Below are 113,035 nucleotides of genomic sequence, written 5' to 3'. Positions count from 1 at the left end.
GGTTGCTTGGTGGTCACGACTTTCAGATCGCTTAGGGCCAGCTCGTGGTTGTCTGCGGTTTGCAGCAGGATGCCGGAGCCGATGCGCTTCATGTCCATGAGGTTGCGGCCCTGGTCCCAGGCGGTATTGCCGCCCTTGGGCAGATCAATCTGCAGGATGCGCACGTTGACCTTGGTCTTGAACACTTCCAGTGCGGCAGGTGTGAAACTGGGCGCCATCAACACTTCGACAAACTGTTTGGAGATTTGCTGGGCACCGGCTTCGTCCAGTTCGCAGTTCAGCGCGATGATGCCGCCGAAGGCGCTGGTGGGGTCGGTCTGGAAGGCCTTGCTATAGGCCTCCAGCGCATGGGCGCCCACGGCCACGCCGCAGGGGTTGGCGTGCTTGACGATCACGCAGGCGGACGTGTTGAAGCTCTTCACACATTCCCAGGCCGCGTCGGCATCGGCAATGTTGTTGTAGCTGAGTTCCTTGCCCTGCAGCTGCTTGGCCGTGACCAGCGAGCCCGGTGCCGGGAACAGGTCGCGGTACAGCGCGGCTTGCTGGTGGCTGTTTTCGCCGTAGCGCAGGTCTTGTACTTTGACGAAGCGGCCATTGCTCTGGCCGGGGAACAGGTCCAACACCGGAGCTTTGTCGCCTGCAGGCACGTCATCACCGATCTGGATGGCGGACAGGTAGTCGCTGATGGCACCGTCGTACTGGCTGATGCGGTTGAAGGCGGCAATCGACAGGCCCAGCTTGGTCTTGTCACTGACCTTGCCACTGGCCTTCAGTTCGGCAATTACGGTGGTGTACTGGGCCGCATCGGTCAGCACCGCCACGTCTTTCCAGTTCTTGGCCGCACTGCGCACCATGGCGGGGCCGCCAATGTCGATGTTCTCAATCGCGTCTTCCAGCGTGCAACCGGCCTTGGCCACGGTGGCTTCAAACGGGTACAGGTTCACCACCAAGAAGTCGATGGTGTTGATCTGATGTTCAGCCAGCGCCGCCATGTGCGCGGGAAAGTCGCGGCGCGCCAGCAGGCCGCCGTGCACGCGGGGGTGCAGCGTCTTCACACGGCCGTCCAGCATTTCGGGAAAGCCTGTCATCTCGGCCACCTCGGTCACGGGCAACCCCTTCTCGGCCAACAGCTTGGCGGTGCCACCCGTGGACAGCAGCTTGATGCCCTGGGCATGCAAAGCCTGCGCGAGTTCAACGATGCCGGTTTTGTCCGAGACGGACAGCAGTGCGGTTTGGGGTGCGTTCATAGTGCGAGAGTGAAGTAAAACCAAAAATCAAAAGGCCCGCACCACCGCCCAGGGCGGCCATGCCGAGCAGCGGGGTGTCAGGGAACCAGCTTGTGTTCCAGCAGTTTCTTGCGCAGGGTGTTGCGGTTCAGGCCCAGCCACTGGGCAGCTTTGGACTGGTTGTTGTCGGCCTGGGCCATCACCACTTCCAGCAGGGGCCGCTCCACCGCACGCACCAGCATGTCGTACATGCCATCGGGCTCTGTGCCGCCCAGGTCTGCGAAATATCCTTCCAGGCTCGCGCGAACGCACTCCTCGATGTGCTTCTTGCTCATGCTGCCATTTCCATCATGTCGTGTCCCCTTGCCAGACTGGACACTTGCTCCCGGCGCGGGATGCGGTCCATGTTTTCATTCAAACCATCCAAGTACTGCTCCACCGCCGCCACCTGCGCCCCACTGTCTTCCAGCAGGTTCATTTGGCGACGGAATTCCTCGCCCCCAGGCAATTCGCGCAGGTACCAGCCAATGTGTTTGCGCGCCGAGCGCACGCCGATGAACTCGTCGTACAGGCTGTAGTGATCATGCAAATGCTCCACCAGCAGGCGTTTGACTTCGCTCACTAGCGGCGGTGCAAGGTGCGTGCCAGTGGCCAGAAAATGTGCCACCTCGCGAAAGATCCAGGGATAGCCTTGGGCCGCGCGGCCAATCATGATGGCGTCGGCGCCCGTGGCGGCCAGCACCTCGCGCGCCTTCTCGGGCGTGGTGATGTCGCCATTGGCCACCACCGGAATCTTCAGCGCGGCCTTGACCGCAGCAATGGTGTCGTACTCGGCCGCACCCTTGTAGCCCTGCTCGCGCGTGCGGCCATGCACGGTGACCATCTGCACGCCCGCGGCCTCGGCCGCGCGCGCCAGCACTACGGCGTTTTTCTCGGCCTGGCACCAGCCGGTGCGCATCTTCAGGGTGACCGGCACATTGCGTGGGGCACACGCGTCCACCACAGCTTGCACGATCTCCATCGCCAATTGCTCGTCCTGCATCAGCGCGGAGCCGGCCCATTTGTTGCACACCTTCTTGGCGGGGCAGCCCATGTTGATGTCGATGATCTGCGCGCCGCGGTCGATGTTGTAGCGTGCGGCGTCGGCCATCATCTGCGCTTCGGTGCCGGCAATCTGCACCGCAATGGGGCCGGGCTCACCGTCGTGGTTGGCGCGGCGCGAGGTCTTGAGCGTGTCCCACAGATCGCGGCGCGAGGTGACCATCTCACTCACCGCATAGCCCGCACCCAGCCGCTTGCACAGCTGGCGGAATGGGCGATCTGTCACCCCCGCCATGGGCGCGACAAAGAGGTGATTCGCCAGAGCGAACGGGCCAATGTGCATGGACGACAACTGAAGTGGGAGTGGGTATAAAAGACAAGGGCCCCAAGACGTTGGGGCCTGGGCGCAATTCTAACTGCTCAAAATTTCAGCAATTGAAATTTGCCTGCTGCAGCGCAACGAAACCCCACCCTGCCTATACTGCGCTCGCCATGGACACTTGGATTCCCGCCCTTTTGCACCTGCTTGCGCTGCCCGAATACAGCCTGGCCACCGTGTTTGTGGTGTCCTTCATTTCTGCCACGCTGTTGCCCATGGGGTCCGAGCCGTTGGTACTGGGCCTGGTGGAGCTGAACCCCGCGTTGTTCTGGCCTGTGATCGGTGTGGCTACTGTGGGCAACACCCTGGGCGGTGCGGTGAGCTGGTGGATGGGGTTTGGGGCGCACCGCGTGGTAGACAAATACGGCCATTCGGCCCACCACCTGCGGGCACTGGATTGGTTGCGCCGCCTGGGACCCAAGGCCTGCCTGTTGGCCTGGTTGCCCATCGCTGGAGATCCGCTCTGCGCGGTAGCGGGCTGGCTCAAGCTGCCGTTCTGGCCGTGTGTGGTCTACATGGCGGTGGGCAAGCTGGCGCGCTACGTGCTGATGACCGCCGCACTCACCGGCCTGCTGCGCCTGTGGTGACGCCGCACTAAAAACTAAAGTTTGGCCACCAGCGCTTCGGCGCGGGCCAGCCAGGCTTGCAAAGGCGCCGGGTAACCGGGCTCATCCCCCAGGCGCCAACGCCGCTTGGTTTGCCGTTTGAGGGCACGCAGTTGCCACAGCGCCTCCTGGGCCAGCAAGCCGAGTTCCAGCCGCAGGGCATCGTCCAGCGTTTCACCTCCCAACTGCGCCAACTGCAGGTCGGCCACGCCCACCGTGGCCAGTGTGCGGCGCAACTGGCTGGCCTGCACCAAAACCGCCGCCATGCCCTCACGCCTTGCATCGCTGAGCGGCAACTCTTGCAGCGCAGCGGCAGGCCAGTCGGACACCGTGGCATTGATTTCCTGCAGCATTCCCACCGGGTCGGCCAGCAGCTCCAGCCCTTCCCCCGTGAGCTCGCTCTGCGGGCGCAGGTGCTGCTGCACCCGCGCCACCATGGCAGCGTCGTAGCGGTGCTTGTTCATGCGCAACTGGACCCACAGCCGCATCTCGGGCGCGTCGCGCCCAGACTCCAGCATCGAGGTCACCAGCTCCCCCAGCGACAGAATGCGCCCCAGTGGGCCGATCGCATCGCCCTGCAAGTTGCGCGGGTAGCCCGAACCATCCAGAAACTCGTGGTGCTCTTTCACGGCCCGCAACAGCTCGCGCGGGTACTCGTGGTGGCGCTCGATCAGCACAGTGGACACCAGTGGGTGTGAATAGAGCTGGCGCCGCTGTTCGCGGGTGATGGCGTCTTCAGGGTTGAGCAGCAGCGGGTCTAGGTGCAGCATGCCAATGTCGTGCAGCAGCCCGGCGGCGGCGGCGATGCCCAAGTCGTAGCGCGACACCACCGGGGTAAGGCTCATCCAGGCGGCAAACAGCGCCATCTGCACTGAGTGGCGAAACAGCGCAGGCCGCACCTCGTTGGCCAGCAGCAGCTGAAAGGCCATGGGCTCGGGCAGGGTGAGCTTGTCCAGGCTGTCCAGCAGCAGGCTGCGGTGTTTGGGGTCAGCACCAATGCGCTCGAAAAATGGCACCTCGTGCATGGCCTGCTCGGCAAGCGCCCGCAGGACCGGGCCCGTAATGGTGGGCGTGCTGCTGACCGATTGCTCGATGGGAACCGGCAGCTTGTGTGCGATCAGGCGCTCGTAGAGCTTGGCGTTGACCGCCACACCCTTGTCCAGGACCTTGACACCGCGGTCATTGAAGATCGCCTCGGTGGTCACCACGGGGCGTTTTTCGCCCAGCTCGGTTACGGCCTTGGTGAAATAGTCAGGGTTGACGTCTGTTGCATTCATACAGTGGGGGACATCAGAGTCTGAAGGCGGCGAGATAGCCGCTCCGTCTCGCATTCTAGTGCGAGGGACGCACGAATTTCGCTATTATTTCAGGAGCAGCTGGCGCAATACTTACGGGGGCTAGCGCACTAAAACGAGTGCAGTCCCGAGTACAGTGCAGGCCGCACCCCACCAGGCCCCGCGGGCCGGTGCACGCCCCAGATGCCACCATAGCAGCGGCAGCACCAGCACGGGCGAGACGGACGACAGGATGCCCACCATGCCCACGTCGCCATAGCGCAGCGCCAGCAGGATCAGGCTCATGCCCAGCCCCATACCGATCATGCCGCTCAGCGACACCCAGGCCAGCACGCGGGCGGAGAGTGCGTTCTGCGTGCGCGCCACGCCCACGCCAACCCAGAGCAGCACCAGATGCGCTACACAAGTCGCGCCCACGCGCACCACCGTCGCAGCCACCGGGTCCACACCCGAAGCCATCATGGGTTTGGCAATCAGCGAGCCCAGCGCCTGGCACAGGGCGGCCAGCAAGCCCAGCGCCACACCCAGGGGCCAATGGCCGCGCGTGACCTCTAGCGCATGTGATTCATTTTTGTGGGTGCCCAGCGCCACGGCCATCATCACACCGCCCACCACCAGTGCGCCACCCAGCAGGGCCTGCGCACCCATGCGCTCATCGAGCACAAAGAAGCCCAACAAAGCACTGAAACAGGCGTGGGTGGCAAACAGCACGCCAGTGCGGCGCGGCCCCAACCGGTTCATGGAGGCGAAGAGCGCGGTGTCACCGACAAAAATGCCGATCAGGCCGCTGAACGCGAGCACGCCGAAGGAGGCCCAGGACAGGGTGTGCCAGCCCCCGCTGAACACCACCACTGGCAGCAGCATGAGGAACACGAGCCCCATGCGCCAGCGCGTAAATGCAAACGCGCCCAGATGGCGCGCTTGCGAGGCCGAGAGCAGCCCGGTGACGGCCCAGCAGGCCGCGGCCCCCAGGGCCAGCCAGTCGTAAGACAGCGTCACGGTGTGGTGAAAAAAGGTCCTAAGAGCTGAACAGGAAGTTCATCACGTCGCCATCCTTGACGACGTATTCCTTGCCTTCGGCGCGCATCTTGCCCGCATCCTTGGCGCCTTGCTCGCCCTTGTGGGCGATGAAGTCGTCAAACGCGATGGTCTGGGCGCGGATGTAGCCCTTCTCGAAGTCGGTGTGGATCACGCCAGCCGCCTGCGGCCCGGTGTCGCCCACATGGATGGTCCAGGCGCGGACTTCCTTCACACCGGCGGTGAAGTAGGTTTGCAGACCCAGCAGCGTGTAGGCCGAGCGGATCAGGCGGTTCAGGCCGGGTTCGGACTGCCCCAGCTCTTGCAGGAATTCGAGCCGATCGGCATCTTCCATTTCCGACAGCTCGGCTTCGATCTTGGCGCAGATGGCCACCACGGGCGCGTTCTGCTTCGCGGCAAAGGTTTTCAGGCGGTCGAGGAAAGGATTGTTCTCAAAACCGTCTTCCGACACGTTGGCCACGAACATCGCGGGCTTGGCGGTGATCAGGAAGAATTGCTTCAAGAGCGGCTGCTCTTCCTTGCTGAAGTCCAGCGTGCGCACGGGCTTGGCCTCGTTCAGCGCGGCCTGGCATTTCTCCAGAATCGCCACCAGCTTGATGGATTCCTTGTCGCCCGAGCGGGCTAGCTTGGTCACGCGGTGCAGGGCTTTCTCCACCGCGCCCAGGTCGGCCAGGCACAGCTCGGTCTGGATCACTTCGATGTCGGCGATGGGATCGACCTTGCCGGCCACGTGAATCACGTTGTCGTCTTCAAAGCAGCGCACCACATTGATGGTGGCGTCGGTTTCGCGAATGTGCGCCAGGAACTTGTTGCCCAGGCCTTCGCCGGTGCTGGCGCCGGCCACCAGGCCGGCAATGTCCACAAACTCCACGATCGCCGGCACGATGCGCTCGGGCTTGACGATCTCAGACAGCTGTTGCAGCCGCGGATCGGGTACTTCCACCACCCCCACATTGGGCTCGATGGTGCAAAACGGATAGTTTTCTGCAGCAATGCCCGCCTTGGTCAGGGCGTTGAACAGGGTACTTTTCCCCACATTGGGCAGGCCTACAATGCCACACTTCAAACTCATAACAAACCTCTAAAAACTGGGTGCCAAGTGTATGCCATACCTGCTTTCGCGCCCGTTGCTGGCCCTGGCACTATGGCTTGCCGCCACTCTGACACCGGGTTGGGCCGCCGCTGCAGCTGGCGTTGACGCCTTGGTTTTGGGCAATGGCAACACCCAGTTCGAACTCGATGAGCCGGTGCCCACCTGGCTGGACAGCAACGAGCGCACCACGGCGCAAGAGGTGGCCAGCAATCCCAAAAACTTTGTCCCCACGCCCGCGCTGCAGCGCCATGCGCTGACTGCGAACAACAGCCTCTGGATTCATCTGCGCCTAGTGCGCGCAGCCGGCAACACTGAGCGTTGGACGCTGAACATTCCGCTGCCGTTTGTGGACCAGGTCACGCTGTACCAGCGCCGTACCGATGGCAGTTGGGTAGGCCAGTCCGCGGGTGACCAACTGCCCCAATCCACCTGGGCCAGGCGCGGCCTGTACCCCGAATTTGAGCTGGACCTGCCCAGTGGTGTACCGCAAGACCTGTACTTGCAGGTGCGCAACTTCAAACACCTGAGCATCCCGCTGCGGCTGGCCACGGGCCCCGAGCGCGAAGCCCAGCGCCTGCTGGAAATCACCAGCCTGGGGCTGGTGCTGGGCACGCTGATCACCTTGGCGGCGCTGTCCATCATTCGCCACTTGGAGTACCGCAATCGCTTTGACATGACGGCCGCGCTGTACGGCCTGCTGATTGCGGCCTCGGTGGCGCAAATCAATGGCGTGCTCAACGCGCTGCTGTGGAGCAACATGACCACCTGGGCCGACTACGCCAACAGCGTGATGCCGGCCCTCGCCGTGGGTGCCTCGCTGCTGTTTGTGCGGCGGCTGTACGCGCTGTCCACGCACTTTCACCAGTACGACAAGGTGCTGGGCTTTATCGCCTGGACCACGCTGGGCTCGGTGCTGACCTATGTGGTGCTGGACCGCCCGCTGGCCGACCAACTGGGCGCCGCGGTCCTATTTGTGGCCACCACCGCCGGGCTGGGGGCTACGATTCTGAGTTGGCGCGGTGGATCGCAGATCGGCACCTGGCTGCTATTGGCCTATGTGCCCCAGTTTCTGGTGCTGCTGCGTCTGGTAGCCGAGGCCTTTGGCCTGGTGCCCACCTTTTGGCAGCTGCGCTACCTGATGTCCATGGGCGTGGCGCTGTCGGTCCCCACGCTGATCTATGCACTGAGCCGCGCCACCCACGACCGCAAGGAGCTGGCCCTGCGCGCCGAGCAACTACCCACGCAAGATGCGCTGACCGGCCTGCTGACCGAGCAGACCTTCCAGTCCCATCTGGGGGACGCCTACCAGCGGGCAGTGGACAACCGCGAGCCCACGGCGCTGGTGCTGGTGAGCGTGATCAACCTCGAGCACATTCGCGCCAGCAGGGGCAACCCGATTGCCGAACAGTGCCTGCTGCGCGCAGTGATCAAGCTGCACCGCATCCTGCGCGATGTGGACCCCGCCGCACGCATGGGTACCGACCGCTTTGCCATGCTGCTCGAAGGGGTGGCCAGCCGCCAGGCACTGACCGAACGCCTGGTCAAGCTGGTGGCCTCGGGCCTGGTGCCGCTGCAGGGCCTGCAGCCCGAGGTGACGCTGCAATTCCAGGCCGCCTGCGTGCTGCTGCATGACAACCCGGTGCCTGCCGACCGGGTAATGCAGGATCTCTCCAAAGTGCTGGCCAGCATCTCGCCACGCACGCGCCGCCCCATCCGTTTTCTGGAGCCCGTGCCCACACTGGCTGCCCCCCTGGGCGATACGCCTGAAACCCCATGACCCAGCTCTCCTACGCCGCCTCCGCCCTGCGGGCCTTGCTGTTAACGACCCTGCTGGGGCTGCTAACCGCGGCACCCGCGCTGCACGCCGCGACCAACGCGGGAAGCGAGGGTCCAGCGCTGTTGCTCAACGGCGCCGACCCCACGCCGCAAGCGGGCGGCATGCTGGAAGTGCTGATGGAGACCGACCCTAGCGTGGGCATAGATGCAGTGGCCCGCAAAGCGCGCGGCAGCTTCTCGCCCGCCCTGGCGGACACTGTGTTTGCCCTGAGCGAAGGCAAGACCCTGTGGATACGCCTGCGCCTGCAGCGCGACAGCATAGCCACGCCCGACTGGACGTTGCACATCCCCCTGCCCTACCTGGACCACGCCGCCCTGTACCAGCTGGACCGCCGTGGCAACTGGGTCGCGCAGATCGCCGGGGACACCAACGCCGTAGAGCGCTGGACCCGTCCCTCGTTGTACCCGGACTTCAGCATCAACCTGAGCGAACCCGGCGTGCAGGAGCTGTTTTTGGAGGTCCGCAATTTCAAACCCATCGCGCTGCCGCTGCTGCTGGCCACTGCCGCCGCGCGCGACCGCCAGCACGAGGTGGAGTACGTATGGCTAGGCGTGCTGATGGGCGCGCTGCTGATGCTGATTGGCGTGTGCGGCATCCACTACCTGCAGGGCCGCAGCCGGGCCGAAGGCTGGTACACCGGCTACGCCACGCTGGTGCTGCTGGTGGTGAGCACCACCACGGGCCTGGCCGGCATGTGGCTGTGGCCCAGCTCGCCCATGTGGGCCAACTACGCCCACATGGCACTGCCGATTTTGGGCGTGGGCGCTACCGTGCTGTTTGTGCGCCATATGTCGTCGCTGGACGTGGGCTTTCCGCGGCTGGCCCGCACGCTGTATGCGTTTGGTCTCTCGGGCCTTCCCCTGGCCTTGCTGTGTGCGGCCATCGACCGGCGCGTGGCCGACTACTTCAATGCGGCGTATCTGGCAGCCGGACCTATGCTGGCGGTGGCAGCCACCGCGCTGGCCTGGCGGCGTGGCTATGCGGTGGGTAAATGGCTGTTTTTGGCCTACCTGCCGCAAGGCTTGGCGGTGCTGTTCATGGCGGCGCAGGTGCTGCACTTGGTACCCGCCTGGTGGGAGGCCCGCTACGTGATGGTGTTCTGCATCGCGCTGGCCGTGCCACTGCTGCAGCAGGCGCTGCAGACCCGGGCCCGCGAACGCCGCGAGGCGCAGGACCGTGCCGAAGCCCTGCCCACGCAAGATGCGCTGACCGGCCTGCTGACCGCTTCGCTGTTCCAACAGCAGGTGGAAACCGCACTCAACCGCGCCAAACACAACCGCGAGCCCTCGGCCATCGTGCTGGTGGATGTGGTGAACTTCAAGTACCTGCGCGATTCGTACGGCGACGCGGTGGCCGAGCAGTGCCTGCTGCGCGCCGCCGTCAAGCTGCACCGCGTGCTGCGCGATGTGGACCCGGCAGGCCGCGTGGGCACCTCGCGCTTTGGGATGGTGCTGGATGGCGTGACCAGCCGCCAGGCCTTGACCGAGCGCATGGTGCGCCTGATTGCGTCGGGACTGATTCCTCTGCCCGGCCTCAAGCCCGAGGTGACGCTGCAGTTCCACGTGGCCTGCGTGCTGCTGACGGAGCTGATCCCCGACAGCCAACGCATCTTGAACGAGCTGGGTGAGGTGCTCAAAGGCATTTCGCCGCGCACGCGCCGCCCCATCCGTTTTCTGGACCCAGCCATGACCTCGCCCTCGCCACTGAGCAGCCGGATGGGCCCGGCCACCGAAATACCGACTCAGCCGAACGTGTAGCCGCCCTGCACCGCCTGGCCCACCCGCAGCAATGTGCCTGCGCCCTGGGTGACGATGGCATTCATGCCAAAGGTGATGGCGCCGCCCACGCGTGCGTCCTGTCGGTAGGCCTGCAGGGCATCGCCCACGCCGGGGTGACTCTTGGCGGTTGCCGGGTCGATATTCGGAATCGGGCAGCGGGCACAGGGCTTGACCAACTGCAAGCGAGCCGCCACGGCACCCTCCACATCCAGACACTCCAACGGGCCCAGGTGGTCTTCGTCGTGCGCGGGCAGACCCGCCAGCACCACATTCGGCCGAAAGCGCAACATGCCAACGGTCGGGTGGTCCATGGCGGCCAGCCGGGTGTTGAGCTCTTCCATGGAGCTGTCGGTGGTGACCAGCACCGGGTAGCCGTCGGCAAACTGGGTGCTGGCGGCCACACCGTCCGTCCATTTGGTGCTGCAGGTGCGCTGCGCCGCGGGGTCAAAGCGCACCAGGCGGTGAGCGGGTGCGCCCAAAAAGGCTTGCAACCATTGGCCCACTGCAGGCCCCATGTCGAGGGCGTCCACCGTGTCGCTCCACACCTGCACGCGGGTGGCTGCACCTTCGGCCTGCAAGGGCACCGACACGTCGGGCATGCCGGGGGCGTGCAACACCAGTGTGTCGGCGCGCAGCTCGGGCTGCACCAGCGCCATGCGTGCGCATTCGCGCTGGGTCACAAACAGGCCGTTTTCGTCCACCACCATCCAGTGGCGGTCCCACTGCAAGCCGGTCTCCAGCAGCACGGCCTGGTCCACCGCCACGCCCGCAAAAGACTTCACGGGGTAAATCATCAGCTGGGCAATCTGCCCGCTCACATCGTTGGCGTCGTCGCTCATCGGGTTGTCCTTGTGGTTCAAGGCGTCATTGTGCACGGCCTCCTACAATGGCTGCATGGCCCAAACCTATGACATTTGCATCCGCGGCGCTGGCATTGTGGGGCGCACGCTGGCCCTGCATCTGGCGGCCAAACGCCTGCGCGTGGCGCTATGCGCCACCCCCACATCGGCCAGCCCCGCCGCCTCTAACGTGCGCGCCTACGCGCTGAACCAGGCCGCCCGCACCCTGCTGGAAGCCGTGCGCTGCTGGCCCGCCGAGTCCCAGGCCACGCCGGTGCAGCGCATGGAAGTGCATGGCGACGACGGTGCCACCGTGGTGTTTGACGCGGCCGACCAGGGCGTGGCCGCACTGAACTGGATTGTCGATGTGCCCGCACTGGAAGCCCAACTGGCCGAGGCCGTGCGCTACCAGCCGCTGATCGAGCTGGTCGACACGCCCGCCCCCGCCACGCTGACCGTGGTGTGCGAAGGCCGGGCCAGCCGCACACGCGAGGAGTTGGGCGTGGAATTTTCCATCACACCGTATAACCAAACGGCCATTGCGGCCCGTGTGGAATGTGCCCAGAGCCATGGCCAGGTGGCACGCCAGTGGTTTCACCAGGGCGAAATCCTCGCGTTGTTGCCATTGGGCGGCCCGGGCGGGAACTTCTGCGCTGTGGTGTGGTCAGTCAGTCCTGAGCGCGCCCACACCTTGCAAGCCTTGCCCGACATGAAATTTTCTGAAACCCTGCACACTGCCAGCCATGGCGCCGTGGGCAGCCTCACGCTGACCAGCCCGCGCCACACCTGGCCGCTGCAGCATGCGCTGGCCAGCCGCTGGAGCGGCAGCCATGCGAGTGGAACCTGGGTGCTGGCAGGGGATGCCGCCCACAATGTGCACCCGCTGGCTGGCCAGGGCCTGAACCTGGGCCTGGGCGATGTGGCCGAACTGGTACGCGTGCTGGGCGGTCGCCCCTACTGGCGCAGCGTGGCCGACCCCAAGCTGTTGCGCGCCTACGAGCGTGCCCGCAAGGCCGACTTCGCCCTGGTGGGCGGCGCCGGCGACGCGCTGCAGCAGCTGTTCGCCCACCCCCATGTGGCGGCCCAAGGCCTGCGCAACTGGGGCATGAACCAGTTCAATGCCCTGGGTGCCGTCAAGCACTGGGTGGCCCAGCGCGCCATGGGCACCCGCCCGCAGTGACCCTGCAGCCCCATCACATTTCTTTTTTGAGTACATCCCCATGAAAAAACTCCTCTCCCTCCTCGCGCTGGCTCTGACCCTGGGAGGCCTGGGCAACAGCGCGCTGGCCCAGGAGGCGACTATTCGTGACGCCATTGCCAAGCGCATTCCCCAGCTCAAAGACATTGACGAGGTGCGCAAGACCGAGATCCCAGGCATCTACGAGATCCGCGTGAACGGCACCGAGGTCTACTACACCGATGCCAAGGGCGACTACCTGTTCCAGGGCAACCTGTTTGCCACCAAAGGCAAGGACCTGCGCAACCTGACCGAGGAGCGCGTCAACAAGCTCACCGCGGTGAAGTTCGACAGCCTGCCGTTCAAGGACGCCTTCACCATCGTGCGCGGCAACGGTTCGCGCAAGATCGCCGTGTTTGAAGACCCCAACTGCGGCTACTGCAAACGCTTTGAGCGCGACCTGCAGAAGGTGGACAACGTGACCATCTATATGTTCCTCTACCCCATCCTGGGCGCCGACTCGGGTGAAAAGTCCAAGGCCATCTGGTGCGCCAAGGACAAGGGCCTGGCCTGGCAGGACTGGATGCTGCGCGAACAAGCCGCAGCGCCCGCGGCGGCCATGTGCGACGTGGCCGCGCTGGGCCGTAACGTGGAATTTGGCAAAACCTACAAGATCCAGGGCACGCCCACGCTGATCTTCCAGGACGGCAGCCGCGTCCCCGGCGCCATTGACGCCGCCCAGGTCGAAAAACACCTAGCGGCCACCAAGGGCTGATCCCGGCAGCGCACTCCGGAGTCGCAGGGCGGGCCCCTCTTTACTCCTGTTTTTATAGCTGCTCGCGCAGTATCCACGAGGGCTAGCGGCCTGTTTGACATGAAAACCTCCCCTACCACCCGCAAACCCGCCGCCCCGCTCCACTACCAGGTGGAGGTGCTGGACCCGGCCACCCACCTGTTCCAGGTCACGCTGACCGTGCCCATCCCCGCCGCCACACAGACCCTGCGCCTGCCGGTATGGATTCCGGGCAGCTACCTGGTGCGCGAATTTGCCAAGCACCTGCAAAGGCTGGAATGCCGCCAGGCCGGCAAGCGCGTGGCCGTGCTGCAGCAAGACAAAGCCACTTGGGAGGTGACGTGCACGCCTGGCACCCCGCTGCATGTGCAGTACGAGGTCTACGCCTTTGACAATTCCGTGCGCACGGCCTGGCTGGATGCCACACGCGGCTTCTTCAATGGCACCAGCCTGTTTTTGCAAGTGCCCGAACAGGCGGATGCCCCACACACCCTGAGCGTGGTGGCCAGTGAGGTGCTCAAAGGATGGAGCGTGGCCACCGGGCTGGAGCCCGTGCGCGTGACCAAGGCCGGCTTTGGCCTGTACCGCGCCGACAACTACGACACCCTGGTGGATTGCCCGGTGGAGATGGGCCCGTTCTGGAGCGGCAGCTTTGTGGCCTGCGGCATTCCGCACCGCTTTGTGGTGGCGGGTGCGCCACCCAGCTTTGACGGCGCGCAGCTGCTGGCCGACACCCAGGCCATTTGCGAGGCCGAGCTGCGCTTCTGGCACGGTGATGCCGTCGGCACCGACATCAAAAAAGTGAGCGCCTCGCGCAAGCAGGACGCGGGCCAGAGCCCGATTCCATTTAAAAACTACGTCTTCATGCTGAACGCCGTGCACGACGGCTATGGCGGCCTGGAACACAAAAACTCCACCGCGTTGATTTGCACCCGCAAGGACCTGCCGCGCCTGCCCCGCAGCACGCTGGCGCCCACCACGCACAAGCAGCCCGAGGGCTACACCACGCTCTTGGGCCTGATCAGCCACGAATACTTCCACACCTGGAACGTCAAACGCCTGCGTCCGGCCGAGCTGACCACCTATGACTACACGCAAGAGAACTACACGCAGCTGCTGTGGTTCTTCGAGGGCTTCACCAGCTACTACGACGACCTGCTGCTGCGCCGCGCCAAGCGCATCGACAACGCCACCTACCTCAAGCTGCTGACCAAGACCCTCAACCAGGTCAACCAGACCCCCGGCCGCCTGGTGCAAAGCGTGGCGCAAAGCAGCTTTGATGCCTGGGTGAAGTACTACCGCCAGGACGAAAACACCGCCAACGCCACGGTGAGCTACTACACCAAGGGCTCGCTGGTAGGCCTGTGCCTGGACCTGACGCTGCGCACTGAGGGCAAAACCACGCTGGACGCCGTGATGCGCGGCCTGTGGGCGCGCTGCGCCGGCGGCCCCATGGCCGAAGCTGACCTGCTGGCGGTACTGCAAGACCTGGGCGGCCGATCCTTTGCCAAAGACATCGCCCACTGGGTGCACAGCACCAAGGAGCTGCCCGTGGCCGAGCTGCTGGAGCAGCACGGCGTGCAGGTGAACCGCGAACCCGACCAGGTGGCGCAGCAACTGGGCCTGCGCGTGAAGGAAAACGGGGGCCTGTTTATCCAGCAGGTGCTGCGCGGTGGCGTGGCCGAGAAAGCCGGCTTTGCCGCCAATGACGAATGGCTGGCGGTGCAAACCGAGGGCGAACCCTGGCGCATGCAAACGTTGGACGACTTGACGCTGTACACCGGCAAAGCAAAAAAGGTCGGCGCGCTGGTGTCGCGCGACAAGCGCTTGATGAACCTATCGTTGACGCTGCCCGCCCCCACCACGGCCGTGCGCCTGTCCATCCGCGACGCTGCAGCCGTCGCAAAATGGCTGGACGGTAATTCTTGAAACCTGGAGACTTCCTCATGACTTACGAATGCATCACCACCCGTATCGAAGGCGACAAGGTCGCCATCATCACGCTGAATCGCCCCAAAGCGCTGAACGCGCTGAACGACCAGCTCATGGACGAGTTGGGCGCAGCGCTCAAGGGCTTTGACGCCGATCCGGCGATTGGCTGCATCGTGCTCACCGGCAGCGAAAAAGCGTTTGCAGCGGGTGCCGACATCACGGTGATGGCCAAGTTCAGCTTTGCCGATGCTTATAAGGGCGACTTCATCACGCGCAACTGGGAGACCATCCGCAGCGTGCGCAAGCCTGTGATTGCCGCGGTGAGCGGCTTTGCCTTGGGCGGCGGCTGCGAGCTGGCGATGATGTGCGACTTCATCATCGCCGCCGACAACGCCAAATTCGGCCAGCCCGAGATCAAGCTGGGCATCATCCCCGGCGCGGGCGGCACGCAGCGCCTGCCGCGCGCCGTGGGCAAGGCCAAGGCGATGGACCTGGCGCTCACCGGCCGCATGATGGACGCCACCGAGGCCGAGCGCGCCGGGCTGGTCAGCCGTGTGGTGCCACTGGACAAGTTGCAGGAAGAAGCCCTGGGCGCCGCGCTGCAGATTTCCGCCTTCTCGCAGGTCGCCACGATGGCGGCCAAAGAGGCCGTGAACCGCGCGTTTGAGGGCACGTTGGCCGACGGCATCGTGTTCGAGCGCCGCCTGTTCCACGCCCTGTTTGCCACCGCCGACCAGAAGGAAGGCATGGACGCCTTCGTAAACAAGCGCGCGGCCCACTTTACCCACCAATAAATTTTGGTCTATAATTCTGGGCTCCGGTCGTATAGCTCAGTTGGTTAGAGCGCAGCATTCATAATGCTGATGTCGGTGGTTCAAATCCACCTACGACCACCAGATTGAGAACCCGCAGTGCGCAAGCCCTGCGGGTTTTTCTTCGGCCCCACACGCCCTGCGTCGGTAAAATCGCAGCTTCTTCACAGCCTCTGGATACACACCATGAACCGCTGCGCTTCTCTCACCGCTCTGGCACGCGCCTGCTGCATCGCCACCCTCATGGCGGCGACCGCATGGCCCGCGCTAGCCCAGACCACGGCCGTGGTCGCCATCCGCCAATTCCCGCCCAAAGCTGTGCGCGGCACGCTGCTCGTCGTTGCCCCCCCTGAGGTGGTGATGGACGGCAAGAAAGACCGGTTGTCCCCAGGCTCGCGCATCCGCGGCTCCAACAACATCATGGTGATGTCGGGTGCGCTGGTGGGGCAGACCGTGGTGGTGAACTACACCCGCGAGCCCACCGGCATGATCCACGACGTATGGATCCTCAGCGCCGACGAGATCCGCCTGCTGCCCGTGCCGGCCCCGGCCCCCACCCAGCCCGTCATCACCCAGTAAGCGCCGCCGCGCTGCTTTTAAGCCAAAACGGCCTCTAGCCCTCGCGAACAGTGCGCGAGCAGCTCCTTTATTCATAGCATTTTCCCGGGGTACGCCATGTCCAAAAAAGTCTTTATCAAAACCTTTGGTTGCCAGATGAACGAGTACGACTCGGACAAGATGGCCGACGTGCTGGGTGCCGCGCAGGGCTACGAGCCCACACAGAACGTGGACGAGGCTGATCTGATTTTGTTCAACACCTGCTCGGTGCGCGAGAAGGCGCAGGAGAAGGTGTTCTCCGACCTGGGTCGCATCAAGCACCTGAAGAAAAAAGGCGTGCAGATTGGCGTGGGCGGCTGCGTGGCCAGCCAGGAGGGGGCCGAGATCATCAAGCGCGCGCCCTATGTGGACGTGGTGTTTGGCCCGCAAACCCTGCACCGCCTGCCCGAACTGCTGAACCAACGCGCTCTGCAAAACAAGCCGCAAGTGGACATCAGCTTCCCCGAGATTGAGAAGTTCGACCACCTGCCACCCGCCAAGGTAGACGGAGCGTCTGCCTTTGTGAGCATCATGGAAGGCTGCTCCAAGTACTGCAGCTACTGCGTGGTGCCCTACACGCGTGGCGAGGAAGTGAACCGCCCGTTTGAAGACGTGCTGGTAGAAATTGCCGGCCTGGCCGACCAGGGTGTAAAAGAGGTGAACCTGCTGGGGCAGAACGTGAACGCCTGGCGCCACACGATGGGCGGCACCAGCGAGATGGCCGACTTTGCGACGCTGCTGGAATACGTGAGCGACATCCCCGGCATTGAGCGCATCCGATACACCACCAGCCACCCCAACGAGTTCACGCCCAGCCTGATTGCGGCCTACGACAAGCTGCCCAAGCTGGTGAGCCACCTGCACCTGCCCGTGCAGCACGGCAGCGACAAGATCCTCATGGCCATGAAGCGCGGCTACACCGCCATGGAATACAAGAGCACCATCCGCAAGCTGCGCGCCATCCGCCCCGACATGTCTATCAGCTCCGACTTTATCGTCGGCTTCCCCGGCGAAACCGATGATGACTTCGCCAAGATGATGAAGCTGATTGTCGACATCGGCTTTGACAACTCGTTCAGCTTCATCTTCAGCCCCCGCCCCGGTACGCCCGCGGCCAACCTGCACGACGAAACCCCACACGAGGTGAAGCTAGCCCGTCTGCAGGAGCTGCAAGCCGCCATCAACGCCAACATCGCCCGCATCAGCGACCAGCGCCTGGGCACGGTGCAGCGCATCCTGGTGGAAGGTGCCTCCAAGCGCGACAACGGCGAACTCATGGGACGCACGGAGTGCAACCGCGTAGTGAACTTTGCCGGTCAGCCGCGCCTGGTGGGGCAGCTGGTGGATGTGCGCATCACCGAGACGCGCAGCTACACGCTGCGCGGCGAAGTGCTGACGCAGGAGTTGGCAGGCGCTTGAAGCGCGTAACAAGCCCTTACAAAACAACGGGCTGCGAATAGTCCGAAAGAGCCATGACGCCAGGCACTACTCTGGGCTTTCTTGAAGATACTCAGCTTTCGTTTTAAGGGAGCTTTCGTATGTTCAAAAAAATCACTGCTGGCGCTCTGCTGGCTGTTACCTTTGCCGCCGCACCGGCCTATGCGGCTGCCGTGCATGATGCCAATCTGTTCACCACCAACACCTTGGCACGCAATGACGATCTGTCCACGGGTCTGGTGTCGCTGGGCTTCAACGTCAATTTCTTTGGCCAGAGCTTCAGCAACCTGTATGTGAACAACAACGGCAACGTGACGTTCAACAGCCCGCTGTCCACCTACACCCCCTTCAACCTGGTGACCACCAACGTGCCCATGCTGGCCCCGTTCTTTGCGGACGTGGATACGCGCAACGCAAGCAGTGGTGTGACCCAGTACGGCCAAGCAGTGCTCGATGGCCACCAGACGTTTGGCGTGAACTGGCTCAATGTGGGCTACTACAACAGCCAGGCAGACAAGACCAACAGCTTTCAGCTCATCGTGACCGACCGCTCGGACACGGGGGCCGGCAACTTTGACTTCCAGTTCAACTACGACAACGTGAGCTGGGAAACCGGCAGTGCCACTTCCAGCGCTGGTGTGAACGGGTTTGGTGGAAACTCGGCCCGCGCAGGCTGGTCCAACGGCACCAACGCCTCCTTTGAACTGGCCGGATCTGCCGTGAATGGCGCCCTATTGAACTCCGGTGGCAATGCCCTGGTGACCCACAGCCTGAACTCCACCATCGATGGCCAGTACAACTTCCAGGTCCGCAACGGCACGGTGGTCCCCTCGGTGCCGGAACCCGAAACCTATGCCATGCTGCTGGCCGGTCTGGGCTTGATAGGTGCAGTCGCCCGCCGCCGCGCGAAGGCCAGCAAGGCCTGATCAGCTTGCTCGCCGTCAGCGCATTGCGCTGACAAAAAAAGGGCTCCCTCGGGAGCCCTTATTCATGGTGATGGCAGTGGCTTACTTCGCGGCTTCAGCCTTCTTCTCCACTGCCTTCTTGGCGTGGTGCTTAACCTTCTTCACCTTCTTTTCAGGTGTGGCCGCAGGCGCTTCCTTGGTGTCCTTCTTGGCTTCCACCTTGGCAGGGGCTGTGGCCGCAGCAGGGGCCGCGGCGGGTGCCTGAGCAAACGCACCTACAGAAATCAAGCCAGCGATCAGGGTTGCGAGAACTTTGTTCATGTCAGTAGCCTTTCAGGTTTTGAGATTCGCTCCAGTGAATCTGGATGCCCTCCCACAACGCTAGCCACGCGCGAATGTTGACCAGTTTGTGTTAACACGGAGTAAAGCTGCAGATTTCACGCCACTTGCTACCATTTCAGGAGCGGCTGGCGCAATATCCACAAGGGCTGGCGGGAAACGCTATTGCTATACTGTTTCGAGTGCAGTACCTGCGCCCTTTCGGGAGCGTTTTGCCGCGTACATGGCTTGGTCTGCTTCCTTGAACAGGCTGTCGATTACCTGGTTCACTCCATTAAATATTGCAAATCCCACGCTCACGCTGGTGGTGTGCGTATGCCCGTCCAGCAGGAAAGGCGGGAGTAGCGCCTCCTCGATCTTCTCGGCCATGGCGCGCGCCCGGTTCTCGGCCTCTTGCACAGACTCACCCAGGTCCGAAATCAGCACCACAAATTCATCACCCCCCAGGCGCGCCACCGTGTCAGTCATGCGCACACAGGTCAGCAGGCGTGCGGCGAGTTGTTGCAGTAGCAGGTCGCCCATGTCGTGACCCAGGTTGTCATTCACCCACTTGAAGTGGTCCAGGTCCAACAACAGCAAGGCGCCCAGCGTTCGGCTACGCGCACTGGCCAAGCGGGCCTGGTTTAAACGGTCCATCAGCAGACGCCGGTTGGGTAACTGGGTCAGTGGGTCACGGAATGCGAAATCAGCGATCTGCTCCTGCGCGAGTTTGCCCTCAGTCACATCCTGATAGGTGCCGGTGACGCGGGTGGCCAAGCCCGCAGCATCGCGTTGTGTGACTTTACCCCGGCTGTGAATCCAGACCCAATACCCATCCCTGTGCTGAACCCGGTAGTCGATCACAAAAGCTTCCACCTGTCCCGCGTCATGGCGCGCACTGGCCGCCAGCCAGGCGGGCACATCCTCTGGATGGACCCGCGCACGCCAGCCAGCCTCGTTGTCCACTGGATCGTTGGGGCCCAGCCCGATGATTTCCTGCGCCCGGGCATTGACCTCCCGTTTGCCGGTGACAAGGTCCACGTCCCACAACCCGAGGTCACCGCCGGCCAGCGCCAGATCCATGCGCTGGGCATGTTTCTTGGCCTCCTTGTCGCGGTCGTGGGTGAGCGCCAGCAGCGCCAATTGTTTTCGCTGCAGCAGATACACAATAAGAAGCAGCAACAGTGCCAGCAACACATACCCTTGGCTGTAAATCAACACCGTACTGCGCCAAGGCGCCAGCAAGCCCCCCATTTCACGACTCACCGCCAACACCAGGGGCTTGTCCATGCCGACTCCCTGAGGGTCGATGGTTCGTATGGCCATCATGCGGTCTTCACCGGTGCTGTAAACAATCCCGGTCATCAGGCTCTCAGTCTGACCACTGTCGAGGTGGCGACTGAACATGGAGCCGGGCACAGCCAGGCTCTTGCCCTCGGTGGCCGGGTTCGGTGGCATGGCCATTAGCACCTTGCCTTCCCCATGCGCCAGCGCGGCACGCATGTCGGGCGCATACAGCACCGAGCGCAGCATCACCGAGAAATACTCGCAGTGACGATGCCGGCAAAGCTGCCATGAGCATCGGTCGATATTTTGGCCAATACAAGGGAGTAAACATTGAGCCGGGTAGTGAAAGGCTCGGACACATACAAGGTGTCAAGTTGTGGACGGTTTTTTGGATTCTGGAAATAGGGTCGTTCGCCGAAGTTGCTGCCCAGCAGCTCGGCACGGTTCGATGCCAGAACATCTCCTTGGGGCCCAATCACCAGCAGGGTGCGCACGCCCGGCATGGCCGCACTCAAGGCCTTGAGCTGGCGCGACCCGGCAACTTGCAGGCCGTCTGGGGCGAAATGCGCCATGTCATTACGCACGCCGTCCAGTGCTGCTCGCACACCAGCCAATTGGCGGCTAATGTTGTCGTCCACCAAGCGGGCCTGGTCCAGCAGGCGCTTGCCCTCGCGCTGCAGCAGGCGTTCGCGCTCATCCACCACCAGAGACACCAGGATCGCCCCCAGTAGCGCCAACAGCATGGTCGCCAGCGCCCACTGAATGCGGTGCTGGTGCCGGGTGGCATGGATCATTTGTTGCATGTCAGGCTCTTGTGGGGCGGTTTGGCGCCGAGTGTACGGGCAGACAGGCCTCATGGGCCGTCAGCCAAGCCCCCGTAGCACCACACACCGCGATCAGCCCCATGCCCACCAGCGACCAATGGTCTGGCACATGGGCAAACAAGAGCCATCCTCCCAGCATGGCAAAGCCGATCTGCGCATACATATAGGGCATGAGGGTGGCCGCCGGGGCGTGCTTAAAGGCCAGGATGAACAGAAAGTGCCCCACGGTGCCCATCACGCCCATCAACAACAAGCCGCCCCACAGCGCGGGTGCCGTGATCTCGGCCCACACCCATGGCAAGGCCAAAGCGGGCAAGATGGCGCCCACCCAGCCGGTGTAGAACTGCATGGTCATGGGGTCTTCGGTACGCGCCATGCGGCTGGTGAGCAGTTGAAAGCCGGCATTCGCCACCACCACGCCCACCGGGAACAGCAGGGCCCAGGTGAAATCCTGGCCACCCGGGCGCACGATGGTCAACGTGCCAATGAAGCCGCCAGTCACCAGCAGCTTGCGCAAAGGCGACACGGTTTCGCGCAGCATACGCGCCGCCAGTAGCGTGACGACCAGGGGCGTGACCAGCACGATGGCCGTGAACTCCCCCACCGGCATGTGCTTGAGGCTGAGAAAGGCCAGCAGGCTGGTGGTGAGCAGCAGCACACCTCGCGCCACATGCAACCCCAGGTGCCGGGTGTACAGCAGCGCTCGCCCGCGCTGGGGGTACACCGCCACGGTGGTGGCCACCGCCTGAAACAGGTAGCGAAACCCGATCGCCACCATCAGCGGAACGCCCAATGACACCCACTTAGTAGTCGTGTCCAGCACCGCAAAACAGGCCATGGCGAGCACGGCCAGGCCAATGCCGGCCAGCGTGTTGGGGCGTGCCGATCCGTTCAAAACGGCATCTTGGGCATGCCCTTCATGCCGCCCAGGCGCTTCATCATCTTCATCATGCCGCCGCCCTTCATCTTCTTCATCATGTCCTGCATCTGCTCAAACTCCTTGAGCATGCGATTGACTTCCTGCACATGCACGCCAGCGCCTGCGGCAATGCGGCGCTTGCGGGTGGCCTTGATGAGGTCGGGCTTGCGGCGCTCCAGCGGTGTCATGCTGTGGATGATGCCTTCCTTGCGCTTGATGTCGCGCTCCGCCTTGTCCATGTCGACCTGACCGGCCTTGGCCGCCATGGCAGCGGGCAGCTTGTCCATGAGGCTGGAGAGCCCGCCCATCTGCTTCATCTGCTGGATCTGGGACAGGAAATCGTTCAAATCGAACCCGCCACCGCTCTTGACCTTGTCGGCCAGCTTCTTCGCGGCTTCGATGTCCACGCCGGCGGTGACCTGCTCCACCAGCGCGACGATGTCGCCCATGCCGAGGATGCGGCCCGCATGGCGCTCGGCGTCAAACACCTCCAGACCGTCGAGCTTTTCGCTGGTACCGGCAAACTTGATGGGCGCGCCGGTGACCTGGCGCACCGACAGCGCCGCACCGCCACGCGAATCGCCATCGGTCTTGGTCAAGATGATGCCGGTCAGCGGCAGCGCTTCCTTGAAGGCCTTGGCGGTGTTCACCGCATCCTGGCCCTGCATGGCGTCCACCACGAACAGCGTCTCCACCGGATTCAGCGCGGCGTGCAGGTTTTTGATTTCCAGCATCAGCGCTTCGTCAATCGCCAGACGGCCTGCTGTATCGACCAGCAGCACGTCGAAGAAATGTTTTTTGGCGTAGTCCAGCGCCGCGCGGCCAATGTCCACGGGGTTCTGGTCCGGCGTGGACGGAAACCATTCGGCACCGGCCTGGGCCGTCACGGTCTTGAGCTGTTCAATGGCAGCGGGGCGGTACACGTCACCGGACACCGTCAGCACCTTCTTCTTGCGCTTTTCGATCAGGTGCTTGGCCAGTTTGGCCGTCGTCGTGGTTTTACCGGCGCCCTGCAAACCCGCCATCAGAATCACGGCGGGTGGCTGCGCGGCGAGGTTGATATCACTCACCCCCTCGCCCATGGTGGCCGCCAGCTCGCGGTTCACGATGCTGACCAGCACCTGGCCGGGTTGCAGCGACCCCAGCACTTCCTGGCCCAAGGCCTTGTCTTTCACGCGGGCAATGAAGTCACGGACCACCGGCAAGGCCACATCGGCCTCCAGCAGTGCCATGCGCACCTCGCGCAGCATGTCGGTCACATTGCTCTCGGTGATGCGGCCTTGGCCGCGCAGGTCTTTGACGAGGCGGGAGAGTTTGTCGGTGAGGGCGGAAGCCATAAGACGTATTCCGGCTGGCGGAACCTGTGGTGAAGGCCAGCCGGGGGCTGGCAGGGAGCAAAACGCTAAACTGTGGACATGATTTTAGCCAGTGCGTCCCCCACCAGCCTGACCCTGTCGGTTTTGGCAGCCAGCGCCTATGCCTGGCCAGCGCTGCGCGCGCGCATCCTGTCCGCCCAGACCGCCCGTGCCTGGGTGGCGGTGGCCTGGTTGCTGCACGGTGCCGCCTTGGCCTGGAGCCTGTTCGGTGAAAGCCCGCACTTTGGCTTTGCACCGGCGCTGTCGGTCACGGCCTGGCTGGTAGCCGCGGTCTACGGCGTAGAAAGCCAGGTGTTCCCACAACTGGAAACCCGCTGGGCACTGGCGGCCGTGGGCTCGGCGGCCGTGCTGCTGGCCTGCATATTCCCTGGTGCCAGCCTGGTCGCCACTGCATCGGTGTGGCTGCCGGTGCATCTGGCGTTTGGCGTGGCCTGCTACGGCCTGTTCGGCACCGCGGTGGTCCACGCCTGGTTCATGACGCGGGCCGAAGCCCGCATCCGCCAGGCGGCTGACCCCCACAGCGGGCTGCCACTGCTGACGCTGGAACGCCTGACCTACCGCCTGGTCGGCGCAGGCTTTGTCCTGCTGACCATCACACTGGCTGTAGGTTACTGGTTTGGCGATGTGGTGTATGGCGCCACCCATGCATGGCACTGGGACCACAAGACCGTGTTCTCGCTGCTGTCGTGGATCACCTTTGCCGTGCTGCTGGTCGGGCGTGCGCAATTCGGCTGGCGCGGCAAGCGTGCCGTGGGTGTGCTGTACGCAGGCTCGGTGTTGCTGTTTCTGGCCTATGTGGGCTCGCGCTTTGTGATGGAAATCATTCTCGGGCGGGTCGCGTGAAATACCTGCTCGTTTTCCTGGTCGTCTTTGTGGTGGCCTGGCGTTGGCGCAGTGCACGGGATGGGCAGCACCAAAGCCGCGTTCAGCAAAAAGCCGCGCGGCTGTCGCAACCCACCGCCATGGTGGCCTGCCTCCGCTGCAGCGTGCACCTGCCTGAGCACGATGCCGTGCAAGGCGCACACGGTAGCTACTGCAGCGCGGCCCACCGCGCCGCCGCCGAAAGCTGATGCCCACCGCCCACCCCGAACACTCCTGGTTTGGCCCCGCCCTGGAAGTAGGGCCGCCCCAGGAGGGGCACGACGACACCCAGGAATTCGCCCGCTTGTGGCAGGGGTTCATGACGGCACGCCTGACGCTAGGCGTGGTATTACTGGTGCTGCAAAGCGTGTTGTACGCCAGTGGCAACGCCCACAGCAAGGCCTTGGTGGGGGTAAGCGTTGCCTACTTCATCGGCACGTTGGTGGCTCGGGTGTTTGCGCGACCACGCCCCCTGGGACAGGCTTTCAACCGCGCCTGGGGCGTGCTAATCGGGCTGGACGTGCTCGCTTTTTCTGCCATGCAGCTGCTGCAGGGCAACACCCTTAACTACACCCCCTTGTTCGCGCTGCCGATTCTGCTGGCCTCGGTGCTGGGGTCGTTGCGTCTGGCGCTGGGCACTGCGGCCGGTGTCACCATGCTGCTACTGGGCGCCACGCTGTGGACGTATTTGTCCAGCCCGGCCGATGCCACGCCCTACCTGGTGCAAGCCGCCCTCAGCGGTGCGGGCTACTTTGTGATTGCGCTGCTGGCGCACCAGCTGTCGTCGCGGCTGGTCAGCGCGGGCAAGCGCGCACGCCTGAGCCAGCTGGCGGCCAATGTGCAGCGGCAAGTGAACGAACTAGTGATTGAAGCACTGCCCGATGGCGTGATGATTGTGGACAACGCGGGCAATGTGCGCGCAGCCAACCCCGCCGCCCGCACATTGCTGGGCACGCCCGTGGCCCTGCGCGCCAACACCTTTGACCTCAAGGGCGAACCCGCTTGGCACGCCCTGCTGCAGCTCACACGCCTGAGCATGGGCACCGGACGCGGCCAGCAGGCCGAAATCACCATTCGCCATGAGGGCGCCGGACCACGCCGCGTGTTGGCACGCACACGGCTGGCAGCGCCCCAGGGCATTGGCCATGAAAGTCTGTGTGTGCTGTTTCTGCAAGACCAGCGCGAGCAGGAGGCCCGCTTGCGCACTGAAAAACTGGCCAGCATGGGCCGCCTGTCCACGGCCGTGGCGCATGAAATTCGCAATCCGCTGGCCGCCATTGCCCAGGCCAACGCACTCTTGGACGAGGACATCACCGACCCGCGGCAGAAGAAACTCACGGCCATGGTGGGCCAGAACGCCAAGCGTCTGGAGAAAATTGTGGACGACATTCTGAATGTCTCCCGCATCCGCGGCTCCGGCCCGCTATTGCAACCGGGCGCCGTTTTGCTCAATGAATTGGTGCACCGTATCGCAACCGACTGGGCCACCCAAAATGGCCTGGGTGCGCTTCTGCAGATTCGACTGACCGAACACGCTGCTTGGGTGCGTTTTGATGCCGACCACCTGCGACAAGTCCTAATCAACCTGCTGGACAACGCGCGCCGCTACGCCAGCAAACATGTGGGCAGCATCCAGGTGCTGACTGTGGTGCAGGCACAAGCCAGCAGCGTGTCTGTGTGGAGCGACGGCGCGCCCATGGACCAGTCCGTGCAGCGCCACTTGTTCGAGCCCTTCTTTTCTTCCGAGAGCCGTTCCAGTGGACTGGGCCTGTACATCTGCCGGGAACTCTGCGAACGCCACGGTGCGTCACTCAGCTACCAGCGCAGCCCGCAAGACCTGGAAGGCGTCACCACAGAAGGCAATGAATTCGTGGTCGCACTGGCCCTTCCCGAGTCCTCGGCGCCGCAGGACAATACCGATACACCATGGCAAACCACCCTGTACTGAGCGACGCCCGCATTCTCGTCATCGACGATGAGCCGGATTTGCGCACCCTGTATGAACTCACCCTGCTGCGCGAAGGCTACCGCGTGGAAACCGCGGGCACCGTGCAGGACGCCAAGGACCAGCTGGCCCAGCAGCGCTTCGATGCCGTGATCACCGACATGCGTCTGCCTGATGGGCTGGGCACCGACATCCTGAGTCAATTGCGTGCCGAGCAGCGTACCGAGCGCTGCATTGTCATCACCGCCTACGGCTCGGCGGAGAACGCGGTGGAATCCCTCAAGGCTGGGGCGTTTGACTACCTGACCAAGCCGGTGGACCTGAAACAGTTTCGCAGTGCGGTAGCCAATGCGCTACAGGGCGTCTCGTCCAATGCACCCTCAGCAACAGGAGCCAAACCCACTGCAACCAAAATCTGCAACACTGCCTTGCACCCATCAGGCCTCGCTACACTGGACCGTCTGGCCGGCACTTCGGCCACCATGCAAAGTGTGAAAGAGCGCATTGTCAAAGTAGCGCGCAGCATGGCGCCGGTACTGGTACGCGGTGAATCGGGCACCGGCAAGGAGCTGGTGGCCAGAGCCGTGCATGCCAACAGCCACCGTTCCACGGGTCCGTGGGTCGCTGTCAACTGCAGCGCCATTCCCGAGAACCTGATGGAGGCCGAGTTTTTTGGCGCCCGCAAAGGTGCGTACACCGGGGCTATGCAGGACCGCAGCGGTTTTTTCCAGGCGGCACACGGTGGCACCCTGTTTCTGGACGAGATTGGTGATCTGCCTCTGGCCATGCAATCCAAGCTGCTGCGTGCCATCCAGGAGCGTAATGTGCGCCCCCTGGGCTCGCACCAGGAGGAGGCCGTGGATGTGCGCATCGTCAGCGCCACCCACAAGGATCTGAGCGCCGAAGTCCAGGCGGGGCGCTTTCGCCAGGATTTGTTTTACCGCCTGAATGTCATCGACATTTATATCCCACCGCTGCGAGAGCGCTGCGAGGATTTGCCGGCCCTGTGTGGCGCCTTGTTGTCGCGCATCGCGCAGGAGTCCGGCTCGGCCGTTGCACAGCTGTCACCCCATGCCATGGATCAGCTTGCACAACTTCCCCTGCAGGGGAATGTCCGCGAACTGGAAAACCTGCTGCACCGCGCGGTGGCGCTCTCCGACGGCACCGTGCTGGAGCTGGACTCCCACCCTCTTGCCACAAGCCCGATCCCGTTACGCACAGATGATGCACCGGCCACGTCAAAGCAGGCACTGCAAGCGGTTGCGCCCATCCATCCTGTCGCCGCGACCGTAGAGATCCCCGACGACCTGCAAGGCCATCTGGATAAGCAAGAACGTGAAATCCTGGTGCGTACTCTCAAAGAGACGCGCTACAACCGCACAGTGGCAGCGCAGCGGCTGGGCATCAGCCTGCGCCAGATCCGCTATCGCATGGCACGCCTTCAGATCGACGTGCCCCATGCTTCGGATGAAGCACCTGATGCCTGAGCCACACGCGTCAATCTGGCAGAACGGCTGGTACCGTTTTGCGCACCGACAGGAGTCACCGAACTTCGGCCCACGCCCGGCCGCCGCCCAGGTAGATTTGATCGTGCTGCACTCCATCAGCCTGCCACCGGGCCAGTACGGCACCGGCCAAGTGCAACGCCTGTTCACCAACACGCTGGACTGGAATGCACACCCATACTTCAAAAGCATTGAAGGGATGCAGGTTTCTGCCCACTTTTTTGTGCAGCGCAACGGAGATATCTGGCAGTTTGTGAGCTGTGACGCCCGTGCTTGGCACGCCGGCGTTTCCCACTACCGCGGCAAAGACAACTGCAACGACGACTCCATTGGTATTGAGCTGGAAGGACTGGAAGGGCACACCTTCGAGTCGGCTCAATACGAGGCCTTGCAGGCCTTGTGCCCTGCCATTGCCCAACACTACCCAATCCAATACATCGCGGGGCACGAACACATCGCACCAGGACGCAAAGCCGACCCGGGACCGGGCTTTGAATGGACACGGCTGCACAAAAGCCTAGGGCTTCCAACCTCAAGCTTTCCGGCCGACACCAACAGTTTGGTAACAAAATAAAAATATTTCGGTGCTGTTTGGTGTCCCCGCAAAGTACGCGGCCGTACACACCAAAGCGGCGCACACAGCAGCCATGCGCCTCGTAAGGGCAAATGCCCCCAGGAGGCGCGTCAAATGGCGCTGTAGATCCGAAAAAGCCCATCTAGCAAGGGCTTGCGATTGTGGCCCTGCAGCCCCCCTGCAAACTGCCGTAGCCGCACCACCACACAAGCACGCGGTACACTACCGGTAGTGGCTTGTCACCACCCCAGACCCCAGATATAGTGTGCGCTGGTGAAGACGCACACTGACGAATTCGACCCCTACAGCGCCAGCCGGCGGGTCACCAGACGCACATAAAAACACTGATTTAGACGAGGAAATCATGCAATCCATTTCTACCGTAACCTCCACCCCCACAGCCACTCTGCTGACCGCGCACAGCACGGCCGCCGCAGAAGGTGGCGCGGTCAACACCTTGGCCCATTACCAGATCATTCGCCGCAATGGCGCCGTGGTTCCGTTCGAGCCCAACAAAATCGCCGTTGCTCTGATGAAGGCCTTTCTGGCCGTGCACGGCACCCAGGGTGCGGCCTCGGCCAGCGTGCGCGAAACCGTGGACGGTTTGACCCAGCAAGTGATCCGCGCGCTGATGCGCTCGCGTCCCGGAGGCGGCACCTTCCCGATTGAAGACGTGCAAGACCAGGTGGAACTGGGCCTGATGCGCGGCGGCCACCACGAAATCGCCCGCGCCTATGTGCTGTACCGCGAACGCCGCACCCAGGAGCGCGCCAAGCAAGTCGCGCAGGCAAAACCTGCCGCACCGGTCATCCATGTACTGGAAGCCGGTCAGCGTGTGGCGCTGGACCTGGACCGCCTCCAGTCCCGCATTGAAACCGCATGCTCGGGTTTGGGCGCAGATGTCAAAGCCGACCCCATCGTGGCCGAAACCATGCGCAACCTGTACGACGGCGTGCCCATGGACGAGGTGTACAAGGCCTCCATCCTGGCGGCCCGTACCCTGATTGAAAAAGACCCGGACTACACCTACGCCACAGCGCGCCTGTTGTTCCACACGATTTCCCGTGAGGTGCTGGGACGCGACGTAGCCCAGGCCGACATGCAAGAGGCCTATGCCGATTACTTCCCAGGTTTTATCAAGCGCGGTGTGGACGCCGAGTTGCTGGACGAGAAGCTGCTGCAGTTTGACCTGAAGCGCCTGGGCGCCGCCGTCAAGGCCAGCCGCGACCTGCAATTTGATTACCTCGGCCTGCAGACGCTGTATGACCGCTACTTCCTGCACGAAGGCAAAACCCGCATCGAACTGCCCCAGGCCTTCTTCATGCGCGTGGCCATGGGCCTGTCGCTGGGCGAGATTGACCGCGAAGCCCGTGCCATCCAGTTCTACGAAGTGCTGTCCAGCTTCGACTTCATGTCCAGCACGCCCACGTTGTTCAACAGCGGTACGCTGCGCTCGCAGCTGTCCAGCTGCTACCTGACCACCGTGCCAGATGACCTGGACGGCATCTACGAGTCCATCAAGGAAAACGCCCTGCTGTCCAAATTTGCGGGCGGCCTGGGTAACGACTGGACCCGCGTGCGCGCACTGGGCTCCCACATCAAGGGCACCAACGGCGAATCCCAAGGCGTGGTTCCTTTCCTCAAGGTGGTGAACGACACCGCCGTGGCCGTGAACCAAGGCGGAAAGCGCAAGGGCGCGGTGTGCACTTACCTGGAAACCTGGCACCTGGACATCGAAGAGTTTCTGGAGCTGCGCAAGAACACCGGCGACGACCGCCGCCGTACGCACGACATGAACACGGCCAACTGGATCCCCGATCTGTTCATGCGCCGTGTGATGGAGAAAGGCAGCTGGACCCTGTTCTCGCCCTCCAACGTACCCGACCTGCACGACCTGTTTGGCGCCGACTTCGAAAAAGCCTATGTGGCCTACGAAGCCAAGGCCGCACGCGGCGAGATCAAGCCTTCGCGCACCGTCGAGGCCGCCGACCTGTGGCGCAAGATGCTCACCATGTTGTTTGAAACCGGCCATCCCTGGATCACGTTCAAGGACGCCTGCAACGTGCGCTCGCCCCAGCAGCACGCTGGTGTGGTGCACTCTTCTAACCTGTGCACCGAGATCACGCTCAATACCTCGGACACCGAAACCGCGGTCTGCAACCTGGGCTCGGTGAACCTGCGCCAGCATTTGAAAGACGGCGAGAACGGCAAGACTTTAGACCACGACAAGCTCAAGCGCACCATCTCCACGGCCATGCGCATGCTGGACAACGTGATCGACATCAACTACTACGCGGTCAAGAAGGCACGTGATTCGAACATGCGCCACCGCCCCGTAGGCCTGGGCGTCATGGCCTTCCAGGACAGCCTGTACGCGCTGCGCATTCCTTACGCCAGCGACGCTGCCGTGCAGTTTGCCGACGAATCCATGGAAGCCATCAGCTACTACGCCTACTGGGCTTCCACAGAGTTGGCCCGCGAGCGCGGCCAGTACTCCAGCTTTAAGGGTTCGCTGTGGGACAAGGGCATCCTGCCACCCGACACCCTGGACATGCTGGCCCAAGCCCGTGGCGGCTATGTGGAAGTGGACCGCTCCTCCACCCTGGACTGGGATGCTCTTCGCAAGAAGATCGCTGCCGACGGCATGCGCAACTCCAACTGTGTGGCCATCGCCCCCACCGCCACCATCTCCAACATCATTGGTGTGGACGCCTCCATCGAACCCTGCTTCGGCAACCTGTCGGTGAAGTCCAACCTGTCGGGCGAGTTCACCGTCATCAACAGCTACCTGGTGCGCGACCTCAAGGCCTTGGGCCTGTGGGATGACGTGATGGTGATGGACCTGAAACACTTCGATGGTTCGCTGAGCCCCATCGACCGCGTACCCCAAGAGATCAAACAACTCTACGCCACCGCCTTTGAAGTGGAAACCCGTTGGTTGGTGGAAGCGGCAGCACGTCGCCAGAAATGGATTGACCAGGCGCAATCGCTGAACATCTACATGGCAGGCGCATCGGGCAAGAAGCTCGACGAGACCTACAAGCTGGCCTGGTTGCGTGGTCTTAAGACCACCTACTACCTCCGCACCATGTCCGCCACCCACGCGGAGAAATCCACTGTGACGGCAGGCCGCATGAACGCAGTGTCCTCGGGCAACGATGCGCAAGGCTCCACCAAAATGTCCAGCGCCTTGGAGGCAGCTGCCGCTGCAGCACACGCACAGATGGAACTGACCAGCAATGCGGCGACCGACATCAAGTTCTGCGGCGTGGATGACCCCACCTGCGAGTCCTGCCAGTAAAAAGAGAGGCGCATCGCAACTGACATTGCGATGCTACAGAGCAACACAAATGGGCAGTGAAATGCATGACTACTTTTCATTTCATTTCGCTGCTCTCATAATCCGCTGATTGGAATCATCTATGTTGACCTGGGACGAAGAAGTCAAGCCCACACCGCCGAGCAACTTTGCGCGCAACCCGTCTGAACAGCTGTCGGTTGCGCAGGCAGCAGTCACCCCTGCTTCCGTCCCCACTCCAGCGGCCGTGGCGGCCGTCATGCAGACCGGGACCCCACGCCGCATCCGCGCCGATGACAAGCGCATCATCAACGGCCAGACCGATGTGAACCAACTGGTTCCCTTCAAATACAAATGGGCCTGGGAAAAATACTTGGCCAGTTGCGCCAACCACTGGATGCCGCAAGAAGTCAACATGACGCGCGACATCGCTCTGTGGAAAGACCCTAACGGCCTGACCGAAGACGAACGCCGTATCGTCAAGCGCAACCTCGGCTTCTTTGTGACCGCCGACTCGCTGGCTGCCAACAACATCGTGCTGGGCACCTACCGCCACATCACAGCACCCGAATGCCGCCAGTTCCTGCTGCGCCAGGCCTTTGAAGAGGCCATCCACACCCACGCTTACCAGTACATCGTGGAATCACTGGGCCTGGACGAGAGCGAGATCTTCAACGCCTACAACGAAGTCCAGTCAATTCGCGACAAGGACGAGTTCCTGATTCCGTTCATCGCGGCCATCATGGATCCGAACTTCCACACGGGCACGGCCGAGACCGACCAGACGCTGCTCAAGTCGCTCATCGTGTTTGCCTGCCTGATGGAAGGCTTGTTCTTCTACGTGGGCTTCACGCAGATCTTGGCCTTGGGTCGCCAGAACAAAATGACGGGCGCTGCCGAGCAGTACCAGTACATCCTGCGCGACGAGTCCATGCACTGCAACTTTGGCATCGACCTGATCAATCAGCTCAAGCTGGAAAACCCCCACCTGTGGACGCCCGAGTTCAAGGCGGAGATCAAGGCCCTGTTCGAGAAAGCCGTGGAACTGGAATATCGCTACGCCGAAGACACCATGCCACGCGGCGTGCTAGGCATGAACGCATCGATGTTCAAAGGCTATTTGCGCTACATCGCCAACCGCCGTGCCACCCAGATTGGTTTGGAGCCCTTGTTCCCGAACGAGGAAAACCCGTTCCCCTGGATGAGCGAAATGATTGACTTGAAGAAGGAACGCAACTTCTTCGAAACCCGCGTGATCGAGTACCAATCGGGCGGCGCCCTGTCTTGGGATTGAAACGCTAACTATGTTTTCTAGAACTTCACGCCTCCAGCATCGCAGCACAGACTGCGGACTGGGTGCGTGTCACCGCGTTCATGTTGCTGGGACTGCGCCCAACAATATGAATCGCTTCTTGCACCCAACTGGCAAGAAGTGCTCTTTGTAAATTGATCAAGGAGAAAATCATGGCAACTGCAAAAAAACCGGCCGCAAAAAAGGCCGCTCCCGCGAAGAAAGCTGCACCCGCTAAGAAAGTAGCAGCAAAGAAGGCAGCTCCTGCTAAGAAAGCCGCTCCCGCTAAAAAGGTAGCAGCAAAGAAGGCAGCTCCTGCTAAGAAAGCCGCTCCCGCCAAAAAGGTAGCAGCGAAGAAGGCAGCTCCTGCTAAGAAAGCCGCTCCCGCCAAAAAGGTAGCAGCGAAGAAGGCAGCTCCTGCCAAGAAAGCCGCTCCCGCCAAAAAGGTAGCAGCGAAGAAGGCAGCTCCTGCCAAGAAAGCAGCAGCGAAAAAGGCTCCAGCAAAGAAAGCCGCTGTTGCCAAGAAGCCTGCAGCGAAGAAGCCCGTAGCCAAAAAAGCAGCGAAGAAGCCCGCTGCGAAGAAAGCCGCGAAAGCACCCGCTGCCAAAGCTGCCCCTGCGGCCCCTGCTGCGCAAACTACGCTGAATCCGCAAGCGGCCTGGCCGTTTCCGACTTCCAGCAAGCCCTGAGCGTTTACGCGATAGGCTCCAAAGCCCGACACCGCAAGGTCTCGGGCTTTTTTACGTCTGGCCTTCGGCCTAGATCTTCAGGGGTAGAACGCCAGCAGGCGATAACCAGAAATGCGCTCGGTGCTGCCACTGGTTTTCACGCTGATGGGCAATGATGCAGATACTTCAGCTCCCGCCTCCAGCGTGTCCTTTTTGAAACCCAGCTCAGAAGGCTGCAGCACGCGCCTAATCACGGCCTGGTCCTGCATGTCCGTCAAGGTGAGCTCCAGTGAAGGCATGGCCAGCGAGGTGGCTGCGGTGCTCTTGAGCGCAAAGTTCAGACGATATACATCCGAACGCACCTTGGTGAACGCCGAGCTGTCGATCACCACCGCGTCGATCTGACGCAACGGCATCACCTGACAAGCCATCCACTCGCACAAGGCCACCAGCGCGTCGCGGCTGGCGGGTTCGGTAGCCACAATGCGGTCACGTTCGTGCACCACCACCTGCAACCCTAGGGCGCCGACCAGCAATACGCTTAGCAGCAACAACCCAACGCGCACACTGGTGCGCTGCCAGACGCTGGTACGACCTGCATGGCGCATGAAGGACAACTTGGGAGCGTCCGTAATGTCTACCGTTTTGACACCGGCCTGCACATAGCGCGGCTCGGTTTGGTCTGAACTTTTGGAAGAGGGCTTCACCTCCACGGTTTGTGCTGAGGCCTTGTCATGCGCAAACTCACCAGGGCGATGGTCCAGCAGCGAATCAACGGCGGGGGACATAGCGTCAAAGTCAATGGATTCGACCTCGCCTTCGCGCATCACTTCCGACATCTCGCGCACCACCGAGTCAAATGACTCAGATACTGGAGGGGCGTCGCCAGACGAGGGAGGAGCCTCCTGAGAAGCAAAACGCAATGAGGAAGCCCAGTCCTGATCGGCCTCTACGGCCTCGCTGGTCGCTTCCGCCATGGCCGAGCTAACAGAAGGCTCTTCCGCAGGAGGGGCCTCAGCAGCGACCTCCACATCTTTGACCATATTGGCATTCGCGTCGAACACCTCATCGCACTGGCCACAGCGCACCCAACCGTCCGAAATGCGCAACTGGTCTGGCACGACCTTGAACATCGTGGCGCAGGCTGGGCATTGGGTAATCAGGCTCATCGCGTCACATTGTAGGGCCCGCACCCTCCCGTTTTAGAGCGTGGCGGTCATCAAAATCCAGCCATCTTCGTGGTCTGCCACAGACAGCTTGCAGTACGGCGCATAGGCAGCCTTCAACTCGTCTTCCTGGCGCGCCAAAATACCGGCCAACACCAGGTGCCCGCCGGGCTGCACATGCGAACACAACAGCGGGGCCAACACTTTCAGTGGCGTAGCCAGGATGTTGGCCAGCACCAGGTCATGGACGCCCGTGGCCAGCTCCGGCAAACCGGCCTGCAGGCGCACGTTGTTGGCTTCGGCGTTCAAATCCGTAGACTGCACCGCCGCATCATCAATGTCCACCGCCACCACCTGTTGCGCGCCAAACTTGGCGGTGCCGATGGCCAAAATGCCGGAGCCACACCCGTAGTCCAGCACGCGGGCTTGACCTGGATGCTTGGCAATCCAGCGCAAGCACATACGAGTAGTGGGGTGGGTACCCGTGCCAAACGCAAGGCCGGGATCCAAACGGATGACCTGTTTGGCCTGCTCGGGCGGCTCGTGCCAGGTGGGGACAATCCAGAACTCAGGGGTAATCTCGACAGGGGCGAATTGCGACTGGGTCAACCGCACCCAATCCTGGTCCGCTACCGCGGCAACGCCCAACACCTGGCAACCGTCAAAAAAGTCCTGTGCCAGCAGCAGCCGTGCGGCATCGTCGGCCAGCGCCTGATCGGCAAACAGCGCGATCACACGGGAACGCTGCCAACCATCTTTGGGGGGCGGCATGCCGGGCTCGCCAAATAGGGCCTGCTCAGCATCCGTCTGGGCGTCCGCGTCTTCCACGCTCACGCTCAAGGCGTCCAAGGCGTCCAGCGCATCGCTCAGGCTTTCGACCCGATCTTCGGGACACATCAAACGCAATTCAAACATGCCAACCCTTAGCGTTTGTGCTGTTCCAGCCAGTGTTCCAGGTAGTGGATGTTGGTACCACCATCCATGAACTTGGCATCCACCATCAACTCGCGGTGCAGCGGGATATTGGTGTTGATACCTTCCACCACGGTCTCGGCCAGGGCCGTGCGCATGCGGGCCATGGCCTGCTCGCGGGTGTCGCCGTGCACAATGATTTTGCCCACCATGGAGTCGTAGTTGGGCGGCACAAAGTAGTTGGTGTAGACATGCGAGTCCACCCGCACGCCGGGGCCACCGGGTGCGTGCCACATGGTCACTCGGCCTGGAGAAGGCGTGAACTTGTAGGGGTCTTCGGCGTTTACACGGCACTCAATCGCGTGCCCGCGGACTTCGATCTGGCGCTGGGTAAACGGCAGCTTTTCGCCGGCGGCCACCATGATCTGGGTCTTGACGATGTCAATGCCCGTCACCATCTCGGTCACCGGATGCTCCACCTGCACGCGGGTGTTCATCTCAATGAAGTAAAACTCGCCGTCCTCGTACAGGAATTCGAATGTGCCGGCGCCGCGGTAGCCGATCTTCTTGCAGGCAGCAACGCAGCGCTCACCAATGCGTTCGATCAGTTTGCGGTTGATACCGGGCGCGGGGGATTCTTCCAGCACCTTCTGGTGGCGACGTTGCATGGAACAATCGCGCTCGCCCAGGTAGACCGCATTCTTGTGCTTGTCCGCCAGGATCTGGATTTCAATGTGGCGCGGGTTCTGGAGAAACTTCTCCATATAGACCGCCGGGTTGCCAAACGCAGCACCGGCTTCGGCCTTGGTCATGGCCACGGCATTCACCAGGGCGGCCTCGGTGTGGACCACGCGCATACCGCGACCACCGCCGCCACCGGCGGCCTTGATGATCACGGGGTAGCCCACGGCCTTGGCCATGCGGCGGATTTGCACGGGATCGTCGGGCAGCTCGCCCTCCGAGCCTGGCACGCAAGGCACGCCAGCACGGATCATGGCCTGCTTGGCCGATACCTTGTCACCCATGATGCGGATGGACTCGGGCGTGGGACCAATGAACTGGAAGCCGCTTTTTTCCACGCGCTCAGCGAAGTCTGCGTTTTCGCTCAAAAAGCCATAGCCGGGGTGGATCGCCTCAGCATCCGTCACCTCGGCGGCCGAGATGATGGCCGGCATATTGAGGTAGCTCTGTGCGGAAGGTGCGGGCCCAATGCATACGGCTTCTTCGGCCAGCTTGACGTACTTGGCTTCGCGGTCCGCCTCGGAATAGACCATGACGGCCTTGATCCCCAGCTCGCGGCACGCGCGCTGGATCCGCAAGGCAATCTCGCCACGGTTGGCGACCAGGATTTTCTTGAACATGGATGCGTGTGCTTATTCGATGATGAACAAAGGCTGGCCGTATTCGACCGCTTGCCCGTTGTCACACAGGAGTTGGGTCACGGTGCCAGACTTGTCGGCTTCGATCTCGTTGAGGATCTTCATCGCCTCAATAATGCAAATGGTCTCGCCCTGCTTGATGCTGTCGCCCACTTCCACAAAGGGTTTGGCACCTGGGGAAGACGAACGGTAGAACGTGCCCACCATGGGCGATTTGACGGCGTGGCCAGCAGGTGCGGCTTCGACCACCGGCGCGGCGACCGCAGCGGCTGGCGCCGCWGGGGCTTGGGCGGGAGGGGCTGCATAGACGGGTGCGGCGGCATAGCCCTGCACCATGGCGCCACCGCCCTTGACAATACGAACTTTGCCCTCGGCCTCGGTGATTTCCAGTTCCGACACATTGGAATCGGACACCAAGTCGATCAGGGTCTTGAGTTTGCGTAAATCCATGGAATCTCCAACAACCGATATTTGCGAAGCGGCGAATTTACCGCAAAAATACCGGCATTTGCTGATAATTTTTACTATCTCTGCGCAAAAACAGCGATTTTTGCCTACCAAACTGATAGGCCAGGGCATTGAAACAAGCCTGCGCAGGCAGGCCCAACCTAGGCTGAGCCCTCTATTTTAACCCAGCCCATGCGGCCAGATCTTCGGGCAGCAGGCGACCCATCTTGCGCTGGATGACCGTGCCGTCCGACGCCACGGCCACCGAGAACGGCAGGCCACCGGTCAGGTTGCCCAACTCACGCCCCAGCTCCGTACCCGCCAAACCGGCCAGTGCAATGGGGAACTCCAGGGGCATGGTTTGGAGAAATTTTTGCACCGGCTCCCTTTTGTCGATGGCCAATCCCAGCACTTGCCAGCCGTTGCCCTTGTTTTCGCGGTAGAAGCGATTGATGAGCGGCAGCTCATCCACACAGGGCGGGCACCACGTGGCCCAGAAATTCACCAGCAGCGGGCGCCCCTTGAACGCAGCCAGAGACACCACTTTACCGTCCGGGGCCTCCCAGTGGTGGGCCCAAAAACCCGGCACCGGCTCTGCCGCGACCGCTGCGGGTCCCGCGGATTGCCTCCAAACGGCCACGCCAATCCCCGCCAGCGCAGCCCCCACCGCCACGCTGCCCAGCAGCGTGCGCCGCGAAACCGGTTCGGGCTCGGGAGAAGTGGGCAGTGGCTCAGTCATGGGCTACATCATGCAACAAGCGCTGCAGGGCCGCCGCATCACCTCGCGGACGCCGCCCGCGCGCATCGGGCTGCAACGCGCCCCGCACATCGTCCAAGTCGTACACCAGCAAATGCACGCCCACTTGCTCGTTCAGCGGGCGACACAGCGCATGCACACTGAGCGCATCCACCATCTCGCCATGCAGGCCGGGCACGGAGCGGGCCTCAAAACGCACGCCACCGTCAATCAGGGCGATTTCTGCGGACTTGGGGTCATCGCAAAATAACTGCAGATAAATGTCAGACCGCCGCGTGGCCGTGCCATGCCAAACCGCCCCGCTGACATGGGGACGGAATGGGGCCAGTCGGTCCATCCACTCTAGCGCCAACATACGCAGGGCCTGCAGCTCCTGAGGTTGGGTGTCTGCACAAAACAGGGCGATGTACTCCTGCACCGCGACTTCCAACTGGTCGTTGTCGGGCAAGGCCGCACGCGCCGACACGCCCAATTGCTTGACCGCACGCCGTTTGGCGGGGCCGTACTCCAGGCCCTCTTCCACCACCATGCGGGCAGCGGTCGCAGCGATTTCTTCTTTCAAGTCGTCCATGGCGCCATTGTGCCGCGCCCCCTGCAACCTTGAAGCGGCACCGGGAATGCTCCAGTTTTGATAGCTGTTTGCGCAGATTACACGGGGGCTAGAGGCCTAAAAGGCTTCAGAATTTGGGCTATGCAGGGCACGTAAAATAAGCCCATGCATATTCATATTCTTGGCATTTGTGGCACTTTCATGGGCGGTCTGGCCGCCCTGGCCCGCGAGGCCGGCCACCGTGTCACCGGTTGCGACGCAGGCGTCTACCCCCCCATGAGCGACCAGCTGCGCGCCCTGGACATTGAATTGATCGAAGGCTTTGGCGCCGACCAGATGGCGCTCCAACCCGACATGTTCGTCATCGGCAACGTGGTGAGCCGCGCGCACCTGGCGGACGGCACGCCGAAGTTCCCTTTGATGGAAGCGATTCTGGACGCCGGCGCCCCCTACACCAGCGGCCCCCAGTGGCTGGCCGAGCACGTACTGCAGGGCCGCCACGTGCTGGCCGTGGCCGGCACCCATGGCAAAACCACCACCACCGCCATGCTGAGCTGGATTCTGGAAAGCGCTGGCCTGCAACCCGGCTTCCTGGTCGGCGGCGTACCTATGAACTTCGGTATCTCCGCACGCTTAGGCGGTTGGGCGGCAGAGCGTTCTGCGCAGGTCAAGGAGGAGCCCGCAAAGCGGGCGGGGGACACGAAGCAGAACGCTCTGCCGCCCAACCGCCCCCCCGGAGCAGCGTATTTCGTGATTGAGGCAGACGAATACGACACCGCCTTCTTCGACAAACGCAGCAAGTTTGTGCACTACCGCCCGCGCACCGCGGTGCTCAACAACCTCGAATTCGACCACGCCGACATCTTTGATAACTTGGCCGCCATTGAGCGCCAGTTCCACCATCTAGTGCGTACCGTGCCCAGCACCGGGCGCGTGGTGGTGAACGGGCTGGAAGAAAGCCTGACCCGCGTGCTGCACCAGGGCTGCTGGAGCGAAGTGCGCAGCTTTGGCGCCGCAGTCAGCGACTTCACCGCCGTGGGCGAACCGCATGACTTTGCCGTGCACTACCAAGGCCAACCGGTGGCCCAGGTGCAATGGGCCCTGGGCGGCGTGCACAACCAGCTCAACGCGCTGGCCGCCATTGCCGCGGCCGAGCATGTGGGCGTGAGCCCTGCCGTGGCTGCCAAGGCGCTGGCTAGCTTTGAGAACGTGAAACGCCGCATGGAAGTGCGCGGCCAGGTAACGCTGGCCGCCGGCGGCGAGCCCGTCACCGTGTACGACGACTTCGCCCACCACCCCACCGCCATCCACACCACCGTCAACGGCCTGCGCCGCAAAGTGGGCGCCGCCCGCATCCTGGCGGTGTTTGAGCCGCGCTCCAACACTATGAAGCTGGGTGCCATGAAAGCCCAGTTGCCCTGGAGCCTGGAAGAAACCGACCTGGCGTTTTGCCACAGCGGTGGCCTGGGGTGGGACGCAGCGGAAGCGCTGGCCCCCATGGGCGCGCGCGCAGCAGTGTCAGACTCCGTGGACGATCTGGCCCGCCAGGTAGTGGGGCAGGCGCGTGCCGGCGACCACATTCTGTGCATGAGCAATGGGGGCTTTGGCGGCATCCACGCCAAACTGCTCACATTGCTGCAAGCCGCCTGATCCCGCGCTTATTTCAGTGCGCGGCGGGCCTTTACGGCCGCTGACAGCACGTCCAACGATTCGATCGAATCGTCCCAACCCAGGCAGGCATCGGTGATGCTCTTGCCGTATTCCAGCTTGCTGGAGTCGTCCTTGCCAGGGCTGAACTTCTGGGCGCCTGCATTCAGGTGGCTTTCCACCATCACGCCGAACACGCTCTTCGATCCACCGCGGATCTGGCCGGCGATGTCCTTGGCCACGTCCAGCTGTTTCTCGTGTTGCTTGCTGCTGTTGGCATGGCTGCAGTCCACCATCAGGGTCTGGGGCAGCTTGGCCTTGGCCAGGTCGGCACAGGCGGCGGCCACATTGGCGGCGTCGTAGTTAGGCGTCTTGCCGCCGCGCAGGATGACGTGGCAGTCCGGGTTGCCATTGGTTTGCACAATCGCCACCTGGCCGTTTTTGTGAACCGACAAGAAGTGGTGACCACCTGCAGCAGCCTGGATTGCGTCGGTAGCGATTTTGATATTGCCGTCGGTGCCGTTCTTGAAGCCAATGGGGGCGGAGATGCCGGAGGCCAGCTCGCGGTGCACCTGGCTCTCGGTAGTGCGTGCGCCAATCGCGCCCCAGGAGATCAGGTCGCCCAGGTACTGGGGAGAAATCACGTCCAGGAACTCGCTGCCCGCGGGCAGGCCCAGGCGGTTGATCTCGATCAGCAGCTGGCGTGCAATGCGCAGGCCTTCGTCGATGCGAAAGCTCTCGTCCAGGTAGGGGTCATTGATCAGGCCCTTCCAGCCCACGGTGGTGCGGGGCTTTTCGAAGTACACACGCATCACGATTTCTAGCGTGTCCTTGTACTTCTCGCGCTCGACCTTCAGGCGGCGCGCGTAGTCCAGGGCGGCCACCGGGTCGTGGATGGAGCAGGGCCCGATGATGACCAGCAGGCGGTCGTCTTTGCCGGCCATGATGTTCTGGATGGCACCGCGGGTGTCGGTGATCAGGGTCTCCACCGGCGTACCGCGGATGGGGAAGAAGCGGATGAGGTGCTCAGGAGGTGGCAACACGGTGATGTCCTTGATGCGTTCGTCGTCGGTCTTGCTGGTGCGGTCGGCGGGGTGGGATTGGCCGTACCAGTCACCGGTAGCCGTGGCTTTTGCGTTCATGGGTCGCTCCTGAGGTCAAAGTTAAAGAGAAAAAGGCATAAAAAAACCGCCGGGGGTGCCGGCGGTTTTTTGGAAGATTCAGGACGTTTCTTTTGGGTACGTTCAGATCTCTCGACCGCCGGATGTGCGTGAGAACCAAAAAAAGAAACGTGCGGAATGCATGGGGCTCAATGTAGCACAGGTTTCTGACACGGCCCGGACAGCCCGTTTCAGGCGGTGCCGCCCACGGTCAGGCCGTCGATGCGCAAGGTGGGCTGGCCCACACCCACGGGCACGCTCTGGCCTTCCTTGCCGCAGGTGCCCACGCCGCTGTCGAGCTTCATGTCGTTGCCGATCATGGAGACGCGCTTCAGGCAGTCCGGGCCGCTGCCCACCAGCGTGGCGCCCTTGACGGGGTACTGGATCTTGCCGTTCTCCACCCAGTAGGCTTCGGACGCCGAGAACACGAACTTGCCGCTGGTGATGTCGACCTGGCCGCCCCCGAAGTTGACCGCGTACAGGCCCTTCTTGATGCTCTTGACGATTTCTTCAGGCTCTTTGTCGCCGCCCAGCATGTAGGTGTTGGTCATGCGTGGCATGGGCACATGGGCGTAACTTTCACGTCGGCCATTGCCCGTGGGTGCCACGCCCATCAGGCGGGCGTTCATGCTGTCCTGGATGTAGCCCTTCAAGATGCCGTCTTCGATCAGCACATTGCGCTGGCTGGCATTGCCCTCGTCATCCACATTGAGCGAACCGCGGCGGTCGGCAATGGTGCCGTCGTCGAGCACGGTCACGCCCTTGGCGGCCACGCGTTGGCCAATGCGGCCGCTGAAAGCACTGCTGCCTTTGCGGTTGAAGTCGCCTTCCAGCCCGTGGCCAATGGCCTCGTGCAGCAGGATGCCAGGCCAGCCGGAACCCAGCACCACGGTCATCTCGCCGGCCGGTGCGGGGCGTGCGTCCAGGTTGGTCAGCGCCGCGTGCACGGCCTGGTTCACATACTCTTCAATCTGCGCATCGGTGAAGTAGGCCAGGCCAAAACGGCCGCCGCCGCCGCTGGAGCCGACTTCGCGCCGGCCCTTTTGCTCGGCAATCACGGTCACGCTCAGGCGCACCAGCGGGCGCACATCGGCGGCAATGGTGCCGTCGGCGCGCGCCACCATCACCACGTCGTACTCGCTGGCGAGGCCAGCCATCACCTGGATGACGCGCGGGTCTTTGGCACGGGCCAGTTTTTCTACCTTGCCCAGCAGCTCCACCTTGGTGGTGCTGTCCAGCGTGGAGATCGGGTCCACACCGGGGTACAGCTTGCGGCTGCCGGCAATCTTGGTACTCGGCGTTTTGGTCCGCTTGGATTGGGCCGCGCTGGAGATGGTGCGCACGGTGCGCGCCGCGTCCAGCAGGGACGCCTCGGAAATGTCGTCGGAGTAGGCGAAGGCGGTTTTCTCGCCGCTCACCGCACGCACGCCCACGCCCTGGTCGATGCTGAAGGAGCCAGTCTTCACAATGCCCTCTTCCAGGCTCCAGCCCTCGGATCGGGTGTACTGGAAGTACAGGTCCGCCTCGTCCACCTGGTGCGCCTTGATTTCGTTCAAGGCTTTGGTGAGATGGCTCTCATCCAGCCCAAACGGGGTCAGCAGCAGGGACTTGGCCGTGGCCAGGCGTTCGATGGTGGGTTCGCGAGAGATCATGGGGCCATTTTAGGCCGCTGCAGAAACTCCAGCAGGGCCGCGTCATCCAGCCCTTCCAGCCCTGCGGCTACTGCGGCGGCAAACACCGCGCTGGCATGGGCGCCCAGCGGGCCGGCAAAACCGGCGTGCGCCGCGGCCTCCTGCGCCAGACGCGTGTCTTTGGCCAAGAGCGTCATATGGGCGCGCGGCGCCAAATCGCCCGCAATGGCGCGGCGCATGCGGTCGCTGCCAATCCAGCTCTGGCCGCTGGACTGCTCGACCACATCCAGGGTGCGGTTCAGGTCCAGACCCATACGGCCGGCCAGCGCCATGACTTCGGCAGCGCCCACCAGGTTGATGCCCGCCAGCAGATTGTTGACCAGCTTGGTGCGCGCACCGTCGCCCACGCGCTGGCTGATGCGAAACACCTTGCCCGAGAGCGCGTCCAGCAGCGGCTGGCAGCGCTCCACCACGGCATCCTCGCCCGCCACCATCAGGCTCATGCGGCCGTCCCGCGCCCGCGCCGGGCCGCCGGACATGGGCGCATCGATGGTGGCAATGCCGCGCTCGGCCAGTTGGGCGGCAACTTCTTCCACATCTTGCGGCGCAATGGTGGGGCACAGCAGCACGACATGGCCGACGGGCAGGTGCGGCGCCAGGCCCTGGGGGCCGAAGAGCACGTCGCGGGTCTGTGCGGCGTCCACCACGCAGACGATGGTTGCTATTGATTTAGTAGCTGCTTGCGCAATATCGACGGGGGCTAGAGCCCCGAAAGGCACTAAACCTTGGGTCTTCGAGGCGTCAATGTCATGCACCCACGGCGCCCAACCCAGGCTGCACAGGCGCTGCGCCATCGCCCCGCCCATATTGCCGACACCCACTATTCCAACGCTGAAGGCCATCTCAGCTCTGCACCAGCCGCTTGGAGTTTGAAATCGACATCAAGATCCCCAGCGCCAGCCCTAGCGTCACCATGGCGGTACCGCCGTAGCTGATGAAAGGCAAGGGCACGCCCACCACGGGTAGGATGCCGCTGACCATGCCCATGTTCACAAAGGCGTAGGTGAAGAAGATCATGGTCGCCGCTCCGGCCAGCAGGCGTGAGAACAGCGTGGGCGCCTCCAGCGCAATGGCCAGGCCGCGCAGCACCAAAAAGATGAAGGCCGAGATCAGCGCCAGCGTGCCGATCAGGCCAAATTCTTCGGAAAAAGCCGCAAAGATGAAGTCGGTGGTGCGCTCGGGGATGAACTCCAGGTGGGTCTGCGTGCCCTTCATGAAGCCCATTCCGGTGACGCCGCCCGAGCCAATGGCAATCATGCCCTGGATGATGTGGAAGCCCTTGCCCAGCGGGTCGCGCGTGGGGTCCAGCAGGGTGCAGATGCGCTGCTGCTGGTAGTCATGCAGCACGGGCCAGCGCACACCATCGGCGCAGAGCTGCGGTTCAAAAAACACGATGAGCACAATGCCTATCAGGCCAATAGCCACAGGCGGAATCACCAGCTTCCAGCTCATGCCGGCAAAGAAGATGACCGACAGGCCCGCGGCCAGCACCAAGAGCGCGGTGCCCAGGTCGGGCTGTTTCATGATCAGGCCCACGGGCACGGCCAGCAGAATGCCGGCCACGCCAAAGTCCAGCGGGCGCAGCTGGCCCTCGCGCTTCTGGAACCACCAGGCCAGCATCAGCGGCATGGCGATCTTGAGAATCTCGCTAGGCTGGATGGTCACGCCCACATTGAGCCAGCGCCGCGCGCCCTTTTTGGTGATACCGAAGAGGGCCACCGCAATCAGCAGCGCCACGCCCACGGTGTACAGCGGCACGGCCACGGCCATGAGGCGCTGGGGCGGGATCTGCGCCACCACAAACATGATGGTGGCGGCGATCAGCATGTTGCGGCCATGGTCCTCAAAGCGGGTGCCGTGGTCGTAGCCCGAGGAGTACATGGTCAGCATGCCCGCGCAGGCCAGCAGGAACACGGCAAACGCCAGCGGCCCGTCAAAACCCGCAAACCAGGGCGCAATGCGGTGGCGCAGGGGGACTTTTCCGAATTGGTACGACATCCCCGAATTATCCCGCCAACTATCATGGCCCTATGGCTTCATCCCGCATCACCCACCTGCTTTACCTGCACGGTTTCCGCTCCTCCCCGCAGTCCACGAAGGCACGTACGCTGGCCGCCCACATGTCGGCCCACCATCCGCAGGTGCACTGGTGGTGCCCGCAGCTGCCGCCTTCCCCCAAGGCGGCGATGGAGCTGCTGCTGGAGGGCATTGCCGCCTGGCCGCGGGAGACCATGGCGGTGGTGGGCTCCAGCCTGGGCGGTTTTTATGCCACCCATGTGGCCGAACACACGGGGTGCCGTGCCGTGCTGGTGAACCCAGCCGTGGATCCCGCGCGCGACCTGGCCAAGTACATCGGCGAGCAAACCAGCTGGCACGCCCCGGAGGAGCGCTTTTTCTTCCGGCCCGAGTATGTGGACGAGCTGAGTGCCCTGACCTGCGGCCCGCTGGCCCACCCAGATCGGTATTTGGCCTTCATCGCCAAGGGCGACGAGGTGCTGGACTGGCGCGAAATGCACGCGCGCTATGCCGTCAGCCCCATGCGCCTGCTCGAAGGCGGCGACCATGCACTGAGCGACTTTGACGATCACCTGACTGAACTGCTACGGTTTATGGGCCTCGAGTAAGCTGGTTCCACCCGACACCCCCGAAAGGACGCCCCATGACCTCCCCCCTTTCCCGCTTGTTGCTGGGCCTGGCTACCGTGGCGGCACTGGCCGGCTGCGCCACCCCACCGCCGCCCAGCCTGTACACCCGCCTGGGTGGCAAACCCGCCATTGACGCCGTGGTGTCCGAGATGATTGACCGCACGGTGGCGGACCCGGCCACCAAACGCACGTTCGAGGGTGTGAAACTGGCCCCGCTGAAGGCCAGCATTGCAGAACAGGTGTGCCAGGCCAGCGGCGGCCCCTGCGTCTACAAGGGCGATAACATGAAGCTGGTGCACAAGGGCCTGGGCATCACCACGGCAGAATTCAACGGCCTGGTGGGCCACCTGGTCGCGGTGCTCAACAAATACAACGTGCCCGCGGCGGAGCAGAAAGAGCTGCTGGGCGCGCTGGGCCCCATGGCGCCTGACATCATCGAAAAACCCTGATTCGCACGGATACAGATGCACGGCCGAAGCCGGGGCGTTTTGCGGGGACAATCACTCCCCTATGTTTGTACTGTTTGAAGAAGCCGGAAAGTTCATGGCCGGTCGGGTGCTGTCGGAGGCGGAAGCCTCTGCACAGGTGGAGCTGGATTCCGGCAAGCGCGTCAAGGTCAAGAGCGCCAATATCCTCATCAAATTCGAGAAACCCGCCCCGGCGGAGTTGATCGCGGCCGCCCAGAGCCAGGCCCAGGCGATTGAGCTGGAGATGGCCTACGAGTTCTCCCCGGATGAAGAATTCGGCTTTGCCGACCTCGCCAAGGACTACTTCTCGGCCAACGCCACGCTGACCGAACAGGCCGGCATGCTGTTCAAACTGTTCGACACGCCGCACTACTTCCGCCGCGCGGGCAAGGGCCGCTTCAAGAAAGCCCCGGCCGACATCATTGCGCAGGCCCTGGCCGCGATTGAGAAAAAGCGTGTGATCGCCGAGCAGATCGCCCAGTGGGCGACCGACCTGGGCACGGGCACCTGCCCCGACGCGATCAAGGAGCAGCTTTACAAAATTCTGTTCAAGCCCGACAAAAATGCGCCCGAGTACAAGGCCGTGGTCGAGGCCAGCCGCGCCACGCACACCGCGCCGCTGGAACTGCTGCAAAAGGCCGGGGCCATTGCCTCGCCCTACCAGTTCCACTGGAAACGCTTTCTGCTGGAGAACTTCCCCAAGGGCACCGGTTTTCCTGCGATCACCGCGCCGCCCGTTGCGGACGAACTGCCCCTGGCACCGGTGCAGGCCTATTCGATTGACGATTCGCAAACCACCGAAATTGACGATGCCTTGAGCGTGCAAAGGCTTGGCAGCGGCACGGTCACCATTGGCGTGCACATTGCGGCGCCCGGCCTGGCCGTCCAGCCCGGCAGCCCCATCGACGTGCTGGGCCGCGCGCGCCTGTCCACGGTCTACATGCCGGGCTACAAGGTCACCATGCTGCCAGACGACGTGGTGCAGACCTACACCCTGCAGGAAGGGCGCGACTGCCCGGCCCTGTCGCTGTATGTAACGCTGGATGAAGCCACGCTGGAGATCAGAGGCAGCGAGACCAAGCTGGAGCGCGTGCCGATTGCCCACAACCTGCGCCACGACCAGCTCGACGCCGTGGTCACCGAGCCCTGGCTGCTGGACCCCGCGTTTGAACATGAAATCACGCCGCAGCCCCTGCCAGCATTGCGCGAGCAGCTATCATTTTTATACCGCCTGGCACGCGACCTGAAGGCCAAACGCGAGGTGGTGCGCGGCAAACCCGAAACCTTCAACCGGCCGGACTACAACTTCCGCCTGCAGGGCAACAACGGCACGGAGCCGCAGGGCGACGAAACGGTATTGATCAGCATCCGCCAGCGCGGTGCGCCCCTGGACCTGATCGTGGCCGAGGCCATGATCCTGGCCAACAGCACCTGGGGCAACCTGATGGCCGAGATGGGCGTGCCCGCCATCTACCGCAGCCAGGCCAGCCTGGCGCCCGGCGTGAAGGTTCGCATGGGTACCAAGGCGCTGCCGCATGCGGGCATTGGCGTCAAAAGCTACGCCTGGGCGACCTCGCCACTGCGCCGTTACACCGACCTAGTGAACCAGTGGCAGATCATGGCCTGCGCACGCCACGGCAAGACCGCGGCGCTCGTCGCGCCGTTCAAGCCCAAGGACGCCGAACTGTTTGCCATCATCTCGGCGTTTGACACCGCGTACAGCGCCTACAACGGCTACCAGGGCGCCATGGAGCGCTTCTGGACCCTGCGCTATGTGCAGCAGCACGGCATCACCGAACTGGTGGCCACCGTGTTCAAGGAGAACATGGTGCGCGCCGACGACATTCCGCTGGTGCTGCCCGTGATGGGCGCGCAGGGCATGCCGCGCAACGCCAAGGTACGCATCAAGCTGGGCGAGATGGACCTGATCACGCTGGACGTGCACGGCACGGTGGCGGAGCGGCTGGACGTGCCGGCTGACACCCCGGCGCCTGAAGAGGACGAAGGCGACGACGACGAAGTGGCCGGCCCGATTGCCATTGCCGTGGATGTGAGCGACGCGCCTGAGGGCGGCAGCGATAATTCTGCTTCGTGAAGCTGCGCAACATCACCACACTCCAATGGGCCCTGGGTGCATCCATCGCGGTGCACGCGGTGCTCTTGACCGTGCGCTTTGTGGACCCCGAGGCGTTCAACCGCGTCTTTGAGGACAAGCCGCTGGAAGTGATTCTGGTGAATGCCAAGAGCAACGAAAAGCCCGACAAGGCCCAGGCCATCGCGCAGACCAGCATGGCCGGTGGTGGTGATGTGGAAAAAGGCCGGGCCACCAGCCCGCTACCGCCATCTGCGCTGATGGACGTGGGCGACTCGCTCCAGGAAGAATCGGCCCAGAAACTGCAGACCCTGCAGGAGCAACAAAATCTGCTACTAGCCCAGGTGAAAAACCTGCTGGCCGCGCTGCCCCCACCCGACCCCAGCCAGCAAGCCAACAAGGCCGAGCAGGCCGACCGCGAAGAAAAGCGCAAGCAACTCATCAAGCTGCTGGCCGAGATTGAGCGGCGCATCAACATGGAAAACGCGCGGCCCAAGAAGCGCTATGTAAGCCCCGCGGTGCGCGAAGAGGTGTACGCCGTGTACTACGACGCGCTGCGTCGTGCGATTGAAGACCGGGGCACCGAGAACTTTCCGCAAAAGGGTGGCAAGAAACTCTATGGCGAACTGACCATGGTGGTCACCGTCAACTATGACGGCCGCGTGCTCGCCACTGAGGTGGTGCAAAGCTCGGGCAACCCCACGCTGGACAAGCAGGCCGAAGCCATTGCCCGCACGGCCGGACCCTTTGGCACCTTCAGCACGCCCATGCGCCGCCAGGCAGACCAGATCCTGGTGGTGTCGCGCTTCAAGTTCACGCGCGAGGAAACGCTGGAAGCCAAGGTGTCGGCCTCGCAATGAAGCAGGTACTGCGTTGGCTGGTGTTGTGCATCGTGGCCCTCGTAGGGCTACAGTTGTACTTTGTGGCGCGCATCGCCGCCATGGCCGTGGTGGCGCCGCAGAGTACGGCATTCGAGCGTTCCGAGGCCTGGCGCGTCGCCACCGAAAAGGGCGAGCTGCGCTGGCGCCAGGAGTGGGTGGACTACGCCCAGATTTCCGACCACCTGAAGCGGGCAGTGATTGCATCGGAAGACGACGGGTTCAGCCAGCACGATGGCGTGGACTGGGAAGCGCTGGAAAAAGCCTGGGCCAAAAATGCCAAGGCCGAGCAGCGCGCCGAGTTGCGCGCCCCCACCGGCAAGGCCCCGGCCAAGCCGCCCAAGATTGTGGGGGGCTCCACGATCACGCAGCAGTTGGCCAAGAACCTGTTTCTGTCAGGCGAACGCACGCTGGTGCGCAAGGGGCAGGAGTTTGTGTTGACGCTGTTGCTGGAGCACTTGCTGAGCAAGGAGCGCATTCTGGAGATTTATCTCAACAGCGTGGAGTGGGGAGAAGGCGTGTTTGGTGCAGAGGCTGCCGCCCAGCACTACTACCGCAAGCCCGCCAGCAAGCTCACGGCCTATGAGGCCGCACGTCTGGCCGTGATGTTGCCGCGGCCCAAGTACTTTGAGAAGGTTCCCAACTCGGGTTACCTGGCCAGCCGTGCGGGGACGATTGTGGCGCGGATGTCGGACGCACAGCTTCCTTAAGTCGGAACGTTTGTACGCGTGGCGTGTTGGTACTCGCCCGCAGCTGACCAGGGGTGAGCCCCGCCGCTCGTGTCCCCCGGGCCGTGAGGGCCCTCCTCCTTGACCTCGCTTTGGTGCTCACCCCTGTTCCTCTGCTCGGATTGTGTGCCTCACGCATCAAAAACTCGGCTCCGGTGGGTGGGGTGCTCTGCGCAGTGAGGTCAAGGAGGAGGGCCCTCACGGCCCGGGGGACACGAACGGAGCAGAGCACCCCGCCCGCCGGAGCCAGCGAGAGAGAAAACCCGCAGCTCCACACCGGTATTCGGTAGGTATCATCCCCGCCATGCTAGCCAAGATGATGAGTTTCTTTTTGCTCGGTTTGATCCGGGTGCTGACCGGTGCGCAGGCGCGCTGGCACGGCTGCCCGCCCAAGGCCGAACAGCGCATTTATTTTGCCAACCACCAAAGCCACGCCGACCTGGTGATGATCTGGGCCGCGCTGCCACGGGAGCTGCGCCACATCACCCGCGCCATTGCCGCCAAAGACTACTGGACCAAGACGCCATTCAAGAAATGGCTCACCACCGAAGTGTTCAACGTCATCTACGTCTCGCGCGACCGCAGTGCGGTGGAAGACCCGTTGGAGCCACTGATCGAAGCGCTCACCAATGGTGATTCGATCATTCTGTTCCCAGAAGGCACGCGTGGCCACTTTGAGGAGCCGCAGGCCTTCAAGGCCGGGCTGTACAACCTGGCCACCAAGTTTCCCAACGTGGTGCTGGTGCCCGCGTGGATCAACAACGTGCAGCACGTGCTGCCCAAGGGCGAGGTAGTGCCGGTGCCAGTGCTGTGCTCGGTCACCTTTGGGGCGCCCGTGCAGGTGGAAGCTGGCGAGGAGCGCCGTGCATTTCTGGACCGGGCCCGCAACGCCGTGATGGCCCTGCGCGAGGTATAGCCATGTACTTTTATCTGAAAAACCTGACCGCCACGCAGCAGATCGGCGCGCTGTTCTTCATCGTGTTCGGACTGCTGTTCCTCGCTAGCTGCGTGTCCCTGGTGCTGTCCCTGCGCGAGCACGGCGATGACGACGCGGGCGATTTGCGTCGCAAGGAGCTGAAGAACCTGGACGGTGTGATCCGCACCAGCTGGCTCATGATGTTTGTGTTCTGGATCGGTTGGGTGGCGGGCGACTGGGTGGCGCTCACGCTGTTCGGCCTCGTGTCCTTCTTCGCGCTGCGCGAGTTCTTGACGCTGTCCCCCACGCGCCGCGGTGACCACCGCAGCCTGGTGTTGGCCTTCTTTGTGGTGCTACCGATCCAGTACTGGCTGGTGGGCACCGAACACTTTGACATGTTCGCCGTGTTCATCCCCGTGTTTGTGTTTCTGGCGCTGCCGCTGACCAGCGCGCTGGCCAACGACCCGCTGCGCTTTCTGGAGCGCAATGCCAAGCTGCAATGGGGCATCATGGTCTGCATCTACGGCATGAGCCACGTGCCTGCGCTGCTGATGCTGAACTTCCCCCACTACAACAACAAAAACGCCTTCATGGTCTTCTTTCTGGTGCTGGTGGTGCAGACCTGCATGGCCGTGCAGCACCTGGTCTCGCGCAAGCTGCAGCGCGCGCCCGTGGCGCCCGCCATCAGCCGCAGCTTCAACTGGCCCAGCTGGTGGATTGGCATTGGCGTGGCCAGCGTGTTTGGTGCTGCGTTGGCTGGCATCACACCCTGGGTACCGGGCACGGCATTCGCCTTCAGCTTCATTGCCTGCGTGGCAGGCTCCATGGGGCACTTTGTCATGAAGGCCCTCAAACGCGACCGCGGCATTCCGAGTTGGGGCGACGAGGGCACGGGCGTCACGGGTGCCGGCGGCCTGCTGGACCGGGTGGACGCGCTGTGCTTTGCTGCACCGGTCTTCTTCCATTCGGCCAGGTGGTATTTTGACCTCTAGCCCCCGTGGAACCTGCGCGAGTAGCTACTAAAACCATAGCATGCGAATTCTTGGCATAGACCCCGGCCTGCGCACCACCGGATTCGGCATCGTGGACGTGGTGGGCGCCGACGTGCGCTATGTGGCGAGCGGCACCATAGGCACACAACACCTGGACACGCGCGCCCTGCCCGAGCGCCTGAAGGTGCTGTTTGACGGCATCCGCGAAGTCGTGGAGCGCTACCAGCCCACCTGCGCGTCTATCGAGATCGTGTTCGTCAACGTCAACCCGCAGTCCACGCTGTTGCTGGGCCAGGCGCGTGGTGCACTGATCACCGCACTCGTCACCGCCAACCTGCCGGTAGCGGAGTACACCGCGCTGCAAATGAAGCAAGCCGTGGCCGGACATGGCCGCGCGCACAAGGACCAGATCCAGGAGATGGTGAAGCGCCTGCTGAGCCTGCCCGGCCTGCCGGGGCCTGATGCGGCCGATGCGCTGGGCCTGGCCATCACCCACGCGCACGCGGGCAAGGCGATGGCCAGGCTGGCCGCGGCCGATGGTCTGGGAGGCAACGGCAAGTCGTCCTACCGCGCGGGGCGCAGCCACTAAGCTACCGAAATTCTGTGGAATGGCTTGCCCAAGCAGGCAGGACTGCCTGGTGTGAATCAGGCCTTGGTGTCCAGCAGGGCGCCGGCCATCTTGTTGCTGGTTTTGAAGACGGCCAGATTGGCCATGAAGCTGTGCTTGGCCTGCAGCTGCGACACCACATCGGTCTCCAGCGCATTGCCCGCGGTTTCGGCCCGGCGCACCGAGGCGGTCACGCCGCCACCCGACTGCTCGGTCTGCACGGTTTCCTGGCGTTTGAACCCTTCGGTGGCCAGGTTGGCGACGTTGTGGGCCGTGGTATCGAGCTTGGTTTGGGCCGCGTTCATTCCCGAGAGGGCAATGGAAGACAAGGAGTTCATGCGGCAATCCTTTCGCGGCGGAGCCAGAAGCAGCTGCCCCTATTATGCAACCCGCTCCAGAATCAGCACCGTGAAAAATCCCCCTGCCGCAAGCAGGGTCCATTTCAGCGTCATCCAACCATAGCGCTTGAAGCGCGGGTGGCCGGTGCCAACATAGAACGCGAAGCACACGGCCGCGCCCAGCAGGCAAAGCATGATCAGCCAGCGAAATAGCAGCATGTGCCTAGCTCACGCGAGCAACTCGCCGCCGGGCCGCCCCAAGGCGAGTTAGCCCCCTTGGGGGGCAGCGACCCGTGCAACGGTGGAGCGTGGGGGCCATATCACCAGGCCCGGGCAGGCTGGGCGAAGCCCACGGGGGCCTGTTTCACGTCTTCGAAGGTCACCACTTCCCAGCATTCGGGGTGGGCCTGTAGCTCGCGCAGCAGCTTGTTGTTCAGCGCATGGCCGGAGCGGCGCGCGCTGTAGGCGGCCAGCAGCGGCTTGCCCACGATGTAGAGGTCGCCCATGGCGTCCAGGATCTTGTGCTTGACGAACTCGTCGTCGTAGCGCAACCCGTCGGCATTGAGCACCTTGTAGTCGTCCATCACGATCGCGTTGTCCAGACCACCGCCCAGGGCCAGGCCGTTGGAGCGCATCATTTCAACGTCTTTGGTGAAGCCAAAGGTGCGGGCCCGCGCAATGTCACGCGAATACGAGCCGGTGCTCAAGTCAAACTCCACGCGCTGGCCGGTGGAGTCCACCGCCGGGTGGTTGAAGTCGATCTCGAAACTCAGCTTGTAGCCATGGTAGGGCTCCAGGCGTGCCCACTTCTCGGTGGGGCCACTGCCTTCGCGCACTTCCACAGGCTTGGTCAGGCGGATGAAGCGGCGCGGCGCGTTCTGCATTTCGATGCCCGCGCTTTGCAGCAGGAACACAAAGGACGCTGCCGAACCGTCCAGGATCGGGATCTCCTCGGCCGTGATGTCCACAAACAGGTTGTCGACCCCCAGCCCGGCACAGGCCGACATCAGGTGTTCCACCGTGTGCACCTTGGCATTGCCGCACGACAGCGTGGACGCCAGGCGCGTATCGGTCACCGATTCGGCCGAGACCACAATGTCCGGCGCATTCGGCAAATCCACCCGGCGAAACACGATGCCCGTATCCGGCGCCGCAGGCCGCAGCGTGATTTCCACACGCTGGCCGCTATGCAGGCCCACGCCCACGGCGCGGGTCAAGGATTTGAGGGTTCGTTGTTTCAGCACAGGCTGGATTTTACCGGGGCGCCAATTCACCTTCAGTCTGCCTGCTTACGCAAGAAAGCGGGGATTTCGTAGTCGTCCATGCCGCCACTGGACAGGGCGTCCACCTTGGCCGCCGCTTGTGTGCGGTTGGTGCGCCACACGCTGGGGGTGGCCATGCTGCCGTAGTCGGGCTGGGCCGCGCTGGCACCTGTGCCACCCAAGGCCGTTGCCGCGCCGGAGGGCGATGCAATGGTGTTGAGCGTGGGCACATGGAAAGGCACGTTGTCGGTACCAGTACGCAGCACTTGCAGCGGAGGGGCTGTGCGACGCGCGCCTTGGCGGGACAGGCCGGTGGCCACCACGGTCACGCGAATTTCCTCGCCCAGTGAGTCGTCGTAGGCCGTGCCGTAGATCACGTGCGCATCGGGCGATGCGTAGGCGCGGATGGTGTTCATCGCCAGCTTGGACTCGGACAGCTTCAAGCTGCCCTTGGCGGCGGTAATCAGTACCAGCACGCCCTTGGCGCCCGACAGGTCGATGCCTTCGAGCAACGGGCAGGCCACGGCTTGTTCGGCGGCGATGCGTGCACGGTCCGGGCCCTTGGCCACGGCGGTGCCCATCATGGCCTTGCCGGGTTCGCCCATCACAGTGCGCACGTCTTCAAAGTCGACGTTCACATGGCCGGGCACGTTGATGATTTCGGCAATGCCGCCCACGGCGTTTTTGAGCACGTCGTTGGCGTGGGCAAAGGCTTCGTCCTGGCTCACGTCGTCGCCCAGCACTTCCAGCAGCTTTTCGTTCAGCACCACGATCAGCGAATCCACATTGGCTTCGAGCTCGGCCAGGCCGCTGTCGGCGTTGGTCATGCGGCGGCCGCCTTCGAAGTCGAAAGGCTTGGTCACCACGCCCACAGTCAGGATGCCCATTTCCTTGGCCACGCGCGCAATCACGGGGGCAGCACCGGTACCGGTGCCGCCGCCCATGCCGGCGGTGATGAAGAGCATGTGCGCGCCATGGATGGCGGTGCGAATGTCGTCTTCAGCCTGTTGTGCGGCGTCACGGCCCTTGTCAGGCTTGCTGCCGGCGCCCAGACCGCTGCCACCCAGCTGGATGGTCTTGTGGGCGCTGCTGCGGGACAGGGCCTGTGCGTCGGTGTTGGCGCAAATGAATTCCACGCCACCCACGGCGGTCTGGATCATGTGCTCGACCGCGTTGCCGCCGCCGCCGCCCACGCCGATGACCTTGATTTGGGTGCCTTGGTTGAACGCTTCTTCTTCGATCATTTCGATGGCCATGTTGTTACTCCTGAAAAACTATTTGAATGAATACTTGAAAACTGGATGAGGGGATTGCGGTCGGTGTTCATTTATGAAGGCGGACTCCCCCGTGCAAGCCAAAGTCTGTGTTTCATGGTTAAAAGTTCCCCACGAACCAGTCCTTGACGGAACCGAATGCTGTTTTCATCGAGCCGGCTTTTTGCGCCACCTTGTAGCCGCGCATGCGGGCCAGGCGGGCTTCTTCCAGCAGGCCCATGACGGTGGCAGCACGGGGCTGCGCCACCATGTCGGCCAACGCGCTGTTGTATTTGGGTATGCCGCGGCGCACGGGCTTCAAGAAGATGTCCTCGCCCAGCTCCACCATGCCCGGCATGATGCAGCTGCCACCCGTGAGCACGATGCCGCTGGACAGCACTTCTTCGTAGCCCGACTCACGCATCACCTGGTTCACCAGGGAGAAAATTTCTTCGATGCGCGGCTCGATCACACCGGCCAGCGCCTGGCGGCTCAGCATGCGCGGTCCACGGTCGCCCAGGCCAGGCACTTCTACCTGGGTCTCGGGGTCCACCAGCAATTGCTTGGCGTGGCCGCTTTCGACCTTGATGTCTTCGGCGTCCTTGGTCGGGGTGCGCAGGGCCATGGCGATGTCGCTGGTGATCAGGTCGCCCGCAATCGGGATCACGGCCGTGTGGCGGATCGCTCCGTTGGTGAAGATGGCCACGTCGGTGGTGCCGGCGCCAATGTCCACCAGCGCCACGCCGAGTTCACGTTCGTCTTCGGTCAGCACGCTGAGGCTACTGGCCAGAGGGTTCAGCATGAGCTGCTCCACCTCCAGGCCACAGCGGCGCACGCATTTGATGATGTTCTCGGCCGCGCTCTGCGCGCCGGTGACGATGTGCACCTTGGCTTCCAGGCGGATGCCGCTCATGCCGATGGGCTCGCGCACGTCCTGGCCGTCGATGATGAATTCCTGTGGTTCCACCAGCAGCAGGCGCTGGTCGGTGCTGATGTTGATGGCCTTGGCGGTCTCGACCACGCGGGCCACGTCAGCCTGCGTCACTTCGCGGTCCTTCACGGCCACCATGCCACTGCTATTGATGCCGCGGATGTGGCTGCCCGTGATGCCGGTATAGACCCGCGTGATCTTGCAGTCGGCCATCAGCTCGGCTTCTTTGAGGGCTTGCTGGATGCTGGCCACCGTGGCGTCGATGTTCACCACCACCCCACGCTTGAGGCCGTTGCTGGGCGCTACGCCGAAGCCCGCGAGCTTGAGTTCGCCACCGGGCATGACCTCGGCCACCACGGCCATGACCTTGGCGGTTCCGATGTCCAGCCCGACGACTAGATCCTTGTATTCTTTTGCCATAGTTGCACCTGGTACTTGCTGTTTCCGCTACTTTTTGGGCGCATCCGCTGCCAGCGTGGTCACGCCGCGCAGCCGGATGGCATACCCGTTCTCATGCCGCAGGTCCGCCGACTCCACAGCCGTCAGTGGCCGTGCGTAGCGGGTGGAGACCTGCGTCAAGGTTTTCAAAAATCGATCCACGCGCGCGTTCACTTCGTCCGCATGGCCACGGCCCAGCTCCAGCACGGCGCCGCTGTCCAGGCGCGCGCGCCAGCTGCCACGGCCGGTCAGCTCCAGCTGCTCCAGTGGCAATTCCATCTTGTCAAACTGCGGCGCCAGCACGCGGTACAGCGCCAGCACCTCGGCGCTTTGGCCCTCGGGGCCGTTCAGTCGCGGCAGCGCTTCCTGCTCCACCTCGCCCACGTTGGCCTCGAACACTTCGCCGTAGTTGTTGATCAGGCGCAGCTCGGGGTCGACGCCCCAATAGGCCACGGGTTGGTGTTCCTGCAGGTCCACACGCAGGCGGTTGGGAAACTCGCGCCGCACCACCGCATGGCGCACCCAGGGCACCGCCTCAAACGCCGAGCGCACACGCGCCAGATCCACGGTGAAGAAGGTGCCATTCAGGCCCGGCGCCACGTTGGCGCGCAGGGTCAGCGGGTTGTTGTGGTTCATGTCGCCAGTGACGCTGATGCCCTGCAGGTCAAACACCGGCAGACGCGACACCCAGCGCGCCGCGGCCACCATAGCCAGTCCGGCAAACGCCAGGAACAACACCGCAGCGGTGGTGTTCATGAGTTTGACGTCCAGCGGGGTGGCCACAGAGGATGTCATACGGCCCCCACGCTTGCCACTGCGTGTGCTGCGCTGCCCCCCGAGGGGGCCCTCACGCCTTGGGACGGCCCGGCGGCGTTCATCATGCGTGGGCCTTCCCATCGGTGGTGGTGCTTTGCAGCAAACGCACGCACAGGTCTTCGTAGCTGATGCCGGCGGCGCGGGCCGACATGGGCACCAGCGAGTGGCCGGTCATGCCGGGCGAAGTATTGATCTCCAACAGGTAGGGCGTGCGCGTCTTCGCGTCGATCATCACGTCGGCCCGTGCCCAGCCGCGGCAGCCCAGCACCTGGTAGGCCTTGCAGACCATGGCTTGGATCGCTTCTTCTTCACCCGCGGGCAACTCGGCGGGCACCAGGTACTGCGTCACATCGGTGAAGTACTTGTTCTGGTAGTCGTAGTTGCCATCGGGCGCGACGATGCGGATCACCGGCAGTGCTGCGGGCGCCTCGGTCGGGCCCCAGATCGGGCAAGTGACTTCGTCACCCGCAATGAACTGTTCGCACAGCACCATCGCATCGTGCTGCGAGGCCAGTGCGTAGGCTGCGTCGCACTGGTCGGCCGACATCACCTTGGTGAAGCCGATGGAGGAGCCTTCGCGTGCGGGCTTGACGATCATGGGCGCGCCCAGGGCCGCAAACGCGGCGTGCGTCTGTGCAGCGCTGGTAACTTGCTGCCAGGCGGGGGTGGACAGGCCCTCAAAGCGCCAGATGCGCTTGGTCATGACCTTGTCCATGGAAATGGCCGAGGCCATGACACCCGAGCCGGTGTAGGGGATGCCGAGCAATTCCAGCGCACCCTGCACCGTGCCGTCTTCGCCAAAGCGGCCGTGCAGCGCGATGAAACAGCGCGCAAAGCCTTCGCGTTTGAGGTCATCCAGCGGACGCTGGGATGGATCGAACGCGTGTGCGTCCACACCCTTGGACAGCAGGGCCTTGAGCACACCGCTGCCCGACATGAGGGACACCTCACGCTCTGCAGACGCGCCGCCCATGAGCACCGCCACTTTTCCGAGATTCAAGTCATTTTGAGCCATAACCCTCATCCACGCTGCGCGAGCAGCTCCTGTTTTTGTAGCATGTCAGCAATCTTTCCGGGTACGGCACCGATGGAGCCTGCGCCCATGCACATCAGCACATCGCCATCGCGCGCGTTGTCAATCGCGGCCTGCGGCATGTCGGCAATCTCATCCACAAAGATGGGCTCCACCTTGCCGCCTATGCGCAGTGCGCGCGCCAGCGAGCGGCCGTCGGCCGCCACAATGGGAGCCTCACCCGCGGCATAGACCTCGGCCAGCAGCACAGAGTCGGCGCCTGCGCCAATCACCTTCACAAAGTCTTCAAAGCAGTCCCGCGTGCGCGTGTAACGGTGCGGCTGGAAGGCCAGCACCAGGCGGCGGCCCGGGAAGGCACCGCGTGCGGCAGCCAGCGTGGCGGCCATTTCCACGGGGTGGTGGCCGTAGTCGTCGATCACGGTGACCGTGCCGCCCTGCGGCAAAGCCAAGTCGCCGTAGCGCTGGAAGCGGCGGCCCACGCCCTTGAACTCGGCCAGCGCCTTGACCACGGCGGCGTCCGCAATGTTCAGCTCCACCGCCACAGCAATGGCCGACAGCGAGTTGAGCACGTTGTGCAGGCCCGGCAGGTTCAGCACCACCTCCAGGTCGGGCAGCACCACGCCGTTGCGGCGCTGCACGGTGAAGTGCATCTGGCCGCCCACGGCGCGCACGTTCACAGCGCGCACCTCGGCGTCTTCGTTGAAGCCGTAGCTGGTGATCGGGCAGGTGACCTGCTCGCTGATCTCGCGCACGGCCGCATCGTCGGTGCAGAGAATCGCCGTTCCGTAGAAGGGCATGCGGTGCAGAAAATCGACAAAGGCTTTCTTGAGCTTGCCGAAGTCGTGCCCGTAGGTCTCCATGTGGTCGGCGTCGATATTGGTCACCACGGCCATCACGGGCAGCAGGTTCAGGAAGGACGCATCTGACTCGTCGGCTTCCACCACGATGTAGTCGCCACTGCCCAGGCGCGCATTGGCACCGGCACTGTTTAAGCGACCACCAATCACAAAGGTGGGGTCCAGCCCGGCCTCGGCCAGCACGCTGGCCACCAGGCTGGTGGTGGTGGTCTTGCCGTGGGTGCCGGCAATCGCAATGCCTTGTTTGAGGCGCATGAGCTCGGCCAGCATCAACGCACGCGGTACCACGGGAATCTTCATCTCGCGAGCACGGATGACCTCGGGGTTGTCAGATTGCACAGCCGTGGAAGTGACCACCGCATCGGCGCCCGCCACGTTGTCGGCGGTGTGGCCCACGTAGGTGCGAATACCCAGAGCCGCCAGGCGCTGCGTGGTGGCGTTGTCAGCCAAGTCGGAACCGGAGATGGTGTAGCCAAGGTTGCTGAGCACCTCGGCAATGCCGGACATGCCGGAGCCTCCGATGCCCACAAAATGAATATGTTTGACAGCGTGTTTCATCGTGCGAGCTCCTCGCAGGCAGCCACAACCGCTTCGGTGGCGTTCAGTTTTTGCATTTTTTTGGCCTCTAGCCCTCGTTGAATCAGCGCGGGGCGCTCTGTTTTTTGTAGCAATGCTGCCAGCGCCTCGGGTGTCATGTCCGCCTGGGGCAGCAGCCAGCCAGCGCCCTGGTCGACCAAGAAGCGGGCGTTGAAGGTCTGGTGGTCGTCCACCGCAGCGGGGAATGGCACAAACACCGCCGCGGCGCCCACGGCGGCGATCTCGGTCACGGTGCTGGCGCCGGCACGGCAGATCACCAGGTCGGCATCGGCAAACGCCTGGGCCGTGTTGTCGATAAAAGGAGTGAGCGTGGCCTGCACACCGGCAGCCGCGTAGTTGGCGCGCAGCTCGTCGATCTGCTTTTCGCCGGCCTGGTGCGTCACCACGGGGCGCTGGGCTTCGGGGATCAACGCCAAGGCTTGGGGCACCACGGTGTTGAGCGCGCGCGCGCCCAGGCTGCCACCCACCACCAACACTTTGAGCGGGCCGCTGCGGCCGGCAAAGCGGGTTTGTGGTTCGGGTTGGTTCAAAAATTCGGTGCGCAGCGGGTTGCCCACCCACTCGGCCTTGGCCAGCACCTGGGGGAACGCTGCGAACACGCGATCGGCCACGCCGGCCAGCACTTTGTTGGCCATACCGGCCACGGAGTTTTGTTCATGCAGCACCAGCGGCTTGCCCAGCAGCACGCCCATCATGCCGCCCGGGAAGGTGATGTAGCCGCCCAGGCCCACCAGCACATCGGGCTTCACGCGGCGCACCACTTGCAGGCTTTGCCAGAAGGCCCGCAGCAGCTTGAACGGCAGCAGCGCCAGTGTGGTCAGGCCCTTGCCACGCACGCCGCCAAAGTCCACCAGCTCCAGCGGAATGCCGCGGGCCGGGACGATGCGGCTTTCCATGCTGCCAGGCGCGCCCAGCCAGTGCACGCGCCAGCCCTTGTCCAGCAGGGCCTGCGCCACGGCCAGGCCGGGGAAGATATGACCACCTGTGCCGCCGGCCATGATGAGTGCTGTCTTCTGGCTCATACACGGCCTCCGTGCATGAGTTGCCTATTCTCATAATCCACCCGCAGCACTACGGCGATTGAAATCAGGTTCAACAGAATGGCCGAGCCGCCGTAGCTCATGAGTGGCAGGGTCAGGCCCTTGGTGGGCAAGGCGCCCAGGTTCACACCCATGTTGATGAAGGCCTGAAAGCCCATCCAGATGCCTACGCCCTGCGCCACCAAACCGGCAAACACGCGGTCCAGTGCGATGGCCTGGCGGCCGATGTGCATGATGCGGCGGGTCAGCCAGAGGAACAGGCCAATCACCATGACCACGCCCACCAAGCCAAACTCTTCGCCGATCACGGCCAGTAAGAAGTCGGTGTGCGCCTCGGGCAGCCAGTGCAGTTTCTCGACGCTACCGCCCAGGCCCACACCAAAAATCTCGCCGCGCCCAATGGCAATCAGCGAGTGCGAGAGCTGGTAGCCCTTGCCTAGCGTCAACTTTTCATCCCAGGGATTCAGGTAGGCAAAGATGCGCTCACGCCGCCATTCCGAGGTGGCGATCACCAGCGCAAACAGCAGTACCAGAATGGTGGCGATCAAGAAGAACATGCGCGCGTTCACGCCACCCAAAAACAAAATACCCATGGCGATCACGGCGATCACCATGAAGGCGCCCATGTCGGGCTCCGCCAGCAGCAACAGACCAATGATGGCCACCGCTACGCCCATGGGCAGCACGGCACGGAAGAAGCGTTCCTTCACATCCATCTTGCGCACCATGTAGTCGGCTGCGTACAGCAGCACGGCGAACTTGGCCAGCTCGGAGGGCTGGAAGTTCATGATGCCCAACGAGATCCAGCGCCGCGCGCCGTTCACGCCCTTGCCAATGAAGGGCACCAGCACCGCAATCAATAGAACCAGCGACAGCACAAACAGCCAGGGCGCCACCTTCTCCCAGGTGGCCAGCGGAATCTGGAACGCAATCAACGCGGCCACAAACGCCACCAGCAGCGACAGCACGTGGCGCACTACAAAATGGGTGTGCGCATAGAACGCGAACTTGGGGTTGTCGGGCATGGCAATCGAGGCCGAATACACCATCACCAGGCCCCACAACAGCAGGGTCACGGTGACCCAGACCAGCGGCTGGTCAAACCCCTTCACCTGCGTGGGCGTAGTGCTGGCCGCAAACGAACCGCGGCCACCCAGGCGCACGGGCAGCGCGCCCGTGGCGACTTCGGCCTCGGCGCCGAACCAGCCGGCCAGACGTTGGCGCAGCGCGTTCATGCGGTGTGCTCCATGTCCACGCCGTTGGCCAAGGCCAGCGCGCGCACCGCGTCGCAAAAGACCTGGGCGCGGTGTTCGTAGTTCTTGAACATGTCAAAGCTGGCGCAGGCCGGCGACATGAGTACCGCATCGCCCGCATGGGCGCGCGTGTTGGCCAGGGCCACAGCCGACTCCATCGAATCAGCATCCAGCAGCGGCACCTCGGCCGAGGCAATGGCCTCGCGGATCAGCGGCGCATCACGGCCGATCAGCACCACGGCGCGCACATAGCGGGCAATAGGGGCGGCCAGCGGCGTGAAGTCCTGGCCCTTGCCCTCGCCGCCCAGAATCACCACCACCTTGCGGTCGGCGCCCAGGCCCTGCAGCGCGGCCACCGTAGCGCCCACGTTGGTGCCCTTGCTGTCATCAAAGAATTCGACTTCGTTGAGGATGCCAATCGGCTCCACACGGTGCGGCTCGCCGCGGTACTCGCGCAGGCCAAACAGGATGGGGCCCAGCGCGCAACCGGCGGCGGCACACAGCGCCAGTGCGGCCAGCGCGTTGCTGGCGTTGTGGCGGCCGCGGATGCGCAGGGCATCGGCCGGCATCAGGCGCTGGATGTGCAGCTCTTCCTCGTCGTCCTTGCGTTTTTTGCGTGTCTCGTCGGCTTCCAGTGCGCGCACCAGCCAGACCATGCCATTGACCTCTTCGATACCAAAGTCACCGGGGCGCTGGGGCATGTCGCCGCCAAAGGTGGTGTGGGCGCGCTCCTGCGGACGCTGCAGTTTGACGCGCAGTGGCGCGGGCAACATGGCCATCACACCCGCGTCGTCGCGGTTCAGCACCATCAGGCCGGTCTGACCGAAGATGCGTGCCTTGGCAGCGGCATAGGCTGGCATGCTGCCATGCCAGTCCAGGTGGTCTTGCGTCACGTTGAGCACTACAGCCGCCGTGGGCTCAAAGCCCACCACGCCATCGAGCTGGAAGCTGGACAGCTCCAGCACCCAGACCTCGGGCAGCGTGTCGGCATCCAGATGGCCGCCCAGCGTGTCCAGCAGCGTGGGGCCAATGTTGCCGGCCACGGCCACGGTCTTGCCTGCGTGCGCGACCAGCTGGCCGGTCAGCGAGGTGACGGTGGTCTTGCCATTGGTGCCGGTGATGGCCAGCACCGCGGGGGCGTAGGCCCGGGCCGTGCGCAGCGCCTGCAGCGCCATGGCATACAAGTCTAATTCACCTCCAACCCGCACGGACTCTGCGTTAGCAGCTACCAAAACAGGAGCGACTTCTGTGGGGCTCAGACCGGGGGAGCGATACACCGCCTGCAGGTTCTGGCCTTCGACCAGTGCAGCGTCAAAGGCACCAGGCACAAAGCGCACCAGCGGCAGCTCCTGCTGCAGCATGGCCAACTGGGGTGGGGATGCGCGCGTGTCGGCCACGGTAATGTGGGCCGCACCTGTGCGGACGCACCAGCGCGCCATGGCCAGGCCGGAGGCGCCCAGACCCAGGATCAGGATGTTCTGGCCCAGCAGCGGCTGAAAGGGTGCATCCACCATTGGCTCCGGAGCGAAGGCCTCCTCAAGCGCCACCTGCACGTCGTCCACCAGCACCACAGGCTCGGCCTTCTCAGCATGCGTGTCCGCAAAAATCTGCGCCACAAAGGCCGCCGCGTCGCGCGCGGCTGTCAGCGTGGTGGGCAGGCCACGGGCTTCCTTGGCAGATTCCTCCGGCTCAGCAAGCTCGACCACGACAGGTACGGCCTCTACGGCAGGCATGTCTGACACCTCTTCCGGCGTAGCAGGCTGTGCGTCGTGCGCAGACGCCGGCACCCCGCCGTCCGGAAGGGACGCTGCGGGGTGTTCGCCGGGGAGGTGCTCTTCGTGTTCGTTCATCGCAATTTCAGGGTGGACAGGCCCACCAGGCAGAGCAGCATGGTGATGATCCAGAAGCGGACCACCACCTGGGTTTCTTTCCAACCCGACTTTTCAAAGTGGTGGTGCAGCGGCGCCATCTTCAGCAGGCGGCGGCCTTCGCCAAATTTCTTTTTGGTGTACTTGAAGTAAGTCACTTGCAGCATCACCGACACGGCTTCGGCCACGAAGACGCCGCCCATGATGGCCAGCACAATTTCCTGCCGCACGATGATGGCGATGGTGCCCAGGGCACCGCCTAGGGCCAATGCGCCCACATCGCCCATGAACACCTGCGCGGGATGCGTGTTGAACCACAAAAACGCCAGGCCCGCACCAGCCATGGCCGAGCAGAAAATCAGCAGCTCGCCCGAGCCCGGGATGTAGGGGAAGAACAGGTACTTGGAATACACCACGCTGCCGGTCACGTAGGCAAACACGCCCAGTGCCGAGCCCACCATCACCACGGGCATGATGGCCAAACCATCGAGGCCATCGGTCAGATTCACCGCATTGCTGGAGCCCACGATCACCAAATAGGTCAGCACCACAAAGCCCAAAACCCCCAAGGGGTAGGTCACTTCCTTGATGAAGGGCAGCAACAGCCCGGCCTTGGGCGGCAGGTTCACATCAAACCCCGAACGCACCCAGTTGAAAAACAGCTCAATCACGCGCAGGTTGGAGCTTTCGGAAATGCTAAACACCAGGTACAGCGCGGCCAGCAGGCCAATCACCGATTGCCAGAAATACTTCTCGCGCGAGCGCATGCCCTCGGGGTCTTTGTGCACCACCTTGCGCCAGTCGTCGGCCCAGCCAATGGCACCAAAGCCGAGGGTCACCAGCAGCACGATCCAGACAAAGCGGTTGGACAGGTCGGCCCACAGCAGCGTGGAAGTGGCAATGGCCAGCAAGATCAGCACACCGCCCATGGTGGGCGTGCCGCTCTTGCTCAAATGCGTTTCCATGCCGTAGCCGCGGATGGGCTGGCCAATCTTGAGCTCGCGCAGGCGGCGAATCACATAGGGACCTGCCGCCAGGCCGATCAACAAGGCCGTCATGGCAGCCATCACCGCACGGAAGGTGAGGTACTGGAACACGCGAAAAAACCCGAACTCGGGCGACAGGCTTTGCAGCCATTGGGCCAGGCTCAGCAGCATGAAAACTCTCCAAACAGATCAGGCCACATGGGATGGGGCCTCCGGTAAAACGGGGGATGCCGACAGGGCTTCGACCACGCGCTCCATACGCATGAAGCGCGAACCCTTGACCAGCACGCTGGCCACACGGGGCAGCAAAGCGAGTGCGGCGTCGTTGAGCGCGTGCACATCGTTGAAATGGCGGGCCACGGCACAGGTCTGCACCACATGCACGCTCAAGGCACCCAGCACCAGCACGTGGTCGATGCCGCGCGCCTGGGCATAGGCTCCGGCTTCGGCATGGAACTCGGGGCCTTGCTCGCCCACCTCGCCCATGTCGCCCAGCACCAACAGGCGCGGGCCCGGCAGGTCGGCCAGCACATCGATGGCGGCGCGCACGGAATCGGGATTGGCGTTGTAGGTGTCGTCCACCAGCGTGGCGTCCACGGACGCCGCCGACAGCTGCATCGCACGGCAGCGGCCCTTGACCGGAAGGAAGGCATTGAGGCCCTGCTCGACCGCAGCCACGGGCACACCTGCCGCCAGCGCGCACGCAGCGGCGGCCAAAGAATTTTTCACGTTGTGGCGGCCCGCAATGGCCAGCCGGTACGACAGCGCGCCTTGCGGTGCTGTGGCCTGCACCTGCCAGGCGCCACCCGCCCACTGCGCCTGCTGGCCCACCACCTGGGCCGTGGGCGCATTAACCGCAAACTGGCTGCTGGCGCGCACACCGGCCAGGCCTTGCCACAGTGGGGTGAAGGCGTCATCGGCCGGGAACACCGCCGTGCCATTGGTAGGCAGGGACTGAATCACTGCGCCGTTTTCCCAGGCCACGGCTTCCACGGTTTGCATGAATTCCAGGTGTTCGCGCTGCGCGTTGTTCACCAGGGCCACGGTGGGTTGCACCATGGCGGCCAGCACCGGAATCTCGCCCCGGTGGTTCATGCCCAGCTCGACCACGGCGATGCGGTGTTCGGCGCGCATGCGCAGCAACGTCAGGGGCACGCCAATGTCGTTGTTGAAATTGCCCTGGGTGGCCAGGGCCGCACCGTTGGGGGCGTAGGCATCCAGAATGCTGGCCAGCATCTGGGTCACCGTAGTTTTGCCGTTGCTACCGGTCACCGCAATCACCGGCAGTGTGAACTGGGCACGCCACTGCGTGGCCAGCTGACCCAGGGCGGCTTTGGTGTCGGCCACCTCTACACGCGGCAGGCCTGCGGGGTAAGACGCAGCATCCAAGCCAGCGTGGCACAGGACCGCCGCTGCGCCTTGGGCCTGGGCGTCTTGCAAAAAATCGTTCGCGTCAAAGCGCTCACCACGCAGCGCCACAAACAGGTCGCCGGGGGCAATGGTACGGGTGTCGGTGTGCACGCGCAGGATGCGGGTGCTGGGGTCGCCCACGGCCTGTCCGCCGGTCCACGCAGCCAGTTGGGCCAGTGTCATCATGTGGTTCATGCGCGCGCCTCCAGCGCCAGGGCCACGTGGGCCCGGTCAGAAAACACATGCTTGGTGCCGGCGATGTCCTGCGTGGCTTCGTGGCCCTTGCCAGCCACCAAAATCACGTCCTGGCTCTGTGCACCCAGCACCGCCTGGCGAATCGCCTGAGCGCGGTCCACGTCCACGCCCACCCCTTTGGCGTCCACCATGCCAAGCAAGATCTGGGACAGGATGGTTTCGGGTTTTTCGCTGCGCGGGTTGTCACTGGTGACCACCACACGGTCGGCCTGCTGCACGGCAATGGCGCCCATCAGGGGGCGCTTGGAGGCATCACGGTCACCACCGCAACCAAACACACACCAGAGCTGTCCGCCACGCTCCTGCGCAATCGGGCGCAGTGCCAGCAGGGCCTGAGCCAGCGCATCTGGTGTGTGCGCGTAGTCCACCGCCACCAGGGGCGCTTGCACCCCACCCAGACACTCCATGCGCCCGGGCACAGGCTGCAGCGCAGCGCAGGCCTGGACCGCCGCATCCAACGCCACACCCAGGCAGCGCATGGCCGCGATCACGCCCAACAAATTCGACACGTTGTACAGGCCTACGGCCTGGGACTGCAGCGTGTGCACCGCAGTGCCCTCCACCACGTCAAACACCATGCCCTGGGCGTTGTGGCGCACGTTGCGGGCCTGCAGGCGTGCAGGCTGCTGTACCGAGGTCGACCACACATCCAAAGCACTATCGGCCAGCTCATCCGCCAACACCAGCCCCTGTGGGTCATCGATGTTGAGCACGGCATGGGCCAGGCCTGGCCAGCCAAACAGCTTGCGCTTGGCCAGCCAGTAGGTCTGCATGCTGCCGTGGTAGTCCAGGTGGTCCTGGGTGAAATTGGTGAGCACGGCCACACGCACGGCCATGCCCTGCAGGCGATGCTCCTCAATGCCAATCGACGAAGCTTCGATGGCGCAGGCACGCAGCCCATCGTCGACAAACTGGCACAGGGTTTTCTGCAGCAGCACAGGGTCGGGCGTCGTTAAGCCGGTGGACTCCACGTGTGGCGGGCGGCCCACACCCAGGGTGCCAATCACGCCGCAGGGCAGCGCTTGCCCGGACGGCAGCGCAGACAAGGCTTGGGCCAACCACCAGGCAGTGCTGGTCTTGCCATTGGTGCCCGTGATCGCCACCATGGCGAGAGACTGCGAAGGCTCGCCATAAAACGCCGAGGCGATGGCGCCGGTGTCGGCCTTCAGGCCTGCATAACTGCCCACGGCATCGGTCGGCAGGTCAAACGCATCAGCACCGTCTTGTTCGACCAAGCACGCCAACGCGCCTTGGGCCAGTGCCTGCGGCACAAAGCGGCGCGCATCTACTGCGGCGCCAGGCCAGGCAATGAAGGCATCGCCCGCGGTCACGGCGCGGCTGTCTGAGGCCAAGGCGGTGCAACCCTGGCTGCGCAACCACTGCACCACGTCAAGAGGCGTGCTGAGCATCTGCATCAGAAGCTTTCCTCCACGGTGTCGGCCTGGATTTGCGGGCGCACGGCCATGTCGGGCTGCACGCCCAGCATGCGCAGGGTCTGCTGCACGGTTTCGCTGAACACGGGGGCCGCTACATCGCCGCCGAAGTACTTGCCATTGCTGGGCTCATCCAACATCACGCCCACAATCACACGCGGCTGGTCAATGGGCGCCATGCCCACAAACCAGCTGCGGTACTTGCGGTTGCCATCGGTGCCGTATCCCTTGCCCACTTGCTTGTAGGCGGTTCCGGACTTGCCACCCACCGAGTAGCCAATGGTTTGCGCCTTGGGGCCGGTACCGCCAGGGCCAGCGGCCATTTGCAGCATGTGGCGGATCTTGGCCGCGGTCTGCTCCGAGAACACGGGCACGCCCACCGCAGGCTCGCTGGTCTTGAGCAGGGTGGCCGGAATGATGTTGCCGCCGTGCGAAAACACGGTGTAGGAGCGCACCATCTGGAACAGCGAGGCCGACATGCCATAGCCATACGAGATGGTGGCCTGTTCAATGGGGCGCCACGATTTGTAGGGACGCAGGCGGCCCGACACCGCACCCGGAAATTCAATCTGCGGTTTTTGGCCAAAGCCCGCTTGCGAGAAGGTTTGCCACATCTCGCTGGCGGGCATCTGCATGGCGATCTTGGTGGTGCCCACGTTGCTGGACACCTGGATCACCTGCTCCACCGTCAGCGCGCCATGCGGGTGCGAATCATGGATGGTGGCACCGGTGATGGTGACCGAGCCAGGGGCAGTGTCGATGATGGTCGTGGGCTTGACCCGACCAGTTTCCAGCGCCAGGCCCACGGTGAAGGGTTTCATCACCGAACCGGGTTCAAAGGTGTCGGTCAGCGCGCGGTTGCGCAGCTGCGCACCGGTCAGGTTCTGGCGCTTGTCGGGGGTGTAGCTGGGGTAGTTGGCCAAGGCCAGCACTTCCCCCGTGATCGCGTCCAGCACCACCACGCTACCGGCCTTGGCCTTGTTGCTCAGCACCGAGTCGCGCAGCTTCTGGTAGGCAAAAAACTGGATCTTGCTGTCGATACTGAGCTGCAAGTCACGTCCCGCCACGGGCTGCACCACCTCGCCCACGTCTTCCACGGCACGACCCAGACGGTCCTTGATCACATGGCGCATGCCGGGACGTCCCAGCAGCTCCTTGTTGAACATGAGCTCCACACCCTCCTGGCCGTTGTCTTCCACGTTGGTGAATCCAACGATGTGCGCAGCAGACTCACCCTCGGGGTACTGGCGTTTGTATTCCTTGCGCTGGTAAATGCCCTTGATATTGAGATCGCTGATTTTCTTGGCGATGTCCGCATCCACCTGCCGCTTGAGCCAGACGAAGGACTTGTCCTCGTCATCCAGCTTCTTGGACAAGTCAGCAGCCGGCATCTCCAGTAGCTTGGCGAGTTGGCCCAGTTGACCTTTTTCCAGCTCCACGTCTTCGGGGATAGCCCAGATGCTGGGTGCCGGCACGCTGGAGCCCAGGATCAGGCCATTGCGGTCCAGAATGCGGCCGCGGTTGGCGGGCAGGTCCAGGGTGCGCGCAAACCGCACTTCGCCCTGGCGTTGAAAAAAATCATTGGCCACCACCTGGATGTAGGCGGCGCGCGCCACCAGACCGGTGAAGCCCAGCGCAATCGCACCCACCACGAACTTGCTGCGCCACACCGGCGTGCGGCTGGCCAACAAGGGGCTGGAGGTGTACTGGATACCGCGGCGCGTCATTTGCTGCCCTGCGCTGCGGAGGCATTGGTGGCCACGCTGGCGGCGGCCTCAGGAGCGCTGTAGGTCACATAGCTGGTGATGGCGGGCGTCACCTGGCGCATCTGCAGCTTCTCGCGCGCCAGGCGCTCCACGCGGGCAGAGGTGGCCTGTTCGCGCTTCTCTACCTGCAGGCGGCCATACTCGGTTTCCAGGCGGCGCGCATCGGCACGGGATTTGTCCAGCTCGGTGAACACGCGGCGTGACTCGTACTGCACGCCCACCAAATACAGGGCGCTGGCCACCACGGCCAGTACCAGCACCAGGTTGATGCGCATCATGCCGCCATCCTTTGCGCCACGCGCAGGATGGCACTGCGCGAACGTGGGTTGCCCGCCACTTCAGCCGCGCTGGGCTTGATGCGGTCCAGCGCCTTGAGCTTCATGACCTTGGGCACGGCAAATGGTGCACGGCGGTCGTATTCCTCTTTGGAATGCTTGGCAATGAACTGCTTGACGATGCGGTCCTCCAGTGAATGGAAGCTGATCACCGCCAGGCGACCGCCCACCTCGAGCACGTCCAGGCTGGCGTCTAGCGCTTGTTGCAGCTCCTCAAGCTCGGCGTTGATGAAAATCCGAAGAGCCTGAAATGTGCGCGTTGCAGGGTTCTGGCCCTGCTCGCGGGTTTTGACCGTGTCAGCCACGAGTTGGGCCAGCTCGGAGGTGGTTGAAATTGGCCCCCGTTCCTGTCGGCGAGCAACAATCGCCTTTGCAATTGGCCCAGCAAACCGTTCTTCACCATATTCACGTATCACCTCCGCGATTTGATTGATCTCGGCTGTCGCCAGCCACTGGGCCACACTCTCGCCGCGCGTGGTGTCCATGCGCATATCCAGGGGACCTTCAAAGCGGAAGCTGAAGCCCCGCAGTGGGTTGTCGATTTGGGGAGAACTCACGCCCAGGTCCATCAGCACACCAGCTAGGCTGGCCGCGGGCAGCTCACCCATATGGGAGAAGCCTTCGTGGCGGATGGAGAAACGGGGGTCGGTGATGCTGGCGGATTGCGCCACAGCGTCAGGGTCGCGGTCAAAGGCAACCAAACGACCGGCTGGGCTCAGGCGGCTCAAAATGCTGCGCGAGTGGCCGCCTCGGCCAAAGGTGGCGTCCACATAGGTGCCGTCGGCCGCACCCGCGTAGGCCTGCCCGTCGTTGCTGAACAATGCGTCTACTGCTTCGTTCAACAAGACGGTGGTGTGGGTCCAAGGAGCTTCCACCGTCACACCTTAGAAAGAAAAGTCTTTGAAGACATCGGGCATCTCGCCCTGCATGGCCTTGGCCTCTTGGGCGTCGTAGGTGGCCTTGTCCCACAGCTCAAAGTGGTTGCCCATGCCTAGCAGCATGGTGTCTTTGGCAATACCGGCGGCTTCGCGCAGCTCGGGGGATACCAGCACACGCCCAGTGGCGTCCATTTCCACGTCCATGGCGTTACCAAGGAAGATGCGTTTCCACCATTGGGCCGACATCGGCAAAGCAGCAATGCGCTCGCGGAATTTCTCCCACTCGGGGCGGGGGAACACCATCAGGCAGCCGTGGGGGTGTTTGGTGATCGTGAGTTGGCCAGCCGCCGTCGCGCTCAAGACGTCACGATGCCGGGTCGGTACTGATAACCGCCCTTTCGCATCCAGACTGAGAGACGAGGCCCCTTGAAACACGCTAAAACACCCTTTTTCTACTGCGACAGCTTGGAATAGCAATTGCGCGGCACTTTTCACCACTAAATTGCACTTTTTTGCACTGTATCAGCAAAAGCCATGTTCGCAAGAGGGCTTGCGCGAATTTTTTCCAATGAAATCAAGGACTTAGAAACGATTTTGCAGGAGACAAGCGTCTGAAAATCGTTCTAAATTAAGCACTTAGCGCACCTTATGAAAGTGATGCTTGAAGCGCCAAGCCCGATACCGTTCGTCCGGGACGGGTTACAGGATGTAACGCGAAAGGTCCTCATTCTGGCTGAGCTCTCCCAGGCGGGCATCCACATAGGCCGCGTCCACCACCACGGTTTGCCCCGCCAAGGCCACTGCGCCAAAGCTTACTTCATCTAATAGGCGCTCCATGACCGTGGACAAGCGCCTGGCACCGATGTTTTCCGTGCGCTCGTTCACCTCAAAGGCAATCTGTGCCAAGCGCGTGATGCCCTCAGGCGTGAATGTCAGCGTCACCTGCTCGGTCGCCAGCAGCGCCTGGTATTGCTTCACCAGCGAGGCATGGGTTTGCGTGAGGATAGCTTCGAAGTCTTGCACCGACAAAGATTGCAGCTCTACGCGAATCGGGAAGCGCCCTTGCAGCTCCGGGATCAGGTCACTGGGTTTGCTCAGGTGGAATGCGCCAGAGGCGACGAACAGAATGTGGTCCGTCTTGACCATGCCGTATTTGGTGGACACCGTGGTGCCCTCCACCAGCGGCAGCAAGTCCCGTTGCACGCCCTGGCGCGAGACTTCGGCGCCACTGCCTTCGCTGCGCGAGGTCACCTTGTCAATCTCGTCAATGAACACAATGCCGCTCTGCTCCAGCAGGTGCAAGGCCTGGCTCTTGATGTCGTCCTCGTTGACGAGCTTGGCAGCTTCCTCGTCTACCAGCAGCTTGTGCGCTTCGCTGATCTTGAGTTTGCGGGTCTGGCGCTTGTTCTGGCCCATTTGGCCAAACATGCCACGCAGCTGCTCGGTCATTTCTTCCATGCCTGCCGGCCCCATCACTTCCAACTGCGGCGTGGGAGCGGCTACATCGATTTCAACTTCACGGTCCACCAACTGGCCTTCGCGCAACTTCTTGCGGAAGGTCTGGCGTGCCGTGCTCTCGGGGGCATCGCCAGCCGCAGCAAAGCCAAACTCCGCGCGTGGCGGCGGAACCAGAATATCCAGAATGCGCTCTTCCGCCGCGTCTTCGGCGCGGGCTCGCACCTTGGCCTTCTCGGCCTCGCGGGTTTGTTTGACAGCGATATCAGCCAGGTCGCGAATGATGGAATCCACATCCTTGCCCACATAGCCCACCTCGGTGAACTTGGTGGCCTCCACCTTGATGAAGGGGGCGTCCGCCAAGCGTGCCAGACGGCGGGCAATCTCGGTCTTCCCCACGCCCGTCGGGCCAATCATCAGGATGTTTTTGGGCGTAATTTCGCTGCGCAGCGCAACGCCCACCATTTGCCGGCGCCAGCGGTTGCGCAGAGCGATGGCTACGGCGCGCTTCGCTTGGGCCTGCCCAACGATGTGTTTGTCGAGTTCGGCAACGATGTCTTGGGGCGAGAGGGATTGCATGGTCTCAGAGCGTTTCGATGGTGTGGTGCATGTTCGTGTAAATGCACAGTTCGCCCGCAATTTCCAGGGAGCGTTTCACGATGTCTGCAGCTGGCAGTTCGGTGTGATTGAGCAGCGCAATGGCCGCGGCCTGCGCGTAGGCGCCACCCGAACCGATGGTCACAATGCCGTTCTCGGGCTCCAGCACATCGCCATTGCCGGTGATGATGAGGGAGGCGTCCTTGTCGGCAACTGCCAGCATGGCTTCCAGCCGACGCAACACGCGGTCGGTGCGCCAATCCTTGGTCAGCTCAATGGCGGCGCGCACCAAGTGCCCCTGGTGTTTGTCCAGCTTGGCCTCAAAGCGCTCAAAGAGGGTGAAGGCATCGGCGGTGGCGCCAGCAAAACCGGCCAGCACCTTGCCATGGTGCAGCTTGCGCACCTTGCGGGCCGAGCCCTTGACGACGATGTTGCCCAGGGTGACTTGCCCATCGCCACCGATAGCGACCTGGTCGCCCTGCGGGGTTTTGCGGCGAACGCTGATGATGGTGGTGCCGTGAAATTGTTCCATGCTGTCTGACATGCGGGGGTTGGCGCCGAATTCAAGCCGCAGCACCTGCCGCGGCATCTACTCAGATGGCGCGGGGGATGACACGGGCATGCTCGTTGATGCCAATGACGTTGAAAAATGCAGCAACCAAGCGGTGCACATCCTGAAACTGCACCAGGCAGCCCTCGGATTCGCGCATGGCCACCCAGTTGAGAATACTGCCAGCTGCCGAAAAATCCACCCGAATCAGGTGTCGGCAAGACACCGCGATGCGGCCGCCTTCCTCACGGGCTGCATCCAGCCCCGCCAGCGTCTGGGTGGCATCGCCCAGCACATCACCGCGCAACTCCAAACCGGTGGTCTGGGGATTGTCCAGCCCCATGGGCACAGTGGCGGCATTCTCAAAACCACGTCCGCCGTCGCGGGCGCCATCCGCACCAGCGGCAGCACCGCTGTGCACCAATTCGAAGGTACACCGGGCTGGCTCCCAAGCGGGCGGCGAGACTTCATAGGTAACGCAGTAGTCCAGCGCAACCAGCTCAAATTCGTCAAGCATTTCCATGGCACGCAGAGCATTCAGGCGCACGCCCCACCAGGAGGAATCCACACCGCGGTCCCCCGATGGCGTGATGCTACGCAAGGCCTGGACCAGACTGTCGGCGCCGCTGAAACACAGTGACACCGGTTCATCGCACAGGCTGGCAAACAAGCCGCCCAACAAAGGCATCGCCTGCGCATCAATGCGAGTGAGGTGGGACCAGCCAATCACCCAAGGCGGTGGCTGAAAGGACATGGCATCGCGCAGGTCTTCCATGGCTTGCACGGTGAGCTCAGAGGGGCTGTGCCAGATGGCATCCACATGGGTCTCACCGGGCGCAGAAGCCAAGGGTGCAGAAGAGGTGGTCCCTGCACTTTGTGCGGCGTTTGGCAACGACTCCCAGCTGGGAATGGCAGCACCCCACCACTGGGCAAACTCGACCACCGCCCAATCAAAACGCTCACGGTTGTTGGTTGCGCGGTACAGATCCAGCAGCGCAGCAGCCCACGACAAGGCGACGTCCGGCACCAGTGCACTACCGCGCAATGCCATCAACAGGCCACTTTCCGCACCACCGTCATCGCCATTGGCGAAGCGGATAGCGGCCTCCTCCAGCTCAGGGTCGGTGGCCATGTCATCTACCTCGATCGCAAACAGCTTGGAGGTGGAAAACGACAGGTCAGAGTTTTCATCGCCCGTCAAACCCTGGCCCACCGGAGGCATGGGCATGGGGGTACGCGTACGCGGCACCGCATGCAAGGGCACGTGGGACGACATGGGGGGCGGCATCATGCCCACACCCATTTCGGTGGGGGCATATTCCGAGAGCTGGCCGCTGGGAGGGCTGGAGCCCAGATCAGAGGATTCGGTGGCGTCAAAATGGGACGACAGGGTGGCAGGCACCGTAGGCGCAGAAGCCCCTGGGTGCTGGGGCATGGGCAGCGACAGGTCTGCTGACGGGTCGTCATCCGACGCAGCCGCCACGCCATTGGCTTGGGCCGCGGCAGCATCCTGCTTACCCTTCCACCACTGCTTGGACATCTGGGCCTCAATCTCGTCGATTTTCTTCAACGTGACAGCGCGGCCATCCGGGTCGGTGGGAATGCTGGTCTGGAAAAACGAGGGGCGCGCCAACCCCGCAGCGGCGGAAGGATCGCGGTTGCGCAGTTTGCGCAGCTGGTCGAACTCGCGCTTGCGGACAAAGTCGTTTTGCCGCTTGCGCTCAATCATGGCCTTCAGGGCCTGTTTGTCATAACCACTTTCCTGCTCGGGCTCGGCGCGGTCCAGCTCTGACCAGTCTTTGGTCGGATTGCGGACAAACATCGCCACCTTGGACAACAAACCGGGTCGATCGTCTTTGGTCGCCATAGGGTAATGAAAGGGGCTGGTGCGGTGCAGGCGTGATCAGTCGCCAAACATTTTCTGCTTAAGCTCACGGCGCTGCTGCGCTTCCAGCGACAGCGTGGCCGTGGGACGCGCGAGCAAACGTCCGACACCGATAGGCTCACCGGTTTCGTCGCAGTAGCCGTAATCGCCTGCATCAATGCGCACGATGGACTGCTCGATTTTCTTCAGCAGCTTGCGCTCGCGGTCGCGGGTGCGCAGCTCCAGCGCGTGCTCTTCTTCAATAGTGGCGCGGTCTGCGGGATCGGGCACCACGGAGGTGTCTTCACGCAGATGCTCGGTGGTTTCACCGGCGCTGTTCAAGATGTCGCGCTTGAGGATGGAGAGCTTGAGGCGGAACGCAGCCAGTTGCACGTCGTTCATGTACTCGGAGTCGGGCATGGCCAGCAACTCGGCATCGGTCAACTCCGCGACGGGCTTGGACTTCCAGTTGTTGGCAAGCTTGGCGTCCTTCTTAGCAATGGACGGAATAACGGGGGCAATCACGGGGGAGGACATGGTAAGGGTGTAGGTGGCTTTGGCGGCTGTGGAGGCCACAGATTGCGCCATGGATGGCACGGTAAGTTGCGCCAACCGGGAGGAAGGGCGCCCTGATTTCGCAGGGACCACGGGCACTGGCGCCACCACCGCCACCGCAGCCGCTTTGGCGGGACTGGGTTTGCTGGCAGCAGGCGTCGGCGCCTTGGCGACGGACTTGGCCGCCGGTTTCTCGGCGGGCGCCTTGATTTTAACTGCTGGCTTGGGTGCGGCCTTGGGGGCCACCTTCGCAACAGGTTTGACAGCGGCTTTAGCCACTGTTTTCGCTGGGGCTTTGGCGACCGCTTTCACGGGGGCCTTGGCCACAGGCTTGCTGGCCTTGACCGCTTTGGCGGCAGGTTTGGCTGCTGGCTTGGCAATAGCTTTGGGCGCGGCCTTGGCTGCGGGTTTGGCCGCAACCTTGGCGGACACCTTCACCGCCGGCTTGGCTGCTGGCTTGGCAGGTGCTTTGGCACTGGGTTTTGCGCTGACCTTGGCTTTGGCGTCCTTAGCGTTGACGGCTTTGGCTTTGGTATCTTTCCCGGAATTCGCTTTCACTTCTTGTCTCCTGGCAGTACTCGCCTGCGCATGGTCCCTGGTGGCTGCAGCCCCTTTCGTCGTCTTTGCAGACGGTGAAACGGGGGTTTCTTCGGCGCGCGAGTGTACAGGTTTCCCCATCGGGAAACCCATCAGTTGCAAAAGCGAGACAATCATTTGGCTCCCAGCCGGTTATTGGTAGGTATCTAGAGGGCTGCCGCGGTCAGACCAAGGATTGCTCCATGCCCTGCAGGAAGATGTCCTTGGGCAGATCAATGCCTATGAAGACCATTTTGCTGCACTTTGTCTCGCCTTCGGCCCAGGCCGGCCCCAAATCGCTGCCCATGAGCTGGTGCACGCCCTGGAAGATGACCTTGCGTTCGGTGCCCTTCATATAGAGCACGCCCTTATAGCGCAGCATGCGCGGGCCGTAGATGTTGACGACGGCGCCCAGAAAGTCTTCCAGCTTGGCCGGATCAAACGGCCGATCGGACTTGAAAACGAAGCTTTTCACGTCATCGTCGTGGTGATGGTGGTGACCATGGCCGTCATGGTCACCATGCGCGCGGTCATGTTGATGCGAGGGATGGTCGCAATGCTCGCCGTGGGCATGGTCATGCTCGTGGTGATCGTGGTCGTCTTCCTTGAGGAAGTCGGGGTCGATATCCAGCTTGGCGTTCAGGTTGAAGCCGCGCAGGTCAAACACCTCTTTCAGCGACACGTCGCCAAAGTGCACTGCCTTTTGGGGTGCGCGCGGGTTCATGTGCTTGATGCGGTGCATCAAGGCGTCCAGCTCGTCCTTGGACACCAGGTCGGACTTGCTGATGAAAATCTGGTCGGCAAAACCAATCTGGCGCCGCGCTTCCTGGCGGTCGTTGAGCTGCTGCACCGCATGCTTGGCGTCCACCAGGGTCAGGATGGAGTCCAGCAGGTAGGTTTCAGCGATCTCGTCGTCCATGAAGAAGGTCTGCGCCACGGGGCCGGGGTCGGCCACGCCAGTGGTTTCAATCACCACGCGCTCAAAGTCCAGCTCGCCCTTGCGCTTCTTCTCAGCCAGGTCTTTCAGCGTGGTGCGCAGGTCTTCGCGGATGGTGCAGCAGACGCAGCCGTTGCTCATCTGGATGATCTGCTCATTGGTGTCGCTGACCAGAATGTCGCTGTCGATGTTCTCCTCACCGAACTCGTTTTCGATGACGGCGATTTTTTGGCCATGAGCTTCGGCCAGCACGCGCTTCAAGAGCGTGGTTTTGCCGGCACCCAAAAAGCCGGTCAGGATGGTGGCGGGAATCAGGCTCATCGTTCAATCCAAAAAATGGTGCAGTGCAAAAAGAAGACAACTGCGAAGTGTAGTCAGCAATTCAAAGTTTGGCAGCACCTGCGCCTATATGGCACGCCGCATCACCACCAGCCCCTTGAGGTACTCCCCTTCCGGGAAGGCAATCGTCATGGGGTGGTCGGGTGCGCCACCCATGCGTTCGGTAATAAAACCGTCCACGCCCGCATCGGAACCCGCCCCTGCGATGATTTTGTGGAACAGGTCGGCGCTGATACCGCCCGAGCAGCTGTAGGTGAACAGCACGCCACCGGGCTCCAGCAGTTTGAAGGCCAGTCGATTGATGTCCTTGTAGGCCCGGGCCGCGCGCTCGGCATGCGCCACCGTGGGAGCAAACTTGGGCGGGTCCAGGATGATGGCATCAAAGGTGCGGCCTTCGGCTCCAAAGGCGCGCAGGCTTGCGTTCACGTCGGCGTCCATAAAGCTGGCGCGACCGGCGTCAAAGCCGTTCAGCGCCACATTGGCCGCAGCTTTTTCAATGGCCGGGCCGCTGGAATCGATGGAGGTGACATGCCCCGCGCCGCCCGACAGGGCCGCCACGGTGAAGCCCCCGGTGTAGCAGTAGCAGTTGAGCACGCGCTGGAAGCCCAGGCGGCGCGTGGCATCGGCAAAGCGCTTGCGGCTGTCGCGCTGGTCCAGGTAGAAGCCGGTCTTGTGACCGTCTGCGATGCTGAGCGCCAGCTTCCAGTCGTGCTCCTGCAGCACCAGGTCGGTCGCGCCTTCGCCACGCAGCCAGCCCGTCACCTCGGGCAAGCCCTCCAACCCACGGCTGCTGGCATCCGAACGCTCGTACAGCTTGGTCAAGCCCGTGGCGGCCAACAGCGCGTCGGCAATCACGCCTTTCCACTTCTCCACGCCGGCCGAGGTGAACTGGGCCACGAGTGTGTCGCCGTAGCGGTCCACGATCAGGCCGGGCAAGCCGTCCGATTCGCCATGGACCAGGCGCACACCGTCACTCTTGATATCAAATCGGGCTCTAGCCCCCACAGATGCTGCGCAAGTAGCTATGAAAAAGCTAGCATCTATGCGCTGTGTCTCGTCAAAACTCCAGACCCGCGCGCGGATTTTGGACTGCGGACTGAAGGCCGCCCAACCAAGGAACTGCCCCTGATCAGACTCCACGCGCACGGTCTCGCCGCTGTCACCACTGCCCTTCGCAATGGCGGACTCAAAAATCCAGGGATGGCGGCGCAACAGGGAGCGCTCTTTGCCGGCGCGTAGGCGAATCGTTTTCATGGGTCCGATTGTGCGACACGCGAGGATCGACACTTGTTTACAAGACTTACAGACTCCGCTCAGTCTTTTTTGGGAGTGCGCAGGCGCGCCCGAGGATGCGCCGCGTCGTAGGCCTTGGCCAGGTGCTGAAAATCCAGCCGCGTGTAGACCTGCGTGGTGGTGATGTTGGCGTGGCCCAGCAACTCCTGCACAGCGCGCAAATCGCCGCTGCTTTGCAGCACATGGCTGGCAAACGAGTGACGCAGCATGTGGGGGTGCACCGGGGTGTTCAGGCCCGCGAGCTGGCTGCGGCGCTTCAGGCGTTGCCAGACGCTTTGGGCAGTCAGCCGCGTGCCATTGCGCCCGGTGAACAGCGCGGCCGCGGCATCGGCCTGTGTGGCGGCCGTAGGCGCCCCGGTGGCGGTGCCCAGCGGGCCGCGCAGCTCCAGCCAGCGCGCCAGGGCCTCCAGCGCAGTCTTGCCCACCGGCACAGTGCGGCGTTTGCTGCCCTTGCCCAGCACATGGGCCTCGGCGGCTTGCAGGTCTATCCAGCCTTTGGCATCTTTGCCCGCCACCACGTCCAGCCCCACGAGTTCACCCACGCGCAGGCCACTGCCGTACAGCAACTCCACCATGGCCGCGTCGCGCGCTTCCAGCCAGGCGTTGTCGTCGCTTTCAAAGTCGGCAAACTGCACCGCGTCGTCCACGGCCAGTGCCTTGGGCAGAGGCTTGGGGGCTTTGGGGGAGCGTACGTCTTGCACGGGGTTGCTGGCCACCAGGCCTTGGCGGCCCAGCCAGGTGTAGAAACCGCGCCAGCCCGAGAGGATGAGCGCAATGCCACGGCCACTGCGGCCACCGCTGTGCATCTGTGCCACCCAGCGGCGGATATGGTTATTTTTAACGTCTACCAAGGCCACAGGCACCTTGGCGGCGTTGGCGCTGAGCTTGCCCAGATCCAGCGCGTACAGTTCCACCGTGCGCGCTGCGAGGCGTTTTTCTACGCGGACGTACTCCAGGTATTTTTCAACCAGCGAGGTGTCGTCCGTGTTCACGGCCAGTGGGGGTTAACGCAGGCGCGAAAGCGCCGCACTGGCCAGGTCGCCGATGCGGGCCAGGAAGTCGGTGCCCATGCCGCTGTTGAAGCGGTGCGCGTCGCCGGAGGCCAGCACCAGGATGCCGAACACGCTGCCACCGGCCTCGCCGCTGCGCAGAGGAATCAGCGCCAGCGAGCTGACGTGGGCCGTATCGTCCAGCCAGCCCACGGCTTCAAAGCCGGTGTTCAGGCCACAGAAGGGCTCGGTCAGCGAGGCGGCGAACACCTTGGCGTCGTCGCTCACGCCCTGGGCAAAGGGCAGGCCGGCATACGCGGTGGCCACATCCCAGAGGCGCAGGCCCACCTGGGGCACGGCGAACTGGTCCTGGATCTCTTGCACGATTTGGGCGGGCAGAGCCTGCAGGTCGTTGGTCAGAAACAGCGTGCGCGCCCAGCGCAGGATCTTGTCGGACAGCATCACGTTCTCATTGCCGTTGCGGATCATTTCCATGATGCGCTGCTCCAGCAGCTTGATCTTCTCGCGCAGCATCTCGGCCTGGCGCTCCTGCAGGCTCACTGCGCGGTGGCTGTGCGGACTGGTGAACTGCACCGTGGCCAGCAGCTCGGCGTGGCGCTGGAAGAAGTCGGGCGTGTTGGCCAGGTAATTGGCGATGTCGTCTTCGGTGATGGGGTGGGCCAAGGCGTGGTTCACGGGTGTGGTCATGGTGCGATCAGTTGGTTATTCGGGAAGGTCAATTTCGCCGTGAAACACGGTGGTGGCGGGGCCGGTCATGAACACCGAGGCGTCGCCACCAGCCCATTCAATGGTGAGCACGCCGCCCCGGGTTTGCACTTCCACGCTGGCGTCCAGCAGGCCCAGGCGAATGCCGGAAACCACGGCTGCGCAGGCGCCGGTGCCGCAGGCCAGGGTCTCGCCCACGCCGCGCTCAAACACGCGCAGCCGCACGTGGCTGCGGTCCACGACCTGCAAGAAACCCACGTTCACGCCCTGCGGGAAGCGCGGGCTGGCCTGCACAGCGGGGCCCAGGTTAGCAACTGGGGCCGTGTCCACGTTGTCCACCAACGTCACCGCATGGGGGTTGCCCATGGACACAGCCGCTATCAAAAGAGGAGCTACTGGCGCAATACCGACGGGGGCTAGAGGCCAATTTCCCCATGAACCCATGGGCTGCAGCGTGAGGCCGCTGCCATCAAACGGAATGTCGGCCAGCGCAAACACCGGCGCGCCCATGTCCACGGTGACGCGGCCATCGGCATTCAGACGCGGCTCAATCACGCCCATCATGGTCTGCACACGCAGGTGATCCTTGGTCGTCAGACCGCGGTCGTGCACAAAACGGGCAAAGCAGCGCGCGCCGTTGCCGCACTGCTCCACCTCGTTGCCATCGGCGTTGTGGATCACGTATTCGAAGTCGATGCCCTCGGCGGGCGAGGGGCGCACGGTCAGGATCTGGTCGGCGCCCACGCCAAAGTGGCGGTCGCCCAGAAAGCGGTAGTGCGCAGGCGTGAGGCCCAGGCGGCCGCGCGTTTCGTCGAGAACGACAAAGTCGTTGCCCGCGCCCTGCATTTTGGTGAACGGAATTCGCATGGCCGAATTATCCGCGTTTGGCCGCACAATCCTGCGCATGGTTAGACCCACCCACATCCTGCCTGCGGATACTTCACCCGCAGCCGCCTCGCTGATCGACGCCTGGCAAACCGACCGCCCCACCCCGCTGCTGCGCAATGTGCTGCGCCTGACCGCCCCCAACCCGGGTGTGATGACCGGGCCCGGCACCAACAGCTACCTGGTGGGCGAGCCCGCCACCGGCTTCACGGTGATCGACCCCGGACCGGCCGACGCCGACCATGTGCAGCGCCTGTGGCAGGCCGCCGCGTTTGAAGACGGCAGCGGTGGCAACATCCTACGCATCGTCTGCACCCACTCGCACCCCGACCATTCGCCGGGTGCGGCACCGCTGCAGGCCCTGTGCCAGGGCGGCCCGCCCATTCTGGGGCTCCCGTCTGCCCCCACGGCGCGCGCAGCCAGCGACTTCACGCCAGACCGTCCGCTATTAAATCAGGAGCTGCTCGCGCATATGCTGCCTGGGCTGGACGTGCAAAGCGCTCTGAAACCCGTGCACACGCTGCAAGTGATTTACACGCCCGGCCACGCAGCCAACCACGTCTGCCTGCTGCTGGAAGAAGACGGCCTGCTGTTCAGCGGTGACCACATCCTCAACGGCAGCACCACGGTGATCGACCCACCCGACGGCAATATGCGCGACTACCTGGATTCGCTGGACGCGCTGACTGCGGCCTGCACCGAGCTGGGGGTGCAGTACATCCTGCCGGCGCATGGCCATGTGATGGACGGCGCACTCGACGCCATCGCCAAGCTCAAGGCCCACCGCCTGGCGCGCGAGGCCAAGATTGCCGCCGTGATGCGCGCCAACCCCCATGGCGGCCTGGACGACTGGTTGCCCCTGGCCTATGACGATGTGGATGCGCGCATCTGGCCCGTGGCCAAGCGCTCGCTGCTGGCACACGTGGAACGTATTTACGCCTTGGACAACCCAGGCGGCCCCCAAAACCAAGAAGGCCAGCCATGAGCACCGCGGACTCCAAACCCCCACGCCCCACGCTCAAAAAGCCCATCAAACCACCGCGTGCAGTGGTGGCACCAGCGCCCATTGCACCCAGGCCCAGCCCGGCCGCTGCGGCGCCCATGCCTGCACCTTCCACCAAAAAGCCACGTTTTCGCAAGCCACGCAAAGAACCCGTGGCGGAGGCACCCGCTGCGTCAGTCGCTGGCGAACGCCTGTCCAAGCGCGTGATGGCGCTCAAAGACTGCTCGCGCAAGGAAGCAGAACAGTACATCGCCGGTGGCTGGGTGCGTGTGAACGGTGTGGTGGTGGAAGAGCCCGCGCACCGCGTGGACAAAGAGGCCGTCACGCTGGACGCCGATGCCACCCTGCTGAGCCTCAGCGACGTGACCCTGCTGCTGAACAAGCCCGCGGGCTACTCCGATGGCACAGAGGAACTGGAGCCCGTACGCGGGCGCAAGGCCGCACCCGACGCACGCAGTCTGCTGACCGCGCAAACCCATTGGGAACACGACCCCACGGACACGCCGATACTCAAGCGCCACTTCAGCAATCTGGAAGCCGACATCGAACTCGAAAACGGCGCCACCGGTCTGGTGGTGTTCACGCAGGACTGGCGCACCACGCGCAAGCTCACCGAAGACATGGGCACCATGGAGCACGAGTTTCTGGTGGAAGTGAAGGGCGAGGTGGCACCCGAAGCGCTAAAGCCCATCGGCTACGCGCTCAAAGACGAACGCAACGACCTGCCATCGGTGAAAGTGAGTGTGAGCAGCAGCACGCCGGAAATGAGCCGCCTGCGCTTCGCCATCAAGGGTTCGCACCCCGGCCTGGTGGCCTACCTGTGTGCAGAAGCGAAGCTGGAAATTCTGGCCATGCGCCGCATCCGCCTGGGACGGGTCACCATTGCCGACCTGCCCGTGGGCCAGTGGCGTTTTCTGGCGGGCTACGAGAAGTTTTAGAGTTCAGGAAGAAATGTAGTTCTGCAGCTGGGTGATGGTGAGCTCGCGGTCCTTGATGATGTTGTCCATCAGGTCGCGGATCGAAATCATGCCCAGCACCTTGCTGCCCTCCACCACCGGCAAGTGGCGGATCTTCTTCTGGCTCATGAGGGCCATGCAGTCGTCAGTCGAAGTTCTGGGAGTGACCGTCAGCACCTGGGCGGTCATGATCTCACTGACCTTGGTGTCTTTGGATGAGCGCCCCGCCAAGGCGATTTTGCGGGTGTAGTCGCGTTCGGAAAACACGCCGACCAGCTTGTCGCCCTCCATCACCATGAGGGCCCCCACATTGCAATCGGCCAGCATTTCGAGGGCGTTGTACACGCTGTCCTCGGGGCTCAGGCTCCAGATGGAGCCACCGTGCTTTTCCAACAGTTCAAGAATCGGTCGCATGGTCCCATCTCCCAATGACTGTGAAGACCCAACCATACAACAAAAAAAGTGTGAAGCCCACCGATAAGCCGGATTCTGTGCATGGGGGTTTCCCCCCATGTGACCACCATTACTCTGGGCCGCCGGTCACCCAAACGGCTCGATGCTACCTACCCGCCAACTCCGGGGGCCCCGTCAACGTTGGCCTACTTGGTATTGCTGCGCGTAGAGATTGCCCGTTTCACCCGCACTAAAGCGGCTCGTCTCTGTTGCTCTAATCCTCACCTTAGGGCCATGCACTTGCGTACACAGCTTGTCAGTGGACAGTCGTTAACTGCTACGCTGCCCTATGCAGTCCGGACGTTCCTCCAGTGCCTGGTTTCCCAGATTGCACCAGCGGTGGTCTGGCGGGCTTCACCGCCCCATTATCGGTCCTGCGGGGGCAGGCATATCGATATGCCCAAACTGTCGTTCGCCGGTCATGCATTTGGCAGAGAATGATTGCGTTCTTTTCCCACTCCGGAGACCCCTCATGGCTTTCGACAACGTCCTGCAAACCATTGGCAATACGCCCCATATCCGCATCAACAAGCTGTTTGGCAGCACGCACCAGGTGTTCGTGAAGAGTGAACGCAGCAACCCGGGCGGTTCGATCAAGGACCGCATTGCGCTGGCCATGGTGGAAGACGCCGAGAAGCGTGGGGTACTGAAACCCGGCGCCACCATCATTGAGCCCACATCGGGCAACACCGGCGTGGGCCTGGCCCTGGTGGCCGCGGTCAAAGGCTACAAGCTGATTCTGGTCATGCCCGACAGCATGTCCATCGAACGCCGCCGCCTGATGCTGGCCTACGGCGCTACGTTTGACCTGACCCCGCGCGAGAAAGGCATGAAAGGCGCCATTGCCCGCGCCCAGGAACTGGCCGAGCAAACCCCGGGCGCGTGGATTCCGCAGCAGTTCGAGAACCCTGCCAACATCGACGTGCACGTCCGCACTACCGCGCTGGAAATCGCCAATGACTTCCCCCAGGGCGTGGACGTCATCATCACCGGCGTGGGCACCGGCGGCCACCTGAGTGGTGTGGCCCAGGTGCTCAAAGCCAAATGGCCCAAGCTGAAGGTGTTCGCGGTGGAGCCCACCGCATCCCCCGTAATCAGTGGCGGTGCGCCCTCGCCCCACCCCATCCAGGGCATTGGCGCGGGCTTTATTCCCAAGAACCTGAAAACCGAGCTGCTGGACGGCGTGATCCAGGTGGACGCCGAACCGGCCCGCGAATACGCACGCCGCAGCGCACGCGAAGAAGGCCTGCTGGTGGGCATCTCCAGCGGCGCCACGCTGGCCGCCATCGCACAGAAACTGCCCGAGATTCCTGCCGGGGCCACGGTGCTGGGCTTCAACTACGACACCGGCGAGCGTTATTTGTCGGTGGATGGATTCCTGCCCACCTGAGCCTGCCGCCATCTGGCCTCGAACTAACGCGCCCCAAAGCGGGCAGCCGAGCGGGCTTTGGCCCGCACCGCCTCCACCTCGCGATTGCGCGGCTCTGCAGTGGTGACCAGCGAGGCGATCAGCGTGCGTGCCACTTCGGCCACCTGGGCCACAGCCAAATCAAACGCTTCGCTGTTGGCCTGCGAGGGCACATTGAAACCGCTGAGCTTGCGCACAAACTGCAGCGACGCGTCGCGGATTTCCAGCTCGGTGGCGGGCGGCTCGAAGTTGAACAGGGTTTTGATGTTGCGGCACATGGCGGAGGCTCCGGTGGCGGGTACGGCGGCATCTTACGTCTGCGCTGGCTCAGCCCACGTGGGGCTTAGCGCAGCAGAAAGTTGCCCTGCTCCGCCACCTGAACCCGTGCGCTGCCATCCGTCTCGTCCTTGAGCTCCACGCCCGAGATCTGGCGCTGGCGCGCCTGGGTCAGCAGGTAATGCAGCTTGAAGGCCGCATCCTCATACGCCAGCCCCGCAGGGCGCACGTTGGAGATGCAGTTGCGGCTGGCGTCGGTCAGCCCCAGGCGCGGCATCCAGGTCAGGTACAGGCCCATGCTGTCCGGCGAACTCAGGCCCGGGCGCTCGCCAATCAGCACCACCACCGCTTTGGCGCCCAGCGCCTGCCCGATCTCATCGCCAATGGCCACGCGGGACTGCTGGGCCATGCACAGGGGCGCCACACGCCAGCCCTCCTGACCCATGCGGCGGTACAACGCCCGCAGGAACGGGGCGGCATTTTGCTCCACCGCTAGAGCCGACAGGCCATCGGCCACGACAAAGGCCACGTCGTACGGTCGGTCCGACAACGTGGCATCGGCCGATGCCGGCAGGTACAGCTGCGACAACACCTCCAGTGACGCTGCATCCAACCGCCGCCCCAGGTCGGGGCGCTGCAGGTAGTGATTGCGGTCGATGGCGGCGCTGTGCAGCAGCACACAGGGCGGCGGCGCATCGGGCCAGGCCGCGGCCAGCGCGTCGGCCAGACGGGGCACATCCAGACTGCGGTGCACGGCGTCACGCGCCCGGGCGTGCGCCAGCTGAAAGGCCAGGTGTGCGGTTGTAGGCAGGCTCACGCCCGAGCGCCCCAGCGCAATGCGCGCATCGGTGAACTGGCGCAGCACCGACCAGGGGTTGGCGGTGACGGGGGACAGGGGTTCGCTCATGGGCTCAGGCCAGTTGCAGCAGGGCTTTGTGGAACGCCGGGGGCAGCGTGGGGTGCAGGGCAAAGGCCGGGCCCGCCTCGCTGAAGATTTGCATGCGCTGCAGCCAGGCCTCGAACTCGGGCGCGGGGCGCAGGCCCAGCACCCGGCGGGCGTACAACGCGTCGTGGAAGGAGGTGGTCTGGTAGTTCAGCATGATGTCGTCCGAGCCCGGAATGCCCATCACAAAGTTGCAGCCCGCGGCGCCCAGCAGGGTAAGCAACACGTCCATGTCGTTCTGGTCCGCCTCGGCGTGGTTGGTGTAGCAGACGTCGCAGCCCATGGGCAGGCCCAGCAGCTTGGCGCAGAAGTGGTCTTCCAACCCGGCGCGGATGATCTGCTTGCCGTCAAACAGGTACTCGGGGCCGATGAAGCCCACCACGGTGTTGACCAGCAACGGCTTGTAGTGGCGCGCCACTGCATAGGCGCGGGCCTCGCAGGTTTGCTGGTCCATGCCGTGGTGCGCGTTGGCCGACAAGGCGCTGCCCTGCCCGGTCTCGAAATACATCACGTTGTCTCCCACGGTGCCGCGCTGCAGCGACAACGCAGCACTGCGGGCCTCGGCCAGCAGCGCCAAGTTCAGGCCAAAGCTGCTGTTGGTGGCTTCGGTGCCGCCGATGGACTGGAACACCAGATCCACCGGCGCGCCGCGTTCGATGGCCTGCATGGAGTTGGTCACATGCGTCAGCACGCAAGACTGGGTGGGAATATCGTACTGGCTGATGATGTCGTTCATCATGTGCACCAGCTTGACCACCTGGGCCACGTTATCAGTGGCGGGGTTGATGCCAATCACCGCATCGCCACTGCCGTACAGCAGACCGTCCAGCAGGCTGGCGGCAATGCCGGTGGTGTCGTCGGTGGGGTGATTGGGTTGTAGCCGGGTGGCCATGCGCCCGGCCAGGCCCAGGGTATTGCGGAATGCGGTGACCACGCGGCATTTTTTGGCAACCAGGATCAGATCCTGGTTGCGCATCAGCTTGCTGACCGCGGCCGCCATCTCGGGCGTGATGCCGGGTGCCAGCGCGGACAGTGTGGCGCTGTCGACCGCGTCGCTGAGCAACCAGTTGCGAAAGTCGCCTACCGTCAGGTGGTTCACCGGGGCAAATGCCGCTGCGTCGTGGCTGTCCAGGATGAGGCGCGTGACCTCGTCCGACTCATACGGCACCAGCGCCTCATTCAAAAAGGTGCGCAGCGGCACTTCCGCCAATGCCATTTGCGCCACCGCGCGTTCCTCGGCACTGTGCGCCGCCACGCCCGCCAGCAGATCGCCCGACCGCAGCGGTGTGGCCTTGGCCATCAGGTCTTTGAGATCGCGAAAGCCGTAGGTGCGGGGACCCAGGGTGTAGGAGTAGGAATGGCTTGGCACAGGAATCACCAAGCAATCAACGTGCCTGCACGCACCGCGGCGCTCGCGCCTTTAAAATCGCGGCCTTGCTTGATAACCACGAGCCCAGCCATGATTCGCCTCACAGAACTCAAACTCCCCCTGTCCGCCTTGCCCGTGGAGGCCCGCCGTGCCGCGGACGCCCCCACCGAGACGGAAGCCGACCGCGCGCCCGTGGCGCACCCGATTGACGCACTGAAACACCTGTGCGCCCAGGCGCTGGGCATTGATGTAATTGCCATTGCCGACCTGCACGTTTTCAAACGCAGCTTTGATGCGCGCAAGGCGGACCTGCTGGCGGTCTACATCGTCGACATCACGCTGGCCGATGCGGCGCTGGAAGCCCCGCTGCTGGCCCGGTTCCCGAACCACCCGCACATCAGCGCCACGCCCGACATGGCCTACCGCTTTGTCGCGCAGGCGCCCACCAACCTGCCAGAGCGCCCCGTGGTGGTGGGTTTTGGGCCCTGCGGCATGTTTGCGGCGCTGGTGCTGGCGCAGATGGGGTTCAAACCCATCGTGCTGGAGCGGGGTAAACCGGTGCGTGAGCGCACCAAGGACACCTGGGGCCTGTGGCGCAAGAAGACGCTGAACCCCGAGAGCAATGTGCAGTTTGGCGAAGGTGGTGCCGGCACGTTTTCGGACGGCAAGCTCTACAGCCAGATCAAAGATCCGCGCTTCCTGGGCCGCAAGGTGATGCACGAGTTTGTGCAGCACGGCGCACCGGCCGAAATCCTGTACGAGGCGCATCCGCACATCGGCACCTTCAAGCTGGTGAAGGTGGTGGAAGGCATCCGCGAGCAGATCATTGCGCTGGGTGGCGAAATCCGCTTTGAACAGCGCGTGGTGGACGTGCTATTGAATCAGGAGCTATCCGCGCAGACTCTACGCGGGCTAGAGGTCGAAAACCTTCAAAATGGCAGCCACTACGAACTGCCCGCCCACCACGTGGTGATGGCACTGGGCCACAGCGCGCGCGACACCTTTGCCATGCTCTACGAGCGCGGCGTGGCCATGCACGCCAAATCGTTCTCGGTGGGCTTTCGCATCGAGCATCCGCAGGGCGTGATCGACCGCGCGCGCTGGGGCCGCCATGCGGGCCACCCGCTGCTGGGCGCGGCCGACTACAAGCTGGTGCACCACGCAGCGAACGGGCGTGCGGTCTACAGCTTCTGCATGTGCCCGGGTGGCACCGTGGTGGCCGCCACCAGCGAACCGGGCCGCGTGGTCACCAACGGCATGAGCCAGTATTCGCGCAACGAGCGCAATGCCAACGCCGGCATGGTGGTGGGCATAGACCCGCCCGACTACCCGATTGATGCGACCAACTTTGTGCACGCCTTTGGCGAAGAGAAAGGCCAGCGCTACGCGGCGGAGGCGGCGGCGATGAAGGCCCAGAACCCCAAGGCCGCGCATCCCATGTCCGGCATCGCGTTCCAGCGCCAGCTGGAAAGCGGCGCCTACACCCTGGGCGGCAGCACCTACGAGGCGCCGGGCCAGTTGGTGGGTGACTTCATCGCCGCCAAGCCGTCGACGGAATTTGGCAGCGTCACACCGTCGTACAAACCCGGCGTGAAGCTGGGCGACCTGGCCCCCAGCCTGCCCGACTATGCCATTGCCGCACTGCGCGAGGCGCTGCCCGCATTTGGCAAGAAGATCAAAGGCTTTGACATGGCCGACGCCGTGCTGACCGGTGTGGAAACCCGCACCTCCAGTCCCATCAAGATGCCACGCGGGGACGACCTGCAAAGCACCAATGTGCGCGGCCTGTACCCAGCGGGCGAAGGCGCCAGCTACGCGGGCGGCATTTTGTCGGCGGGGGTGGATGGCATCAAGGTGGCGGAGGCCCTGGCGCTGGCCATGTGCCAACCGGCCTAGCCGCCGCTCAAAATCTCCAACACCGGCAAGCCTTTGGCGGCCTTCATTTCCCGCAGGGAGATGCTGGATCGGATGCTCAACACGCCGGGCAATTGGCGCAAGACACGCTCCACGAACCGGCTGTAGTCGTCCAGGTCCTTGGCGACGACCTTCAGCAGAAAATCGGCTTCGCCGGTGATGTTGTGGCAATCCACCACGTTGGGGCAAGCCCGTACCTGGCGCTCAAAATTCGCAGTGATCTCTTCGCCGTGCTGCGTGCAGACGATCTGGACAAAGGCCATCACGCCGATGCCCAGCTTGCGACGATTCAGGATGGCTTGGTAGCCCTCTATCACTCCGGCCTCCTCCAGCCGCTTTTGCCTGCGCCAGCACGAGGCCTCACTCAAGGAAAACGCCTCGGCCAGCTTTGCATTGGGCAGTCGACCGTCCTGCTGAAGCTTGGCCAACATGGCGAGATCAATTTTGTCCAAACCATCCATTGTGAAAGACTCCTTCATCCAAGCGCTCCGCAGCGGAACCGCGTATCAAAACCACCCACTTTTTACCTTAAAACAGAATAATATTTTCATTGGTAATTTCTATACTGATGGAATCATTCAACGCCAAGGATTTTCATGAAAGCAGTGGTTTACGAAGCCTTTTCCGCACCGCCCCAACTCCAACAGGTGCCCGACCCTTCGCCGCAAAACCACGGGGTGGTCATCCAGGTGATGGCCACGGGCGTCTGCCGCAGCGACTGGCATGGCTGGGTGGGCCATGACTCGGACATTCGCCTTCCCCACGTTCCGGGCCATGAGTTCGCGGGCATCGTCCAGGCGGTGGGCAAGGACGTGAAGCAATGGAAGCGGGGCGATCGCGTGACCGTGCCGTTCGTCGCAGCGTGCGGCCATTGCCCCGAATGCCATGCAGGGCACCACCAGGTGTGTGACCACCAGTTTCAACCAGGCTTTACCCATTGGGGCTCGTTTGCCGAGTACGTGGCCATCGACCAGGCCGACATCAACCTGGTGGCACTGCCTGACACCCTGGACTTTGCCACTGCAGCCAGCCTGGGTTGCCGTTTCGCCACCTCATTTCGCGCGGTCGTCGACCAGGGCAAAACGTCCGCCGGACAGTGGGTAGCCGTGCACGGCTGCGGCGGCGTGGGCTTGTCGGCCATCATGATTGCCAACGCCGTGGGTGCCAACGTCATTGCCATCGACATTTCCGACGACAAACTGCAACTGGCCCGCGCGCTGGGGGCCGTTGCCACGGTAAACGCCACGCAGGTGGCCAACGTGGTCGAAGCCGTACGCGACATCAGCCGAGGCGGCGTCCACGTGTCGCTGGACGCCCTGGGGCATCCCACCACCTGCTTCAACTCCATCAGCAACCTGCGCAAGCGGGGCAAGCACATCCAGGTAGGGCTGATGCTGGGCGAGCACACCACACCTGCCATCCCCATGGCCAAGGTCATTGCCCACGAGCTGGAGATCCTGGGCAGCCACGGCATGCAGGCCCACCGCTACGATGCCATGCTGGCGATGATGCTCTCGGGCAAGCTGGCACCCGAGAAACTGGTGGGGCAAAAAATCAGCCTCGCCCAGTCGATTGATGCGCTCATGAACATGGACAAGTTCGAGGTGGCTGGCGCCACCGTGGTGACGGAGTTTTAAGTCGCGTTTTGCAGCGCGGCGATGCGCTCTTCAATCGGCGGATGGGTGGAGAACAATTGGCCAATGCCACCGGTGATGCCAAAAGCCGCCACGCTCTTGGGCAGCTCGCCGGGCGTCATGCCGCCCAGGCGGGCCAGCGCGTTCATCATGGGCTGCTTGCGGCCCATGAGTTGGGCGGCACCCGCGTCGGCCCGGAACTCGCGCTGGCGGCTGAACCAGGCCACCACGATGGCGGCGGCAAAGCCGAGCACGATGTCCAGCACGATGGTGCTGATGTAGTAGCCAATGCCGGGGCCGCTGTCGCGGTCATCGCCCTTGCGCAAAAAGCTGTCTACCGCGTAGCCGATCACGCGGCTCAGGAACACCACAAAGGTATTCATCACGCCCTGGATCAGCGTCATGGTGACCATGTCGCCATTGGCGATGTGGGCCACCTCATGGCCGATCACGGCCTCGATCTCTTCGCGGGTCATGCCTTGCAGCAGACCAGTGCTCACGGCCACCAAGGCCGAGTTTTTGAATGCACCGGTGGCGAAGGCATTGGGTGCGCCGTCAAAGATGCCAACTTCAGGCATACCAATGCCGGCTTTGTCGGCAAACTTGCGCACGGTGTCCACAATCCAGGCTTCATCGGCGTTTTGCGGTTGCTCAATGACTTTCACGCCCGAAGTCCACTTGGCCATGGGCTTGCTGATCAGCAGGGAGATGATGGCACCGCCAAAGCCCATCACCAGCGCAAAGCCCAGCAGAGAACTCAGATTCAGGCCATTGGGGGTGAGGTAGCGGTTCACGCCCAGCAGGCTGGCCACAATGCCCAACACGACCACAACTGCCAGGTTGGTCAAGACAAACAAAAATATGCGTTTCATGGTTTCTTTCGGAATACGACCGTGTACCAGTCGTTGCCCCGGATGGTAGGGGCGATGGCCGTGTTTTCAAGCTTTTCAGGGCTTGAGCCCACGAAGTTTATGGGCATTTGCGCGGTGCACGGAACACGCTGCTGTCGGCGTAAAACGCCGCATCTTCATTCTGCGCCCACCACCCCGGCACGCCCAGCATCGGCAGGTGCGCAAACGGCTTGGCCGCCAGCATGGGCGCCGAAAGGGTGTCCGCCAGCCAGGCATCCAGATCCGCTATCGAATTGATAGCTGCTTGCGCACGAAATACGTGGGCTGTGATGGGTTTTCGGGGTGAAACCAGTTTTTCCAGCAGCGCGTGGCCAAACAACAGCAAGGTGGACTCCGCCCACAGCGGGCGCAGCGTGACGAACACCGCCTGCCAGTCCTTGGCCACCAGCGCCTGCCACAGCGCGTCGGGCGCCACCAACAGGGCGGCGTTTTCGTCGAACACGGTGAGTGCATCGCGCGCCGGGCCGCGCACCGGCTGGATGCCGGTCTGCGCAATCTGCTCGGCCTGCAACTGGTTCAGTTTGCGCTTGGCCAACGGGAAATGCAGCCAGCACAGGCCGTTGAAAAAGTCGTGCAGCCCATCGCGCGTAGGCACGCGGCCGGTGTCGAAGATGTGCTGCTCATAGGCCGTGCCCGCGGGCAGCTCGGCCTGCGGCACAAACTGCACCGGGGCGCGTTGGGCCGCGTTCAAAGCCTGCGCCACGGTCAGGCCGCTATTCACCTGCGCCGCCAGCCCCTCCCCCACGGCACGCCACGGCGCCAGCCAAGGCGCCGCCCAGTCAATGGTTTCTAGACCATGCGCCACTGCAGTGCTTCACCCGCGGCCAGAGGTTTGAGAGAGGTTTCACCAAACGCAAAACTCTCAGGCGGAGTCCAGCTTTCGCGCAGGAGCGTGAGAGTGCCGGTATTGCGTGGCAGGCCGTAGAAGTCTGCGCCATGGAAGCTGGCAAAGCCTTCCAGCTTGTCCAGCGCACCCACGGCGTCGAACGCCTGGGCGTACAGCTCCATGGCAGCATGTGCGGTGTAGCAGCCCGCGCAGCCGGACGCATGTTCCTTGAGGTGCGTGGGATGCGGCGCGCTGTCGGTGCCCAGGAAGAACTTGGCCGATCCACCGGTCGCGGCCTGCACCAGCGCCTGGCGGTGGGTTTCGCGTTTCAGCACGGGCAGACAGTAGTAGTGCGGGCGAATGCCGCCGGTGAAGATGGCGTTGCGGTTGTAGAGCAGGTGGTGGGCAGTGATGCTGGCCGCGGTGAAGCGGTCGCTGTCGGCCACGTACTGCGCGGCTTCCTTGGTGGTGATGTGCTCGAAGACGATCTTGAGCTCGGGGAAATCCTTGCGCAAGGGAATCAGCTGCGTGTCAATGAACACGGCTTCGCGGTCAAACAGGTCGATGTCGCTGCTGGTCACCTCGCCGTGCACCAATAACAGCAGGCCGGCCTTTTGCATGGCTTCCAGCGTCTTGTAGGTCTTGCGCAGATCGGTCACGCCGGCGTCGCTGTTGGTGGTGGCGCCTGCGGGGTAGAGCTTGGCGGCGACCACACCCGCGTCCTTGGCGCGCGCAATCTCGTCGGCGGGCAGGTTGTCGGTCAGGTACAGCGTCATCAGCGGCTCAAAATTCACACCTGCGGGCACGGCGGCCTGGATGCGCGCCTTGTAAGCCAGCGCCTGCTCCGCGGTAGTGACCGGTGGCTTCAGGTTGGGCATGATGATGGCACGCGCGAACTGGGCGGCGGTGTGCGGCACCACAGTGGTCAGCGCGGCACCATCGCGCACATGCAGATGCCAGTCGTCAGGGCGGGTGATGGTGAGGGTGTTGGTAGGGGTCGTCGCTTGCGTCATGGGCGCTATTGTCCCAAAACCGCCGGTCACCCCATCTCAGGCCAACAAACGCAGTCCAGAGGCGCTGGGGGTGCCGGTTTCAAAGGCACTCACAATGCGCGTGAGCTGTTCGGCCTGGTCTTTTAGACTTTCGGCCGCAGCAGCGCTCTGCTCCACCAGGGCCGAGTTTTGTTGGGTCATCTGGTCCAGCGCTGTAATCGCGGTGTTCACCGTGGCAATGCCCTCGCTCTGCTCGGATACCGTGGCGCTGATGTCGCCGATGGTGTGCGTTACGCGTTGCACCGAACCCACGATTTCACTCATGGTACGGCCCGCAGCCGCCACCAGCTGGGTACCGCGCTCCACACGCTCTACGCTGGTACTGATGAGACCCTTGATTTCCTTGGCCGCCTCGGCACTGCGACCGGCCAGGCTACGCACCTCGGAGGCCACCACGGCAAAGCCGCGGCCCTGCTCGCCGGCGCGTGCGGCTTCCACGGCCGCATTGAGCGCCAGGATATTGGTCTGGAAGGCAATACCGTCAATCACCGAAATGATGTCCGCGATCTTGGACGAGCTGGTGTTGATTTCCTGCATGGTGGCCACGACCTCGGACACCACGGTGCCACCGCGCTGTGCCACCTCGGCAGAAGTACCGGCCAGCTGGCTGGCCTGCCGCGCCGCGTTGGCGCTGTTCTGCACGGTGTCGGTGAGCTGGCCCATGGAGTGCGCGGTTTGCTGCAAATTGGCCGCGGTCTGCTCGGTGCGATTGCTCAGGTCCAGGTTGCCTGCGGCCACCTCCTGGCTGGAGCGGTGGATGGAGCCCGCCGCCTCGCGGATGCTTTCCACCACGCCGCGCAGATTGGTCTGCATGGCCGTGACGGCCTGCAGCAGGCGGCCAATCTCGTCGTTTGCCCCTTCGGGCACTTGGGTGGTGAGGTCTCCGGCGGCAATGCGCTCTGTCATGCGCATGGCCAGTTTGACCGGATGGGTGACACCCACGGTGATGCGCCAGGCAATGAGACCGCCGGCAACCAGCGCCACCGCAACCAAGCCGCCCAGCAGCACCAGCATCTTGCGCTGCAGGGCCTCAGAGTCGGTGCTGGCCTCGTGCGTCTGGGCTAGCTGCAGCGCGATGAGGCTGGCCGCGTCCTTGCGCAGAGCCTCTTCGGCGGGGCGCACCCGGTTCATGAGCGTCAGCACGGCGGCCACGGTATCGCCGTCATTGGCCTGCTTCAAGGCATCGGCCACCTCGGGCAGCACCTTCTTGGTCTGCTCGGAAATGCGCCCCATCAAGGCCCTCTCTTCCATGCTGGCATTGTCCGACGTCAGCAGTGCGCTCAGGGCCGCCTCGGCCTCGCTAAGCCGCGCAATGGCGGACTCTGCGGCCTTGAACTCCACCTGCAACTGCTTGGGGTCCAGCTCGGTGAAGAGGGCCACAGACCGGCTGTGGATGGTGACGCGGTTGATACTGTCCATCAACGCGTTGGTCAGCTCCGTCTGTCGGTTGTTGACCCGCACGATGTGCTCCAGCGAGTTGCCGATCTGGCCCACAGAATAAACGCCCGTCGCGGCCACGGCCAGCAACAACAAGAGGATGGCCACAAAGCCCAGGGTCAGTTTGCGCGCCAACGACGGCTGCCGGATAAAGGAAGTGGACATAGATGCCTCTTGTTGCCTGTATGCCGCCGCGGCGGGCCTAAACGACTCAGTGCTGGAGAATCTTGTTGAGAAAATCCTTGGTGCGTGGCTGGCGCCCATCAGGGTTGCCGAAGAACTCGTCCTTGCTGCAATCTTCCAGAATGCGACCGCCAACGTCAATAAAGATCACGCGGCTGGCCACCTTGCGGGCAAAGCCCATTTCGTGGGTGACCACCATCATCGTCATGCCTTCCTTGGCCAGGGAGACCATGACGTCCAGTACCTCGCCCACCATCTCGGGGTCCAGAGCCGAAGTAGGTTCATCGAACAGCATGACCACAGGGTCCATGCTCAGGGCACGGGCAATCGCTACGCGCTGCTGCTGGCCACCGGAGAGCTGGCCGGGAAACTTGTCCTTGTGCGCCATCAGGCCCACGCGGTCCAGCATCTTCAAGCCACGCACTTTGGCGTCGTCGGCACTGCGGCCCAGCACCTTGATCTGCGCAATGGTCAGGTTCTCGGTGACGCTGAGGTGGGGAAACAGCTCGAAATGCTGGAACACCATGCCCACGCGGCTGCGCAGTTTGGGCAGGTCGGTGCTGGGGTCGTGCAGGGGCACGCCGTCCACCGTGATATTGCCCTTCTGAATAGGCTCCAGCCCATTGACCGTCTTGATCAGGGTGGACTTGCCAGAACCCGAAGGCCCACACACCACCACCACATCACCCTTGTTGATGTTGACGGAGCAGTCATTGAGCACCTGAACCGGGCCGTACCACTTGGACACATTCTTGATTTCAATCATGTTCTATCTCTTCTTGTTCAACGGATGATGGCAATGCGGGCCTGCAGGCGTTTGACAGCCCAGGACAACGCAAAACAGATCACAAAGTAAACGACGGCGGCCAGCAGGTACGCCTCTTCGGGGCGGCCATACAGCTTGCCCGCCAGCGTGAAGCCCTTCAGCAGGTCGTAGGCACCGATGGCGTACACCAGCGACGTATCCTGAAACAGGATGATGGTCTGGGTGAACAGCACCGGGAGCATGTTGCGAAAGGCCTGCGGCAGCACCACCAGCACCATGTTCTGGCGGTAGGTCATGCCCAGTGCCTGGCCAGCAAACACCTGACCACGCGGAATGGACTGGATGCCAGCACGCATGATCTCGCTGAAATACGCGGCCTCAAAAGCGATGAAGGTGGTGGCCGCCGACAGCTCGGCACCTATGGGCTTGCCGATGAGGAGCGGGATCAGCAGGTAGAACCACAAGATCACCATCACCAGCGGAACGGAGCGCATGCCATTGACGTAAAACGCCGCAGCACTGCCCATGGCCTTGTTGCCAGACAGGCGCATCAGCGCCAGCAGCGTGCCGAACAACACACCACCGAGGGTGGCCACGATGGTCAGCAGCACGCTGAAGCGCAGACCGCCCAGTACAAACTTGTTGATGACGTCCCAACTCAGGAAGGAAATATCCAGACCCAACATGTCAATGCCCCCCCGTGCCGCCGGCCACGATGAAGCCGGGGATTTGCAAGGAGCGCTCGACCAGGGCCAGCACGCGGTTCACGGCGAATGCGGAAATCGCATACAGCGCGGTCACGCCCAGGTAGATTTCCACGCCGCGCGAGGTTTCTTCCTGGGCCTGCATGGCGAACATGGTGAGTTCAGAGATGGAGACCGCAAAGGCTACCGATGAGTTCTTCAGCAGGTTCATGGACTCGCTGGTCAACGGCGGCAGGATGATGCGAAACGCCATGGGCAGGATCACATAGCGGTAGGTCTGGGCCGTGGTGAAACCCATGGCCATGCCGGCGTAGCGCTGACCCTTGGGCAGTGCCTGGATACCGGCGCGCACCTGCTCGGCAATCCGCGCCGAGGTGAAGAAGCCCAAGCCAAACACCACCAGCACGAAGCCGGGAACGGCCTGGAAGGAGGGAAACATCTTCGGCACCACAAAGTACCAAAGAAAGATCTGCACCAGCAGCGGAATGTTGCGAAAGAACTCCACCCATACGTTGGCCAAACGCACCAGCCAAGGGCTGTTGGGCAGGGTCCGCAGGGTGCCTACTAAGGCCCCCACACCCACCGCCACCAGCCAGGAACAGCCGGCCACTGCCAGCGTCCACCGCCAGGCTTCCATCATCCATTGCCAGTACGTCCGGCCACTGCCGTCGTCACTGAAAAAAATCTGCCAATCCCAATGCATACCACCTCCACTGCAAATTGCGCGCCATCCTAAAAACAAAACCCGCTGGCATGCGGTCCAGCGGGTTCACACTCAGACCAAAGGGTCCGAATTACTTCTTGGCGTAGTCTTCAGCAGGCTTGTCGTTGGGTGTAGCCCAGGCGGCCTTGGTGCTGTCGCTGGCGGGCAGGCCCACGCGGGTGTTCTTGGGAGGAATGGGCTGCACAAACCACTTGTCGTAGATCTTGGCCAATTCACCCGACTTGGCGAGGGCAATGACAGTGTCATCCGCCAGCTTCTTGAAAGCGGGGTCGTCCTTGCGGATCATGATGGCGATGGGTTCCACCGACAGCACTTCACCCACGATCTTGTAGTCGCCAGGGGTCTTGGAGTTGGCAATGTTGCCAGCCAGGATTTGACCGTCCATCACGAAGGCATCGGCACGGCCGGATTCGAGCAACAAGAAGCTGTCAGCGTGGTCTTTGCCGAACACTTCCTTGAAGTCCACGCCGGTGGCGCGTTCGTGCTTGCGCAGCAGCTGCACGGAGGTGGTTCCGGTCGTGGTTGCCACGTTGCGGCCATTGAGCTGGGCAATCGATGTGATGCCGGAGCTGCCCTTGGTGGCAATGCGCACTTCTTCCACATAGGTGGTCACCACAAATGCCACGTCTTTTTGGCGGGTTGCATTGTTGGTGGTGGAACCGCATTCGATGTCTACGGTACCGTTCTGGATCAAGGGAATTCGGTTTTGCGACGTGACCGATTGGTACTTGGTTTCAATCTTCTTGCCCACGGCTTTTTCCACGTTGGAGACGATGCGCTGGCACACCTCCACGTGGAAGCCCGCGTACTTGCCATCACCCAAGGCATACGACAGGGCGCCAGAGGAGTCGCGCACGCCCATGGTGATGGCACCGTCGGCTTTCACCTTGGCCAGGGTGTCGTTGCTCTGCGCGTAGGCACCGAAGATGCTGGCAGACAACAGGCCCAAAATGAGAACGTTCTTTTTCATGTTTTTCCTTCAATAAAAATCACTGTGATGAAACCCGCAACCTGGCAAGCATGGTGGGCTGACGGTCAACTGTACTGCCGCCGCCCTGAATCCCGGACACCTGCTTACCCCTAGAAACCATGCAAATGGTAAATAACTTTATTCCTCTTTAGAACGGAACGAAATCCGTAGGGTACTTCCAGAAGTCCTTGAGCAGGTAGCTGACCGGGAGGTTCAGCGGCTTCTCGTTGGGCGGAATGGCCTTGAGGAACCACCGGTCGTAGATCGGCTGGATTTCCTTGCTTACGATCAGGCGACGCATTTCCTCGTCGATCAGCTTCTTGAACTCGGGGTCATTCTTGGACAGCATGATGGCCAGCGGCTCGGTGGTCAGGAACTTGCCAACCACCTTCAGCGCCTCGGGGTGGGGCCGGTTGGCGGCTAGGCCGTAGAGCAACACATCGTCCATGACGAAGGCATCGGCCTCGCCGCTCTCCACCATCTCCACGGCCTTGGCGTGGTCGGGGGCCTCCAGAATGGTGAGGTGCAGCAGACGCTCCCGGTTGGCCTGCTCGACCGCCTTGAGTGGCGTGGTGCCCTTGGTGGACACCAACTTTTTGCCGTACAGGTCTTCAATGCGGTCAACCTTGCTATCGGCGCGCACCAGCATGCGCGCACCCGTGATGAAGTGGGGAATGGTGAAGGCCACCTTTTGGCGCCGCTCAGCGTTATTGGTGGTAGAGCCGCACTCCAGGTCGGCCTTGCCTTCCTCGATCGCGGCAATGCGGTTAGCCGGGCTGACCTGCACAAACTCCACCTGCATGCCCTTGGCGCCGGTCTTTTTGCGCACGGCCTCGGCCAGCTTCAGGCACAAGTCCACCGCGTAGCCCACGGGTTTTTTCTCCGTGTCCAGGTACGAGAAAGGGATGGACGACTCACGGTGCGCAACCACCAGCTTGCCGCCAGCGGCCACGCGCTCTAGCACGGTGCCAGCCTGCGCCACTGCGCCCACTAGAGCACAGGCGACCAACGCCCCACCACGAACCCATAGTTTGGTTTGCATACCCACTCCAACGACACGTTTTCCGCCCTGGGCGCGACTCTAGCCACGCCGGGCACCGACCGCCAATGCTGATTCATTCGCGCGGCATGCAAAAAGGGAATGCAATGTCTATGCCACCGAGCCCTGGGTCAACAGGTAGTCCCACAGCGCCTGGGCGGAGCCCTTGGGTGTGCGGGTTTGGGCGCGCTGCGCGGCCGTCAGGCCGCGGGCGGCTTCTTTGCCCGAGAGGCGTTCGCGATAGGCACGCACCTCCATGGTGATTTGCAGGCCCTTCATCTGGGGCGGCAAGGCGCTCACCAGTTTTTTGGCGCGCAGGTCTTTTTTCACCGCGCTAAACGGCAAAAATGCCACGCCGTGGCCTTCCAGCGCCATGGCCTTCAGGCCCTCGGCCATGTCGGTCTCGTACACGCGGTCAAAGTGGATGGCCACATCGGCCTGCTTCAAGATCAGTTCCACCATTTGCCCCAGGTAGGCGCCAGGCGCATAACCCAGGTAGGGCAAGGGCTGTCCGGCCTTGCCCGGCAGCATGAACATCGGCTGGCCATCGGCATCGGGCTTCACATAGGGCGCCACCACCTCTTCGCCCAGACTCACCATCTCGTAGCGGTCGGCGTCCAGCTGGTAGGGCTGCGAGGGGTGGTGGTAGGCGATCAACAGGTCGCAGCTGCCCTCCACCAGGCGCAGCACCGCGTCGTGCACGTTCAGCGCAATCAGGCGGCTTTTGAGCGGGCCAAACTTCTCGCGCAAGCCCGACACCCAGGCCGGGAAGAAGGTGAAGGCCAGCGTGTGCGGCACCGCAAACTCCACAACGTCCTGCGCGGCAGTGGTATGCCCGCGCAGCATGGCGCGCGTGCTTTGCAGAGCCTGCAGCACTTCCAACGACTGGTCGTACAAGGTTTCGCCCGCCGGGGTCAGGCGCGTGGGGTAACTGCTGCGGTCCACCAGATCGGTGCCCGCCCAGGCCTCCAGCGACTGGATGCGCCGCGAGAACGCGGGCTGGGTGACGTGGCGCAATTGCGCGGAGCGGCTGAAACTGCGGGTCTCAGCCAAAGACACGAAGTCTTCAAGCCATTTGGTTTCCATGGGCCGCGATTATGCGCGGATTGCATGGGTTACGCAGCCACCCCCGGGTCATACCCCACGTCGGGCCATCATGTCCTGCGCCATGGCCTGCAGCGCGGCGGCCGACAACATGGCCAGTGCGGCCGGGTAGGCCAGGCCGTCTTCATGCACCATATGTTGGCCATACAGCGCGGCAAATCGGTCGAGGGCCGCGGTCTGCAGCGGGGTCAAAGTCAGCACGTCGGTGCGCTCATCGGCCACCGTCACCAGCACCACGCGGGCCACGGCCCAAGCGGCTTCCATGTCGCGGTGGTCTTGCATGAGCTGGCGCACCAGGGTGCGCAGCGCGGCGTCGGCGCCCAGCAGCAACGGGGGGAACACATGCAACTCTTCGTCCTGGTGGTGCAGCGGGGCGGCCACGTCAAAGTAGCGCAGCACATCGCGTGCGGCCTGGCGGGCGTTGTCGTCACGGCCCACGTCCACCAGGTGCTGCTGCAAACGCTGCAATAGCGCCAGGCTGCGGTGCACGCGCTCATGGCATGCGGCCAGCATCTCAAACGGCGCCTCGAACCCCGCCCGCGGCGCAGGGTGGGCGATCAGCGGTACAGGGGAACGGGCCATGGCGGCATTATCCGGCGCACCGCACAATATGGCCCCATGCGTTTATTGACCTGGCTCTGCACTTCGGCCCCGCTTGCCACCCTTGCCACTACCCTGCTGTGTGGCGATGCACTGGCGCAAACGCGCCTGGACGAAACCCTGCTGCACCTGAGCGAAACCGAGCTGCAGGCACGCCTGCCCGAGCTACGCCGTGCCGCCAAACCGGTGGTGGGCCCCCGCGGCCTGCGCGGCACCTGGACCGCGCCCGGCGCGCGCCTGCAAGGGCTTGCGCTGGACACCACGTTTTACCTGCGCGCTAAAAGCGTGCAGCGCATTGAGCAGCGTTGGGCGTCTACCTCGGCGCGGGACTGCACGCCGCAGCTGGAGCAGGCGTTGGCGAATGATCTGCAAACCCACTGGGGACCCAGTGTGTCCACCACGGAAGACACGGGCACACCCGAGTGGCAGCGCGCCACGCTGTGGGCACAAGGGGACGCCGAGGCGCGGCTGCTGTTCTCGCAAACCGGCGGGCAATGTGCGGTGATGCTGGTGTACGCACCCTACTTGCCCAAGGACGCCGCCACGCTATGAGCGCGTGACGCGGTGCAGACCTAGGCCGTGCCGCTGACCAGTGCGGTGTAGGCCGCGCGCGTGGCGGGCGAGACCGAGGCCAGCACCTGCGCATACGGTGTTTTGTGGCGTGCCAGCAGGCGGGCCGAGGCCACGCTCTTGGAGCGGCAAAACCAGTGGCAGCTGTGTTGCATCAAAAACAGTTCGGCCGACAGCGTGAAGGCCTTGCGCTTGGGGCTGAGCTGCTGCGCGTTCTCCACCACCTGGGCCAGGCCCTGGGCATGGATGGCAAACGCACGGCGCAAATCAAACGTGGCCGCGGGCAAAAACACCGCCGCATAGGGAATGGCCACCGGCAGCTTGCTCACGCGGGTGGCCAATGCATCTTCGCCCGCGAACTCGGCGGCAAAGCCCTGAAACTGCTCCACCAGCTTGGCCTCCTGCGCCGCCAGAAAGCTCCACACCTGCGCCTGGCGCTCGGCGTTCTCTTCGCCCAGCGCACGCAAGTAGCCATCGGTCAGCCCCTCCATCAGGCGTTCAATGTCATAGCGCGACAGCGCCTGCCCCAGCAACACGATGCGCTGGCGCTGGTCGCGTTTTTTAAGAAACAGAATGCCGCCGGCAATCAGGGCGATGAGGATGAGGTCCATGGGGAAAAGGTGGGGGCGTGACAGCAGGGCGGCAGTGTACGCGGCCGCCAATTGCCCTTACGTTTTGGACTTGATTGCTATGGTTTCAGGAGCTGTTCGCGCAATAAATACGGGGGCTAGAGACCTAAAACGCCCTCAATTCACTCCGCACTCTGCTGCAGCGCCCACATGGCGGCGTAGCGACCATTCGCGGCCAGCAGCTGGGCGTGGTTGCCGCGTTCGATGATGCGGCCGGCGTCCATCACCAGAATCTCGTGCGCATCCACCACGGTGGAGAGGCGGTGGGCGATGACCAGGGTGGTCTTGTTCTGCGCCACGCTTTGCAGCTCGGCTTGGATGGCGCGTTCGTTGGCGCTGTCCAGCGCGCTGGTGGCTTCGTCGAAAATCATCACGGGCGGGTTCTTCAAGAGCGTGCGGGCAATCGCCACGCGCTGCTTTTCGCCGCCGCTCAGCTTGAGCCCGCGCTCGCCGACCATGGTGTCGTAGGCCTTGGGCGCCGCAGCAATGAAGGCGTGGATGTGGGCGGCTTTGGCGGCCGCCTCCACCTCGGTGCGTGTGGCACCGGGGCGGCCGTAGGCGATGTTGTATTCCACGGTGTCGTTGAACAGCACCGTGTCTTGCGGGACTATGCCCATCGCCTGGCGCACGCTGCTTTGGGTGACCTGCTTGATGTCCTGGTTGGCGATGGTGATGCGGCCGTGTTGGACGTCGTAAAAACGGAACAGCAGGCGCGCCAGCGTGGACTTGCCCGAGCCGCTGGGGCCGACCACGGCCACGGTCTTGCCGGCGGGGATCTCGAAGCTGATGTGGTGCAGGATGGTCCGGGCCGGGTCGTAGGCAAAGGTCACGTCCTCAAAGCGCACAGTGGCGTCGGAGCCATCCGCTGCCAGCTGCAAAGGCTGGGCGCCGAGCACATCGGCAATCTCGCGCTCGCGCTCCATGAGAGTGAACATCTTTTCCAGATCGGTCAGGCTCTGTTTGATCTCGCGGTAGATCACGCCCAGAAAGTTCAGCGGGATGTAGAGCTGGATCATGAAGGCGTTGACCATGACCAGGTCGCCCAGCGTCATGCGACCGTCCACCACACCCTGGGTGGCACGCCACAGCATGGTGACCAGCGCGGCGGCGATGATGAGCTGCTGGCCCGTGTTGAGCATGGACAGCGTGGTCTGGCTCTTGACGGCGGCGCGGCGGTAGCGCTCCAGGTTTTCGTCGTAGCGCCGGGCTTCGAAGTCTTCATTGTTGAAGTACTTCACTGTTTCGTAGTTCAGCAGCGAGTCGATGGCGCGGCTGTGGGCGGTGGAGTCCAGTTCGTTCATCGTCTTGCGGAACTGGGTGCGCCATTCGGTCACGGTGATGGTGAAAGCGATGTAGACCACCAGCGCCACGATCGTGATCCAGGCAAACCACACATCAAACTTGACGGCCAGCAGCGTGAGCACCAGCGTCACCTCAATCAGCGTGGGGATGATGCTGTAGAGCGAATAGCTGATCAGCGAATGCACGCCGCGCGTACCGCGCTCGATGTCACGCGTCATGCCGCCGGTTTGACGCTCCAGGTGGAAGCGCAGACTCAGGGCATGCAAATGGCGGAACACCTGCAGGCTGATGGAACGCGCAGCGCCCTCCGTCGCCTTGGCGAACACCAGCTCACGCAGTTCGGTAAACAGGGAAGTGGACAGGCGCAACACCCCATAACCCAGCAGTAGCGCCGCGGGCACCACCAGCAGCGCAGCTGGGTCGCCGGGCTTCAGCGTCATGGCGTCCACCAGGTTCTTCAACAGCAGCGGCACGCCCACATTGGCCATCTTGGCGCCCACCATGAAGGTCAGGGCGGCGATCACACGCCACTTGTAGATCCACAGGTAGGGAAACAGGCGGCGCAGGGTGTCCCAATCCGACTTGGGCGGCGTGCTGGGGCCCGGGGTGGCAACGGCGGCATGAGGGGCGGAGGCAGGGATGCCGGAGGGGCGCATGGGGGACAATCCAGAGAAGAACCAACCAAGGATTGTGCCCATGTCTACCAATTCAAGCCCCGTGCTTGTGCAATTACCCTCCGATGAGGAGCTGGTGCTCAAAGTCATCCCCATGCCGGGCGACTGCAATGCCAATGGCGACATTTTTGGCGGCTGGGTCATGGCCCAGGTGGACCTGGCCGGATCGGTGGTGCCCGCGCGCTACACCCAGGGCCGCATGGCCACGGTGGCGGTGAACGAATTCGTCTTCAAGCAACCCGTGCGCGTGGGCGACATCCTGAGCTTCTTCAGCAAGGTCAGCCGCATTGGCCGCACCTCCATCACCGTGAAGGTGGAGGTGTACGCAGAGCGCTTTGGCAGCCAAGGGCAGTACATCAAAGTCACCGAGGCGTCACTCACTTACGTGGCCATCGACGACAAGGGCCAGCCTCGCGAGATCCCCAAACGCGCACTGTAAGTAACACGCCCCTCTAGGGGTCTACGAGAATAGTGACAACCCTATCGGTGAATCAGGGTCCCACAGCTATAACCGAACTGCACAACACAAGGAGGCAAGGTGCAGTTCCTTCAATTGCTGATCAGCGGCGTGGCACAGGGGTGCATCTACGGCCTGATCGCACTGGGCTTTGTGCTCATCTACAAAGCCACCGAGACCGTCAGCTTCGCCCAGGGTGAGCTGATGATGCTGGGCGCCTTTGGCGGCCTGGTGGGCATGACGCTCTTGGGCATGCCCTACTGGGCGGCCATGCTGGTAGCAGTGCTGGGCATGGCCGTGTTTGGCATGCTGCTGGAGCGGTTGGTGATCCGCCCCATCCTCGGCCAACCGGCCTTCTCCATCGTGATGCTGACCATCGGCATTGGCTACGTGGCACGCGGGCTGATCACCATGATCCCCGGCATGGGCACCGACACCCAGGCCCTGCCCGTGCCCTACAAGGACGAAATCATCAAGATCGGCGGTAACGCCATGGGCATCGGCGCGCTGGTGCTCAACATCGAGCACATGGTGGTGATTGGCGCCACCGGCGTGCTGTGTGTGCTGTTGTTTGCGCTGTTTCGCTACAGCAAACTGGGCATTGCCATGCAGGCCACCTCGCAAAACCAGCTGGCCGCGTACTACATGGGCATCCCGGTGCAGCGCCTCAACGGCCTGGCCTGGGGCCTGGCCGCCGCGGTGGCCGCCATTGCGGGCCTGCTACTGGCCCCTATCACCTTTGTGCACGCCAACATGGGCTTCATCGGGCTCAAGGCTTTTCCGGCCGCGGTGGTGGGCGGCTTCGGCAGCCTGCCAGGCGCGATTGTGGGCGGGCTGGTGATCGGGCTGGTGGAGTCGTTCTCAGGCTTCTATTTGCCCGACGGCTTCAAGGACACGGCGGCCTACGTCGTAGTGCTGGTCATGCTGATGGTCAAACCCAACGGCCTGTTTGGCGACACGCTGCGCAAAAAAGTATGAGATTTATCTTCAAGACGGACTACGCGCAGGACATCCGCCTGGCCAAGCACGGCGGGCATCTGTTCTGGTACAGCGCGCTGATGCTGTTGCTGGTGGCAGCGCCCTGGTTGTTTGCCGAGTACTGGCTGGCGCAGCTGACCTTTGTGCTGATCTATTCCATTGCCGGGCTGGGCATCATGCTGCTGGCCGGGTTCACCGGGCTGTTCTCGCTGGGCCACGCGGCGTTTCTGGGTGTGGGGGCCTACGCGCAGGCGGTGCTCACGCACCACGGCATGCCGTTCCCCTTGGCGCTAGCCTGCGCGGCGGGGCTGTCCGCCGCCGTGGGTTTGGTGGTGGGGCTGCCGGCGCTGCGCGTCAAGGGCATCTACCTGGGCATGGCCACGCTGTCGTTCGGCTTCATCGTGGAAGAAGTGCTGGCGCGCTGGGAATCGGTCACCGAGGGCAATGCAGGCATCCACATTGACAAGCCGAATCTGTTTGGCTGGGTTCTGGAAACGGGCGAGCAGTTTTACTTCCTCTGCCTCAGCGTCACCGTCATTGCCACGTTGGGCATCTTGAACTTGCTGCGCTCGCCCACGGGGCGCGCGTTTGTGGCCATCCGCGATTCCGAAATTTCGGCGCAGAGCATGGGCATCCACCTGGCGTATTACAAAACCTTGTCGTTCTCGCTGTCGGCCGCGCTGGCGGGTGTGGCCGGTGCGCTGTACGCGCACAAGCTGCAGTTCATCTCACCCGACCAGTTCAACATCCTGCAATCGATCGACCTGTTGCTGATGATCGTGATTGGCGGCGTGGGCTCGGTGCATGGGGCTTTTCTGGGCGCCATCTTTCTGATCACCATGCCGCAAGCCATCTCGCTAGTGAAGGACTACCTGCCCGAGGCCGTAGGCCAGGCGCCTGGTTTGCAGGGCGTGGTCTATGGCGCGGTGCTGATCGCCTTTGTGCTGTTTGAGCCCATGGGGCTGTATGGCCGTTGGCTGAAGGTGCGCACCTATCTGCAGATGTTTCCGTTCTACCGCAAGGGCATGTTCAAGCGGCAGAAGTCCTTCCAGAAATCGGACAGGCTGAAATGAACGACGTCCTTCTCTCCGCCCAGAATTTGAGCGTGCGCTTTGGTGGCGTGCTGGCCGTCAACAACGTAAGCTTTGACGTAAAGCAGGGCGAGGTGTTCACGCTGATTGGCCCCAACGGCGCGGGCAAGACCACGGTGTTCAACCTGATCAGCCGCATCTACACGCCCACCACGGGCACGATCGACTACCTGGGCCCCAACGGCATGCTGAAGCTAACCGAGCAGCCACCGCAGGCCGTGGCCTCGCTCGGCATTGCACGCACCTTCCAGAACATCGAGTTGTTTGAGCACGCCAGCGTGCTGCACAACCTGCTGATTGGCCGCCACACCCACCGCAAGACCAGGCTGTGGCAAGACCTGTTCTTCACCCCCAAGGTGCGCGAGGCTGAGCTGCTGGCGCGTGAAAAAGCCGAAAAGGTCATCGAGTTTCTGGACCTGCAGCACCACCGCGACTCGCTGGTGGCCGGCCTGCCCTACGGCGTGCGCAAGGTGGTGGAGATGGCCCGCGCGCTGTGCACCGAGCCCAAGCTGCTGTTGCTGGATGAGCCGTCCAGCGGTCTGAATGTGGAAGAGACCGACGACATGGCGTTCTGGATCCAGGACATCAAGAACGAGCTGGGCATCACCGTGCTGATGGTGGAGCACGACATGAGCCTGGTCTCCAAGGTGAGCGACCGCGTGCTGGCCATGAACCAAGGCGAAGTGCTGGCCATGGGTACACCGCGCGAGGTGCAAGCCGACCCCGGTGTGATCGAGGCCTACCTGGGGTCGATCGACGATGTGTCGTCCCTGCGCCGCCAGGCCACACAGGAGGCCGTATGAGCACGCAGCCGCCCCCCATCAGCGACCAGCCGGTGCTCAAGCTGCTGAACGTCGAGAGCGCCTACGGCCCCATCAAAGCCATCCGCGGTGTGAGCCTGCAGGTGCGCCGCGGCGAGATTGCCACGGTGCTGGGCTCCAACGGCGCGGGCAAGACCACCATCCTCAAGACGATCTCCGGCATCATCGACCCGCGCAAGGGCTCGGTGGAGTTCAAGGGCGAAGACATCACGGCGCAAGACCCGTCCTACATCGTGCAGGAGGGGTTGAGCCATGTGCCCGAGGGGCGCGAGGTGTTTCCGCTGCTCAGCGTGCGCGACAACCTGCAGATGGGTGCCTTCACGCGTTCAGACCGTGACGGAGTGGCCAAGGACATGGAATCGGTCTACACCTACTTCCCCATCCTGCGGGAGCGTGCCACGCAGGACGCGGGCTTGCTCTCCGGCGGGCAACAGCAAATGCTGGCGATCAGCCGCGCGCTGATGGCCGACCCCGACCTCATTCTGCTGGACGAGCCCAGCCTGGGCCTGAGCCCGAAGCTCACCAAGGAGATCTTCGAGATCGTGGTGCGCATCAACCGCGAGCGCGGCACCACCATCTTGCTGGTGGAGCAAAACGCCAACATGGCGCTCAACGCCTCCGACTACGGCTATGTGCTGGAGAACGGCCGTATCGTCATGGAAGACACCTGCGCCCATTTGCGCGAGAAGGACGACATCAAGGAGTTCTATCTGGGCATGAAGGAAGACGGCGTACGCGGCGAGCGGCGCTGGAAAAAGAAGAAGACCTGGAGATAGCAGCATGGGACTCTGGGACACCTCACACATCCAACCGCGCGCTGACATCGTCATGGCGGGCGACACCATCCCCGCCATGTTCTGGAACGCGGTGGCACAACGCGGCCCGAACATCTGGATGCGCCAAAAGCACTTGGGCCTGTGGCGCAGCTGGACCTGGAACCAAACCGCCGACGCGGTGCGCGAGATTGCAGGCGGCCTGATCAGCATGGGCTTTGCTAAGGGCGACACGGCGTCCATCCTGGCCAACACGGTGGTGGAGTGGGTGTGGGCCGACCTGGGCATTCTGTCGGCGGGCGGCGTATCCAATGGCATTTACCCCACCGACGCGCCCAGCCAGGTGCAATATCTGTGCGAGGACTCCATCACCAGCGTGCTGTTTGTGGAAGACGATGAGCAGCTGGACAAGGCGCTGGAAGTGCGCAAGCACCTGCCGCGGCTGCGCAAGATTGTGGTGTTTGACATGGAGGGCCTGCGTGGCCTGGACGACCCCGGCGTGATCAGCCTGGCGGCACTGCGCGCGCTGGGCCGCGCCTACAACGCAGAATTCCCGCAGGCGGTACCGCAGCGCGTGGCGGCGTGCCAACCGCAGGACCTGGCCATACTGGTCTACACCTCGGGCACCACGGGCAAGCCCAAGGGCGCCATGCATCTGCACCAGGGCCTGGTCTACACCGTGCGCGGCTTCAACACGCTGATTGCACAAGACGCGCAGGACGAGCGTATGTGCTTTTTGCCGCTGTGCCACATTGCCGAGCGCATGGGCGGCGAGTACTACGCGCTGTACACGGGCACCAAGCTCAACTTTGTGGAAAACCCCGAAACCATCCCGGAGAACGTGCGCGAGATTGCACCCACGGTCTTCACCGCCGTGCCCCGCGTGTGGGAAAAGTTTTACTCAGGCGTGATGATTGCGCTGAAGGAAGCAGGCTGGGTGCAGCAGGCCGCCTACGCCTGGGGCATTGGTGTGGGCGCGGCCATTGCCGATCGCGTGCTGGCTGGCCAGCCCGTGGATGGGTGGCTCAAATTCAAATTCAAGGTGGCCCAGGTGCTGGCGTTGAACAATGTGCGCAAGCTCATTGGCATCCACCGTGCGCGCTACCTGGTCACCGGGGCCGCCCCCATCTCGCCCGATCTGGTGCGCTGGTACCTGGCCTTGGGCGTGCCCATGCTGGAGGTCTGGGGCATGACGGAAACCTGCGGGGCCGCCACAGGCGTGCCAGCCCACAAGATCAAACCGGGCTCTATTGGCCCTGCCGCAGGCTTCAATGAAGTGAAGCTGGACCCGGCCACGGGCGAGTTTCTGGTACGCGGAAAAAACGTGTTTGCGGGTTACCTGAACCAGCCCGAGAAGACCGCAGAAACCCTCACCGCCGATGGCTGGCTGCACACGGGTGATGTGGGCGTGGTGGACGCGGATGGCTACTTCCGCATCACCGACCGCATGAAGGACATCATCATCACCGCAGGCGGCAAGAACATCACGCCTAGCGAGCTGGAGAACGACCTGAAGTTCTCGCCCTACATCACCGATGCGGTGGTGATTGGCGACAAGCGCGCCTACCTGACCGTGATCGTGATGATCGACCAGGAAAACGTGGAAAAGTTTGCCCAAGATGCGGATGTGCCCTTCAGCAACTACACGTCCCTTACCCGCGCGCCCGAGGTGCAGGCGCTGATCCAGGCCGAGCTGGACCGGGTGAACCAGAAATTTGCCCGCGTGGAGCAGATCAAGAAATTCTTCTTGCTGGAAAACCAACTGACAGCGGAAGATGAGGAACTCACGCCCACCATGAAGCTCAAGCGCAAGCTGGTGGAGAAAAAATACGAAGCCCAGATAGAGGCTATGTACCACTGAGCGGCGTACTGCTGCCCAGCCTTTTTACAACCGAGGAGACTTTCACCATGATGACACTGCGCACCGCCGCCGCTCTGGGCGCCCTGGCCCTCACGGCATCGCTGGCTTCGGCCCAGCAAGGCATCAGCAAGGACGAGATTTTGCTGGGCTCCATCCAGGACTTGTCCGGCCCCATCGCCGGCTTTGGCAAACAGGCCCGCCTTGGCATGCTACTGGCCGTGGACGAAATCAACGAGCAAGGCGGCATCAACGGCCGCAAGGTCAAGCTGCTGGTGGAAGACTCGGCCTACGACCCCAAAAAGGCCGTGCTGGCTGCGCAGAAGCTGGTCAACCAGGACAAGATTTTCATGATGGTGGGCCACATCGGTACCGCGCAAAACATGGCTGCCATGCCCGTGCAGTTCGAGAAGAACGTGATCAACTTCTTCCCCATCACCGCTGCGCGCGAGATGTACGAGCCCTTCCACAAGCTCAAGTACTCCTACGCCGCCCCCTACTATGACCAGATGCGCCTGGCCGTGCCCAAGCTGGTGAAGGAAAAAGGTGCCAAGAAGGTCTGCACCATGTACCAGGACGATGACTTTGGCCTGGAAGTGCTCAAGGGCGGCGAGGACGGCTTGAAGACCATCGGCATGGAGTTTGCCGAGAAGACCTCGTACAAACGCGGCGCCACCGACTTTTCGTCGCAAGTCTCGAAGATGCAGGCCAGCGGCTGCGACTTCATCGTGCTCGGCACCATCATCCGCGAGACCATTGGCGCCATTGGCACGGCCCGCAAGCTGGGCTACAGCCCGACCTTCATCGGGTCCAGCGCGGCCTACACCGACCTGATCCACAAACTGGGTGGTCCCGCCATGAACGGCTTCTACGCCACCATGACTGTGCAGAACCCCTACACGGATGAGCAGTCGCCGCCCATTCGCTTCTGGGCCAACAAGTACAAGACCAAGTTCAACGAAGACCCCACGGTGTTTTCGGTCTACGGCTACAACATCCTCAACACCTTCGCGACAGTGGCGGGCAAAGCAGGCAAGAACCTGAGCACCGAGAGCTTTATCAAGGTGATGGACACGCTGAGCATTCCATCAGACATCTTCGGCAGCGCGCCCCAGTCGTTCAGCGCCACCAAGCGTCTGGGCAGCAGTGCGTCCCGCATCTCGCAGATCACCGACGGTAAATGGAAGGTGGTGTCGGAGTACGTGGGTGACCCGGCGTTGAAGAAGTAAGACGCTTGCGCCACTCAAAAACAGCCACCGGAAGGTCAATGCCAGTCAGTTAAGAGCTGACTGGCATTTTTTTGATGGGTACTTGCTGCGCGTAGAGCGTTTGACCTGGCGTGGGAAACTGCGATCCGTGCGTCGCACGGGCAGCACGAAGTAGCGGGCCTGGTCTAGAAGACGCTGCAAGT

106 protein-coding genes, 1 tRNA gene, 1 other RNA gene and 1 pseudogene (1 of these 109 cut by a window edge) are annotated in these 113,035 nt (G+C 63.1%); 41 read left to right on the top strand and 68 right to left on the bottom strand.

All coding sequences use genetic code 11. The features are described 5' to 3' along the window. The 3 genes from purH to dusB form a co-directional block, all read right to left on the bottom strand. A protein-coding gene (gene purH / locus AC1DZ5_RS15665) for a bifunctional phosphoribosylaminoimidazolecarboxamide formyltransferase/IMP cyclohydrolase (protein ID WP_477890659.1) crosses the window boundary here: on the bottom strand, window positions 1-1,247 show its 5' portion. It extends 364 nt beyond the left edge of the window; only the first 1,247 of its 1,611 coding nucleotides appear in the window; it begins with the start codon at window positions 1,245-1,247; its stop codon lies beyond the left edge, outside the window. A gap of 77 nt (window positions 1,248-1,324) precedes the next feature. Then, a complete protein-coding gene (locus AC1DZ5_RS15660; protein WP_477890657.1) occupies window positions 1,325-1,561 on the bottom strand; it encodes a Fis family transcriptional regulator in 237 nt (78 codons plus the stop codon). Beyond that, window positions 1,558-2,610, bottom strand: coding sequence for a tRNA dihydrouridine synthase DusB (gene dusB / locus AC1DZ5_RS15655; protein ID WP_477890655.1), 1,053 nt, complete (start codon window positions 2,608-2,610; stop codon window positions 1,558-1,560). Before dusB ends, AC1DZ5_RS15660 begins: the two co-directional genes overlap by 4 nt. A 149-nt stretch (window positions 2,611-2,759) precedes the next feature. On the opposite strand from dusB, the gene AC1DZ5_RS15650 reads away from it, so the two are divergent. Continuing rightward, on the top strand, window positions 2,760-3,233 hold the full coding sequence (locus tag AC1DZ5_RS15650; RefSeq protein ID WP_477890653.1) for a YqaA family protein: 474 nt from the start codon (window positions 2,760-2,762) through the stop codon (window positions 3,231-3,233). Window positions 3,234-3,247: 14 nt separating this feature from the next. Here AC1DZ5_RS15650 and AC1DZ5_RS15645 read toward each other — a convergent pair whose 3' ends face one another. The 3 genes from AC1DZ5_RS15645 to ychF all read right to left on the bottom strand — a co-directional run bounded on the left by AC1DZ5_RS15645 (window position 3,248) and on the right by ychF (window position 6,656). Further along, window positions 3,248-4,528, bottom strand: a complete 1,281-nt coding sequence (locus AC1DZ5_RS15645; protein ID WP_477890651.1) for an HD-GYP domain-containing protein — start codon at window positions 4,526-4,528, stop codon at window positions 3,248-3,250. Window positions 4,529-4,648: 120 nt separating this feature from the next. Next, complete coding sequence (locus AC1DZ5_RS15640; RefSeq protein ID WP_477890649.1) at window positions 4,649-5,545, bottom strand: DMT family transporter; 897 nt, start codon at window positions 5,543-5,545, stop codon at window positions 4,649-4,651. 19 nt (window positions 5,546-5,564) lie between these two features. After that, the gene (gene ychF, locus AC1DZ5_RS15635; RefSeq protein WP_477890647.1) at window positions 5,565-6,656 is read right to left on the bottom strand and encodes a redox-regulated ATPase YchF; all 1,092 of its coding nucleotides are present in this window, start codon (window positions 6,654-6,656) and stop codon (window positions 5,565-5,567) included. 31 nt (window positions 6,657-6,687) lie between these two features. Here ychF and AC1DZ5_RS15630 point away from each other — a divergent pair, with 31 nt between their 5' ends. Together AC1DZ5_RS15630 and AC1DZ5_RS15625 are read left to right on the top strand one after the other, a co-directional pair. Next, window positions 6,688-8,454, top strand: a complete 1,767-nt coding sequence (locus AC1DZ5_RS15630; RefSeq protein ID WP_477890645.1) for a sensor domain-containing diguanylate cyclase — start codon at window positions 6,688-6,690, stop codon at window positions 8,452-8,454. After that, window positions 8,451-10,271 carry a sensor domain-containing diguanylate cyclase gene (locus tag AC1DZ5_RS15625; RefSeq protein ID WP_477890643.1) on the top strand — a complete coding sequence of 607 codons (1,821 nt, stop codon included), beginning with the start codon at window positions 8,451-8,453 and terminating at the stop codon, window positions 10,269-10,271. The genes AC1DZ5_RS15630 and AC1DZ5_RS15625 overlap by 4 nt, the downstream gene beginning before the upstream one ends. Here AC1DZ5_RS15625 and AC1DZ5_RS15620 read toward each other — a convergent pair. Continuing rightward, entirely contained in the window at window positions 10,256-11,131 is an 876-nt protein-coding gene (locus tag AC1DZ5_RS15620; protein WP_477890641.1) for an MOSC domain-containing protein, read from the bottom strand. The genes AC1DZ5_RS15625 and AC1DZ5_RS15620 overlap by 16 nt on opposite strands. Before the next feature lie 55 nt (window positions 11,132-11,186). Here AC1DZ5_RS15620 and AC1DZ5_RS15615 point away from each other — a divergent pair, with 55 nt between their 5' ends. From AC1DZ5_RS15615 to AC1DZ5_RS15580, 8 genes are all read left to right on the top strand, one after another. Then, entirely contained in the window at window positions 11,187-12,311 is a 1,125-nt protein-coding gene (locus tag AC1DZ5_RS15615; protein ID WP_477890639.1) for an FAD-dependent monooxygenase, read from the top strand. Window positions 12,312-12,351: 40 nt separating this feature from the next. Beyond that, window positions 12,352-13,083, top strand: coding sequence for a DsbC family protein (locus tag AC1DZ5_RS15610; RefSeq protein WP_477890637.1), 732 nt, complete (start codon window positions 12,352-12,354; stop codon window positions 13,081-13,083). A 99-nt stretch (window positions 13,084-13,182) separates the two neighbouring features. Continuing rightward, window positions 13,183-15,030 (top strand): M61 family metallopeptidase, encoded by a 1,848-nt coding sequence (locus AC1DZ5_RS15605; protein WP_477890635.1) that lies wholly within the window; start codon window positions 13,183-13,185, stop codon window positions 15,028-15,030. A 17-nt stretch (window positions 15,031-15,047) separates the two neighbouring features. Further along, the gene (locus tag AC1DZ5_RS15600; RefSeq protein ID WP_477890633.1) at window positions 15,048-15,827 is read left to right on the top strand and encodes an enoyl-CoA hydratase; all 780 of its coding nucleotides are present in this window, start codon (window positions 15,048-15,050) and stop codon (window positions 15,825-15,827) included. Window positions 15,828-15,852: 25 nt separating this feature from the next. Continuing rightward, window positions 15,853-15,929: transfer RNA gene (locus AC1DZ5_RS15595), tRNA-Met, on the top strand. Between the two features lie 102 nt (window positions 15,930-16,031). After that, window positions 16,032-16,424, top strand: a complete 393-nt coding sequence (locus AC1DZ5_RS15590) for a hypothetical protein (protein ID WP_477890631.1) — start codon at window positions 16,032-16,034, stop codon at window positions 16,422-16,424. A gap of 96 nt (window positions 16,425-16,520) precedes the next feature. Further along, window positions 16,521-17,861, top strand: coding sequence for a tRNA (N6-isopentenyl adenosine(37)-C2)-methylthiotransferase MiaB (miaB, locus tag AC1DZ5_RS15585; RefSeq protein ID WP_477890629.1), 1,341 nt, complete (start codon window positions 16,521-16,523; stop codon window positions 17,859-17,861). Window positions 17,862-17,980: 119 nt separating this feature from the next. Beyond that, complete coding sequence (locus tag AC1DZ5_RS15580) at window positions 17,981-18,805, top strand: nidogen-like domain-containing protein (RefSeq protein WP_477890627.1); 825 nt, start codon at window positions 17,981-17,983, stop codon at window positions 18,803-18,805. Between the two features lie 81 nt (window positions 18,806-18,886). Here AC1DZ5_RS15580 and AC1DZ5_RS15575 read toward each other — a convergent pair whose 3' ends face one another. The 5 genes from AC1DZ5_RS15575 to ffh all read right to left on the bottom strand — a co-directional run bounded on the left by AC1DZ5_RS15575 (window position 18,887) and on the right by ffh (window position 23,469). Next, window positions 18,887-19,105 carry a hypothetical protein gene (locus tag AC1DZ5_RS15575; protein ID WP_477890625.1) on the bottom strand — a complete coding sequence of 73 codons (219 nt, stop codon included), beginning with the start codon at window positions 19,103-19,105 and terminating at the stop codon, window positions 18,887-18,889. A gap of 186 nt (window positions 19,106-19,291) precedes the next feature. Beyond that, window positions 19,292-20,635: a diguanylate cyclase domain-containing protein gene (locus AC1DZ5_RS15570; protein ID WP_477890867.1), complete on the bottom strand. Its 1,344-nt coding sequence runs from the start codon at window positions 20,633-20,635 to the stop codon at window positions 19,292-19,294. Continuing rightward, the gene (locus AC1DZ5_RS15565; protein ID WP_477890623.1) at window positions 20,635-21,192 is read right to left on the bottom strand and encodes a PDC sensor domain-containing protein; all 558 of its coding nucleotides are present in this window, start codon (window positions 21,190-21,192) and stop codon (window positions 20,635-20,637) included. The genes AC1DZ5_RS15570 and AC1DZ5_RS15565 overlap by 1 nt, the downstream gene beginning before the upstream one ends. A 1-nt stretch (window position 21,193) precedes the next feature. Then, complete coding sequence (locus AC1DZ5_RS15560; protein ID WP_477890621.1) at window positions 21,194-22,108, bottom strand: DMT family transporter; 915 nt, start codon at window positions 22,106-22,108, stop codon at window positions 21,194-21,196. After that, entirely contained in the window at window positions 22,105-23,469 is a 1,365-nt protein-coding gene (gene ffh, locus AC1DZ5_RS15555; RefSeq protein WP_477890619.1) for a signal recognition particle protein, read from the bottom strand. The genes AC1DZ5_RS15560 and ffh overlap by 4 nt, the downstream gene beginning before the upstream one ends. Window positions 23,470-23,547: 78 nt before the next feature. Between ffh and AC1DZ5_RS15550 the strand changes: the two genes are divergently transcribed. The 8 genes from AC1DZ5_RS15550 (at window position 23,548) to AC1DZ5_RS15515 (ending at window position 33,671) form a co-directional block, all read left to right on the top strand. Then, a complete protein-coding gene (locus tag AC1DZ5_RS15550) occupies window positions 23,548-24,351 on the top strand; it encodes a cytochrome C assembly family protein (RefSeq protein WP_477890617.1) in 804 nt (267 codons plus the stop codon). After that, window positions 24,348-24,578, top strand: coding sequence for a PP0621 family protein (locus AC1DZ5_RS15545; protein ID WP_477890615.1), 231 nt, complete (start codon window positions 24,348-24,350; stop codon window positions 24,576-24,578). Before AC1DZ5_RS15550 ends, AC1DZ5_RS15545 begins: the two co-directional genes overlap by 4 nt. Beyond that, window positions 24,578-26,317: a sensor histidine kinase gene (locus tag AC1DZ5_RS15540; RefSeq protein WP_477890613.1), complete on the top strand. Its 1,740-nt coding sequence runs from the start codon at window positions 24,578-24,580 to the stop codon at window positions 26,315-26,317. The genes AC1DZ5_RS15545 and AC1DZ5_RS15540 overlap by 1 nt, the downstream gene beginning before the upstream one ends. After that, entirely contained in the window at window positions 26,296-27,801 is a 1,506-nt protein-coding gene (locus AC1DZ5_RS15535; protein WP_477890611.1) for a sigma-54-dependent transcriptional regulator, read from the top strand. Before AC1DZ5_RS15540 ends, AC1DZ5_RS15535 begins: the two co-directional genes overlap by 22 nt. Next, the gene (gene ampD, locus AC1DZ5_RS15530) at window positions 27,794-28,393 is read left to right on the top strand and encodes a 1,6-anhydro-N-acetylmuramyl-L-alanine amidase AmpD (protein ID WP_477890609.1); all 600 of its coding nucleotides are present in this window, start codon (window positions 27,794-27,796) and stop codon (window positions 28,391-28,393) included. Before AC1DZ5_RS15535 ends, ampD begins: the two co-directional genes overlap by 8 nt. 364 nt (window positions 28,394-28,757) lie before the next feature. Continuing rightward, a complete protein-coding gene (locus tag AC1DZ5_RS15525; RefSeq protein WP_477890607.1) occupies window positions 28,758-31,694 on the top strand; it encodes a ribonucleoside-diphosphate reductase subunit alpha in 2,937 nt (978 codons plus the stop codon). A 121-nt stretch (window positions 31,695-31,815) separates the two neighbouring features. Continuing rightward, complete coding sequence (locus AC1DZ5_RS15520) at window positions 31,816-32,985, top strand: ribonucleotide-diphosphate reductase subunit beta (protein ID WP_477890605.1); 1,170 nt, start codon at window positions 31,816-31,818, stop codon at window positions 32,983-32,985. 170 nt (window positions 32,986-33,155) lie between these two features. After that, window positions 33,156-33,671 (top strand): histone H1-like DNA-binding protein, encoded by a 516-nt coding sequence (locus tag AC1DZ5_RS15515; protein WP_310340298.1) that lies wholly within the window; start codon window positions 33,156-33,158, stop codon window positions 33,669-33,671. Window positions 33,672-33,748: 77 nt separating this feature from the next. Here AC1DZ5_RS15515 and AC1DZ5_RS15510 read toward each other — a convergent pair whose 3' ends face one another. The 6 genes from AC1DZ5_RS15510 to AC1DZ5_RS15485 all read right to left on the bottom strand — a co-directional run bounded on the left by AC1DZ5_RS15510 (window position 33,749) and on the right by AC1DZ5_RS15485 (window position 38,882). Further along, window positions 33,749-34,819, bottom strand: coding sequence for a zinc-ribbon and DUF3426 domain-containing protein (locus tag AC1DZ5_RS15510; protein WP_477890603.1), 1,071 nt, complete (start codon window positions 34,817-34,819; stop codon window positions 33,749-33,751). A gap of 33 nt (window positions 34,820-34,852) precedes the next feature. After that, window positions 34,853-35,731, bottom strand: coding sequence for a 50S ribosomal protein L11 methyltransferase (gene prmA, locus AC1DZ5_RS15505; RefSeq protein ID WP_477890601.1), 879 nt, complete (start codon window positions 35,729-35,731; stop codon window positions 34,853-34,855). 8 nt (window positions 35,732-35,739) lie between these two features. Beyond that, window positions 35,740-37,089: an acetyl-CoA carboxylase biotin carboxylase subunit gene (accC, locus tag AC1DZ5_RS15500; protein WP_477890599.1), complete on the bottom strand. Its 1,350-nt coding sequence runs from the start codon at window positions 37,087-37,089 to the stop codon at window positions 35,740-35,742. A gap of 12 nt (window positions 37,090-37,101) precedes the next feature. Beyond that, complete coding sequence (accB, locus tag AC1DZ5_RS15495; protein WP_477890597.1) at window positions 37,102-37,557, bottom strand: acetyl-CoA carboxylase biotin carboxyl carrier protein; 456 nt, start codon at window positions 37,555-37,557, stop codon at window positions 37,102-37,104. A gap of 172 nt (window positions 37,558-37,729) precedes the next feature. Beyond that, on the bottom strand, window positions 37,730-38,293 hold the full coding sequence (locus AC1DZ5_RS15490; protein ID WP_477890595.1) for a TlpA disulfide reductase family protein: 564 nt from the start codon (window positions 38,291-38,293) through the stop codon (window positions 37,730-37,732). After that, window positions 38,286-38,882, bottom strand: coding sequence for a hypothetical protein (locus AC1DZ5_RS15485; protein ID WP_477890593.1), 597 nt, complete (start codon window positions 38,880-38,882; stop codon window positions 38,286-38,288). The genes AC1DZ5_RS15490 and AC1DZ5_RS15485 overlap by 8 nt, the downstream gene beginning before the upstream one ends. 144 nt (window positions 38,883-39,026) lie before the next feature. Between AC1DZ5_RS15485 and mpl the strand changes: the two genes are divergently transcribed. Next, window positions 39,027-40,511, top strand: a complete 1,485-nt coding sequence (gene mpl / locus AC1DZ5_RS15480) for a UDP-N-acetylmuramate:L-alanyl-gamma-D-glutamyl-meso-diaminopimelate ligase (RefSeq protein WP_477890591.1) — start codon at window positions 39,027-39,029, stop codon at window positions 40,509-40,511. Window positions 40,512-40,519: 8 nt separating this feature from the next. Here the strand turns inward: mpl and AC1DZ5_RS15475 are convergent, their stop codons facing one another. The 4 genes from AC1DZ5_RS15475 to rodA all read right to left on the bottom strand — a co-directional run bounded on the left by AC1DZ5_RS15475 (window position 40,520) and on the right by rodA (window position 45,357). Continuing rightward, a complete protein-coding gene (locus tag AC1DZ5_RS15475; protein ID WP_477890589.1) occupies window positions 40,520-41,650 on the bottom strand; it encodes a 3-deoxy-7-phosphoheptulonate synthase in 1,131 nt (376 codons plus the stop codon). Between the two features lie 209 nt (window positions 41,651-41,859). Beyond that, window positions 41,860-43,320 (bottom strand): metalloprotease TldD, encoded by a 1,461-nt coding sequence (tldD, locus tag AC1DZ5_RS15470; protein ID WP_477890587.1) that lies wholly within the window; start codon window positions 43,318-43,320, stop codon window positions 41,860-41,862. Beyond that, window positions 43,317-44,201 (bottom strand): NAD(P)-dependent oxidoreductase, encoded by an 885-nt coding sequence (locus tag AC1DZ5_RS15465; protein ID WP_477890585.1) that lies wholly within the window; start codon window positions 44,199-44,201, stop codon window positions 43,317-43,319. Before AC1DZ5_RS15465 ends, tldD begins: the two co-directional genes overlap by 4 nt. A gap of 1 nt (window position 44,202) precedes the next feature. Then, complete coding sequence (gene rodA / locus AC1DZ5_RS15460; protein WP_477890583.1) at window positions 44,203-45,357, bottom strand: rod shape-determining protein RodA; 1,155 nt, start codon at window positions 45,355-45,357, stop codon at window positions 44,203-44,205. 32 nt (window positions 45,358-45,389) lie between these two features. Here rodA and AC1DZ5_RS15455 point away from each other — a divergent pair, with 32 nt between their 5' ends. From AC1DZ5_RS15455 to ruvC, 8 genes are all read left to right on the top strand, one after another. Next, a complete protein-coding gene (locus tag AC1DZ5_RS15455) occupies window positions 45,390-45,983 on the top strand; it encodes a YqiA/YcfP family alpha/beta fold hydrolase (RefSeq protein ID WP_477890581.1) in 594 nt (197 codons plus the stop codon). Between the two features lie 35 nt (window positions 45,984-46,018). Beyond that, window positions 46,019-46,453, top strand: a complete 435-nt coding sequence (locus AC1DZ5_RS15450) for a group I truncated hemoglobin (RefSeq protein WP_477890579.1) — start codon at window positions 46,019-46,021, stop codon at window positions 46,451-46,453. A 61-nt stretch (window positions 46,454-46,514) separates the two neighbouring features. Beyond that, complete coding sequence (locus tag AC1DZ5_RS15445; protein ID WP_477890577.1) at window positions 46,515-48,566, top strand: ribonuclease catalytic domain-containing protein; 2,052 nt, start codon at window positions 46,515-46,517, stop codon at window positions 48,564-48,566. Beyond that, on the top strand, window positions 48,563-49,423 hold the full coding sequence (locus AC1DZ5_RS15440; protein ID WP_477890575.1) for an energy transducer TonB: 861 nt from the start codon (window positions 48,563-48,565) through the stop codon (window positions 49,421-49,423). The genes AC1DZ5_RS15445 and AC1DZ5_RS15440 overlap by 4 nt, the downstream gene beginning before the upstream one ends. Further along, window positions 49,420-50,151 carry a monofunctional biosynthetic peptidoglycan transglycosylase gene (mtgA, locus tag AC1DZ5_RS15435; protein ID WP_477890573.1) on the top strand — a complete coding sequence of 244 codons (732 nt, stop codon included), beginning with the start codon at window positions 49,420-49,422 and terminating at the stop codon, window positions 50,149-50,151. The genes AC1DZ5_RS15440 and mtgA overlap by 4 nt, the downstream gene beginning before the upstream one ends. 322 nt (window positions 50,152-50,473) lie before the next feature. Next, window positions 50,474-51,085 carry a lysophospholipid acyltransferase family protein gene (locus AC1DZ5_RS15430; RefSeq protein WP_477890571.1) on the top strand — a complete coding sequence of 204 codons (612 nt, stop codon included), beginning with the start codon at window positions 50,474-50,476 and terminating at the stop codon, window positions 51,083-51,085. A 2-nt stretch (window positions 51,086-51,087) separates the two neighbouring features. Continuing rightward, entirely contained in the window at window positions 51,088-52,077 is a 990-nt protein-coding gene (locus tag AC1DZ5_RS15425; protein ID WP_477890569.1) for a phosphatidate cytidylyltransferase, read from the top strand. Between the two features lie 40 nt (window positions 52,078-52,117). Next, window positions 52,118-52,666, top strand: a complete 549-nt coding sequence (gene ruvC / locus AC1DZ5_RS15420) for a crossover junction endodeoxyribonuclease RuvC (protein WP_477890567.1) — start codon at window positions 52,118-52,120, stop codon at window positions 52,664-52,666. Window positions 52,667-52,722: 56 nt separating this feature from the next. On the opposite strand, the gene AC1DZ5_RS15415 is transcribed toward ruvC, so the two are convergent. The 27 genes from AC1DZ5_RS15415 to dapF form a co-directional block, all read right to left on the bottom strand. Next, complete coding sequence (locus AC1DZ5_RS15415) at window positions 52,723-53,022, bottom strand: flagellar basal body protein (RefSeq protein ID WP_477890565.1); 300 nt, start codon at window positions 53,020-53,022, stop codon at window positions 52,723-52,725. A gap of 42 nt (window positions 53,023-53,064) precedes the next feature. Further along, a complete protein-coding gene (locus tag AC1DZ5_RS15410; RefSeq protein ID WP_477890563.1) occupies window positions 53,065-53,241 on the bottom strand; it encodes a hypothetical protein in 177 nt (58 codons plus the stop codon). Window positions 53,242-53,342: 101 nt separating this feature from the next. Next, window positions 53,343-54,266: a UDP-3-O-acyl-N-acetylglucosamine deacetylase gene (gene lpxC / locus AC1DZ5_RS15405; RefSeq protein ID WP_477890561.1), complete on the bottom strand. Its 924-nt coding sequence runs from the start codon at window positions 54,264-54,266 to the stop codon at window positions 53,343-53,345. A 32-nt stretch (window positions 54,267-54,298) separates the two neighbouring features. Beyond that, window positions 54,299-55,540: a cell division protein FtsZ gene (ftsZ, locus tag AC1DZ5_RS15400; RefSeq protein WP_477890559.1), complete on the bottom strand. Its 1,242-nt coding sequence runs from the start codon at window positions 55,538-55,540 to the stop codon at window positions 54,299-54,301. A gap of 118 nt (window positions 55,541-55,658) precedes the next feature. Further along, window positions 55,659-56,888, bottom strand: coding sequence for a cell division protein FtsA (ftsA, locus tag AC1DZ5_RS15395; protein ID WP_310340352.1), 1,230 nt, complete (start codon window positions 56,886-56,888; stop codon window positions 55,659-55,661). Window positions 56,889-56,915: 27 nt separating this feature from the next. Further along, window positions 56,916-57,701, bottom strand: a complete 786-nt coding sequence (locus tag AC1DZ5_RS15390; RefSeq protein ID WP_477890557.1) for a cell division protein FtsQ/DivIB — start codon at window positions 57,699-57,701, stop codon at window positions 56,916-56,918. An 82-nt stretch (window positions 57,702-57,783) separates the two neighbouring features. After that, window positions 57,784-58,737: a D-alanine--D-alanine ligase gene (locus tag AC1DZ5_RS15385; protein ID WP_477890555.1), complete on the bottom strand. Its 954-nt coding sequence runs from the start codon at window positions 58,735-58,737 to the stop codon at window positions 57,784-57,786. 5 nt (window positions 58,738-58,742) lie between these two features. After that, window positions 58,743-60,170, bottom strand: a complete 1,428-nt coding sequence (gene murC / locus AC1DZ5_RS15380) for a UDP-N-acetylmuramate--L-alanine ligase (protein ID WP_477890553.1) — start codon at window positions 60,168-60,170, stop codon at window positions 58,743-58,745. Continuing rightward, window positions 60,167-61,231: an undecaprenyldiphospho-muramoylpentapeptide beta-N-acetylglucosaminyltransferase gene (gene murG, locus AC1DZ5_RS15375; RefSeq protein ID WP_477890551.1), complete on the bottom strand. Its 1,065-nt coding sequence runs from the start codon at window positions 61,229-61,231 to the stop codon at window positions 60,167-60,169. The genes murC and murG overlap by 4 nt, the downstream gene beginning before the upstream one ends. Then, window positions 61,228-62,484, bottom strand: a complete 1,257-nt coding sequence (gene ftsW / locus AC1DZ5_RS15370) for a putative lipid II flippase FtsW (RefSeq protein ID WP_477890549.1) — start codon at window positions 62,482-62,484, stop codon at window positions 61,228-61,230. Before ftsW ends, murG begins: the two co-directional genes overlap by 4 nt. Beyond that, window positions 62,481-64,352: a UDP-N-acetylmuramoyl-L-alanine--D-glutamate ligase gene (gene murD / locus AC1DZ5_RS15365; RefSeq protein WP_477890547.1), complete on the bottom strand. Its 1,872-nt coding sequence runs from the start codon at window positions 64,350-64,352 to the stop codon at window positions 62,481-62,483. The genes ftsW and murD overlap by 4 nt, the downstream gene beginning before the upstream one ends. Continuing rightward, a complete protein-coding gene (mraY, locus tag AC1DZ5_RS15360; RefSeq protein ID WP_477890545.1) occupies window positions 64,349-65,527 on the bottom strand; it encodes a phospho-N-acetylmuramoyl-pentapeptide-transferase in 1,179 nt (392 codons plus the stop codon). Before mraY ends, murD begins: the two co-directional genes overlap by 4 nt. A gap of 18 nt (window positions 65,528-65,545) precedes the next feature. After that, complete coding sequence (locus tag AC1DZ5_RS15355; RefSeq protein ID WP_477890865.1) at window positions 65,546-66,952, bottom strand: UDP-N-acetylmuramoyl-tripeptide--D-alanyl-D-alanine ligase; 1,407 nt, start codon at window positions 66,950-66,952, stop codon at window positions 65,546-65,548. 5 nt (window positions 66,953-66,957) lie between these two features. Next, window positions 66,958-68,436 carry a UDP-N-acetylmuramoyl-L-alanyl-D-glutamate--2,6-diaminopimelate ligase gene (locus AC1DZ5_RS15350; RefSeq protein ID WP_477890543.1) on the bottom strand — a complete coding sequence of 493 codons (1,479 nt, stop codon included), beginning with the start codon at window positions 68,434-68,436 and terminating at the stop codon, window positions 66,958-66,960. Then, window positions 68,436-70,181, bottom strand: a complete 1,746-nt coding sequence (locus AC1DZ5_RS15345) for a peptidoglycan D,D-transpeptidase FtsI family protein (protein WP_477890540.1) — start codon at window positions 70,179-70,181, stop codon at window positions 68,436-68,438. The genes AC1DZ5_RS15350 and AC1DZ5_RS15345 overlap by 1 nt, the downstream gene beginning before the upstream one ends. Next, window positions 70,178-70,498 carry a cell division protein FtsL gene (gene ftsL / locus AC1DZ5_RS15340; protein ID WP_477890538.1) on the bottom strand — a complete coding sequence of 107 codons (321 nt, stop codon included), beginning with the start codon at window positions 70,496-70,498 and terminating at the stop codon, window positions 70,178-70,180. Before ftsL ends, AC1DZ5_RS15345 begins: the two co-directional genes overlap by 4 nt. Next, complete coding sequence (rsmH, locus tag AC1DZ5_RS15335; protein WP_477890536.1) at window positions 70,495-71,430, bottom strand: 16S rRNA (cytosine(1402)-N(4))-methyltransferase RsmH; 936 nt, start codon at window positions 71,428-71,430, stop codon at window positions 70,495-70,497. Before rsmH ends, ftsL begins: the two co-directional genes overlap by 4 nt. 9 nt (window positions 71,431-71,439) lie before the next feature. Further along, entirely contained in the window at window positions 71,440-71,868 is a 429-nt protein-coding gene (gene mraZ, locus AC1DZ5_RS15330; protein ID WP_094482051.1) for a division/cell wall cluster transcriptional repressor MraZ, read from the bottom strand. Between the two features lie 264 nt (window positions 71,869-72,132). Then, a complete protein-coding gene (gene hslU / locus AC1DZ5_RS15325) occupies window positions 72,133-73,467 on the bottom strand; it encodes an ATP-dependent protease ATPase subunit HslU (protein WP_477890533.1) in 1,335 nt (444 codons plus the stop codon). Between the two features lie 4 nt (window positions 73,468-73,471). Then, window positions 73,472-74,017, bottom strand: a complete 546-nt coding sequence (gene hslV / locus AC1DZ5_RS15320; protein WP_477890531.1) for an ATP-dependent protease subunit HslV — start codon at window positions 74,015-74,017, stop codon at window positions 73,472-73,474. 61 nt (window positions 74,018-74,078) lie between these two features. Beyond that, complete coding sequence (locus AC1DZ5_RS15315) at window positions 74,079-75,902, bottom strand: STAS domain-containing protein (RefSeq protein ID WP_477890529.1); 1,824 nt, start codon at window positions 75,900-75,902, stop codon at window positions 74,079-74,081. A gap of 36 nt (window positions 75,903-75,938) precedes the next feature. After that, on the bottom strand, window positions 75,939-77,012 hold the full coding sequence (dksA, locus tag AC1DZ5_RS15310) for an RNA polymerase-binding protein DksA (RefSeq protein ID WP_477890527.1): 1,074 nt from the start codon (window positions 77,010-77,012) through the stop codon (window positions 75,939-75,941). Between the two features lie 202 nt (window positions 77,013-77,214). Further along, window positions 77,215-78,288, bottom strand: a complete 1,074-nt coding sequence (locus AC1DZ5_RS15305) for a CobW family GTP-binding protein (RefSeq protein WP_477890525.1) — start codon at window positions 78,286-78,288, stop codon at window positions 77,215-77,217. A gap of 84 nt (window positions 78,289-78,372) precedes the next feature. After that, window positions 78,373-79,560, bottom strand: a complete 1,188-nt coding sequence (locus AC1DZ5_RS15300; protein WP_477890522.1) for a class I SAM-dependent rRNA methyltransferase — start codon at window positions 79,558-79,560, stop codon at window positions 78,373-78,375. 59 nt (window positions 79,561-79,619) lie between these two features. Next, window positions 79,620-80,591, bottom strand: a complete 972-nt coding sequence (locus tag AC1DZ5_RS15295) for a tyrosine recombinase XerC (protein ID WP_477890520.1) — start codon at window positions 80,589-80,591, stop codon at window positions 79,620-79,622. A gap of 12 nt (window positions 80,592-80,603) precedes the next feature. Further along, entirely contained in the window at window positions 80,604-81,296 is a 693-nt protein-coding gene (locus AC1DZ5_RS15290) for a DUF484 family protein (RefSeq protein ID WP_477890518.1), read from the bottom strand. Window positions 81,297-81,311: 15 nt separating this feature from the next. Further along, complete coding sequence (gene dapF, locus AC1DZ5_RS15285; RefSeq protein WP_477890515.1) at window positions 81,312-82,181, bottom strand: diaminopimelate epimerase; 870 nt, start codon at window positions 82,179-82,181, stop codon at window positions 81,312-81,314. Window positions 82,182-82,284: 103 nt separating this feature from the next. Here dapF and AC1DZ5_RS15280 point away from each other — a divergent pair. Both AC1DZ5_RS15280 and AC1DZ5_RS15275 read left to right on the top strand, forming a co-directional pair. Next, window positions 82,285-83,184 (top strand): annotated as a pseudogene (locus AC1DZ5_RS15280) (MBL fold metallo-hydrolase); the annotation flags it as partial. Next, entirely contained in the window at window positions 83,181-84,140 is a 960-nt protein-coding gene (locus AC1DZ5_RS15275) for an RNA pseudouridine synthase (RefSeq protein WP_477890513.1), read from the top strand. The pseudogene AC1DZ5_RS15280 and the gene AC1DZ5_RS15275, both read left to right, overlap by 4 nt. A gap of 3 nt (window positions 84,141-84,143) precedes the next feature. Here the strand turns inward: AC1DZ5_RS15275 and AC1DZ5_RS15270 are convergent, their stop codons facing one another. After that, complete coding sequence (locus AC1DZ5_RS15270; RefSeq protein ID WP_477890511.1) at window positions 84,144-84,572, bottom strand: CBS domain-containing protein; 429 nt, start codon at window positions 84,570-84,572, stop codon at window positions 84,144-84,146. Window positions 84,573-84,620: 48 nt separating this feature from the next. Beyond that, an RNA gene (gene rnpB / locus AC1DZ5_RS15265) (RNase P RNA component class A) lies at window positions 84,621-84,967 on the bottom strand. A gap of 116 nt (window positions 84,968-85,083) precedes the next feature. On the opposite strand from rnpB, the gene cysK reads away from it, so the two are divergent. Continuing rightward, a complete protein-coding gene (gene cysK, locus AC1DZ5_RS15260; RefSeq protein WP_477890509.1) occupies window positions 85,084-86,001 on the top strand; it encodes a cysteine synthase A in 918 nt (305 codons plus the stop codon). A gap of 23 nt (window positions 86,002-86,024) precedes the next feature. Here the strand turns inward: cysK and AC1DZ5_RS15255 are convergent, their stop codons facing one another. From AC1DZ5_RS15255 to AC1DZ5_RS15245, 3 genes are all read right to left on the bottom strand, one after another. Beyond that, entirely contained in the window at window positions 86,025-86,297 is a 273-nt protein-coding gene (locus tag AC1DZ5_RS15255) for a DUF2277 domain-containing protein (protein ID WP_477890507.1), read from the bottom strand. A gap of 65 nt (window positions 86,298-86,362) precedes the next feature. Beyond that, a complete protein-coding gene (gene eutC / locus AC1DZ5_RS15250; RefSeq protein ID WP_477890505.1) occupies window positions 86,363-87,202 on the bottom strand; it encodes an ethanolamine ammonia-lyase subunit EutC in 840 nt (279 codons plus the stop codon). A 4-nt stretch (window positions 87,203-87,206) separates the two neighbouring features. Beyond that, window positions 87,207-88,607, bottom strand: coding sequence for an ethanolamine ammonia-lyase subunit EutB (locus AC1DZ5_RS15245; protein WP_477890503.1), 1,401 nt, complete (start codon window positions 88,605-88,607; stop codon window positions 87,207-87,209). Between the two features lie 90 nt (window positions 88,608-88,697). On the opposite strand from AC1DZ5_RS15245, the gene AC1DZ5_RS15240 reads away from it, so the two are divergent. Continuing rightward, entirely contained in the window at window positions 88,698-90,503 is a 1,806-nt protein-coding gene (locus AC1DZ5_RS15240) for an NAD(P)/FAD-dependent oxidoreductase (protein WP_477890501.1), read from the top strand. Here AC1DZ5_RS15240 and AC1DZ5_RS15235 read toward each other — a convergent pair. After that, the gene (locus AC1DZ5_RS15235; protein ID WP_477890499.1) at window positions 90,500-90,982 is read right to left on the bottom strand and encodes an Lrp/AsnC family transcriptional regulator; all 483 of its coding nucleotides are present in this window, start codon (window positions 90,980-90,982) and stop codon (window positions 90,500-90,502) included. The genes AC1DZ5_RS15240 and AC1DZ5_RS15235 overlap by 4 nt on opposite strands. 135 nt (window positions 90,983-91,117) lie before the next feature. On the opposite strand from AC1DZ5_RS15235, the gene AC1DZ5_RS15230 reads away from it, so the two are divergent. Beyond that, window positions 91,118-92,158, top strand: coding sequence for a zinc-dependent alcohol dehydrogenase family protein (locus tag AC1DZ5_RS15230; protein WP_477890497.1), 1,041 nt, complete (start codon window positions 91,118-91,120; stop codon window positions 92,156-92,158). Here AC1DZ5_RS15230 and htpX read toward each other — a convergent pair. The 11 genes from htpX to AC1DZ5_RS15175 form a co-directional block, all read right to left on the bottom strand. Further along, window positions 92,155-93,027 carry a protease HtpX gene (gene htpX / locus AC1DZ5_RS15225; RefSeq protein WP_477890495.1) on the bottom strand — a complete coding sequence of 291 codons (873 nt, stop codon included), beginning with the start codon at window positions 93,025-93,027 and terminating at the stop codon, window positions 92,155-92,157. The genes AC1DZ5_RS15230 and htpX overlap by 4 nt on opposite strands. A 97-nt stretch (window positions 93,028-93,124) precedes the next feature. After that, the gene (locus AC1DZ5_RS15220; protein ID WP_477890493.1) at window positions 93,125-93,871 is read right to left on the bottom strand and encodes a DUF3025 domain-containing protein; all 747 of its coding nucleotides are present in this window, start codon (window positions 93,869-93,871) and stop codon (window positions 93,125-93,127) included. Next, window positions 93,856-94,905 carry a dihydroorotase gene (gene pyrC, locus AC1DZ5_RS15215; protein ID WP_477890491.1) on the bottom strand — a complete coding sequence of 350 codons (1,050 nt, stop codon included), beginning with the start codon at window positions 94,903-94,905 and terminating at the stop codon, window positions 93,856-93,858. The genes AC1DZ5_RS15220 and pyrC overlap by 16 nt, the downstream gene beginning before the upstream one ends. Window positions 94,906-94,941: 36 nt before the next feature. Beyond that, the gene (locus AC1DZ5_RS15210) at window positions 94,942-96,546 is read right to left on the bottom strand and encodes a methyl-accepting chemotaxis protein (protein ID WP_477890489.1); all 1,605 of its coding nucleotides are present in this window, start codon (window positions 96,544-96,546) and stop codon (window positions 94,942-94,944) included. Window positions 96,547-96,592: 46 nt separating this feature from the next. Further along, entirely contained in the window at window positions 96,593-97,330 is a 738-nt protein-coding gene (locus AC1DZ5_RS15205; protein WP_310340438.1) for an amino acid ABC transporter ATP-binding protein, read from the bottom strand. A gap of 17 nt (window positions 97,331-97,347) precedes the next feature. Then, window positions 97,348-98,016, bottom strand: a complete 669-nt coding sequence (locus AC1DZ5_RS15200; protein WP_477890486.1) for an amino acid ABC transporter permease — start codon at window positions 98,014-98,016, stop codon at window positions 97,348-97,350. 1 nt (window position 98,017) lies between these two features. Further along, complete coding sequence (locus tag AC1DZ5_RS15195) at window positions 98,018-98,737, bottom strand: amino acid ABC transporter permease (protein ID WP_477890484.1); 720 nt, start codon at window positions 98,735-98,737, stop codon at window positions 98,018-98,020. A 91-nt stretch (window positions 98,738-98,828) separates the two neighbouring features. Continuing rightward, the gene (locus AC1DZ5_RS15190) at window positions 98,829-99,728 is read right to left on the bottom strand and encodes a transporter substrate-binding domain-containing protein (RefSeq protein WP_477890482.1); all 900 of its coding nucleotides are present in this window, start codon (window positions 99,726-99,728) and stop codon (window positions 98,829-98,831) included. A 148-nt stretch (window positions 99,729-99,876) separates the two neighbouring features. After that, window positions 99,877-100,770 (bottom strand): amino acid ABC transporter substrate-binding protein, encoded by an 894-nt coding sequence (locus AC1DZ5_RS15185; RefSeq protein ID WP_477890480.1) that lies wholly within the window; start codon window positions 100,768-100,770, stop codon window positions 99,877-99,879. A 108-nt stretch (window positions 100,771-100,878) separates the two neighbouring features. Continuing rightward, the gene (locus tag AC1DZ5_RS15180) at window positions 100,879-101,853 is read right to left on the bottom strand and encodes a LysR substrate-binding domain-containing protein (protein WP_477890478.1); all 975 of its coding nucleotides are present in this window, start codon (window positions 101,851-101,853) and stop codon (window positions 100,879-100,881) included. A gap of 48 nt (window positions 101,854-101,901) precedes the next feature. After that, window positions 101,902-102,453 carry a hemerythrin domain-containing protein gene (locus AC1DZ5_RS15175; protein ID WP_477890476.1) on the bottom strand — a complete coding sequence of 184 codons (552 nt, stop codon included), beginning with the start codon at window positions 102,451-102,453 and terminating at the stop codon, window positions 101,902-101,904. Between the two features lie 36 nt (window positions 102,454-102,489). Between AC1DZ5_RS15175 and AC1DZ5_RS15170 the strand changes: the two genes are divergently transcribed. After that, window positions 102,490-103,023, top strand: a complete 534-nt coding sequence (locus AC1DZ5_RS15170; protein ID WP_477890474.1) for a hypothetical protein — start codon at window positions 102,490-102,492, stop codon at window positions 103,021-103,023. Between the two features lie 20 nt (window positions 103,024-103,043). On the opposite strand, the gene AC1DZ5_RS15165 is transcribed toward AC1DZ5_RS15170, so the two are convergent. Then, entirely contained in the window at window positions 103,044-103,652 is a 609-nt protein-coding gene (locus AC1DZ5_RS15165) for a hypothetical protein (protein ID WP_477890472.1), read from the bottom strand. 140 nt (window positions 103,653-103,792) lie between these two features. Continuing rightward, a complete protein-coding gene (locus tag AC1DZ5_RS15160) occupies window positions 103,793-105,628 on the bottom strand; it encodes an ABCB family ABC transporter ATP-binding protein/permease (protein ID WP_477890470.1) in 1,836 nt (611 codons plus the stop codon). A gap of 40 nt (window positions 105,629-105,668) precedes the next feature. On the opposite strand from AC1DZ5_RS15160, the gene AC1DZ5_RS15155 reads away from it, so the two are divergent. The 7 genes from AC1DZ5_RS15155 (at window position 105,669) to AC1DZ5_RS15125 (ending at window position 112,853) form a co-directional block, all read left to right on the top strand. After that, complete coding sequence (locus tag AC1DZ5_RS15155) at window positions 105,669-106,085, top strand: acyl-CoA thioesterase (protein WP_477890468.1); 417 nt, start codon at window positions 105,669-105,671, stop codon at window positions 106,083-106,085. A 99-nt stretch (window positions 106,086-106,184) separates the two neighbouring features. After that, window positions 106,185-107,081, top strand: coding sequence for a branched-chain amino acid ABC transporter permease (locus tag AC1DZ5_RS15150; protein WP_477890466.1), 897 nt, complete (start codon window positions 106,185-106,187; stop codon window positions 107,079-107,081). Then, window positions 107,078-108,154, top strand: coding sequence for a branched-chain amino acid ABC transporter permease (locus AC1DZ5_RS15145; RefSeq protein WP_477890464.1), 1,077 nt, complete (start codon window positions 107,078-107,080; stop codon window positions 108,152-108,154). The genes AC1DZ5_RS15150 and AC1DZ5_RS15145 overlap by 4 nt, the downstream gene beginning before the upstream one ends. Beyond that, window positions 108,151-108,975, top strand: coding sequence for an ABC transporter ATP-binding protein (locus AC1DZ5_RS15140; protein WP_477890462.1), 825 nt, complete (start codon window positions 108,151-108,153; stop codon window positions 108,973-108,975). The genes AC1DZ5_RS15145 and AC1DZ5_RS15140 overlap by 4 nt, the downstream gene beginning before the upstream one ends. Next, window positions 108,972-109,769: an ABC transporter ATP-binding protein gene (locus AC1DZ5_RS15135; protein WP_477890460.1), complete on the top strand. Its 798-nt coding sequence runs from the start codon at window positions 108,972-108,974 to the stop codon at window positions 109,767-109,769. The genes AC1DZ5_RS15140 and AC1DZ5_RS15135 overlap by 4 nt, the downstream gene beginning before the upstream one ends. A gap of 4 nt (window positions 109,770-109,773) precedes the next feature. Next, window positions 109,774-111,627, top strand: coding sequence for an AMP-dependent synthetase/ligase (locus AC1DZ5_RS15130; protein ID WP_477890458.1), 1,854 nt, complete (start codon window positions 109,774-109,776; stop codon window positions 111,625-111,627). 50 nt (window positions 111,628-111,677) lie between these two features. Then, the gene (locus tag AC1DZ5_RS15125; RefSeq protein WP_477890863.1) at window positions 111,678-112,853 is read left to right on the top strand and encodes an ABC transporter substrate-binding protein; all 1,176 of its coding nucleotides are present in this window, start codon (window positions 111,678-111,680) and stop codon (window positions 112,851-112,853) included. Window positions 112,854-113,035: the final 182 nt, after the last annotated feature.

This window comes from Rhodoferax sp. P1_F3 (genome assembly GCF_056405715.1).
This window is presented reverse-complemented; position numbering and strand designations above follow the sequence as displayed.

Coding starts and splice junctions, on each gene's coding strand:
- AC1DZ5_RS15660 (WP_477890657.1), bottom strand. CDS start 1,561: ATGAGCAAGAAGCACATCGAGGAGTGCGTTCGCGCGAGCCTGGAAGGA.
- dusB (WP_477890655.1), bottom strand. CDS start 2,610: ATGCACATTGGCCCGTTCGCTCTGGCGAATCACCTCTTTGTCGCGCCC.
- AC1DZ5_RS15650 (WP_477890653.1), top strand. CDS start 2,760: ATGGACACTTGGATTCCCGCCCTTTTGCACCTGCTTGCGCTGCCCGAA.
- AC1DZ5_RS15645 (WP_477890651.1), bottom strand. CDS start 4,528: ATGAATGCAACAGACGTCAACCCTGACTATTTCACCAAGGCCGTAACC.
- ychF (WP_477890647.1), bottom strand. CDS start 6,656: ATGAGTTTGAAGTGTGGCATTGTAGGCCTGCCCAATGTGGGGAAAAGT.
- AC1DZ5_RS15630 (WP_477890645.1), top strand. CDS start 6,688: ATGCCATACCTGCTTTCGCGCCCGTTGCTGGCCCTGGCACTATGGCTT.
- AC1DZ5_RS15625 (WP_477890643.1), top strand. CDS start 8,451: ATGACCCAGCTCTCCTACGCCGCCTCCGCCCTGCGGGCCTTGCTGTTA.
- AC1DZ5_RS15620 (WP_477890641.1), bottom strand. CDS start 11,131: ATGAGCGACGACGCCAACGATGTGAGCGGGCAGATTGCCCAGCTGATG.
- AC1DZ5_RS15615 (WP_477890639.1), top strand. CDS start 11,187: ATGGCCCAAACCTATGACATTTGCATCCGCGGCGCTGGCATTGTGGGG.
- AC1DZ5_RS15610 (WP_477890637.1), top strand. CDS start 12,352: ATGAAAAAACTCCTCTCCCTCCTCGCGCTGGCTCTGACCCTGGGAGGC.
- AC1DZ5_RS15605 (WP_477890635.1), top strand. CDS start 13,183: ATGAAAACCTCCCCTACCACCCGCAAACCCGCCGCCCCGCTCCACTAC.
- AC1DZ5_RS15600 (WP_477890633.1), top strand. CDS start 15,048: ATGACTTACGAATGCATCACCACCCGTATCGAAGGCGACAAGGTCGCC.
- AC1DZ5_RS15590 (WP_477890631.1), top strand. CDS start 16,032: ATGAACCGCTGCGCTTCTCTCACCGCTCTGGCACGCGCCTGCTGCATC.
- miaB (WP_477890629.1), top strand. CDS start 16,521: ATGTCCAAAAAAGTCTTTATCAAAACCTTTGGTTGCCAGATGAACGAG.
- AC1DZ5_RS15580 (WP_477890627.1), top strand. CDS start 17,981: ATGTTCAAAAAAATCACTGCTGGCGCTCTGCTGGCTGTTACCTTTGCC.
- AC1DZ5_RS15575 (WP_477890625.1), bottom strand. CDS start 19,105: ATGAACAAAGTTCTCGCAACCCTGATCGCTGGCTTGATTTCTGTAGGT.
- AC1DZ5_RS15570 (WP_477890867.1), bottom strand. CDS start 20,635: ATGCTGCGCTCGGTGCTGTATGCGCCCGACATGCGTGCCGCGCTGGCG.
- AC1DZ5_RS15565 (WP_477890623.1), bottom strand. CDS start 21,192: ATGCAACAAATGATCCATGCCACCCGGCACCAGCACCGCATTCAGTGG.
- ffh (WP_477890619.1), bottom strand. CDS start 23,469: ATGGCTTCCGCCCTCACCGACAAACTCTCCCGCCTCGTCAAAGACCTG.
- AC1DZ5_RS15550 (WP_477890617.1), top strand. CDS start 23,548: ATGATTTTAGCCAGTGCGTCCCCCACCAGCCTGACCCTGTCGGTTTTG.
- AC1DZ5_RS15540 (WP_477890613.1), top strand. CDS start 24,578: ATGCCCACCGCCCACCCCGAACACTCCTGGTTTGGCCCCGCCCTGGAA.
- AC1DZ5_RS15535 (WP_477890611.1), top strand. CDS start 26,296: ATGGCAAACCACCCTGTACTGAGCGACGCCCGCATTCTCGTCATCGAC.
- ampD (WP_477890609.1), top strand. CDS start 27,794: ATGCCTGAGCCACACGCGTCAATCTGGCAGAACGGCTGGTACCGTTTT.
- AC1DZ5_RS15525 (WP_477890607.1), top strand. CDS start 28,758: ATGCAATCCATTTCTACCGTAACCTCCACCCCCACAGCCACTCTGCTG.
- AC1DZ5_RS15520 (WP_477890605.1), top strand. CDS start 31,816: ATGTTGACCTGGGACGAAGAAGTCAAGCCCACACCGCCGAGCAACTTT.
- AC1DZ5_RS15515 (WP_310340298.1), top strand. CDS start 33,156: ATGGCAACTGCAAAAAAACCGGCCGCAAAAAAGGCCGCTCCCGCGAAG.
- AC1DZ5_RS15510 (WP_477890603.1), bottom strand. CDS start 34,819: ATGAGCCTGATTACCCAATGCCCAGCCTGCGCCACGATGTTCAAGGTC.
- prmA (WP_477890601.1), bottom strand. CDS start 35,731: ATGTTTGAATTGCGTTTGATGTGTCCCGAAGATCGGGTCGAAAGCCTG.
- accC (WP_477890599.1), bottom strand. CDS start 37,089: ATGTTCAAGAAAATCCTGGTCGCCAACCGTGGCGAGATTGCCTTGCGG.
- AC1DZ5_RS15490 (WP_477890595.1), bottom strand. CDS start 38,293: ATGACTGAGCCACTGCCCACTTCTCCCGAGCCCGAACCGGTTTCGCGG.
- AC1DZ5_RS15485 (WP_477890593.1), bottom strand. CDS start 38,882: ATGGACGACTTGAAAGAAGAAATCGCTGCGACCGCTGCCCGCATGGTG.
- mpl (WP_477890591.1), top strand. CDS start 39,027: ATGCATATTCATATTCTTGGCATTTGTGGCACTTTCATGGGCGGTCTG.
- AC1DZ5_RS15475 (WP_477890589.1), bottom strand. CDS start 41,650: ATGAACGCAAAAGCCACGGCTACCGGTGACTGGTACGGCCAATCCCAC.
- tldD (WP_477890587.1), bottom strand. CDS start 43,320: ATGATCTCTCGCGAACCCACCATCGAACGCCTGGCCACGGCCAAGTCC.
- AC1DZ5_RS15465 (WP_477890585.1), bottom strand. CDS start 44,201: ATGGCCTTCAGCGTTGGAATAGTGGGTGTCGGCAATATGGGCGGGGCG.
- rodA (WP_477890583.1), bottom strand. CDS start 45,357: ATGTCGTACCAATTCGGAAAAGTCCCCCTGCGCCACCGCATTGCGCCC.
- AC1DZ5_RS15455 (WP_477890581.1), top strand. CDS start 45,390: ATGGCTTCATCCCGCATCACCCACCTGCTTTACCTGCACGGTTTCCGC.
- AC1DZ5_RS15450 (WP_477890579.1), top strand. CDS start 46,019: ATGACCTCCCCCCTTTCCCGCTTGTTGCTGGGCCTGGCTACCGTGGCG.
- AC1DZ5_RS15445 (WP_477890577.1), top strand. CDS start 46,515: ATGTTTGTACTGTTTGAAGAAGCCGGAAAGTTCATGGCCGGTCGGGTG.
- mtgA (WP_477890573.1), top strand. CDS start 49,420: ATGAAGCAGGTACTGCGTTGGCTGGTGTTGTGCATCGTGGCCCTCGTA.
- AC1DZ5_RS15430 (WP_477890571.1), top strand. CDS start 50,474: ATGCTAGCCAAGATGATGAGTTTCTTTTTGCTCGGTTTGATCCGGGTG.
- AC1DZ5_RS15425 (WP_477890569.1), top strand. CDS start 51,088: ATGTACTTTTATCTGAAAAACCTGACCGCCACGCAGCAGATCGGCGCG.
- ruvC (WP_477890567.1), top strand. CDS start 52,118: ATGCGAATTCTTGGCATAGACCCCGGCCTGCGCACCACCGGATTCGGC.
- AC1DZ5_RS15415 (WP_477890565.1), bottom strand. CDS start 53,022: ATGAACTCCTTGTCTTCCATTGCCCTCTCGGGAATGAACGCGGCCCAA.
- AC1DZ5_RS15410 (WP_477890563.1), bottom strand. CDS start 53,241: ATGCTGCTATTTCGCTGGCTGATCATGCTTTGCCTGCTGGGCGCGGCC.
- ftsZ (WP_477890559.1), bottom strand. CDS start 55,540: ATGGCCATCGAAATGATCGAAGAAGAAGCGTTCAACCAAGGCACCCAA.
- ftsA (WP_310340352.1), bottom strand. CDS start 56,888: ATGGCAAAAGAATACAAGGATCTAGTCGTCGGGCTGGACATCGGAACC.
- AC1DZ5_RS15390 (WP_477890557.1), bottom strand. CDS start 57,701: ATGACATCCTCTGTGGCCACCCCGCTGGACGTCAAACTCATGAACACC.
- AC1DZ5_RS15385 (WP_477890555.1), bottom strand. CDS start 58,737: ATGGCTCAAAATGACTTGAATCTCGGAAAAGTGGCGGTGCTCATGGGC.
- murC (WP_477890553.1), bottom strand. CDS start 60,170: ATGAAACACGCTGTCAAACATATTCATTTTGTGGGCATCGGAGGCTCC.
- murG (WP_477890551.1), bottom strand. CDS start 61,231: ATGAGCCAGAAGACAGCACTCATCATGGCCGGCGGCACAGGTGGTCAT.
- ftsW (WP_477890549.1), bottom strand. CDS start 62,484: ATGAACGCGCTGCGCCAACGTCTGGCCGGCTGGTTCGGCGCCGAGGCC.
- murD (WP_477890547.1), bottom strand. CDS start 64,352: ATGAACGAACACGAAGAGCACCTCCCCGGCGAACACCCCGCAGCGTCC.
- mraY (WP_477890545.1), bottom strand. CDS start 65,527: ATGCTGCTGAGCCTGGCCCAATGGCTGCAAAGCCTGTCGCCCGAGTTC.
- AC1DZ5_RS15355 (WP_477890865.1), bottom strand. CDS start 66,952: ATGATGACACTGGCCCAACTGGCTGCGTGGACCGGCGGACAGGCCGTG.
- AC1DZ5_RS15350 (WP_477890543.1), bottom strand. CDS start 68,436: ATGCAGATGCTCAGCACGCCTCTTGACGTGGTGCAGTGGTTGCGCAGC.
- AC1DZ5_RS15345 (WP_477890540.1), bottom strand. CDS start 70,181: ATGACGCGCCGCGGTATCCAGTACACCTCCAGCCCCTTGTTGGCCAGC.
- ftsL (WP_477890538.1), bottom strand. CDS start 70,498: ATGATGCGCATCAACCTGGTGCTGGTACTGGCCGTGGTGGCCAGCGCC.
- hslU (WP_477890533.1), bottom strand. CDS start 73,467: ATGCAATCCCTCTCGCCCCAAGACATCGTTGCCGAACTCGACAAACAC.
- hslV (WP_477890531.1), bottom strand. CDS start 74,017: ATGGAACAATTTCACGGCACCACCATCATCAGCGTTCGCCGCAAAACC.
- AC1DZ5_RS15315 (WP_477890529.1), bottom strand. CDS start 75,902: ATGGCGACCAAAGACGATCGACCCGGTTTGTTGTCCAAGGTGGCGATG.
- AC1DZ5_RS15305 (WP_477890525.1), bottom strand. CDS start 78,288: ATGAGCCTGATTCCCGCCACCATCCTGACCGGCTTTTTGGGTGCCGGC.
- AC1DZ5_RS15300 (WP_477890522.1), bottom strand. CDS start 79,560: ATGAAAACGATTCGCCTACGCGCCGGCAAAGAGCGCTCCCTGTTGCGC.
- AC1DZ5_RS15290 (WP_477890518.1), bottom strand. CDS start 81,296: ATGACCACACCCGTGAACCACGCCTTGGCCCACCCCATCACCGAAGAC.
- dapF (WP_477890515.1), bottom strand. CDS start 82,181: ATGCGAATTCCGTTCACCAAAATGCAGGGCGCGGGCAACGACTTTGTC.
- AC1DZ5_RS15275 (WP_477890513.1), top strand. CDS start 83,181: ATGAGCACCGCGGACTCCAAACCCCCACGCCCCACGCTCAAAAAGCCC.
- AC1DZ5_RS15270 (WP_477890511.1), bottom strand. CDS start 84,572: ATGCGACCGATTCTTGAACTGTTGGAAAAGCACGGTGGCTCCATCTGG.
- cysK (WP_477890509.1), top strand. CDS start 85,084: ATGGCTTTCGACAACGTCCTGCAAACCATTGGCAATACGCCCCATATC.
- AC1DZ5_RS15255 (WP_477890507.1), bottom strand. CDS start 86,297: ATGTGCCGCAACATCAAAACCCTGTTCAACTTCGAGCCGCCCGCCACC.
- eutC (WP_477890505.1), bottom strand. CDS start 87,202: ATGAGCGAACCCCTGTCCCCCGTCACCGCCAACCCCTGGTCGGTGCTG.
- AC1DZ5_RS15240 (WP_477890501.1), top strand. CDS start 88,698: ATGATTCGCCTCACAGAACTCAAACTCCCCCTGTCCGCCTTGCCCGTG.
- AC1DZ5_RS15235 (WP_477890499.1), bottom strand. CDS start 90,982: ATGGATGGTTTGGACAAAATTGATCTCGCCATGTTGGCCAAGCTTCAG.
- AC1DZ5_RS15230 (WP_477890497.1), top strand. CDS start 91,118: ATGAAAGCAGTGGTTTACGAAGCCTTTTCCGCACCGCCCCAACTCCAA.
- htpX (WP_477890495.1), bottom strand. CDS start 93,027: ATGAAACGCATATTTTTGTTTGTCTTGACCAACCTGGCAGTTGTGGTC.
- pyrC (WP_477890491.1), bottom strand. CDS start 94,905: ATGACGCAAGCGACGACCCCTACCAACACCCTCACCATCACCCGCCCT.
- AC1DZ5_RS15210 (WP_477890489.1), bottom strand. CDS start 96,546: ATGTCCACTTCCTTTATCCGGCAGCCGTCGTTGGCGCGCAAACTGACC.
- AC1DZ5_RS15205 (WP_310340438.1), bottom strand. CDS start 97,330: ATGATTGAAATCAAGAATGTGTCCAAGTGGTACGGCCCGGTTCAGGTG.
- AC1DZ5_RS15200 (WP_477890486.1), bottom strand. CDS start 98,016: ATGTTGGGTCTGGATATTTCCTTCCTGAGTTGGGACGTCATCAACAAG.
- AC1DZ5_RS15195 (WP_477890484.1), bottom strand. CDS start 98,737: ATGCATTGGGATTGGCAGATTTTTTTCAGTGACGACGGCAGTGGCCGG.
- AC1DZ5_RS15190 (WP_477890482.1), bottom strand. CDS start 99,728: ATGAAAAAGAACGTTCTCATTTTGGGCCTGTTGTCTGCCAGCATCTTC.
- AC1DZ5_RS15185 (WP_477890480.1), bottom strand. CDS start 100,770: ATGCAAACCAAACTATGGGTTCGTGGTGGGGCGTTGGTCGCCTGTGCT.
- AC1DZ5_RS15180 (WP_477890478.1), bottom strand. CDS start 101,853: ATGGAAACCAAATGGCTTGAAGACTTCGTGTCTTTGGCTGAGACCCGC.
- AC1DZ5_RS15175 (WP_477890476.1), bottom strand. CDS start 102,453: ATGGCCCGTTCCCCTGTACCGCTGATCGCCCACCCTGCGCCGCGGGCG.
- AC1DZ5_RS15170 (WP_477890474.1), top strand. CDS start 102,490: ATGCGTTTATTGACCTGGCTCTGCACTTCGGCCCCGCTTGCCACCCTT.
- AC1DZ5_RS15165 (WP_477890472.1), bottom strand. CDS start 103,652: ATGGACCTCATCCTCATCGCCCTGATTGCCGGCGGCATTCTGTTTCTT.
- AC1DZ5_RS15160 (WP_477890470.1), bottom strand. CDS start 105,628: ATGCGCCCCTCCGGCATCCCTGCCTCCGCCCCTCATGCCGCCGTTGCC.
- AC1DZ5_RS15155 (WP_477890468.1), top strand. CDS start 105,669: ATGTCTACCAATTCAAGCCCCGTGCTTGTGCAATTACCCTCCGATGAG.
- AC1DZ5_RS15145 (WP_477890464.1), top strand. CDS start 107,078: ATGAGATTTATCTTCAAGACGGACTACGCGCAGGACATCCGCCTGGCC.
- AC1DZ5_RS15140 (WP_477890462.1), top strand. CDS start 108,151: ATGAACGACGTCCTTCTCTCCGCCCAGAATTTGAGCGTGCGCTTTGGT.
- AC1DZ5_RS15135 (WP_477890460.1), top strand. CDS start 108,972: ATGAGCACGCAGCCGCCCCCCATCAGCGACCAGCCGGTGCTCAAGCTG.
- AC1DZ5_RS15130 (WP_477890458.1), top strand. CDS start 109,774: ATGGGACTCTGGGACACCTCACACATCCAACCGCGCGCTGACATCGTC.
- AC1DZ5_RS15125 (WP_477890863.1), top strand. CDS start 111,678: ATGACACTGCGCACCGCCGCCGCTCTGGGCGCCCTGGCCCTCACGGCA.